A 115,343-nucleotide genomic window follows, 5' to 3' on the forward strand; every position below is an offset into this window, starting at 1 on the left:
CTCCTGCCGTGACCAGGAGACGGGCCCGTCGGCCGACCCGGACCGGTTCCACCCGGTCGGCCCCGGCCCGGCAGCCACTTGCCACGTCAAGGAGCCACCATGTCCTCCTCCGAGCCCCCACCCCTGGCCGAGCACCCGCCGGGGACCGCTTCCCATCCCGCGCCAACACATCCCGTGTGCAGGCCTGTTCGGGTCGACGAACCCACGGCGGCGACCGGGGGCCTGCCCCACGCCCCTGCGCTGTCGTCGCCCCGCCCGGCCCTTCCCAGCAGCATTCCCGGTGACGCGGCGGTGACCGGTCCCAAGGCGGAGCGTCTCCTGAGCGGCCCGAAAGGCCTGGGCACCACAGGGGTCCACCCGCGGCGGCCCGGAAAGCCCGTGAACCCGCTCGGCCCCCCGAACCCGGCCCTTCCCAGCGGCATCCCCGGTGACGTACCGGTGACCGGTCCCGAGGCGCAACAGCTCCTGGGCGGCCCGAAGGGCCTGGGCACGGCCAGTGCCTACCCGCAGCGGCCCCGGAAGGCCGCGGACCCGGTGGGCAACCCGGTCCCCGGCTTGTACTACCACCCGGTGCCGGAGCCCGACCCGGTGCGGGTGGCGGAGGTCGACCGCAGGATCAAAGCCTGGGCGATGGACGAGGTCGACCTGTACCCCGAGGAGTGGGAGGAGCAGTTCGACGGCTTCTTCGTCGGACGCTACATGGTCGCCTGCCACCCCGACGCACCCACGATCGACCACCTCATGGTCGCCGCACGCCTGATGGTCGCCGAGAACGCCGTCGACGACTGCTACTGCGAGGATCACGGGGGCTCGCCCATCGGCCTGGGGGGACGCCTCCTGCTCGCGCACACCGCCCTCGACCCGCTGCACACCGCGGAGGAATACCAGTCGGCGTGGGCGCGGTCGCTCCAGTCCGACGCCCCCCGCAGGGCCTACCGGTCCGCCATGAAGTACTTCCTCGACTGGGCCGGTCCCTCCCAGGCCGACCGCTACCGGCACGACATGGCCCGCCTGCACATGGGATATCTCGCCGAGGCCGCGTGGACACAGACCGAGTACGTTCCCGAGGTGTGGGAATACCTGGCGATGCGCCAGTTCAACAACTTCCGTCCCTGTCCCACCATCACCGACACCGTCGGCGGCTACGAACTGCCCGCGGACCTCCAGGCTCAACCCGCCGTCCAGCGGATCATCGCGCTCGCAGGAAACGCCACCACCCTCGTCAACGACCTGTACTCCTACACCAAGGAGCTCGCCAGCCCCGGCAACCACCTGAACCTCCCGGTGGTGATCGCCGAACGTGAGGCGCTGTCCGAGCGCGATGCCTACCTGAAGGCCGTCGAGATCCACAACAACCTGATGCACGCCTTCGAGGCCGAGGTCGCGGCACTGACCACCGCCCACGCGCTGCCGAACCTGCTGCGCTTCCTCCGGGGCGTCGCCGTGTGGGTGGACGGCAACCACTACTGGCACCAGACCAACACCTACCGCTACAGCCTGCCCGACTTCTGGTGAATGGAGAAGCCTATGATCGGCACCGGCTCCACCTCCACGTCAGCCCCGTCCATCCCGCGCCCGCAGACGCCGTACCAGGGGGACATCGCCCGTTACTGGGACGGTGAGGCCCGACCGGTCAACCTGCGTCTCGGCGATGTCGACGGCCTGTACCACCACCACTACGGCATCGGCGACGTCGACCACGCCGCCGTCGGCGCGAGCGACGACGCGCGGCACGAGGAGCGGCTGATCGCCGAGCTCCACCGGCTGGAGTCGGCCCAGGCCGACTGCCTCCTCGACCACCTGGGTCCCATCGGGCGCGATGACACCCTCGTGGACGCCGGCTGCGGACGCGGCGGTTCGATGGTCATGGCCCACCAGCGCTTCGGGTGCGCCGTCGAAGGCCTCACCCTGTCGGCGAAGCAGGCCGACTTCGCCAACTCACGCGCCGAGGACCTCGGCATCGCCGACCACGTCCACGCTCGCGTGTGCAACATGCTTCACATGCCCTTCGACACCGGGCAGATCGCCGCCTCGTGGAACAACGAGTCGAGTATGTATGTCGACTTGAACGACCTGTTCGCCGAGCACGCGCGCGTCCTGGCCATCGGCGGACGGTACGTCACCATCACCGGCTGCTGGAACCCCCGCTACGGCCAACCGTCGAAGTGGGTCTCCCAGATCAACGCGCACTTCGAGTGCAACATCCACTCCCGCCGCGAATACCTGCGCGCCATGGCGGACAACCGGCTCGTTCCCCAAACCGTCATCGACCTGACCGCCGCGACCCTGCCCTACTGGCAACTGCGCGCCACTTCCTCACTCGTGACGGGCATCGAGGACGCCTTCCTCAACTCCTACCGGGACGGCTCGTTCCAGTACCTCCTCATCGCCGCCGACCGCATCTGACCCACGAAAGGCGAAGACGGTGGCCGCGCCCGGTCTCCCGAGCGCGGCCACCGCTTCAGCGTGTCGTCACGGTGCCGACGTGGTGACGTCGGCGGAGTCGACGAGGGCGAGCCGGTGGCCGTACTGGATGGTGTAGTACGACTCGGTGCCCTTGACGACGGTGTCCGGCGGGTTGTGGAAGAAGTCGTCGGCCGGGGACGCCGCGGCGGTCGCCACGTACGCCTGCCCGGTGGGGAACTGGTAGTGACTCAAAGGGACTTGGGTGGACGGCGACAGATTGGCCGGGTACTCCGACGCCTTCGGGTAGCCCGACCCGTACAGCGCGACCGTCGAGGTACCGGACGCGGGGCTGACCACCTTCACACAGTGCGCCGGGGTGGTGTTCACACCGTCCGGGTTGTAGATCCAGCCCTCCTTGCCGGAGTACCAGATGGCGGTCCAGTCGCCGGACCGGTCGGCGACCACGAACTGCTGACCGGCCGAGACCGTGCTGCCCCAGTCGCTGATCTCGTCGCTGCCGGCAGCGGAGCCCGAGTGCAGGTAGGGGTCGCTCACCAGCGGGGCCGATGCGTCCGGCGCGGTGCGCACGTACAGGATGCTGGACGCGCCGGTCTGGTCGGTGCAGGTCTTGGTGGAACCGGTGCCGTCGTCGCTGGGACAGACGTTCACCGTCTGCTGGTCGTCGGCGAAGGCGGGGTCGATGGTGATCGGGGAGCCGACCGGGCCCACCCCGTGGGGAGTGGAGTCCACCGGCGCGCCGAGCATGCGCATGAAGCGGTTCCAGTCCCAGTACGGGCCCGGGTCCCAGTGCATGCCCGCCACGTAACCGTCCTGAGGACCGGGCACGTTGTCGTGGCCGATGATGTGCTCGCGGTCCAGCGGGATGTGGTATTCAGCCGCCAGGTAGCGCACCAGGACGGCGGTCGAGCGGTACTGCGCGTCGGTGTACCAGGTGGCGCCCTGCGCGGCGAACCCCTCGTGCTCGATGCCGATGGCGTGCATGTTGAACCAGAAGTTGCCCGCGTGGAACGCCACGTCCTGGTTCGGCACCGACTGGGTGACTGCGCCGTCCGCGGAACGGATCACGTAGTTGGCCGCGTCGCCGCCCGGGCTCTGGAAGCTGTCGATGGCTGCCTGGTAGGACGACTCGGTGTCGTGGATGACGATGTACCGGATGTCGACCCCGTCCGCCGGCCGGTTCGCGACCTGGTAGTTGGCGGTGTTCGCGGGGGCGAACTGGCAGTCCAGCCGCGCGGGACACTGCGCCTGGGGGTCCGGCTGCGTGTCGTTCAGGTGCAACGCGGTGATCTGCGAGGTACGGGGCTGGACCGCGGAGTCGGCCGACAGCTTCATCCGCTGCCCTCCGGGGGTGGCGGAAGCGCCGTGCCGCACGTCCTGGAAGACCGCGTCCGCGAAGGAACGGGCTGCCGCCGCACCGGTGGACTGGCTGTAGCGGGCGACCGCGCCGTACCACTGGCCGGGATCGGACGGCGTGCCCCCGCCGGTGATCTTCTTCTCGTACGACGCGAGCAGCGCGGCGCCGGCCCGGATGTTCTGCCGGTCGTCGTCGCGCACCTGCGAGGCGGGCGCGCCGATGAGGGCGGCAGCGGTGGTGAGGGTGTGCATCGCGGGGTTCGCCGAGACCGAGGCGAGTTCGTGCCGCCCCGCTTCCCCCGCGCTGCCGCCCGCGACCATCCGCGGGGTGACGTCCGCGAGGTTCATCACCCCGTATCCGCCGTCAGAACTGTAGCGCCCGCTGTGCGAGACCCACTGGGACTCCTCGTAGGAGACGCCGAGCAGCACCGGCGCGGGAACGTGGAACTCCCCGGCCGCGGCGACGAAGTCCTGCTGCTGGGCGCCGGACAGGGCGGCCGCCGGACTGGCCTGGGCGCCGGAGCCGGCGAACAGTGTGCCGCCGACGGCGAGAAGCGCGGCCGCGCCCCCGGCGACCGTCGTCACCACCTTGTTCCGTCTCCGCCGATGGGAAGCGTGTGGAGCCATGGGCGTTCTCCTGAGGGATTGTGCTGGGGAACTCCGGCTGAAGTGTGCCGAGTTGAACGGCTGCCGAAGTCCGCCACGTGTGTGATGCGCATGCTACTTTCCCGTCACGAGGCGCCACGCCGGGAGGATTCGTCCACGGAGACCCCGGCCCGCGACTTGACGCCGGTGACCCTGGCAAGAGGGGCATCCGGTGAACTGGTGGCGTGAGCCACCTCGTGGGCGCCGAACCCGCAGGTGAGACGGTCGTCGGCGACTCCGGCGGGGCGCTCGGGGTTTGCGCGACGAACGCCGTGGAGCGGGTCCGGAGCGAGGAGCCGCGGCTGACCGGCGAGTGCGGTCCCCGGACGTCAGCGGTCCAGGAGGGTACGGGAATCTGCCCCGGCGAACGGGATCACCGACCACCACACCCATCACGGAGGCGACCCTTCGGGCAAGGTCGGCGACCTTCCGCCGAACCCTGGCAGGATGGGCGACCCGACTCCGGAAGGGCAGCCCATGGAGCGACCCACCCCGTCCACTCCACTCGTCCCGCTGCACTACGTCCACCTGGGCTCCCGCGGCCCCGAGGACGTGGTGGCCGACCCGCACGGACGCGTGCTGACCGGCACGGCCGACGGCCGTGTCCTCCGCCTCCACCACCTCGGCGATCCCGGCTCGGCCCGGGTGGAGACCCTGGCGCAGACCGGCGGCCGGCCCCTCGGGCTCGAACTCCTGCCCGACGGTGACCTCTTGGTATGCGATGCCGAACGTGGGCTCCTGTGCGTCGGCGTGGACGACGGCAGCGTCCGCGTCCTCGCGGACCGGGCGGGGGGAGAGCGGCTCGGTTTCTGCAGCAACGCCGTCGCCCTGCCCGACGGCACCGTGTACTTCACCGTCTCCAGCCGCCGCCATCCCCTCGACCGGTGGATCGGGGACATCGTCGAACACACCGGCACCGGCTGCCTGCTGCGGCTCCCGGCGGAGGGCGGTGAGCCCGAAGTCCTCCTGGACGGCCTCCAGTTCGCCAACGGACTCGCCCTGAGCGCCGACGGCTCGTTCCTCGTCGTCGCCGAGACCGGCGCCTGCCGCCTCACCCGCTACCACGTCACCGGCGCCCGCGCCGGACACGCCGAACCGTTCGCCACGCTGCCCGGCATGCCCGACAACCTCTGGCGGGCGGGCCCGGACGGGCCGATCTGGGTGGCGCTGGCCAGTCCGCGCCTTCCCGCCCTCGACCTGCTGCACCGCGCCTCACCCGCGGTCCGCCGCGCCGCGGCGCGGGTCGCCGTGCGGGCGCCGTACCGCCCGGCGGGAACGATCGGTGTGCTCGCCCTCGACGACCACGGCCGCGTCCTCCACCACCTGCGCCGCCGACGCTCCGGCTATCGCATGGTCACCAGCGTCTGCACGACCGGCGAACACCTGATCCTGGGCAGCGAGCGGGAGCCCGGCGTCGCCGTCTGCGCGCGACCGCAGCCCCGATGAGCGCGGTCGCGACGGCCGCGCGCCGAGGCTACCGGTGCTCCGGATTCGCGGAGTCGTGACGACAGCCGGCATCCCAGACGGTGCGCTGGTTTCCGTGAGTGGGGATGCCACCGGCGTCCTTGAGCATGCGGGCGAGGTGCAGAAGGTTCCATGTCATGAACGTCGTGTTGCGCTTCGTGAACTCGTTGTCCGGCCCGCCCGATCCGGGGTCGAGGTAGGAGGGACCCGGCCCGGCCTCGCCGATCCAGCCCGCGTCGGCCTGCGGCGGAATGACGCAGCCGAGGTGCTGAAGGCTGTAGAGGACGTTCATGGCGCAGTGCTTGACGCCGTCCTCGTTCCCGGTGATCAGACATCCGCCGACCCGGCCGTAGTACGCGTACTGCCCCGCCTCGTTGAGAAGGCTGGAGCAGGCGTACAGGCGCTCGATCACGCGCTTGGCCACCGAGCTGTTGTCGCCCAGCCAGATCGGTCCGGCCAGTACCAGGATGTCGGCGGCCAGGACCTTCCGGAACAGCTCGGGCCAGGCGTCGCCCGGCCAGCCGTGTTCCGTCATGTCCGGCCAGACACCGGTGGCGATGTCGTGGTCGACGGCCCGTACGACGTCGACGTGCACGCCTTGATCCTGCATGATGCCCACGCTGCGGTCGATGAGTCCCTGGGTGTTGCTGCGTTCCGGCGAGCGTTTCAGCGTGCAGTTGAACACCAGAGCGCGCAGGTCGTCGTAGTGCGCGGGAGGCGCGCCGCCGTTCGAAGAAGGGGCCGTCACGAGGGCTCCGTGGGGTCTTTCGCCACCGTGCCGTTCACGGTGGACACACCGTTCATCGTGCTGGCCCGGGCCCTGCCGCCGGTGTCGCGGCGCGACGTGCCGCTTCCCATCACCCCGACGGTCGAGCCGCTTGCCGGGACAGCCCACCGCCCGCCGGACGAGTCGGAGGGCCACGGGGGCGTCGCGACGCGGAGACCGGTAGTGCGTCCCCGGCGTCGTCGGCTCGGGTGTCTGCCGCAAATTCCGTAGCCGAAATGGTCCTTCGGTATGAACCGCTCGCGCAAGATCGATGGTTGGGCCGCCTTTCGGGGGGATGAACTCCCCAGCCGGAAAGCCGATTTCTTTACCAGTTCTTAGTGTTGCGGGGAACGTAAGCGCTTCCTGGGCTTTGAGCTGTGCGATTCGGCATTCGTCGTCACGGCCCGGTCGGATTGCCGGGACTGGCGGCCGGTACGGATGGCGGGGCGTACGCCCCGCTGATCCGGTCGGCCGCGTCGGTCGCATCAGCGGGACGCGTACCGGAACCCCCGCGTGGCCGGAGCCGCCGCGCGCCCGGCACGAAGTGCTGAGCATGTCCGCTGGTCGGGATGGTGGCCGCGTGGCCGGTTCCGCCGCGGAGCGCTGTGTGGCGGATTCTGTTTCATCGTCCGTTCGTTGGGCACACGCGGAGGTGGCGACTCGGCCGGGTCGCCTCGTAAGACGAGTCCCGCTCGGCATTTCCTTCCCCTTCAATCTCGTGGGGTTGCCAGAGGGTGACTCCCCGTGAAGACTGTGGGTGCTTCACCGCTCCACCATTCGAGGTCCTGGGCTTGGTACTGTCCTGATCTCGTGCCGTGCAGTGTCTCGCGCAGTGGCTGCGTGAGAGAGAACCACTGGGGGGATCGCTGTGCACAGGTGCTTTACCGTGCAGGCCGATGTTCGGCGTTACGGCCCTTTGTGGGGCCGAGTCGTGCGCCAGAAGTGTTGAGGCGCGCCTGACGGACGTGGTGAAGCACCTCGATGCACGACGGCCGCGGGTCGATGGTTCCCTGCCTTCGTGCCGTGACCGGTGACGCCGCAGGGACTTCAGAGGTCTTCTCGTCGCGTCCGGGCCACCGAGTACCGGCTTGCTCCCGCAGCACTGCGGCCTCATGAGCGGGCGATCGCGGATCCCCGTCTCCACTGCCTGAAGGCCGCGTTCGCCATGCCCTGCTCCCGGTGCCGCTCGCCGGCCACCGTCGCTGTTCCGCCATGCCCGAGAGCCGCAATCGAAGGAGTGCAGATGACTGCCGATCAACTCGCTGGTGTCCCCGTCCTCTTGGAGGACGTCGCCGACCGTTGGCGCCAGTTACGTGCGGCGGGCCCGATGTCCTACGAGGAGAGCCGGGGGCTGTGGCAGGTCCTGGACCACGAGGCCGTCTCCTCGGTGCTCGCCGATCCCGCCACGTACTCCTCCGATCTGGGGTCCCTCGCTCCGACCCAGGAGGACTTCGAGACCTTCACCCAGGGCAACTTCGTCGGGATGGACCCACCGGAACACCGAAGACTCCGCGCGCTGGTGAGCCAGGCGTTCACCCCGCGAGTGGTGCAGGGTCTGGCACCGCGCATCGAGGCCATCTGCGCACGCCTGCTGGACGCGGTCGCGGACCACGACCGGTTCGACCTGGTCGACGCGCTCGCCTACCCGCTCCCCATCATCGTCATCGCCGAACTGCTCGGTGTGCCGGCCGACGAGCACCGGCTCTTCCAGGAATGGGCGAGCATCCTGTTCAGCGGCGACCAGCTCGGCGAGACGGCCGACATGGCCGACCTGGAACGGGCGCTGGAAGCGATCGCTCCCACCATCCGGGAGATGAACGACTACGTACTGGAGCACATCCGCCGCCGTCGGGCGCATCCGGGGGACGACCTCACCAGCAGGCTGATCGCCGCCGAGGTCGACGGTGTCCACCTGGAGGACCAGCAGATCGTGGGATTCGTCGCCCTGCTGCTGGTGGCGGGACACGTCACCACGACCGCACTGCTGGGCAACGCCGTCGTGACGTTCGACCGCAATCCCGGTGCGGACGCGACGCTTCGCTCCGACCCCGACCTGCTGCCTCGGGCCATCGAGGAGGTGCTGCGCTGGCTGCCCCCCTTCCCCGAGCTGGGGCGCCGCGTCACCCGGCCCGTGGTCCTCGGCGGTCAGGAACTGGCCGCGGACAGCATGCTGATGGTCCACCTCGGTACCGCCAACCGGGATCCGGCCCGCTTCGACGCCCCTGACGTCCTGGACGTGACGCGTCGGCGCAATCCCCATCTGACCTTCGGCCACGGCATCCACTTCTGTTTCGGTGCCCCGCTGGCCCGGCTGGAGGCGCAGATCGCGCTACGCATGCTGCAAGAACGGTTCACCTCCCTGACGGTCCCCTCCTACGAGGACGTCACGTACCAGAACCCGGCCGTCATCATCGGCGTACGCCGGCTGCCGGTCGACGTCGTCAGGCCGTAGTACGGGGCGCGTACGCCCCCGGTCGGCCCCGCTACCGCTCAGCCCGGCCGGCCTTGCCACCCGCACATGAGACCCACACAACGGGAGTTCCCCTCTCATGCCGCACATCACCAGTGCTCTGGTTGCCGAGCGCGCGCCATCCTTGTCGCGCCAGGAACTACAGCACCGTCTCGACACGCTGGCCCGCGACCACCGGGTGCCCGGCGCCCAACTGGTCCTGGACACCGGCTCCCGGATCGTCACCCTGCACACCGGCGTGGCCGACGCCGCGACCGGTGCGCCCTTCACCGCGGACACCGCCGTTCCCCTGGGGTCGCTCACCAAGCCCTACACGGCGGCCCTGGTGATGCTCCTCGCCGACGACGGCGACCTCGACCTGGACGACTCCGCGGCCGACTACCTCCCCGAGCTGCGGGGCGTTCCGGAGGTGACGATCGGCCAGCTGCTCAGTCACACCGGCGGCCTGCCGACCGGGCCCGACTCCGACACCGCCGCCCGGACGACCACGGCCCACTACCTCACGTCCACGTGCACCGCGCGGGACGCGCTGTTCGCGCCGGGGAGCGACTTCTCCTACTCCAACGCCGGTTACGTCGCCGCCGGGCGCCTGGTGGAGTCGGTGACCGGCATGGCGTGGCACGAAGCCGTCAGCGCCCTACTCCTCGAACCCCTGGAAACCGTCCCGGCGTTCCTCGGGTTCTCCGCCCCCGCCGGCCGTCCGGTCGCCGCCGGGCACGCCCTCAACACCGCGACGGGCCAGGTCCGTCCGGTCCGGCAGAACCTCGCGCCGCTGGAGGCACCGGCCGGAGCGCTCCTGGCGAGCGCCACGGACCTGGCCGCGCTGGGCAGCACGCTGGTCGGCCGGACCGCCGCCGTGCCGACCGCCGTCGCCATGGAGATGCGTCTTCCGCAGCCCTCGGCCCACCCGGGCGCGCTGGCGGACGGCTGGGGGCTGGGGCTCGCCCTCTACCGCGAGGGCGAGCACCTGTGGTGCGGCCACGACGGCAACGCCCAGGGCACCTCCTGCCATCTGCGGGCCGACCCGGACAGCGGTGTGGTGGTCGCCTTCACCGGCAACGCCGGTGCCGCGACCGCGATGTGGCGCGATCTCGCGGACGACCTGGCGGCCACGGCCGGTGTGCGGGTCCCCGTCGGCAGCGCGTCGCCGAGCCCGCGGGAGACCGTCGCCCTGCCCGAGTGCGTGGGCACCTACGCCAACGGCCGCACCGAGTACCGCGTCGCCCTCGGACCCGACGGCTCGCCGACGCTGTCCGTGGACGGTGACCTGCCGCTGCCCCTGGTCTGCCACCCCGACCTGACGTGCGACCTGGTCGACCCGGCCACCGGCCTGCGTGAACCCGGCGGCCGGTTCCACCGCGACGCCGTGACCGGTGCGGTCGACCGCGTGCAGATATCCGGGCGCACCGCGCGCCGCACCCAACTCGCCTGAGGCTCGACCCGCAGCACCTCGCCCCCTCGGGCCCGCCCACGGCGCACCACCGCTGCGCTCGGGTGGGTCCGAGGGCTGCCCGCTCGCCGCCCTCCGCCGCTCGCGTCGCACCCTCCTCACCCCCGAAGGACCTCACCCATGCCTGACCTGGCCGACGAACCCGTACCGGCGTCCTCCTCGCCGCACTCCCGCGGCACCGCCGGGCCGACCGAAGCCGGCGGGGTCCCGTCGCGGGCGCCCTCGACGCTCGGTGAGCTGTTCGCCGACTGGGTGGCCCGTACCCCCGACGCGCCCGCGCTGACCGACGGCCGGCGCGTCTGGACCTACCGGGAGCTGGCAACTCGGGCCGATCGCCTGGCCACCGACCTCGTCCGGCGCGGCGCCGGGCCGGAGCGTACGGTGGCGCTGGTCCTGCCGCGGTCGATGGAACTGATCGCCGCCGAACTGGCGGTCAGCAGGGCGGGCGCCGCCTTCCTGCCGGTGGATCCCGCCTACCCCGCCGAGCGCCGCGCGCTGATGCTCGCCGACGCGGCACCCGCGGTGGTCCTCGACGACCCGGGGCACGTCCGCCACGTGATGGAGACGACCGCGGCGGACACCGAGGGCGCGGTCGACATCCCCGCTCCGGTCGTCGGCGCGGACCACACGGCCTACGTGATCTACACCTCGGGCTCCACCGGGACGCCGAAGGGCGTGGCCGTCACCCATCGCGGCATCGGCGGCTTCACCGCGGCCGCCGTCGAGCGCTACGCGGTACGCCCCGGCGACCGCGTGCTCCAGTTCTCCTCGCCCAGCTTCGACGCCTCCGTTCTGGAGCTGTTCGTCTCCGTCCTGTCCGGCGCCACCCTCGTCGTGCCCCCGGACGGGCCCTGGCTGGGCGACGAACTCGCCGCGGTGCTGGAGGAACACCGCATCACCCACTCCCTGATCCCGCCGGCGGCCCTGGCCACCCTCCCGGCTCCGACCGCGGACAGCGCACGCCACCTGCGCACGCTGATCGTCGGCGCCGAGGCCTGCCCGGCCGCCCTGGTCGACCGCTGGGCGCCCGGCCGACGCATGATCAACTCCTACGGCCCCACCGAGGCCACCATCGTCGCCACCTGGACCGGACCGCTCGCGGCCGGCACCGGCACACCGACGATCGGCGACGCCCTGCCGCACACCCGGGTGTACGTCCTCGACGCCGCGATGAGGCCCGTGCCGCCCGGCGCGGACGGCGAGCTGTTCATCGGCGGCGACGGCGTGGCCCGCGGCTACCTGGGCCGCCCAGGCCTGACCGCCGCACGCTTCGTCGCCGACCCCTTCGGCGCTCCCGGCGCCCGGCTCTACCGCACCGGCGACCGGGCCCGCTGGAACGCCGACGGCGAACTGGACTTCCTCGGCCGGCTCGACCGGCAGGTGAAGATCCGGGGCTTCCGCATCGAGCCCGGCGAGATCGAGGCCGCCCTGCGGCGGCAACCGGGCGTCGGCGAGGCCGTGGTCGTGGTCCGCGAGGACGAGCCCGGCAGGGAACGCCTCGTCGGCTACGTCACCCCCGCCGGGCCGGAGCACACCCCGGACCCGGCCGCCCTGCGCGCCGCCGCGGCCGCCGTCCTGCCGGGCTACATGGTGCCGTCCGCCGTCGTCGTCCTGGACACCCTGCCCCTCACCGCCCAGAACAAGATCGACCGGGACGCCCTGCCGGCCCCCGCCCGTCCGCGGGCGGCCGACACCGTGGCGCCGTCGACCCCGCAGGAGCGCGCTCTGGCCGCCATCTGGGCGGACGTCCTGGACTGCGACACCCCCGGGACGACCGACGACTTCCTCGACCTGGGCGGTGACTCGATCCTCGCCGCCCGGATCCTGGCCCGTATACGGGACGAGCTGGGCGCCCGGCTCACCCTCCGGGACGTCTTCACCGCACGCACCATCGCCGACCTGGCCCCACTGCTGGACGACCGGCACCGCGCCACGCCGCAGGAGACGATCCCGCCCGCCCCGCGTGACGAGCCCCTGCCGCTGTCCGGGGCCCAGCGGCGGCTGTGGTTCCTCGACGACCTGACGCCCGGGGGAAACGAGTACAACACCGGCGTGGCCCTGCGCCTTCTCGGCACACCGCGGCTCGCGGCCCTGCGCCGGGCCCTGGACCGCCTCGCCGCCCGCCACGACTCCCTGCGGACCACCTTCGCCACCGTCGACGGGCAGGGCGTCCAGCGGATCGACCCGGACGCCCGCCTCCCGCTGCACACGACCGACCTGGACCATCTGCCCGCCGGGCAACGTGCGCGGGCCGCCGAACAGTTGCTGACCGAGGAACTCAGCCGCCCCTACGACCTGACGGACGGTCCGCTGACCCGGGCCCTGCTCGTCCGCCTCGCCGCCGACGAGCACCTACTGCTGCTGGGGCAGCACCACATCGTCACCGACGGCTGGTCGGTGGGCGTCCTGACCCGTGAGCTGGTCGCGCTCTACCACGCGGAGGTCTCCGGGGAACCGGCCGCCCTGCCCGCCCCGGCCGTCCAGTACCCCGACTTCGCGGTGTGGGAGCAGCGGCAGCGGACCGCCGACACCGGGACCAGGGACGCCGAGGACCTCGCCTACTGGAAGCAGCACCTGGCGGAACTCCAGCACCTGCAACTTCCCACCGACCGGCCCCGGCCCACGGTGCGCACCACTTCCGGCGCGGGCCACCGCCACCACCTCCCGGCCGACCTGATGGACCGGCTGCGCAACCTCGCCGCAGGTGCGGGCACGACGCCGTTCACCCTGTTCGCCGGGGTGTCCGCGCTGCTGTTCTCGCGTTACTCCGGCCAGCGGGACGTGGCGTTCGGCACCGTCACCAACGGGCGGGACCGCAGGGAACTGGAAGAGGTGACAGGCTTCTTCGCCAACACCGTCGTGCTGCGCGGCGACGTCGACGAGACCGCCACCGTCGACGAGTTCGTCCGGAGCACGCGCACCACCGTGCTGGACGCCTTCGCCCACGCCGGAGTGCCGTTTGACCGGGTGGTCGAGGAACTGGCGCCTCCCCGGGACCCCGGCCGCACTCCGCTGGTGCAGGCCCTCGTCGTCCAGCAGGCCACCGCCACGGCCCTGCCGCCCGCCGGTGAACTGCGCTTCGAGGACCACCCGTTGCCCCGTCCGGCCGCCCGCTTCGACCTCGTCCTGGAGTTCGCGCCGGACACCGCGGGCGGCTGCGCGCTGACCGTCGAGTACAACACGGACCTGTTCGACGCGTGGACCGTGGCCCGCCTCTCCCGGCACCTCCACCGCCTGCTGGAGGGCATGGCGGACGGCCCGCAGCGGACCCTCGCCGAACTTCCCATGCTCTCGCGCGACGAGCAGCGCACGCTGATCGACTCCTGGAACCCGCCCACCCGCGGCAGGCCCGAGACCCCGGACAGCACACTGCCCGAGCTGTTCCAGGCCCAGGCGGCCCGCACCCCCGACCGGACCGCCGTCTCCTGCGACGGGACGCGACTGGAGTACGCGGAGGTCAACCGGCGCGCTAACCGGCTGGCCCGGCTGCTCGTCTCCCGTGGCGCCCGCCCGGAGACGCTCGTCGCGCTCTGCCTGCCGCGCACCGCCGAACTGCCGTCCGTCCTGTGGGCGGTCCTCAAGTCCGGCGCGGCATACCTCCCGGTGGACCCGGGCTACCCGGCCGAGCGCGTCCGCCTGATGCTGGACGACGCCGCGCCCACGCTCGTCGTCGCCACCCGCGAGACCGCCCACGCCCTCCCCGAGGGCTGCGAGCCGCTGATCCTGGAGGACTGCGTCGCGGCCGACGCCACGACCGGCGAAGACGAGGCGGAGCCGGGCGACGCGGACCTGACCGACGCCGACCGGCTCCGGCGGCTGGAGCCGGACCACCCCGCCTACGTCATCTACACCTCGGGGTCGACCGGCCGGCCCAAGGGCGTGGTGGTCACCCACCGCAGCGTCGTCGCGCTCGCGGAATGGGCGCGGCAGCGCTTCGGCCCCGACGGGCTGGCCCACGTGATCGCCTCCACCTCGCTCAACTTCGACGTGTCGGTGTTCGAGCTGATCTGCCCCCTGCTGGCGGGCGGCAGCGTCGAGGTGGTCGCCGACCTGGCCGCCCTCGCCGACGCGCCGCAGCCGCGTCGGGCGGGACTGGTCAGCGGCGTGCCGTCGGTCGTCTCGCGCCTGGTCGCCGGCGGCACCGCGCCCGTCGACGCCCAGACCGTCGTCCTGGCCGGCGAGGCCCTGCCCGCCCAACTCGTGCGTGACCTGCGCGACGTCCTGCCCGCCTCCCGGATCGCCAACATCTACGGCCCCACCGAGGCCACCGTGTACGCCACCGCCTGGTTCGCCGGAAAGGAGCCGAAGGACCAGGCACCGCCCATCGGCCGTCCGGTGGCGCTGACCCGGGTCTATGTCCTCGACAGCGCTCTGCGTCCACAACCCCCGGGCGTGGCGGGCGAGTTGTACCTCGGAGGCGGCGGACTGGCGCGCGGCTACCTGCGGCGCCCCGGGCTGACCGCCGGCCGGTTCGTCGCCGACCCGTACGGCGCTCCGGGGGAGCGGATGTACCGCACCGGCGACCTGGTGCGCTGGAGCGCGGGCGGCGAGCTGGAATACGTCGGCCGACTCGACCAGCAGGTCAAGGTCCGGGGCTTCCGCATCGAACTGGGCGAGGTGGAGGAGGCACTGCGCGGCTGCGAGGGCGTGGCGGACGCGGCCGCCACCGTCTCCGAGAGCGACGGCCACCGCCGCCTGATCGGCTACGTCGTCCCCCTCCCGGACAGCCGCGTGGAGCCGGAGGCCGTCCGCCGCGCCCTCGACCTCACGCTGCCCGACTACATGGTGCCCGCGGCCGTCGTGGCGCTGCCCGTCCTGCCGCTCAATCCCAACGGCAAGCTCGACCGCGGCCGGCTCCCCGTTCCGGCGCCGGCCGCCCGCGCCGTCCGCCACGTGGCGCCCCGCACCGCCACCGAGCGCGGCCTCGCCGCCATCTGGGCGGAGGTCCTGCACGTGGACCGGGTCGGCGCGGACGACAACTTCTTCGAACTCGGCGGCGACTCCATCCTCAGCATCCAGGTGGTGGCCCGCGCCCGGCAGGCGGGGCTGTCGGTGACCTCCCGCGACGTCTACCGCCACCAGACGGTCGCCGCCCTCGCCCGGTGCGCGGACGCCGCCGCGGGACAGCGGCCGACCGCGCCCGCCACGGTGGCCGTCACCGGGGACAGCCCGCTGACGCCCATCCAGCGCTGGTGGTTCGACAGCGCGGCCGGGCGGGCCGGCCACTTCGCCCAGACGCTCTCCGTCCACCTGCCCGACGACCTGGACACCGCCGCGCTGGAGGACGCGCTCGGCGACGTGGTCGCCCACCACGACGCCCTGCGCTCCGCCTTCCTGACCGGTGACGGCACGGGGAGCGGATCCGGTGCCGCGGACGTGCGGTGGCACATCGACGACCGGGAGACCCGGATCGTCCTGGCCCGCCACACCGGGCCGGACACCGACACCCCGCACTGGGGGCCCTTCGACCTGAGTCGCGGGCCGCTGCTGCGCGCCGTGCTGCACGACCGCGGGCCCGGCCGGACACGGATCCTGCACCTGGCCGTGCACCACCTGGTCGTGGACGGGGTGTCCTGGCGGGTGCTGCTGGAGGACCTCGACCGGGCCTACCGCGCCCGCCGTGACGGCGGCGACGGCGCGGCGGCGCTGCCCGCGAAGTCCTCCCCGCTGCGGCACTGGGCCCAGCGGCTGAACGCGTACGCCGCCGACGGCGGCTTCGACCACGAGAAGGACTACTGGGCGCAGGCCGCCCCGGACCCCGAACGACCCTTCCCGGCCGACCTGCACGGCGACAACACCTACGCCTCGGCCCGTTCGGTGACCGTGCGCCTGAGCCCCGCGGACACCACCGTCCTGCTGCGCACCCTGCCCGACACCTACCGCACCCAGGTCAACGACGTGCTGCTGAGCGCCCTCGGCCGGACGCTGTGCGCCGCGGGCGCGGGGGAGCGGGTGGTGGTGGACGTCGAGGGACACGGCCGCGAGGAGATCTTCGCCGACCTCGACATCAGCCGCACCGTCGGCTGGTTCACCACCCGGCACCCGGTCGCCCTGCGCGTCCCCGCGCACGCCGACTGGGACACCGTGCTCAAGCAGGTCAAGGAGCAGCTGCGCGCCGTTCCCCGGCACGGCCTGGGCCACGACGCCCTGCGCCACCTCGCCCGGCCCGGGACGGCCCCGCGGGGTCCGGCCGCGCAGATCAGCTTCAACTACCTGGGACGGATCGACTTCCCCGACGCCCCCGACGGGCTGGTCCGCGGGACGTTCCGGCCGCTGGAGCTGGACGCCGACCCGCTCGCCGAGCGTCCGCACGCGCTGGAGGTGGTCGGCCGACTCGACGGCGACGCGCTGGAGTTCACCTGGTTCTACTCCGACCGGCTGCACCACCCGGCCACCGTCGAAGGGCTGGCCGCGGCGTTCGCCGACGCACTGGGGGACCTCGCCCGCCACGCGGCACGCCCGGGCGCCGCCGGCCGCACACCGTCCGACTTCCCGCTGGCCCGGCTCGACCAGGCCGCCGTGGACCGGATCGCGGGCGACGAGCCGGGTGCCGTGGAGGACGTCCTGCCGCTGACGCCGACCCAGGCCGGCATGCTCTTCCACGGCCTGTCCCAGGACGACAGCGGTGCCTACTTCCAGCAGCTGACCTTCGACCTGGACGGCGTACCCGACCCGGAGGCGCTCGCCGAGTCCTGGCAGCGGGTCACCGACCGCACCGCGGTGCTGCGCGGCCGCGTCGTCTGGCAGGACGTGCCCGAACCGCTGCTGGTGGTGCAGCGGCACGCGCGCACGCCGGTCACCCACCTGGACTGGCGCGACCTGCCCGAGCAGGAGCGCCGCCACAGGCTGGCCGACCTCCTGGACCGCGACCGCGCCCACGGCATCGACCTGGCCCGGGCACCGCTCCAGCGCCTGACGCTCGCGCGCATCTCGGGCACCGGCGTCCGCGTGGTGTGGTCCTTCCACCACGCGATCCTGGACGGCTGGAGCCTGTTCCAGGTGCTCTCGGACGTCTTCGCCACCCACCGCGCGCTGTCCGGGGCCGCTCCGGACACGGCGGACGCGCCGACCGGCCTGCCGGAGCGCCGCCCCTACCACGACTACGTGGCCTGGCTGCGCGAGCGCGACTGGGCGGAGGCCGAACGGTACTGGCAAGACCGGCTCACCGGACTGACCGAGGCCACACCGCTGCCCTGGGACCGCGAGCCGCGCGAGACCCACCGGGCGGAGTCCACGCGGGCCGTGCGGGTCACGGTGCCCGAGGCCACCACCCGGGCACTGGAGGACCTCGCGAAGTCCTCGGGCCTGACCCTGAACACCCTGGTCCAGGGCGCGTGGGCGCTGCTGCTCGGCCGTCAGGCGGGCCGGGACGAGGTGGTGTTCGGCACCACCGTCTCGGGACGCCCGGCCGAGCTGCCCGGATCCGACGCCATGACCGGCATGTTCATCACGACCCTGCCCACCCGGACCGTCGTCCCGGCCGACGGCACCCTGATCGACTGGCTGCGCCGGGTGCAGCGGGACCAGAGCGAGGACCGGCGCTACGACTACGTACCGCTCACCCGGATGCGGACGTTCACCGGCCTTCCCGAGCGGGTGCCCCTCTTCGACAGCATCGTCGTCTTCGAGAACTACCCGGTCGACGACGACCTCGCCGCCGCCCACGGCCTGCGCCTGAGCGCCCTGGACGGCATCGAGAGCACCAACTACCCGCTGAGTCTGGTGGCCTACCCGGGGCCGGAGCTGGCCCTGTGCCTCAGCTACGACCCGGAGCTGTTCGACGCCGGGACGGTCGAACGGATGGCCGAGTACCTCACGGTCCTGCTGGCGGGCATGCCGGACGGTGGCCAACGTCCGCCCGTGCGACTGCCGTTGATGACGCCGGAGCGTCGGGAGCAGGTGCTCCACGCCTGGAACGACACCGCCACCGAAGATACCGACAGCAGCGTCGCGGACCTGTTCGCACGGCAGGTGCGCCGCACTCCCGACGCCGTCGCCCTGGAGGCCGGGGACGAACGCGTCACCTACCGGGACCTCGACACCCGGGCGGCCGCCCTGGCCGACCGGCTGGCGGCGCTCGGCGTGCGGGCGGAACGACCGGTCGGCGTCCTGATGAACCGTTCCGTCTCCCTGATCGTCGCCCAACTGGCCCTGGTGCGCACGGGCGGCGTCTACCTGCCCCTGGACGGCAGGGCGCCGCGCGAGCGGCTGCGGCGCATGCTGGCCGGAGCGGGCGCCGACCTGCTCCTCACCGACGCCGAGTGGCAGGAGACGGCCCGCGACCTGTGCCCCGGCGACCGCGTCCTGCGACTCGACGACGCCGGCGAGCAGGACCGGCCCCAGCAGGCGACCGCGGCGCACGCCGCGACCGCGGCGATCCACCCCGACACCGTCCAGTACCTGATGTTCACCTCCGGTTCCACCGGCACGCCCAAGGGCGTCGCCGTGCGCCAGCGCGACGTCGCCGCACTCGCCCTGGACCGGGCCTTCACCGGCCACGACCGCGTGCTCGTGCACTCCCCGCACGCCTTCGACGCCTCCACCTACGAGGTGTGGGTGCCCCTGCTGCGCGGCGGCACGGCCGTCCTGGCCCCGCCGACCGACCTGGACGCCGCCGCGGTGCGCCACGCCGTCACCGAACAGGGCGTGACCTGCCTGTGGCTGACCGCGGGCCTGTTCCGCCTCCTCGCCCAGGAGGACCCCACGTGCCTGCACGGTGCCCGGGAGGTGTGGACGGGCGGCGAGGCCGTGCCGGGCGCCACCGTGCACCGCGTGCTGCGGGCCTGCCCCGGCCTCACCGTCGTCGACGGCTACGGCCCGACGGAGACCACCACCTTCGCCACCCGCCGCGTCTTCCGCTCCGGTGATCCGCTGCCCGCCGTGCTGCCCATCGGGCGGCCCTTGGACAACACCCGCGTGTACGTGCTGGACGACGAGCTGCGACCGCAACCGCCGGGCATACCGGGAGAGTTGTACATCGCGGGCGCGGGACTGGCGCGCGGCTACGCGGGACGCCCCGCCGACACCGCCGCCCGCTACGTCGCTGATCCCTTCGGGCCGCCCGGCGGCCGGATGTACCGCACCGGCGACACCGTGCGGTGGAGCGACGACGGCGAACTGCACTTCGTCGGGCGCGCCGACGACCAGGTCAAGATCCGCGGCTTCCGGGTCGAACCAGCCGAGATCGAGGCGCGGCTCACCGCGCATCCGGGCGTCGCCGAAGCGGTCGTGTCGCTGTACGAGGACGCGGGCCGCAAGCGACTGGCCGCCCACGTGGTACCGGCCGACGGCGCCGCGGCGCCGTCCGCCACCGTGCTGCGCGCCCATCTGGCGGCCGACCTGCCCGACTACATGCTGCCCGCCGCGTTCGTCGCGCTGCCGGAACTGCCGCTGACGGTCAACGGCAAGGTGGACCGGCGGCGGCTGCCCGCGCCCGACTGGTCGGCCGCCGGGGACAGCGCCTACCGTGCCCCGGACACCGAGACCGAGCGGGTGCTCGCCGCCATCTGGGCGGAACTGCTCGGCGCGGAACGGGTCGGCGTCGACGACAACTTCTTCATGCTGGGCGGCGACTCGATCCTCAGCATCCAGGTCGTCTCCCGGGCCCGCGCCGCGGGGCTCGCGCTCACCCCCCGCGATCTGTTCCGGCACCCCACCGTGGCGTCGCTCGCCGCCGCCACCGGCACCACCGCGACCGTCACCGGCACGGAACCGGTGAGCGGACAGGTCGGCCTCACACCGATCCAGCACTGGTTCCTCGACCCGCGCCCGCCGCACGCCGGATTCTTCAACCAGTCCGTCGTCGTGGAGGCACCCGGCCAGGTCGACCCGGAAGTCCTGCGCCGCGCGCTCGCGGCCCTGTGGGCCCACCACGACGCCCTGCGCTGCCACTTCACCGCCGCCGACGACGCCACCTGGCACCAGCACTGCGCCCCGGCCGACGCCGCCCCGCCCGAGCTGCTGCGGGTCTGCGACCTGCGCGGCCTGGACCCGGCGGCGGCCGCGGAGACCGAGGCCCGGGTGACGGACGAGGCGCACGCCGCGTTCCGGCTGGACGCCCTCCCGCTGTTCACCGCCCGCCTGTTCACCGGCGACGGCACACGGCCCGCGCGGCTCCTGCTGGTCGCGCACCACCTGCTGGTCGACGGCGTCTCGTGGCGGATCCTGCTGGAAGACCTGGAGACCGCCTACCGGCAGGCCGCGGCGGGGCGTCCGCTGCGGCTGCCCGCACGCACCACCTCCGTCCAGGAGTGGACGCGCCTGCTGCGCGATCACGCCGGGAACGACGGCTTCACCGATCAGCGCGCCCACTGGGCGGAGGCCGCCCGGCACTGCGCCGACCCGCTCCCGGTGGACGAGGACGGCGGCAACACCATGGCCGACGTGCGCTCGGTGACGGTCCGCCTGGACCGGGAACGCACCGGCGACCTGCTGCGCAAGGTCCCCGGTACCTACCGCACCCGGATCGACGACGTCCTGCTGACCGCCCTCGGCAGAGTGCTCGCCGACTGGACCGGGCGGCGCACCGTCGCCGTGGGTCTCGAGGGCCACGGGCGCGAGGACCACCTCTTCGAGGACGTCGACCTGTCCCGCACGGTCGGGTGGTTCACCACCCTCTTCCCCGTCGCCCTGGAGGTCCCGGAAGGGGAGTGGGGCTCCGCCCTCAAGTCCGTGAAGGAGCAGCTGCGCGCGGTGCCGGACCGGGGCCTGGGCTACGGCGTGCTGCGCCACCTCACCCGGGACGAGCGGCTCGCCGACGCGACGAGCCCCGGCATCAGCTTCAACTACCTGGGCCGCTTCGACTGGCCCGCCGACGGCGCGGTCCTGGTCGGCGCGGTGCCCGGCGGCCTCGACGGCGCGGAGGCACCCGGCACGCGACGCCCGCACCTGCTGGACGTGGTGGCGCGCGTGGAGAACGACAGCCTGGAGATCATCTGGTACTACAGCCGCGGGCGGCACCGTGAGGAGACCGTCGCCGGGCTCGCGAACGGCATGCTGGACGCGTTGCAGGGCATCATCGCCCACTGCGCCCGCCCCGACGCCGGTGGCCGCACCCCCGCGGACTTCCCGCTGGCCCGCCTCGACCAGGCGGCGGTGGACCGGGTCGTGGGGGACGGGCGCGCCGTCGCGGACGTCTACCCGCTGACGCCGATGCAGGCGGGCATGCTCTTCCACAGCCTGATGGACCCGCAGGGGCGCACCTACGTCAACCAGGTGCAGGTCGTGCTCGACGGCGTCACCGACCCGCACACCCTGGCGCAGGCGTTGCAGCGCACCGCGGACGCCAACCCGATGCTGCGCACCCGCCTGGTCTGGCAGGAGACCGCCGAGCCGCTCCAGGTCGTACAGCAGCGGGCCACCGTGCCCGTGACCCACCTCGACTGGACGGGACACCCGGCGGAGCGCCGCGAGCGCGAGATGCCCCGGCTGCTCGACGAGGACCGGCGCACCGGCATCGACCTGAGCGCGGCCCCGCTGATGCGGCTGACCCTGATCCGGCTGTCGCCGAGCCGGGTGCGGATGGTGTGGACCTTCCACCACGTCCTGCTCGACGGCTGGAGCGCCGCCCAGGTCTTCGACGAGGTGTGCGAGCGGTACGCCGCGCTGACCTCGGGCGACCGCCCGAACCTGCCCGAGCGCGCCCCCTTCGGCGACTACCTGCGCTGGCTGGCCGGACAGGACGCCGACCGGGCCGAGCGGTACTGGCGGCAGACCCTCGCCGGATTCCCCGCGCCCACCGAACTGCCCCGGGACCGGCGGCCCGCCGAGGCCCACCGGGCCTCGTCCTGCGCGTCGGTGCGGGCGAGCCTCGACGCGGACGTGTCGGCGCGACTTCGGGAGACGGCCCAGCACGCCGGACTGACCGTCAACACGGTCCTGCAGGGCGCCTGGGCGCTGCTGCTGTCCCGCTACGGCGGCGGTGACGACGTGGTCTTCGGCACGATCGTCTCCGGTCGCCCCGCCGAACTCCCCGGCGTCACCTCGATGGTCGGGCTGTTCATCAACACCCTGCCCACCCGGGTGCGGTGCGACGGGCACGGCACCCTGCTGGAGTGGCTCGGCGAGCTCCAGGCCGCTCAGTCGGAGGCCCGCCGCCACGAATTCGTCTCGCTCGCCCAGGTGCAGACGTGGAGCGAGGTGCCCGGCGGCACCAACCTGTTCGACAGCATCGTGGTCTTCGAGAACTACCCGTTCGACGCGGACGCGGTGGCCCGGCACGGCCTGGCCGTCGAGCAGGAACGCGACGTGGAACCGACCAACTACCCGCTCAGCGTCGTGGTGGACCCGGGTGACGTCCTGTCGGTCAGCCTCGACTACGACCCGGCCGCCTTCGACGAGGCGACCGTCGAGGGCATCGCTGCGAGCCTGCGCACCCTGCTCACGCAGATGGCGGCCGACCTGGGCCGCTCACCGGGCGACCTGTCGCTGGTCGACCCCGCGCGGGGACGCGAGACCGTCGAACGGCTGGCGGGGACGGTCACCGACGCGCCGCGCCGGACCCTCCCCGAGGCGTTCGCCGAGCAGGCCGCCGCCACCCCCGACGCGCCGGCCGTCCTGTCCGGGGCCGAGCGCCTGACGTACCGGGAACTCGACGAGCGCGCCAACCGGCTGGCCCGGCTGCTCATCGCCTCCGGCGCGGGCCCCGAACGCTTCGTCGCGCTCGCGCTGCCCCGCACCGCGGACCTGGTCGTGGCGCTCCTCGCGGTCCTCAAGAGCGGCGCCGCCTACCTGCCGGTGGACCCCGGATATCCCGCCGAGCGCATCGCGTTCCTCTTCGAGGACGTGCGGCCCGACGCCGTGATCACCAGCACCCGGACCGCGGGCGGGCTGCCGGACGGCCCGTTCACCCGGATCGTGCTGGACGATCCCGAGTGCGCGCGACAGCTGGCCGCAGCCTCCCGCACCGCCCCCGGCGACGACGAGCGCGACGGCGTGCTGCTGCCGGAACACCCCGCCTACGTCATCCACACCTCGGGCTCGACGGGACGGCCGAAGGGCGTCGTGGTCGCCCACGCCTCGGTGCTGGCCCTGACCGACTGGGCCGCGGCCGAGTTCACCGGCCGCGGGCTGGAGCACGTGGTGGCCTCCACGTCGCTCAACTTCGACGTGTCGGTCTTCGAGGTCTTCTCCCCGCTGCTGTCCGGCGGCACCGTGGAGGTCGTCCACGACCTCCTGGCCCTGGCCGAACGCCCCGGACCGTGGAACGCGGGCCTGCTCAGCGCGGTCCCCTCGGCCCTGGGCAGGCTGCTGGGCGAGGACGCGGTGCGCGTCACCGCGGACACCGTGGTCCTGGCCGGAGAAGGCCTGCCCGCCCGGACGGTCCGTCAGGTGCGCGCGGCGGTGCCCGGCTGCCGGGTGATGAACATCTACGGCCCCACCGAAGCCACCGTCTACGCCACTGCCTTCACCTGCGACCCCGCCGACCCCGACCGCGACCCGCCCATCGGCAGGCCGGTCGGCGGTGCGCGGGCCTACGTCCTGGACGACCGGCTTCGGCCGGTGCCCGTCGGCGCGCCCGGGCAGCTCTTCCTCGCCGGAACCGGCGTGGCCCGCGGCTACCTGCGCCGTCCCGGACTGACCGCCTCCCGCTTCCTGCCCGACCCCTTCGGCCCGCCCGGACGGCGCATGTACCGCACGGGCGACCTGGCCCGGTGGACGGCAGAAGGCGACCTCGTCTACCTCGGCCGCACCGACGACCAGGTGAAGGTGCGCGGATTCCGCATCGAACTCGGCGAGGTCGAGGCCGCGCTCGCCCGGCACCCCCAGGTGTCGGCCGCGGCGGCCCGGGTGGTGGAACACGACGGCCACCGGCGTCTGGTGGGCTACGCCGTCCCCCGTGACGCGGGGCTCCCCGAACCCGCCGAATGGCGCGCGTTCCTCGGCCGCACGCTCCCCGACCACCTGGTGCCCGCGCTGGTGGTGCCGCTGGAACGCCTCCCGCTGGGCGCCACCGGCAAGCTGGACCGGCGCGCGCTGCCCGACCCGGTGTGGACCGCGCCCGCCGAGGGCGGCGACCGGCCGCCGCGCACCGACGCGGAGAAGACGCTCGCCGCGATCTGGGCGGACGTGCTCGGCGTTCCCGTGGTGAGCGCGGACGCCAACTACTTCACGCTCGGCGGCGACTCGATCCTCGGCATCCAGATCGTCTCGGCCGCCCGCCGGGCCGGGCTGACCCTGACACCCCGGCACCTGTTCACCCACCAGACGCTGGCCGAACTCGCCCTCGCCGCCCAGGAGTCGCCCGTCGCCGCGGTCGTCGCCGAACAGGGCGCGGTGGTCGGCGACGTCCCGCTCACCCCCGTGCAGCACTGGCTGTTCGACACCCTCACCGGCGACCCGCGCCACTTCACCCAGGCGGTCTCCTTCCGCCTCGCGCCGGACACCGACGAGAAGCTGCTGCGCGCCGCGCTGACCGCCGTACTGGAACAGCACGACGCGCTGCGCACCCGGTTCGAACCGACCGGGGACGGCCGGTGGCGTCAGCACTGCGACGCGCCCGGCGACGCGCCGGACCTGTGCGTCCACGACCTGCCCGCCGGTGATCCCGATGACTGGGCGGCGGCGCTGCGCGACCTGGCCGACGAGCTGGCCGACGGCTTCGATCTGGCCGCCGGACCGTTGCTGCGGGCGGCGCTGTGCCGTGTCGAAGGCGAGCCGCACCCCGTTCTGCTGCTCGCCGCGCACCACCTGGTCGTGGACGCGGTGTCCTGGCGCCTCGTCCTGGAGGACCTGGACACCGCCTACCGGGCCCTGCGCGCGGGGGAGCGGGCCGACCTCGGGCCCAAGAGCACGTCCTTCCGGGACTGGGCGCAGCGGCTCGCCGCGCACACCGAGGCCGGCGGTTTCGACGACGAACTCACCCACTGGTACGACCTCGGCGCGTCCCAGGCCGCCCTGCCGACCGACCGGTCCGGCGCCAACACGGCCGCCGTCGAGGAGACGCTGACCGTCGCCCTGGACGCCGAGGACACGCGCCGGTTGTTGCAGGAGGTGCCGGACGTCTACCGCACGCGCGTCAACGACGTCCTGCTGTGCGCCCTCGGCCGGGTCCTGGCCCGGTGGACCGGACACGACCGGGTGACGGTGGCGCTGGAGGGACACGGCCGCGAGGAACTCTTCGACGACGTCGACCTCGCCCGGACCGTCGGCTGGTTCACCACGATGTACCCCGTCGCCCTGGACGTGCCCCGGGACGCCGACACCGGCACCGCGCTGAAGGCCGTCAAGGAGAACCTGCGGGCCGTGCCGCGCGGCGGCCTGGGACACGGCGCCCTGCGCCACCTGCGGGGCGCGCCCGACCCGAAGCTGCCGGGCCTCCCGCAGATCGCCTTCAACTACCTGGGTCGGCAGGACTGGAGCCCGGCCCCGGGCGGCCTGCTGCACGCGCCGTACGGCCCGCTCACCGGCGGCATGGACCGCTCGGCGGACCGGCCGCACCTCCTGGACGTCCTCGGGCGGGTCAGCGACGGGCAGTTGGAGTTCACCTGGTCCTACTCCCGCGAGGTGCACCGGCGCGAGACCGTCGCCCGGCTGGCGGCCGAGACGGCACACGAACTGCGCGCCATCGTCCGGCACTGCGCCGAGCCCGGCGCGGGCGGCCGCACCCCGTCCGACTTCCCGCTGGCCGGTCTTGACCAGGCGGCCGTCGACCGGCTGGTCGGCACCGGGCGGGAAGTGGACGGGATCCATCCGCTCACCCCCACCCAGACCGGCATGGTCCTGCACGGCATGGACCAGGCGGAAGGCGGCCTGTACGTCGAACAGATCACCTTCGTGCTGGACGGTGCCCGCGACCTCGGGCCGCTGGCCGCCGCATGGCAGCACGTGGTGGACCGCACGCCCGCCCTGCGCGCCGCCGTGGCGCTGCGCGACGTGCCGGTGCCGTTGCAGGTGGTGCACCGCGACGTGACCCTGCCGGTCACCGAGCACGACTGGAGCGACCTGACGGCGCGCGAACGCGACGCCGAGCTGGAGCGGCTGTTCGCCCGGCAGCGGGACTGCTCCCCGGAGCGGGCCCCGTTGATGCGGATCGCCCTGGTCCGGCTCGGACCGGACGCGGTGCGCGTGGTGTGGACCTTCCACCACGTCCTGCTGGACGGCTGGAGCGTCTTCCACGTCCTGGCGGACGTCATGGCCGCCCACGCCGCGCTCACCCGGGGCGAGCAGCCGGACCTTCCCGACCGCAGGCCCTTCGCGGACTACGCCGCCTGGCTCGCCGCCCGCGACGCCGCCGAAGCGCGGGACCACTGGCGCGGCGTCCTGGCGGACCTCGCCACGTCCACCGCGCTGCCCTACGACCGCAGGCCCGCCCAGGACGCCCCGGCCCGCTCCGGGACCTGGCTGTCGCGGCTGCTGACCGAGGCCGAGACGGACCGGCTCCAGGAGTTCGCCCGCCGCCACCGCCTCACCCTCAACACCCTGGTGCAGGGCGCCTGGGCGCTTCTGCTGTCGCGTTGGAGCGGCGGATCGCAGGTGTGCTTCGGCACCACCGTCTCCGGCAGGCCGTCCGACCTGACCGGCGCCGACACCATCATCGGGATGTTCATCACCACGCTGCCCGCCCGCGTCACCGTCGACGGCCGCGCGCACTGCGGTGCCTGGCTGCGCGGCGTCCAGGAAGCACGGGCCGAGGACCGCCGCTTCGACCACCTGCCCCTGACCGAGATGCACGGCCTGAGCCATCTGCCGTCCGGCACGCCGATGTTCGACAGCCTGGTCGTGTTCGAGAACTACCCGGTCGGCGACGCGACGGCCGGTGCGCACGGCCTGCGCATACGCGACCTGGACGCCAGGGAGGCCACCAACTACCCCCTCACCGTGGTCGTCTCACCCGGTGACCGGCTCAGCGTGGAACTCGGCTACGACCCCCGCTACTTCGACCCGGACACCGCCGGCTCCCTGACCGGCCAGCTGCTGCACACCCTGTCCGCCCTGGCCGACTGCGACGACACCGCCCGCCTCGACGACATCGACGTGACCGCGCCGGAGCAACGGGAACGCCTGCTGCACGGACCGGCCCGCCCGTCCCTGGAACCGGTACCGCCCGCGACCCTGCCCGCCCTCGTGGAAGCCGCCGTCGACCGACGGCCCGACGCGACGGCGCTGAGCGCACCCGGCCTCCAGCTGTCCTTCGCCGAGGCCGAGGCACACGCCAACCGCCTCGCGCACCGCCTCATCGCCCGCGGCGCAGGACCGGGCGGCATCGTCGCGCTGCTCCTGCCCCGCTCGGCGGACATGGTGCTGGCCCAGCTGGCGGTGGCCAAGACGGGCGCCGCGTTCCTGCCTGTCGACCCCGGCTACCCGCAGGAACGGATCGAGCTGATGCTGCGCGACGCGGCGCCCGCGCTCACCCTCGACGCGGGAGAGGTCGCCGATTTGCTCGCCGCGTCGCCCGACGACGGCTCCGCCCACCGGCCCACCGACACCGACCGGACCCGCCCGCTCGACCTGGACGACCCGGCCTACGTCATCTACACCTCCGGGTCCACCGGCACACCGAAGGGCGTCGTCGTCACCCACCGCGGACTGGCGGCGTTCTCCGCGGCCGAGGCCGAGCACTACCAGGTCGCCCCGGGCGACCGGGTGCTGGCCTTCGCCACGCCCAGCTTCGACGCCTCCGTGCTCGAACTGTGCATGTCCCTGCCGCACGGCGCCCGGCTGGTCGTGCCCGCGCCCGGCCCGCTGCTCGGCGCCGCGCTGGCCGACGTCATGCGCGACGAACGCATCACCCACACCCTGCTGCCGCCGGCCGCGCTCGCCACCCTGCCGCCGGACACTCCCGGCACGCTGCCCGGTCTCAAGACGCTGGTGGTCGGCGCGGACGCGTGCGGCGCCGACCTCGTCGCCCGCTGGGCACCGCACCACCGCATGGTCAACTCCTACGGGCCCACCGAGGCCACCGTCGTCGCCACCTGGTCCGCGCCGCTGGAACCGGACGGCGCCGCGCCGCCCATCGGCCGCCCGCTGCCCGCCACCGGCGCCTACGTCCTCGACGCACGCCTGCGGCCGGTCCCCGACGGCGTTCCGGGCGACCTGTGGCTGAGCGGACCCGCCCTGGCCCGCGGCTACCTGGGGCGGCCGGGCCTGACCGCCGCCCGCTTCACCGCCGACCCGTTCGGTCCCCCCGGCACCCGCATGTACCGCACGGGCGACCTGGTGCGCCGCGACTCCCGGGGCGAACTGCACTACCTGGGCCGCACCGACCACCAGCTCAAGCTGCGCGGCCACCGCATCGAGGCGGGCGAGGTCGAGGCGGTCCTGGTACGCCACCCGGCCGTGCTGGACGCCGTGGTGAGCGTACGGGAGGACGAGCCGGGAACGCCGCGCCTGGTCGCCCACCTGCTCGCGGCACCCGGCGCGCAACCACCGGCCGCCACCGAACTGCGCGCGCTCGCGGCCCGCTTCCTGCCGGGCTACATGGTCCCCTCGGCGTTCGCGGTCCTCGACCGCTGCCCGCTCACCGAGAACGGCAAGACGGACCGGGCGGCCCTGCCCGCGCCCGCGGTGGTCGAGGAGGAGCGGGCCGAGCACGTGGCGCCCCGCACGCCCACGGAGGAGGCGGTGGCGGCCATCTGGGAGGAGACCCTCCTGACGGCCGTCGGCGCGCTGGACGACTACTTCCTGCTGGGCGGCGACTCCATGCGCGCCCTGCTCATCGCCTCCCGGGCCAACGACGCCTTCGGCGTCAGCCTCACACCCCGCGACATCCTCGTCCGCCGCACCGTGGCCGCCCTGGCGGAACTGGTGGAGGACCAGGTGCTCAGCGAACTCGAAGACGCCGCGTTCGGCGGCCCCGACCATGACGAACGGTGAGGATCCGACGACCATGACGTCTTCCAGGCGAGAGCGCGCCGAAGCCCTGCCCGAGGAAATGAGGGAGGCCCTGCGCCGCCGACTGGCCGGACGGGCCGTCGGCAAGGGGGCCACCGCCGACCGGGCCATCCCGCACGCCGACCGCGGACGCCCGCTGCCCCTGTCCTTCGTCCAGCAACGCCTGTGGTTCCTCGACCAGTTGCGGCCCGGCGACTCCCGCTACAACAGCGCGGTCGCGGTGCGCTTCACCGGGCCGCTGGAGCACGAGACGCTCACCCGGGCCCTGGCCGCCGTCGTGGCACGCCACGAGGGGCTGCGGACCACGTTCGACGAGACCGACGGCCGGCCCGTGCAGACGGTCCGGCCCGCAGGCCCGGTCGCGCTGCCGGTCCGCGACCTGACCGCACCCGCGACACTCGACGCGACGCTGCTGGAGGAGTACTCCCGCCCCTTCGACCTGCGCCAGGGGCCACTGCTGCGCGCCCTGCTGGTGCGCGAGTCGGACACCTCGCACGTCCTGCTGCTGACCGCGCACCACATCGTCACCGACGGCTGGTCGATGGGGGTGGTCCTGGACGAGCTGTGCACCGCCTACGACGCCCTCGCCCGCGACGCCGCACCGGACCTGCCCCCGGTCGCGACGCAGTACCCGGACTTCGCCGTGTGGCAGCGCGAGCAGCTGTCCGGCCCCCGGCTGGAGAAGCAACTCGACCACTGGAAAGGCAGGTTGGCCGGTGCGGTCGCACCGGGACTGCCGCTCGACCACCCCCGCTCGGGCGAGGAGGCCGGACCCGGCGGGGTGCACACGTTCACCGTCCCCGGCCCCCTGACCGCCCGGCTGCGGGAACTGGCCACGCGTCACCACACCACGCTCTACGCCGTCCTGGTCGCCGCCACCCAGGCGCTCCTGGCCCGCTGGTCCGGCCAGGACGACATCACCGTCGGCTCCCTGACCCCCGGCCGCTCCCGCACCGACCTGGAGCGGGCCGTCGGCTGCTTCGTCAACACCGTGGTGCTGCGCACACCCGTGGAGCCGACCGGTTCCTTCCGCGACCTGCTGGCGGCCACCGCCGACACCGTCAACGACTCCTTCGCGCACGGCGACACCCCCTTCGAGCGGCTCGTGGAAGCGGTGGGCACGCACCGCGAGGCCGGCCGCAACCCGCTGTTCGACGTGATGGTCCTGCTGCACCCCGCCCCGCCCGCCGCCACCGCGCCCCGCGCACTGGCCGTCTCCCCGGTCGCCGTGCCCCGACAGGCCGCCACCTTCGACCTGAGCGTGGAGTTCGTGCCGGACGCGGACGGCCTGACGGGTCTGCTGGAATACCGCAGCGACCTGTTCGACGCGTCCACCGCGCGACGGATGGCCGGGCAACTGCTGCGGCTCCTGGAGGGCGCCGCCGCCGAACCCGACCGGCCCCTGGACACCCTGCCCCTGCTCTCCGCCGAGGAGACACACCGGGTGACGCGGGAGTGGAACGCCACCGCCCTCCCCGTCCACGACACCACGTACCCCGAGATCTTCGAGCACCGGGCCGCCCTGACCCCCGACGCCCTCGCCCTGGTCGCCGGGGACGAACGCCTCGACTACGCCACGCTCAACACCCGCGCCAACCGGCTCGCCCACCATCTCATCGCCCTCGGCGCCGGTCCGGAGCGACTGGTCGCGCTGCGGTTGCCGCGCACCGCGGACATGATCGTGGCGATCCTCGCCGTCTGGAAGTCCGGCGCGGGCTACCTGCCCCTCGACCCCGCCCTGCCCGACGAGCGCGTGCGCTACCTGCTGGACGACGCGCGACCCGCGCTGGTCCTGGACGAGGCGGGACTGCGCGAGGCACCCGCCACCGCACCGGACACCGACCCCCGCGACGCCGACCGCACCGCCCCGCTCCACCCGGCGAACACCGCGTACGTCCTCTACACCTCCGGCTCCACCGGCCGCCCCAAGGGCGTCGCCGTACCGCACCACGCGGTGGTCAACCTGCTCGCCGCCCACCGGGCCGGATTCGTCGCCGACGCGGGCGGCGGACCGCTGCGCGTCGCGCTGACCGCGTCGTTCTCCTTCGACACCTCCCTCGAAGGGGTGCTGCTGATGGCCGACGGCCACCCGCTGCACCTGGTGGACGAGGTGACCCGGATGGACGCGGCGGCCCTGGTCGAGTACGTCGTCCGGCACCGCGTCGACTTCCTCGACGTGACCCCGTCCTACCTCGGGCAACTGCTGCCCGCCGGACTGCTGACCGACCCACGGCACCGCCCGCGGGCGCTGATGCTCGGTGGCGAGGCCGTCGGCCCCGGACTCTGGCGCGAACTGGCCGCGCACCCGGAGACGGCCGCCTACAACTACTACGGCCCCACCGAGTGCACGGTCGACGCGCTGGCCTGCCGCATCACGGACGACGGCCGCCCGCTGGTGGGACGCCCGCTGGCCAACGTACGGGCCTACGTCCTCGACGGCAGGCTCCAGCCGGTGCCGGTCGGGGTCGGCGGCGAGCTGTACCTGGCGGGCGATCAGATCGCCCGCGGGTACGCCGGGCGTCCCGGCCTCACCGCGGCCCGTTTCCCGGCCGACCCGTTCGGGGCACCCGGCGCCCGCATGTACCGCACGGGCGACCTGGCCCGCTGGACCGCCGACGGGCGCCTGGACTACCTCGGGCGCGCCGACGACCAGGTCAAGGTGCGCGGCCACCGCATAGAACCGGGCGAGGTCGAAGCGGCCCTGCTGGACCTGCCGGAGGTCGGCGCTGCCGCGGTCGTGGCCGTCCCCGACGCCCACGGCCACACCCAACTGGCCGCCTACGTCGTGCCCGCCGCCGGTACCGCCTCGCCTTCCGCGGAACTGAGGTCGGCGCTGCGGCGGGTGCTGCCCGACTACCTGGTGCCGTCCACGTTCACCACTCTCGACGCGCTGCCGCTCACCACCAGCGGCAAGCTGGACCGCCGCGCCCTGCCCGCCCCCGACCGCGAAGCCGACGCCGCGGAGCGGGAGTTCGTCGCGCCGCGCACCCCCGACGAGGAGACCCTGGCCGGGGTCTGGGCCGAGGTCCTGGGCCTGGCCAGGGTCGGCGTCACGGACAACTTCTTCGAACTCGGCGGCGACTCGATCCTCAGCATCCAGGCGGTCTCCCGCGCCCGCGCCGCGGGCCTGCACCTCACCTCGCGGGACGTCTTCCGCCACCAGACCGTCGCCGACCTCGCCGCCGCGGCCTCCCGACGGGTCACCCCGGCGTCCTCGTCCCCGCGCACCCACGACGAGGGTCCCGCCCCGCTGACCCCGGTCCAGGAGTGGTTCTTCGCCACGCACGGCCCGCTGCGCCACTTCAGCATGTCCATGGTGCTCGACCTGCCGCAGGACCTCGACGAACGGGCCCTGGAACAGGCACTGCACGCGGTGGTGGCCCAGCACCCCGCCCTGCGCACCCGGTTCACGCGGGACGGGGACACCTGGCGGCAGTGCCCGGCCCCGGCCCCGGCCGCCGGACTGCTGACCCGCCACGACCTGGCCACCGCCGGACCCGGCCCCGAGGCGGCCCAGGCCGCCCGGGAACGGGCCGCCGCCGACGCCCGGGCCGCCCTGGACCCGGCCACCGGCGACCTGCTGCGCGCGGCCCTGCTGCTTCCCGCGGACGGCTCACGGCCCCAGCTGTTCGTGACCGCCCATCACCTCGCCGTGGACAGCGTCTCCTGGCGCGTGCTCCTCGCCGACCTGGAACGCGTCTACCGGCAGGTGGTCGCGGGCGAGCGGCCGGATCCGGAGCCCGAGCACACCCCGTTCGCCGACTGGGCCCGCCACCTGAACGAGCGGGTACGGGCCGGGGACCTCGACGACGACCTGCCGTACTGGTCCGCCGAAGTCCAGGCCCCGCCCGCGCCCCTGCCCGTCGACCACCCCGGCGTCCCGCTCGCCGGATCCGTGCGCACCGTACGCACCCGGGTGGACCGGGCCACCACCGAGGCACTGCTGCGGCGCGTGCCCGCGGTCTACCGCACCCAGGTCAACGACGTGCTGCTCAGCGCGCTGGGCCGGGCACTCGCCGACTGGGCCGGCACCGAGCGGGTGACCGTCGCCCTGGAAGGCCACGGACGCGAGGACGTCGGCGGCTCCACCCGCCCCGACCTCGACGTCTCCCGGACCGTGGGCTGGTTCACCACCCAGTACCCCGTCACCCTGGCCCCCGTCGGCACGTCCGCCGCACCGGACTGGGCCGCCACATTGAAGAGCGTCAAGGAGCGGCTGAGGGCCGTGCCCCGGCGCGGCCTGAGCTACGAGGCGCTGGCCCGCCTGGGATCACCCGATCCGGCCGCCGGAGCGTTGCGCCGAATACCGCTGCCGCAGGTGTCCTTCAACTACCACGGCCAGTGGACGGCCTCCGAGGGAGGCGACTTCGCCCCCGCGGGCGAGGTACCGGGCCGGGACATCGCCCCCGACGAGCCGCTGGACCACCTCCTCGACGTGTCCGCCGTGGTGGCCGACGGCGAACTCGAGATCACCTGGCACTACAGCGACCAGGTCCACGCGGCCGACACCGTACGCGCCCTCGCCCACGCGACGACCACGGCGCTGGCCGGCATCGTCGAGCACTGCGCCCGCCCGGACTCCGGCGGACGCACCCCCTCCGACTTCCCCCTCGCCGGCCTCGACCAGGCCGGGGTGGACCGGCTCGTCGGCGACGGGCGGGACGTGGAGGACCTGCTGCCGCTCACCCCGCTCCAGGAGGGCATGCTCTTCCACCGCCTGGTCGGCGGAGCGGACGACGTCTACGTCGACCAGGCCGCGTTGCTCCTGGAAGGGGTAAGCGACCCCCACGCCCTCGCCACCGCCTGGCAGCGCGTGACCGACCGCACGCCCGCCCTGCGCACCAGCGTGGTGTGGGAGGACGTGCCCGCACCGCTCCAGGTCGTGCACCGCTCCGTGCGGGTGCCGGTGACCCACCTCGACCTGCGCGCGGCGACCCCGCGCGAGCGCGACGACCGGCTGGGCCGACTGCCCGCCGAGGACCTCGCGCGCGGCCTGGACATCGGCACGGCACCCCTGATGCGCCTCACCCTGGTCCGGCTGCCCGAAGCACGCCTGCACCTGCTGTGGACCTCACACCACCTGATCCTGGACGGCTGGAGCCTGGCCCAGGTGCTCACCGACGTGTTCGAGGAGTACGCGGCACTCACCGCCGGTTCCGGTACGCGACCGCCCGCCCGCCGGCCCTTCGGCGACTACGTGCGCTGGCTGGCCGACCAGGACATCGAGGCCGCCCGCGCGCACTGGCGGGACGTCCTCGACGGCTTCGCCGCCCCGACGCCCCTGCCCGCCGACCGGACCCGGAGAGAGGCCCACCGAGCCCGGTCCGCCGACGTGCACACCTCCGGGCTGTCCGCGCAGGTCTCGCAGCGACTGGCCCGCACCGCACGGCAGGCCGGGCTCACCCTCGGCACCGTGGTCCAGGGCGCCTGGGCCCTGCTGCTGTCCCGCTACAGCGCCGAGCCCGACGTGCTGTTCGGCACCACCGTCTCCGGGCGCCCCGACGACCTGCCCGGCGTCGAGTCCATGATCGGCATGTTCATCAACACCCTGCCCACCCGGGTGCGGGTGGACGGTGACCGCCTCGCCACCACCTGGCTCGGTGAGTTGCAGGAGGCACAGGCCGAGGCACGGCGCTTCGCCGCGGTGTCCCTGGCCGAACTGACCGGCCTGAGCGACGTGCCGTCCGGCAGCGCGCTGTTCGACAGCATGGTCGCCTTCGAGAACTACCCCTTCGACGAGACCCGCACGGCCAGCTCCGGCGTGCGCCTGGCCGACGTGACCTCCCGCGACGCCACCAACTACCCGCTCGTCCTGCGGGCCTACCAGGGCGAGCGCTTCGGCTTCGACCTCGCCTACGACCCGGAGCTGTTCGACACCGCGACGGTACGGGCTCTCGCCGAGCGGCTGTGCCTGCTGCTCACGGAACTCGCCGACGACCCCGACCGCCCGCTGCGCGCCCTGGCCTGGACGACCGCCGAGGAACGCCGGCGCATGCTGACCGACTGGAACGGCACCGCGCAGGGCCGCCCCACGCGCACCCTGGTGGACCTCTTCGAGGAACAGGCCGCCCGCACCCCCCGCGCCGAAGCCGTCAGTTGCGGTGACGAGCGCCTCGACTACGCCACGCTGGACGCCCGGGCCGACCGTCTCGCCCACCGGCTCGCCGAACTCCACGCGGCCCCCGAGCGGTTCGTCGCCCTCGCCCTGCCCCGGAGCGTAGACCTGGTCGTGGCCGTCCTCGCCGTCCTCAAGACCGGCGCGGCCTACCTGCCGATCGACCCCGCCCTGCCGCCCGAGCGCGTCACCCGACTGCTGCGGGACGCCGAGCCGGTGGCCCTGGTGACGGTCGGCGACACCGCCGCGGCCCTCGACGATCCGGGAGTCACGGTCCTCGCGCTGGACGACGCGGACGTGCGCGCCGACCTGACGAGGCGTCCCGTCGGCCCGCTCGGCACCGCCCACCGCCCGCTGCCCGACAGCCCCGCCTACGCCATCTTCACCTCCGGCTCCACCGGCCGCCCCAAGGGCGTCGTGATACCCCACGCCAACGTCGTGCGGCTCTTCGACCGCACCCAGCACTGGTTCGGCTTCGGGGCCGAGGACGTGTGGACGCTGTTCCACTCCTACACCTTCGACTTCTCCGTGTGGGAACTGTGGGGCCCGCTGCTGCACGGCGGCCGCCTCGTCGTCGTGCCCGAGGAGACCGCCCGTACCCCGGAGGACTTCCTGCGCCTGCTGGCCGACGAGCGGGTCACCGTCCTCAACCAGACGCCCTCCGCGTTCCACTCCCTGGTGCGCGCGGACGCCGAACACCCCGAGACGGGCGACCGGCTGGCGCTGCGCACGGTGGTCTTCGGCGGCGAGGCGCTGGAGACGACCCGGCTCACCGACTGGTACGCCCGTCACCCGGACACCGCGCCGCGCCTGGTGAACATGTACGGCATCACCGAGACGACCGTGCACGTCACCTACGCCCCGCTGGACCACGGGACCGCCCGCACCGGCGGCCCGGCGCCCATCGGCACCGGCATCCCGGACCTGCGGGTCTACGTGCTCGACGCCGACCTGGTCCCCGTTCCCCCGGGCGCGGTGGGGGAGATGTACGTGGCGGGGGAGGGGCTGGCGCGCGGCTACCTGAACCGGCCCGGTCTCACCGCGACGCGTTTCGTCGCCGACCCGTTCGGGCGACCCGGCGCGCGCATGTACCGCACCGGCGACCGGGCGAGGTGGCGGGCCGACGGCACCCTGGAGTACCTGGGCCGTGCCGACCAGCAGGTGAAGATCCGCGGCTACCGCATCGAACCCGGCGAGATCGAGGCCGCCCTGCACACCCACCCGGGTGTGGGCGCCGCCACCGTCGGCGTGTACGAGGACGCCTCCGGCACCCGTCGGCTGGTGGCCCACGTCGTCGGCGCCGACCGCGACACGGCGCCCCCGCCCGCCTCCGACCTGCGCGCGCACCTGGAGCGGCTGCTGCCGACGTACATGGTGCCCGCCGCGTACGTCGCCATGGCGGCCCTGCCGCTCACCGTCAACGGCAAGCTCGACCGGCGCGCCCTGCCCCTGCCCGGGCCCGACGGCTTCGCCGCCGACCGCGAACGCACCGCGCCCCGCACCCTCGCCGAACGCCTGGTCGCCGAGGCGTGGACGGAGGTGCTGGACGTCGACGCGGCAGGCGTCGACGACGACTTCTTCGCCCTCGGCGGCGACTCCATCCTCGCCATCCGCGTCACCGCCCGCCTGCGCGCCGCCTTCGGCGCCGACGTCTCGCCCCGGCTGCTGTTCACCCACGCCAGGCTCGCGGACCTGGCCGCCGCCCTCGGGCACCCGGACGGAACCGGCAGCGCGTCGCCCGACGCCATCCCGGCGGCGAATCCGGACACCGAGCCGCCGCTGTCGTACGCCCAGCAACGGCTGTGGTTCCTCGACCGCTTCGAGCCGGACAGCACCGAGTACACGACGATGTCCGTGCTGCGGCTGCGCGGCCGGCTCGACGAGGGCGCGCTGCGCACCGCCCTGGACGCGCTGGTGGCCCGGCACGAGGCGCTGCGGACCACGTTCGCCGAACAGGACGGGCACGCACGACAGGTCGTGCGCCCGCCGCACCCGGTCGAGCCGGCGCACGACGACCTCACCGGACAACCTCCGGCGGCACTCGACGCCCTGGTGGAACGCGTCGCCGCCACCCCCTTCGACCTGGCCGCCGGGCCCCTGCTGCGCGCCCGGCTGGTGCGACTGGCCGACGACGAGCACGTGCTCGTCCTGGCCGTGCACCACATCGCCGCCGACGGATGGTCCATCGCCGTCCTGGGCCGCGACCTGGGTGAGCTGTACGCGGCGGCACACGAACACCGCCGCCCCGACCTGCCCGAACTGCCCGTGCGCTACGCCGACTACGCGGCATGGCAACGCGCCCGCACCGACCGGGCGGAGGCGGACCTCGGCCACTGGCGCCGGGCCCTGGACGGCATGACCCCGCTGGAACTGCCCACCGACCGGCCGCGCCCCGCGGTACGCACCCGCGACGGGTCCCTGGTGACCTTCGCCCTGCCCGCCGCGCTGACCGACCGGCTGCGCGAGAGGGGCCGGGAGGCCGACGCCACCCTCTACATGACCCTGCTGACGGCCTGTCAGGTGCTGCTGGCGCGCTGGGCCGGGCAGGAGGACGTCACCGTCGGCACCGTCACCTCCGGCCGGGAGCGGCACGAACTGCACGATCTGGTCGGCATGTTCGTCAACACCCTGGTGCTGCGCGGCAGGGTGCGCCCGCAGTTGTCGTTCCGGGAGCTGCTGGCCGCGTCGCGCACCACCGTCCTGGAGGCGTTCGCCCACCAGGAGGTGCCGTTCGAGCAGTTGGTCGACGCCCTCCAGCCGGAGCGTGACACCAGCCGCACCCCGCTGTTCCAGGTGATGGTGGCCCTGCACAACCTGGGCGCCGAGGCCCCCCGGCTGACGGGCCTGGACGTGGAACCGGTGACCCCGCCGGTCCACCACGCCACCTTCGACCTGGCCTTCGACTTCGCCGAACGCGACGACGGCGGCCTGACCGGCTACCTGGAGTACAACACCGGCCTGTTCGACGCCGACACCGCCGAGCGCCTGGCCGCGCGGCTGACGATCCTGCTGGAGGCCGCGGCCGAGGATCCGGACGGCGCCGTGGGAACGCTGCCGCTGATGACCGCCGAGGAGCGGCGCCGGGTGCTCCGGCAGGGACAGGGCGAACCGCTGCCCGAGCCGGACACCACCTTCCCCGCGCTGTTCGAGACGCAGGCGGCCCGCACCCCCCACCTCACCGCCCTGGTGGCCACGGACGCCGCCCTCGACTTCGCCACCCTCAACGAGCGCGCCAACCGGCTCGCCCACCACCTCGTCGCCCAGGGCGCGGGACCCGAGGACGTGGTCGCGCTCCGGCTGCCGCGCACCTCGGACCTGCTGGTGGCACTGTTCGCCGTGCTCAAGGCGGGCGCCACCCTGCTCTGCCTCGATCCGGAACTGCCGCCGGAGCGGACCGCCTTCCTGACCGAGGACGCCCGGCCGCGCACGGTGCTGACCCCGGACGTCCTGCGCGAGGTGCCGTGGGACGATCTGCCCGCCCACGACCTCACCGACGCCGACCGGGTCCGCCCCCTGCTGCCGGAACACACCGCGTACATCGTCTACACCTCCGGATCCACCGGACGGCCCAAGGGCGTCGCGGTGGAACACCGCCACCTGGTCAACCTCTGCCAGGACCACCGCGAGGGACTCGTCGCGCCGCACACCGCCGACGGAGAGCGGCTGCGGGCCGCGCTCAGCGCCTCGTTCTCCTTCGACACCAGCTGGGAAGGCCCCGTCCTGCTCGCCCTCGGCCAGGAGGTCCACCTCATCGACGAGGAGACCCGCCTGGACCCGCAGGCGTTCTGCGCCCGCGTCGCCGAACGCCGCCTGGACCTGGTGAACGTCACCCCCTCCTTCCTGCGCGAACTCGACTCCGCCGGGCTGCTGGCCCCCGGCCGCCACCACCCGCGCCTCCTGCTGGTCGGCGGCGAGGCGGTCCCCGCCGGCGCCTGGCAGCGCCTGTGCGCGGCGCAGGCCGACCTCGGCGTCACCGTCCTCAACATGTACGGCCCCACCGAATGCACCGTCGACGCCGTCTACGGCCGCTGCGCGGACCACCCCGGGCGGCCCGTCATCGGGCGCCCCGGCCGCAACCTGCGGGCCTACGTGCTCGACGACGCGCTGTGCCCGGTGCCGCCCGGCGTGCCGGGGGAGTTGTACCTGGCCGGGGCGCAGGTGGCCCGCGGCTACCTGAACCGGCCCGGCCTGACCGCCACCCGCTTCCTGCCCGACCCCTTCGCCCCGCCCGGGGCGGCCAGCGGGGGGAGGATGTACCGCACTGGCGACCGGGTCCGTTGGAGCGCGCACGGGGTGCTGGAGTTCCTCGGCCGTGTCGACGAGCAGGTCAAGATCCGCGGCTTCCGCATCGAGCCCGGCGAGGTGGAAGCCGCCCTGCTCGACCACCCGGACCTCGCCGACGCCGTGGTCACCGCACGCGAGCACGCCGGGCGCCTCATGCTCGTCGCCCACGTGGTGCCCGCCGGGGACCGCGTGCCGCCGGCCGACGAACTGCGGGCCCGGCTGCGCCGGACACTCCCCGACCACATGGTGCCCGCCGCGTTCGTCCCGATGACCCGCATCCCGCGCACCACCAGCGGCAAGACCGACCGCCGCGCGCTGCCCGACCCCCCGGCGCAGCCCGACACCACCACCCCGTACGTGGCGCCGCGCACCGGCACCGAGGAGCGGCTCGCCGCGATCTGGGCCGAGGTGCTGGGCGTCGAACGCGTCGGCGCCCACGACAACTTCTTCGCCCTCGGCGGCGACTCCATCCTCAGCATCCAGATCGTCTCCCGCGCCCGCGCCGCCGGGCTCGCCCTCACCACCAAGGACGTCTTCCGTCACCAGAGCGTGGCCGAACTCGCCCTGCGGGTCGGCGAAGCCGCCGTCCGCCCGGACACCGCGGACGGCACCCCGCCGCGCGAGGCGCCGCTCACCCCCATCCAGCGCTGGTACCTCGACGCCCGCCGCCCCGGCGACGCGCTGCGCTTCACCATGACCCAGCGCCTGGAACTGACCCCCGGAACCGACCCGTCGGCCCTGCGCCAGGCGGCCCTCGCCCTCGTGGACCGTCATCCGGCCCTGCGCACCCGCTTCCTCCACACCGACGGGACCTGGCGCCAGGAGGTCGTGGACCAGGCGCCGGACGGCGTGTTCACCCGGCACGACGTCGCCGGTCTCGACACCGCGGCGCTGGAGGCCGAGGTGCAACGCCGCACCGACGACGCCCAGGCGTCACTGGCCCCCACCGAGGGCCGCGCGGTACGCGTCCTGTTCTTCGACCGCGGCAAGAAGGACGCGGGCCAACTCGTCGTCACCGTCCACCACCTGGCCGTGGACGGCGTCTCCTGGCGCATCCTGCTGGCCGACCTGGAGGCGGCCTACCGGGCGTTCGCGGCAGGGCGGACCGCCGAACTGCCCCCGGCGGGCACGTCCTACGGCCACTGGGCCACCCGGCTGGAACAGCACACCCGATCCGGCGCGCTGGACGCCGACCTCGGCCACTGGACGCGTACCTGCGCGGCCCCGGCCGCCCTCCCCGCCGGACGACCCGGCCCCAACACCCACGGCACCGCCGCCACCGTCACCGTCACCCTCGACGAGGAGACGACCGACGCCCTGCTGCGCCAGGTCCCCGAGGTCTACCGCACCCAGGTCAACGACGTCCTGCTCAGCGCCCTGGGCCGCACCCTGGCCCGCTGGTGCGAACGGGACACCGTCCTGGTCGGCGTGGAGGGGCACGGCCGCCAGGACCTCTTCGACGACGTGGACCTGTCCCGGACGGTGGGCTGGTTCACCGCCGAGTTCCCGGTGGCCCTGAACGCCGCCCCGCACGCCGACTGGCGCGACACCCTCCGCTCGGTCAAGGAGCAACTGCGGGCGATCCCGCTGCACGGCCTCAGCCACGGGGCCCTGCGCCACCTGCTGCCGGACAGTCCCCTGGCCGGGGCGGCGGCTCCCCAGGTCGGCTTCAACTACCACGGCCAGTGGAACGCGGGCGGTTCCGGCGCGGACCCGGACGCCCTGTACCGCGCGTCCCTGCCCCCGGCCGGCCGCGACACCGATCCGGACGAACCCCGCCCCTACCTGCTGGACGTCACGGGCGTCGTCCAGCACGGACGCCTCGAACTGGGCTGGACCTATCCACCGGCCGTCCACGACGAGGCCACCGTCCGCCACTTGGCCGAGGAGATGTGCGCCGCCCTGCGCGACATCGTGGCGCACTGCGCACGCCCGGACTCCGGCGGCCGCACCCCGTCCGACTTCCCGCTCGCCGGACTCGCCCAGGACCAGCTGGACCGGCTCGTCGGCGACGGACGGCACGTGGAGGACCTGCTGCCGCTCACCCCGCTCCAGTCCGGCATGCTCTTCCACGGCCTCGTCGGCACCGAGGGTGCCTACTTCGACCGGATCGCGGTACGGCTGTCCGGGGTGGCCGACCCGCACGCGTTCGCCGAGGCCTGGCAACGGGTCGCCGACCGCACCCCGGCACTGCGCACCAGCGTGCACTGGCAGGGCCTGCCGCACCCGGTCCAGCTGGTCCACCGGCACGCCGGACTGCCCGTCACCCACCTGGACTGGCGCCGACTGACGCTTGCCGAACGGGCCGAGGAGACCGAGCGGCTGCTCGCCGCGGACCGCGCCGCGGGCATCGACCTGACCACCGCACCGCTCACCCGGCTCACCCTGGCCGCCCTGCCCGGCGACGAGGTCCTGCTGCTGTGGTCCACCCACCACCTCGTCCTGGACGGCTGGAGCACCGGACAACTGCTCACCGAGGTGTGCGAGGACTACGCCGCGCCGACCGGCGGCCCACGGCAGTCCCGCCCGCCGCGGCGGCCCTTCGCGGACTTCCTGGGCTGGCTCCGTGACCAGGACGAGAACGCCGCCGAGACCCACTGGGCCGACGCCCTGGCCGGATTCACCGCCCGCACCCCGCTGCCGTACGACCGCACGCCCACGCAGGCGCACCGCGCCCGCTCCACCGCGGCCGTCCACCACGAGCTGGACGAGACGGTCTCCGGGCGGCTGCGGCAGACCGCCGCCGCTGCCGGACTGACCGTCAACACCGTCGTCCAGGGCGCCTGGGGACTGCTGCTGGCGCGCTACAGCGGCGGTGACGACGTGGTGTTCGGCACCACCGTCTCCGGACGACCGGCCGAACTGCCCGGCGTCGAGTCGATGATCGGCATGTTCATCAACACCGTGCCGACCCGGGTGCGCGTCCCCGGCGGCGGCGTGCTCCCGTGGCTGCGGGACCTCCAGGAGCGCCAGAGCGACAGCCGCCGCTTCGACCACCTGGCGCTGCCCCGCATCCAGGCGCTGAGCGACGTTCCGGCGGGCGAGGCGCTGTTCGACAGCATGGTGGTCTTCGAGAACTACCCCGTCGACGAATCCGGCATGGCCGAGGCCGGGGTCAGCGTGGAGGAGGTGCGCGCGGACGACGCCACCACGTTCCCCTGGTGCCTGCGCGCGGACCTGACCGAGCGCCTCGGCCTCGATCTGGCCTACGACCCCGCGCTGTTCGACCGCCCCACCGTGGAGCGCGCGGTGGAGCGCCTGACGATGCTGCTCACCGCCTTCGCCGACGGCCTCGGCGCCGACATCGGCGAGCTGGACCTGCTCACCCGGGCCGACCGGGAACTGCTCGCGTCGTGGAACACGACCGCCCGGGAGGCGGCCCCCCGCAGCCCGGCGGAGATCTTCGCCGAGCAGGCGGCCCGCACCCCCGACGCGATCGCACTGCGGGAGGCCGACCAGGAACTGACCTATCGTCAGCTTGCCGAGTGGTCGGACCGCCTGGCGTCCCGGCTGCTGGCCGACGGCCTGGCGACCGAGGAACGCGTGGCGCTGCTGATGGACCGCTCGGCGCAACTCGTCGTCGCCCAGCTGGCCGTCCTCAAGGCGGGCGGCGCCTACCTGCCCGTGGACACCCGGGCCCCCGAGGAACGCCGCCGCGCCCTGCTCGCCCAGGCCGGCGCGACCCTCCGCCTCACCACCGAACAGGTCACCGCCGCCCGTACCGCGACACCCGCGCGGCCGGGGATGCCCGTGCCGCCCGCCGACCCCGACCGGCTGGCGTACGTGATGTTCACCTCCGGATCCACCGGGGAGCCCAAGGCGGTGGGGGTGCGGCACCGCGACGTGGCGTCGCTGGCCACCGACAGCCGCTTCGCCGACGGCTCCTGCGCCCAGGTGCTCCTGCACTCACCCGTGGCCTTCGACGCCGCGACCTTCGAGGTGTGGGCACCGCTGCTGAGCGGCGGCTGCGTGGTCGTGGCGCCCGACACCGCGGTGGACGCGGCGCTGCTGCGGCGGCTGACCGACGGCGGGCTGACGGCGCTGTGGCTGACCGCAGGACTCTTCCGGCTGCTGGCCCAGGACGCCCCGGACTGCTTCACGGGCCTGCGCAGGCTGTGGACCGGCGGTGACGTGGTGCCCGCCGCGGCCGTGCGCCGGGTGCTGGCCGCCTGCCCCGGCCTGAGCGTGGTGGACGGCTACGGGCCCACCGAGACCACGACGTTCGCGACGTCCTTCACCCTCGCGGACGCGACGGCCGTGCCCGACACCGTGCCCATCGGCCACCCCCTGGACGACCTGCGCGTTCACGTACTCGACGACCGCCTGCGACCCGTCCCGCCCGGCTGCGCGGGGGAGTTGTTCGTCGCGGGGGAGGGCGTGGCCCGCGGATACCTGGGCCGTCCCGGCGCCACCGCGGCGCGCTTCCTCGCCGACCCCTGCGGCCCGCCCGGCGCCCGCATGTACCGCACCGGCGACCTGGCCAGGCGACGCCCCGACGGCACCGTCGACTTCCTCGGTCGCACGGACGACCAGGTCAAGATCCGCGGCTTCCGGGTGGAACCCGCCGAGGTGGAGGCCGCGCTCGCGGCGCACCCGGACGTCGCCGACGTCACCGTGGTCGTCCGCGAGGACCGACCCGGTGCCAAGCTGCTGGTCGCCTACGTGGTCGGCCCCGCCGCGAACGACCCGCGCGAGCTGCTGGTCTTCGCCGCCCGCACCCTGCCGGACTACCTTGTCCCCTCCGCCGTCGTCGCGCTCGACGCCCTTCCGCTGAGCCGCAACGGCAAGGTCGACCGCGCGGCCCTGCCGGCCCCGGCCGCGGACGGCACGTCACCGCGCGAACGGGTCGAGCCGCGCACCGAGGCCGAACGCCGCACCGCCGAGGTCTTCGCGGAGGTCCTGGGCATCCGGCCGCCCGGCGTGGAGGACGGTTTCTTCCAGCTCGGCGGCGACTCCATCCTCAGCATCCGGCTCGCCTCCCGCCTGGCCGAGGCGTTCGGCACCGACCTCACGCCCCGGGCCGTCTTCACCCACCCCACGCCCGCCGCCCTGGCCCAACTGCTCACCGGTGACGGCGCGGCGGACGGCGCGGCCGGCGGCGGGCGCCCCGCCATCGTCCCGGTCGCCCGCGAGGCGGCGGCACCCATGTCGTACGCCCAGCAACGCCTGTGGTTCCTGGAGGAGTTCGCGCCCGGCGGCGCCGAGTACACCACCGCGCTCGCCCTGCGCCTGCGCGGCACGCTCGACGTCGCCGCACTCGGCGCGACCCTGCGGGCCCTGGTGGACCGCCACGAGTCGCTGCGCACCACCTTCGACAGCGTCGACGGCCACGGCGTCCAGACCGTCCATCCGCCGCACGACGTCCCGCTGCCCCTGCACGACCTGACCGGACTGCCCGAGGAGGAAGGCCGGTCGGCGCTGCGCCGCCTGCTCGCCGAAGAACGCGCCCGCCCCTTCGACCTGCGCCGGGGACCGCTGCTGCGCACCGCCCTGGTACGGCAGGCCGACGACGACCACGTACTGGCCCTCAGCCTCCACCACATCATCACCGACGGCTGGTCCACCTCCGTCCTGCTCACCGACCTCGCCCACCTCTACCGCGCCCAACTGGACGCCATCGCACCCGAGTTGCCGCCGCTGCCGGTGCAGTACGCCGACTACGCGCACTGGCAACGCACGGCGAGCTGCACCGGCAGCGACGAGCAACTGGCCTACTGGAAGGAGCAGTTGGCCTCCGTCGAGCCGCTCCACCTGCCCACCGACCGGCCCCGGCCCGCGGTACGCACCAGCAACGGAGCCACCACCCGCCTGGAGGTGCCCGCCCCGACGGCCCGCCGCCTGGCCCGGCTCGGCCGGGAGCGGGGAACCACCCTGTTCACCACCCTCGTCGCCGCCGCCCAGGTCTACCTGGCCCGGCTCAGCGGCGGCACGGACATCGCCGTCGGCACCGTCACCTCGGGCCGGGACCGCGCCGAGACGCAGAACCTCGTCGGGTTCTTCGTCAACACCCTGGTGCTGCGCAGCCGGATCGAGGCGCGGCAGCCCTTCACCCGCGTCCTGTCCGGGGTGCGGCAGACGGTGCTGGACGCCTTCGCCCACCAGGACGTTCCGTTCGAACGCGTGGTGGACGAGGTGCAGCCCGTACGCGACACCAGCCGCAGCCCGCTCTTCCAGGTCATGGTCGTCCTGCAGAACACCCCGGCGGCCGACCTCGACCTGCCCGGCCTCCACGTCACCGACGTCGAGACCGAAGTGGAGCAGGCCGCGTTCGACCTCACCCTGGAGTTCGCCGAGACCGGCTCCGGAGCGCTGCACGGCCTGATCACCTACAACACCGACCTGTTCGAGGCGGCCACCGCAGAACGGATGGCCGGGCAGCTCGCCACCTTGCTGGACGCCATCGCCCATGACCCCGAACGCCCGGTCGACGCGATGCCGTTGACCTCCGACGACGAGCTGAAGGCCCTGCTGGAGCAGGCACAGGGCACCTTCCGGCCGGTCCCGGAGGCGACCCTGCCGGAGCTGTTCGAACGGCAAGCGGCCCGCACGCCCGACGCCGTGGCGCTGCTGGACGGCGACCGGGAGTGGACGTACGGGGAAGTGGACCGGGCGGCCAACCGGCTGGCCCACCGGCTCATCCGGCGGGGCGTCGGGCCGGAACGCCTGGTGGCACTGGCCCTGCCCCGTTCCGCCGAGACGATCGTGGCACAACTCGCCGTCGCCAAGGCCGGCGGCGCCTTCCTGCCGGTGGACCCGGACTACCCGGCGCGGCGGCGGGAGTTCATGGTGCGCGACGCGGGCGCCCACCTCGTCCTCGACGACCTCGCCGAGGTGTGGGCGGCGGACGGGCCGGAGACGGCGCCCACCGACGCCGACCGCACCGCCACGCTCACCCCCGCCCATCCCGCCTACGTCATCTACACCTCCGGATCGACCGGCACCCCCAAGGGCGTGACAGTCACCCACCGCGGACTGGCCGCTTTCGCCGCCTCCGCCGCCGAGCAGTACGCCGCGGGCCCCGGCGACCGGGTGCTGCAGTTCGCCTCACCCAGCTTCGACGCCTCCGTGCTGGAACTGTGCGTCTCCCTGCTCGGCGGGGCCGCCCTGGTCACCGGCGAGGAAGGCCCGCTCGTCGGCGAACGGCTGGCCGAGGTGCTCGCCGGACGGCGCATCAGCCACACGCTGATCCCCCCGGCGGCCCTGGCCACCGTGGAACCGCGGACGGCCGCCGCGCTGCCGGACCTGCGGACCCTGATCGTCGGCGCCGAGGCCTGCCCGTCCGACCTGGTCGACACCTGGGCCCCCGGCCGCAGGATGATCAACTCCTACGGCCCCACCGAGGCCACGGTCGTCGCCACCTGGACCGGTCCGCTGTCACCGGGCTCGGGCGCCCCGCCGATCGGCCGCCCCGCCGGTGCCTGCCGCGCGTACGTCCTCGACGCCGCCCTGCGGCCCGTCCCGCCGGGAGTGACCGGAGAGCTGTACGTGGCCGGTCCCGGTCTCGCCCGCGGCTACCTGGGCCGCCCGGGCCTGACCGCCGGGCGGTTCGTCGCCGATCCGTTCGGCGCGCCCGGGGAGCGGATGTACCGCACCGGCGACCTCGTGCGCCGCCGGGCCGACGGTGAACTGCGCTTCGCCGGACGCGCGGACGACCAGGTCAAGCTGCGCGGCTTCCGCATCGAACCGGGCGAGATCGAGAGCGCGCTGCGCCGCAGCGACCTGGTGCGCGACGCGGTCGTCACCGTGCGCGCCGACACCCCCGAGGACGGGCGGACCGCCGGGCCGGACCGGCTGGTGGCCTACGTCGTCCTCGCGGACGGGCCCACCGGCCCCGGCCAGGAGCCGCTGCCCGTGGCGGAACTGCGCGGGCATCTGGCCGAGGCACTGCCACCGCACATGATCCCGTCGGTGTTCGTGCCGCTGGAACGGCTCCCGCTCACCCCGAACGGCAAGACCGACCGCCGGGCCCTGCCCGACCCCGGCCCCGCACAGGCCGCCACCGGGTCGCGCGTCGCGCCGCGAACCGACACCGAACGCCGCGTGGCCCGCATCTGGGCCGACGTCCTGGGCATCGAGGAGGTCGGCGCCGACGACAACTTCTTCGTGCTCGGCGGCGACTCCATCCTGAGCATGCAGGTGGTCTCCCGACTGCGCCGCGACGGCCTGCACCTGGCGACCCGCGACCTGTTCACCCACCAGACCGTGGCCGAACTCGCCGCCGTCGTGCGCGCCGCCCCGCAGCGCGGCGACGACGGCCCGGCCACCGGACAGGTGCCGCTCACCCCCATCCAGGAGTGGTTCCTGACCAGCCCGCGCGCCGCCCACCACCACTTCAACCAGTCGACGCTCCTGGAACTGGCCGCCGACCCCGACCCGAGGGCGCTGCGCGCCGCTCTCGACGCGCTGCTGGAGCACCACGACGCGCTGCGCATGCGCTTCACCCGGGACGAGGACGGCTGGCACCAGTTCAACCCGCCGCCGCAGCGCGCCGAGGACGTCCTCGTCCACCACGACCTGACGGGACAGACCCCGCAGGAAGCCGAGACGGCCATGGAGAAGGCCGCCGACGAACTGCACATGGGCTTCGACCTGTCACGCGGCCCCCTGCTGCGCGCGGCCCTGTTCACCGGTCTCACCGGCCGTCCCGCCTTCCTGCTCCTGGTCGCCCACCACCTGGTCGTCGACGCGGTGTCCTGGCGCGTCCTGCGCGACGACCTGGAGAGCGCCTACCGGCAGGCCGCGCAGGGTGATCCGGTCGCGCTCGGGGAACGCGGCACCTCCTTCCGCGAGTGGGCGCACAAGCTCGCGGCCCACGTCGCCGGGGGCGGCCTGGACGACGAACTGCCCTACTGGGAGCAGGCGGTGACCGCCGAGCCCGGTCCGACCGCCGACCCCGCGGCACCCGACGCGACCGAGACGGCCGCGGTGACCGTGGAACTGGGGGAGGAGGACACCACCGCCCTGCTGCGCTCCGCGCCCGCCGCCTACCGCACCCGCGTCAACGACGTGCTGCTCGCCGGGCTCGCCCTGGCGCTGGCCCGCTGGACCGGAGAGGAACGGGTCCGCCTGGACCTGGAGGGACACGGCCGGGAGGACGTGGTCGACGGGGTGGACCTGTCCCGTACGGTCGGCTGGTTCACCACCGTCTACCCGGTCGTCTTCCAGGTGCCCGAGCCCGGCCGCCCCGGCCCGGAGCGCGACTGGCGTTCCCTGGTGAAGTCGGTACGCCGCCAACTGCGCGCGGTGCCCGGCAACGGCCTGGGCTTCGGAGCCCTGCGCACCTTCGGCCCGCCCGAGGTCCGCGAGCGCCTCGCCCTCGGCGCGCAGGGCCAGGTCGTCTTCAACTACCTCGGCCAGTGGGACGCCCGCCCGGACACCGGTGAGGACGACGGGCTGGTGCGGGTCGAGCACGGCTCCTTCGGCCAGGACCACGACCCGCGGGACGGCGGCTCCCACCCCGTGGAGGTGGTCGGCGCCGTGCGCGACGGCCGCCTCGCCTTCACCTGGCACCACCGCCCCGCCCTCCACGACACGGCAGGCGTGCGCCGCGTGGCGGAGGAGTTCGCCGAGGCGCTGCGCCACATCGCCCGGCACGCCCGAGGAGGCCGATGACGGAACACCGGCTCTCCCGAGGGCCGCCGCCGGGATCCGCCCGGCACAGCCCACGGCGTCCGCGCGCTCCGGCCGCTCGCCATCCGGTCGGGCAGCGTGCGAGGACCCAGCGACGACGATCCAGCGACGACGAAGGAAGACGACATGGACGAGAACACCCGCTACCAGGTGCTGCGCAACGACGAGGAGCAGTACTCGCTCTGGCCGGTCGACGTCGAGGTGCCCGCGGGCTGGCAGACGGTCGGCAAGGAAGGCACCGAAGAGGAGTGCTCCGCCTACGTCGACGAGGTCTGGACCGACATGCGTCCGCGCAGTCTGCGTGAGCGCATGGAGAACGCCGGGGCCTGACCCGGCGCGTGACGGGGCGCCGGCCGCACGAACGACCGGCGCCCCGACCTCCGCGGCGCGGCCGCCCCGGCACCTTCGCGCCGCCGTCCCCCCACACCCACCACAGCCGCTCCACCCGCCTCGGCCTCGCCGTCGGACCCACGCCCGGCAGCGCGCGCCGCCGCCCCGCCGACCAGCAGCCCCGCCCTGTGAGACCTGAGGAGCCACGCCATGACCCCTGCCCTGCGCACCGAACGCCTGGAGTTCATCCCCTACAGACCCGAGGACGAGGACGTCTTCGTCACGCTCCTGCGCGACGAGGAGGTGTGCCGCTGGATGGGCCAGGACCTGGTGCCCGAGCCGGAGATCCGCGCACTGTTCCGCGCGATCCTCACCGACATCTACCCCACGCGGCGGTTCGACGTGTGGGGCCTGTGGCTGGACGGCACGTACGCGGGTCACGCGGAGGTGAAGAAGACGGGAAACGTCGACGGACATGAACTGATCACGGCGCTCGCCCCGGCGTTCTGGGGCCGGGGACTGGGCAGCGAGGTGATCCGCGGCCTGCTGCGCCACGCCGCGGACGACCTCGGACTCAAGGAGGTGTACGGGATGGTGGGCGCGGAGAACACCGCGAGCCTGACGATGTGCGAGCGCCTGGGCTTCCGGCACCTGCGCGACGTCGTCTCGGACGACGGTTCGGTGACGAGGATGCTGATCGTCTCCACGACGGATTCGCCCTGATGCGGCCGGTCGCCGAGGAGACCACCGGCACCGCCGACACCGGCCGCCCACCGAGCCTGTGGCGCAACCGCGCCTTCAACCTGCTGTGGACCGGCCAGTGCCTCTCGGACGCGGGCAGCGCCATGGCCACCCTGGCCCTGCCGCTGCTGGTGCTCCAGCTGACCCGGTCCCCGGCGCAGGCTGGGCTGGTCGGCACGGCGAGTCTCGTCGTCACGACGGCGTGCAGACTGCCCGCCGGTGTCCTCGTCGACCGCTTCGACCGCCGCAGGCTGATGATCGCCTGCGACGCCTTCCGGCTCGTCGCGTACGTACTGCTCGGCCTCGCGGTCGTGGCGGGCGCGGCGGATCTGGCCGTGATCCTGGTGGTGGTCGCCGGGGGCTCCGCCGCGACGGCCGTCTTCAGCACCGCCGAGTACGCCGCGGTGCGCAGCCTGGTGCGTCCGGAGCAGATCGTGGGCGCCGTCGCCCGCAACGAGGCGCGCTCCTACGGGACTTCGCTGGCCGGTCCTCCGCTGGGCGGCCTGCTGTTCGGGCTGGGCAGGGCACTGCCGTTCTTCGGTGACGCCGTGACGTTCCTGATGTCGCTGGTCGCCGTCGTGTGCATTCGCCGGCCGCTGCAGGAACCCCGGCCGGACCAGGCTCCCGCCGGGAGCGCGGCGTGGTGGCAGGGTCTGCGGTTCGTGCTGGGCAACCCGTTCCTCCGGGCGCTGCTGGTGATCGCCGCTCCGCTCAACATGGCCTTCACCGGCATGATCTTCGCGATGACCCTCTCCCTGCGGCGCTCCGGCCTGCCTCCGGCCCTCGTCGGCGTGGTCAGCATGATCCTCGGCGTCGGCGGCTTCCTGGGCGCCTTCGCCGCCCCGGCCTTACAGCGCCTGCTGCGCCTGCCGACCCTGATCATGGTGCTGTGCTGGTCCACCGCCGCGCTGATGGCGGTCAGCGTCCTGGTGTCCACCAGCATGGTCACCGCGGTGCCGCTGGCCGCGGCGGTGTTCCTCGGCCCCGCCGCCAACGCCGCCCTGTTCGGCTATCAGGCGGCCGTCACCCCCGACCACCTGCAGGGCCGGGTGGTCAGCGTGATCCTGCTGGCCGCCACCTCGGCGGCGGCCCTGGCGCCCGCCCTGGCCGGAGTGCTCCTGGCCCATCTCTCCGGGCGCACGGCGATGCTGGCCTTCCCGGTACTGGTCGCCGTCTCCGCGGTGACCGCGACGTTCAGCACGGGCATCAGATCCATGTCCAGCAGGCCGACCGCCCCGGCGCCCGAGTAGAGAGCGCCCGCGGTCCTGGGCCGGGGCCGCCGCTCCGGGGCGCACGACGGCTCCCCGGAGCGGCGTCCTGCCTCACCCGGGCGAACACCCCGTGGCCAGCAGCGAGTCGCCGGTGACCTTCACCGCGGTGCACGCGAGCGACAGGTTGTCGACGGTGTACGTGTACGGGCCGCCCGGGGGCCCGTACACCGTGGACGTTGCCGTGTCGACGGTGAAGTCGTACGGGGCGCCGTGGTCGACGAACCCGCACGCCGACACCGACGTCACGATGAACGGGAACAGATATCCGGTGCCCGTCGGCAGCAGCGGCGCCGAGTGGGCCGTCGGGCAGTGCGTGACGGTGGCGGCCCGCGCGGCCGGTGCGCCCGCCACCACCGTGCCCGCGACCGTCACGAGGACGGCGCCGGCCACCGCGGTCCGGCGCGCACGAAGCAAACGCTGGTGCATGATCCCCTCCCGGGACGGAAATGGTGCGGGATCAGCTCGCCGGCACGGTGAGGTCGACGGTGTCGCCCGCGGTCACGGCGAACGTGCCGGACTTGCCCGAGGCCACGGTGCCGCTGTGAACGACGACGCCTGCCGGGGTCTTCTCGGTCAGGGTGAGCGTCTGGTTGGTGAGGTTGGTGACCGCGAACTGCGTCGCCCCCGCCTGGACGCCGTCGCCCTGCTCGGTGATGCCCGGCACGAAGACGAACGTCTGCGCCGTCACCAGTGCGCCCGTGCTCCCCTCCTGGACGATCAGCACGTCCCCGGTGGCCGCGGCCGCCGGACCCGCCGTCGCCACCACCCCGGCCGCCCCCGCCAGCAGTGCCAGGGCGGCCGCCGCCGTGCGACGTCTCCCGCTTCTCGTTCTCGCGCGCATGAGTTCCCCTCCCGGTCGCGCTCCGCCCCGGCGGGGCGGCAGCGTTCGGGAGCCTCCCCGGGTCCCGGGCTCCTCCGTAAGGGGCGCGCGGGGGCGCACTGGGCGCAAGCTGACGAAGTCGCACGCCCCCCGCTGTCCGTCTCCACCACCCCTGAGGCGCTCACGGTGCGCGAATCGCGGTGGCCTCCTGCCGAGTCCGCCGTGGCGCCTGGCACCACAGCGGCAGAACGCGGTGGACGCCGCGGCCCATCGGAGGTAAGCCACCCACGTGCGGGTGAGGCACCTGAACGGTCGAACGGCCTCGCCCCGGACCGGGCATGGTTCGGGACACGCTGGTGACGGTCGGCGGGTGGTCGGCCGTCACCCGGCGTCCGGACCGCACCGCCTGGTGGTCAGGCGGTGAAGGCGGCGAGGAGTTTGTCGGTGAGGCGGTCGAGGTAGTCGGGTGCGGTCGGGGTGCGGATGACCGCGAGGCGCCAGTAGAGGGGGCCGGCGAGGAGGTCGAGGGCGAGTTCGCGGTCGACCTCCGGGGGGAGTTCGCCGCGTTCGACGGCTCGTTCCAGCATGCGGGTGGCGTTGGCGCGGCGGGTGTCGCGGACGGCGGTGAAGAGTGCCTGTGCCAGTTCGGGGTTGCGGGCGCACTCGGCGAGGAGGTCGGGGACGATCCGGGAGGGCAGGGAGTGGCGCAACGCTCCGGCGACGTCGGTGAGGAAGGCCAGGACGTCGCCGCGCAGCGTGCCGGTGTCGATCTCCCCGGCCGCGTCCACGGCGACCGCGGAGGCCAGTGCGACGGTCATCTCCAGTTTGGACGACCAGCGGCGGTAGATGGCGGCCTTGCCCGCTCCCGCCCGCTTGGCGACCGCTTCCAGGGAGAGCCGCGCGTAGCCGGACGACGCCAGTTCCTCGAAGAAGGCGGTGGCGATCGCCTCGGTGACCGAGTCCTGGAGGACGGGTCCTCCAGGAAGGCGGCGCTCGGGAGTCGGGGTGCGGGCGGATGTCCGGGATGAGGGTGAGGTGGTCATGCCTTCGAAGCTACACGAGACGGAACGCTTGCGTCTCGACTAGGCGAGGGTTAGAGTCTTCCCAAGACGAGACGGAACGGACCCGTCTCGACAAGGTGAAAGGTATTGCCATGCGATTCCTGTTCGAGGACGAGTCGTTCTCCTTCGAGACGCTGCGTGCGGCCGGCTTCGCCAACTACGGCGGCTCAGACCTGGGCGAGGTCATCGCCACCGTCCGGAACGTGGCGGAGGGGGACGAGGAGGCGTGGCTGCGCGAGTGGAAGGCCACCGCGGAGCGCGTCCACGCCATCGGCAGCCGCGCCCTGGCGGACGGCCACCGCGTCAGCGCCCGCGAGGCCTTCCTGCGGGCGTCGAGCTACTACCGCACCGCCGAGTTCTACCGCCGCGACGACCCCGCGAACGACCCGGAGGTCAAGCTCCTGTCGGGCCTGTCCCGGGAGACCTTCGCCGCCGCGGCGGAGCTGATGGACACCCCCGTCGAGGCCGTGCGCATCCCGTACGAGGACACCACCCTGCCCGGCTACCTCTTCCTCGTGGACGACTCGGGCACTCCCCGTCCCACCGTCATCTTCACCAGCGGCTTCGACTCCACGCTGGAGGAGGCCTACTTCGCCATCGGCGCGGCCGCCCTGCGCCGCGGCTACAACGTGCTGGCCTACGACGGTCCCGGACAGGGCGCGGCGCTGCGCGAGCAGCGACTGGTCTTCCGCCCGGACTGGGAGGCCGTGGTCACCCCGGTGGTCGACTACGCGCTGACCCGCCCCGAGATCGACCCCGACCGGCTGGTGCTGACGGGATACAGCCTCGGCGGCTACCTGGTCGCCCGCGCCGCCGCCTACGAGCACCGTCTGGCCGCCCTGGTCCTGGACGACGGCCTCTACGACTACCACGACGCCCACACCCACATGATGGCGCCGTTCCTGAGCGAGTGGGTCGAGGCCCGGTGGGACGACCTCTCCAACCCCGTCACGAACCTGCTGATGAAGAGCAACACCCAGCTGCGCTGGGCCCTGCGCAACGGTGTGTGGGCGTTCGGCGCCGACTCGCCCGCGGACTACATCCGCCGGACTGTCGACTACACCCTCGAAGGTGTCGCCCAGCTCATCGACTGCCCCACCCTCATCCTGGACGCCGAGAACGACCAGTTCTTCCGCGGTCAGCCCCAGCGTGTCGCGAACGCCCTCACCTGCCCGCACACCCTGGTCACCCTCCCCGAGGCCGAGGGCGCCGGCGAGCACTGCCACATGGGAGCCATGTTCCGCTTCCACCAGATCACCTTCGACTGGCTCGACACCACCCTGGCCCCGGCGACGCAGCCCGCCGGCTGACCCCCTCAGCACCCACACGCCGCACCGCGGGACGGCCGGCCCCGGAACGGGCCGGCCCCCAGCGGGGGCTGCCGGTCGGCACGGTGCCGTACGCGACCTCGCCGGGCTCGCCCAGCCCGCCCTGGCGACCGCCGCCGCTCTTCACGAACCAAGCAACCGATCAACGAAAGGCTCCGGAGATGACCGGCTACGCCACCGCAGGCTGGACCGAGATGTTCCTGTGCGCGGGCGGTGCGGCGGCAGCGCTCAGCGGCCTGATCTTCGTCGGCCTGAGCGTCAACATCCGCACGGTCCTGGAGATGGAGCGGCGCGAAGGCCGGAACTCCATGACGGGCCGCGCCCTCGAAGCCCTCGTCGCCCTGCTCATCGTCCTGCTTGTCAGCATCGTCGCGCTGACCCCGGCCCTCAGCCGTGGCGTGTTGGCCGCCTTCATCCTCGTCAACGCCGCCGGGAGCGCGATCTCACCCTGCAGGGCCGTGTACGGCAGCCGCGGCGTGAGCGCGCCGAGCGCCGTCAAGCTGATGAGGCTGATCCCCGCCGGCGCGCTGACCGTCGCCCTGCTGGCCGCGGGAGCATCGCTGGCCGCCGGTCACGGAGGCGGCTTGTACTGGCTGCCGGCCGCGTTCGTCCTCGCCGTCACGGTCGCCGCCGTCAACGCCTGGGTGATCCTCGTCGAAGTCCTGCGGTGAGTCCTGTGGTGAGTCTTGTGGCGCGAGGCGTCTCCTCACGTTCGCCTTCCTCCGAACCGGAGGAGGGCGACTTGCGGGTTCGGTCAAGGGCGTTCGCCGTACTGGAGGACGCCGCCGAGCGAGAAGCAGAGAGCGCCGGTGAACGTGCCCCAGTCGGCGATGTCGGCGTTGACCGGGCTGCCGGTGGCGGGGCGGGTGTAGGCGGCGAGCGCCGAGATCATGAACAGGAAAGAGCCGAGCTGGTTCACGGCGACGATCCACCAGCCGAGGTCGCGCGGCAGCAGTCGCGGTCTGCCGTGGCAGATCTCAACGAGGGACAGGTGCCCGGAGAGCAGAAAGAGCACGCAGCCGACCACGTCCGGCGCCCAGATCAGCCGGTTGACCTGTCGGACGGTCAGGCCTCGCAGGAACGAGTCGAGCAGGTCGACGGCGAAGACCAACGTACCGGCGAACAGGACGAACACGCTCAGCCAGTCGAGGCGTTGCGGCTCGAAGCTCCACCACCGCCAGCGCGGGGTGGTGAGGGCGCCCGCGCCCCCGGGGACGTGGCGTGGAGCGTTGACGACCTGGAGCAGGGACACGTAGCCGCCGGTGTTGAAGAACAGGCCGCCGGCGAAGTAGATCGACGCGCAGGTGGTGGCGTAGCCGGAGCCGAACTCGGTGACGGCGGCGCCGGCCGCGAAGAGCGCGCCACCGATGACGAAGGCGGTGGCGGCGATCGCGTTGAGCCTGCGAAGACGGGCGACGGCGGTGTCGTCGGCGCTCGCGGGACGGGCGGCGGCCGTGCCGGGCGGTCGGACGGTGAGGAGCCCGCGGCGCCGGGCGAGCCGGGACTCCCAGATCGCGGTGCCGCCGTCAGGTGGCTGCCAGGTGAGCCGGGTGGTGAACGGTCCCGCGCCCTCGGCGCGCTGATCGGGCTGTTCCACAGGCCGAGACTAGGCGGCCGCCCGGTCGTCGGTAGGAGCGCAACGCCGCGGAACGCCGCCGGCGCGTCCTGAGGGCCGTTGAGGATCCTGAGGGCCGTTGAGGAGCGGCCCCCGACAGGCCCTCAGGAATCCGTCAGGGCTGCGGGACTTCGGACTTCGGGACGTCGTGTCAGCCCGCGTACTGCTCAGCCCGCGTACTGCGTGATGATCTTGGTGAAGTCGTACGGGTTCTGGTCGACGCTGCTGCATGCCCCGTCCGCCCAGTTGTGGGGGACGCCGGGGTCGCAGGCACGATCGCGGTTGAGGTCCCAGTAGGAGAGCTGGGCGACGTGGTTGCTCTGCGCGAAGGCCAGCAGCGCGTTGAACGTGTCCTGCGTGAACAACTCGCTCGGCTGGTCGGTGTGACCGTTCATCAGCTGGATCGAGGTGTGCGCCCAGGCGGTGGCGGCATCCCATCCGTACAGGGACTGCAACTGGGTGTTGACGTCGTCGGCGACGGTCTCGGCGGCCTCGGTCTCGGTGCCGCTGGTCAGGCCGAAGTCGAAGTCCATGATGTTGACGGTGTCGATCCGGGCGCCGTCGGCGATCGCCTGCCGTATCTCGTCCTTGCCCGTGTCCGGGAGGCCCACGGTGGTCATCGGAATGGTCAGGGAGACCGTGAGCCCGGGGTTGTCCTGCTCCAGCGTCTTGATGGCGCCCCAGCGGACCGCCATGTCGGCGTCCAGGTCGTCGCCCTCCCAGTCGAGGTCGATCCTGGTGAGTTCGTACTTGTCGATGACCTGCTGGTAGGCCGCCGCGAGTGCCGCCGAACCGCCGCAGGTCGCACCGAGTTCGGTGCCGTTGTAGCCACCGAACGAGACGCTGACGTCGCCGCCCGCGGCGCGGATGGCGTTCACGTCGGCGGCCACCTGCGTGTCGGCGGCGACGGTGTGCGTGCTGTCGCCGTCCCAGGCCGGAGTGCATCCGCCGGAGTCGAGCACGAAGGCGAGGAGGAATTCCTTCTCGCCGGAGTCGGCGACGATGTCGGAGATCGCCTGCGGGCTGTTGTCCAACGGCATGAAGTACGCGGGGTGTTGGAACGCCGCGTCGGTCGTCGGCGTGCGCGCGGCGGGATCCCGTAGCGGCGACGCGGCCGCCGTCGTGGCGGGTGCCGTCACGGCGGTGAGCGCGGCCAGGACCGCGGTGGCTGCCGCCAGACGCGTGAGTGACCTGTGTGCGGGGCGAGTTGAGGAGTGAGGAGCGGGCATGGTGCGCCTCCCAAGCGGGTGGGGCCGTTGGTCCCCATAACTTGGACTAGACCAATTGGCCGCGTCAAGAGGAGTGCAAGGGGGGCGGTCCGTCGACGGCAGGGCCTGGGGTTCCGCGGCTCGGGGGTCGTCGACGCGTCGACAGGCCGGTCGCGGTCCGGAGGTGACGCCGGGATAACGTGGCGTTCCGGGGTGTCGGAAGGAAGAGTGAGGACCGTATGGGTGGAGCGCCGGAACTGGATTCGGGTGATCTGATCGAGGTGTTCAAGGCGCTCGGCAACCCCGCCCGCCTCCAGATCATGCAGTGGCTCAAGGATCCGGACGCGCACTTCGGCGCGTACGAGCCGATCGCCGACCGGAACGCCGTCGGCGTGTGCGTCACGCATATCCAGGCGAAGGCGGGCCTTGCGCAGTCGACGGTCTCCAGCTACATGGGCACGCTCGAACGGGCGGGGCTCGTGCTGCCCACGCGGGTGGGCAAGTGGACCCACTACCGGCGTGATGAACGGCGGTTGGCGCAGCTGGCGCATGCGGTGGCCGCCATTATCTGATTGACACATCGCGATACGTAGATATGATCTTCTCATGTCGACTCCCGATGCTGCGCCCGTCGCCCTGATCGTCCATGCTCACCCCGAGCCCCAGTCGTTCAGCACCGCTCAGATGGTCACTGCGGCGCAGGCCCTGCGCGAGGCCGGTTACCGGGTCGACATCCTCGACCTCTACGCCGAGAAGTGGTCGCCGATCCTCGACCGCCACGAATTCGGGCCGCTGGAAGGCCACTTCAAGCCGCAAGCCGAGCAGATGCGCGCGGTCAAGGACGGCACTCTCGACGCCGCTGTCAGGGACCACCTCGACCGGTTGCTCGCAGCCGATCTGCTCGTACTCTCCTTCCCGCTGTGGTGGTTCTCGCTGCCGGCCATCCTCAAGGGCTGGATCGACCGGGTCTTCGTCATGGGCGGAGTCTTCGGCGGGGACCACGGGACCTTCGGGGACGGGGCCCTCGTGGGAAAGCGTGCGATGCTCCTGCTCACGACCGGCGGGGTCAGCGAGTCGTTCCAAACGGGTGGCACCCTCGGCCCCCTGAACGACTTCCTGTTCCACATCCACCGCGGAATGCTGGAGTTCGTGGGCTTCCAGGTCCTCGACCCGGTGGTGACCCATGCCCCGGTCCGCATGACCGCTCAGGCGCGGGCCGCGGCACTGGAAGCGGTCGGCCGGTCCGTCGGACGCGCCGCGAGGGACGGCCGGCCCGTCACCCGTTGACCGGACGCCGCCGTGGCGCGCCACCGCGGCGTTCACCAGGGGGCCGTCGGTTCGCGCTGGCGGAGGCGGAGTTGCCCTGATCGCCGTCGGCCCGGGGCAGGGAGCGAGCGCGGGATCGGAGCGGCTGTGTCGCGGCGTCCGCCGCTCTGACCGCATGTCATGGTGGTGCGGGGGCAGAATGCCTACCCGTGGTCCTGGCATCCACAGGACCGGTACCTCTCTGGCAGGACAGACCGATGGCCGCGATCGACGCCCCTTCACCCTCCGGACCGCTCCCTTCGTCCGGGGAGGGACCGGAGACGCAGCCGTCCGGGCTGCCCCGGCGAGGCATCGTGCCGCGCCGGCCGCGCCGGACGGTCTCGTGGTTCACCGCGGGCTTCGGGGCCACGCTGGGCGGTGTGCTGGCGTACTCGCTCGCCGACGAGGTGCTGCGGATCAGCCAGTTGGTCGTCCTGCTCATGCTGGCGTTCTTCGTGGCCGTCAGTCTCGACCCGTTCGTCCGGTGGCTGGAGCGGCGCCGGGTGCGCAGGGGGGTGGCGGTGGCCGTCGTGCTGTTGGCGTTCACGGCCGTCTTCGCCGGATTCCTCGCCCTCGTCATCGCCCCCGTGACATCCGAAGTCCAGGCCTTCGCACGGTCCTTGCCGCGGTGGCTTCAGGAACTGCGTGACCACCACTCCCGGCTGGGCCGGCTGGAGGACCGCTACCACCTGATCGACAAGGTGAAGGGCGAGCTGGGCTCCTCCAGCAGCTCCGGCGTCGTCTCGGGACTGCTGGGGGCGGGTCAGGCGATCTTCAGCACGCTGAGCGACTTCGTCATCGTCATGGTCGTCACCATGTACTTCATGGCGGGGCTGCCGCAGATCAAGACGTTCGCCCACCGGTTCGTCCCCGGCTCCCGACGCGCTCGTGCCGAGGCGCTGACCGAGGAGATCTTCGTCCGGACCGGCCGCTACATGCTCGGCAACCTCGCCACTTCCGCCATCGCGGGCCTGGCCACGTTCATCTGGTGCCAGATCACCGACGTTCCGTACGCCGCCGCCCTGGGGATCTTCGTCGCGCTGCTGGACCTGGTGCCCATGGTCGGCTCCACGATCGGCGGCATCGTGGTGAGTCTCGTGGCTCTCGCGGTCTCCCTGCCCATCGCCGTCGGCACGGCTGTCTTCTACATCGCCTTCCGCGTGGCGGAGGACTATCTCATCGTCCCGCGGGTGATGAAGTACGCCGTCGACGTGCACCCCATCGTCACCGTCGTGGCCGTGCTGATCGGTGGCGCACTGCTCGGCATCATCGGCGCTCTCGTGGCGATCCCCGCCGCCATGGCCCTCGGCCTCCTCCTCGACGAGTTCGTCTTCCCCCGCATCGAGAGCCTCTGAGCCCCCCCCGCGCCGAAAGCTTCTGAGGCGCGAGCCCGTCATCCCGGCACCGGTCGGCGGGGCTGGTCGGAGGGTGGGTGACCGCCGGCCGCGTGCCCCGGGGGACTGACTGCGTCGGAGACCCGCTCCCGCCCGCCGGTCGCGTCGGCTCACCGTGCCCAGCCCGGGCGCGGGGCCGTGGAACCCTCCGCTCAGGGCGCGCAGAAGGCGTTGTCCGCAGCCTTCCGGAGAGCGGCCCCCCATGGGTGCCTCCCCGCAGGTGGTACTCGTCGTAGGCTCACCCCGGCTCGCCCGCCGCCGCGAGCGTCGACTCCGGCGGTGGCGCGCTCGGCCTTTCGCGCTGACCACCACCCCACCAGGATCAACCGGGAAGGCCGCGAGCGTGCGACATACGGGGAGACCGGCGACGGTCATCCGGTCCTGCGGTGAGCATGGGCCGGTTTCTCCGATGCCGCTCAGGGGCCCGCGGCTTCGCGTCGCACCAGTCGACTTCAAGTGCTCCGCTGAAGACCAAGAGCCTGGGGGAGCCGGAAATCCATGGTTCGGCCGACTTCGCGCCACGCCTCTTCGGCGGCATCGCGGACATGGGTGGGCACGTCACCGCGCTCGCTTACCAACCGGGCATAGATCGGTGCGTCGCTATGGTCTGTGCTCACTCTGAATGCTCCCGACGATCGTTTTCGCACCGCTTCTGCTCGAGCGGTCGTGACAGCCGAGTGTAGGGGGACCTGCCAAGAACCACCCTGGGCAGCCTCTTCGACGCTCCCCTTGGCTTCGCCTGCACCGGGAAACCGGGGCCGGCCAAGGGCCTAGCCCACGATCCCCATCCGAGACCGAGGCTCTGGCCGGCGCACACCGCGTCAACGCCCGATCGAGCCGTCGATCTGCTCGCGCAGAATGTCCGCATGACCCGCGTGCCGGGCGGTCTCCTCGATCATGTGCACCAGTACCCAGCGCATCGACGGCGGCGGGGTCTCGCGCAGCGAACGGGCGCCGGGGCGCTCGAGATCGGTGCAGGCCAAAGCGACTTCGTTGGCCCGGGCGATCGCCTCACGGTAGGCCGCCGCCAAGCCCGACGCGGTGTCGTCGGCGGACACCGCGCCCTCGTCCTCCCATTGCGCGCGGTCGGCACCGGCGTAGGCCCAGACGAACCAGTTGAGTTCGACAGCCGCCAGGTGTTTGAGCAACTGGAGCAGACTGGTCCCGGAAGGGACACCGCCTGTACGGACCGCGGGTTCAGGGACTCCGGCCGCCTTCGCCAGGATGGACTCGCGCAGGTAGTCCAGGAAGGTCAGCAACGTGGTCTTCTCGTCGGCGTTCAGGCCGGGCGGCCGAAGATCGGGGCGGGGCTCCAGGGTTGTCATGGCAAAACCGTAGGCGATCTCTCCAAGCCACCTGTCGGTCGCGCGGCCCGGCACTGCGGCACGCGACCCGGTTCCAGGCCAACCGTCACGACAGCGACGCCGGATGCCCGCAACGTCCGAACCGGCGTCCGTCCTCGAAGACCGTCGGTTGGTGGATCACGGTCACGTGATGTGCGCCTTGACTCACCGGTCCGGGGGTGGGAGCCAGGAGTGCGTCCCGTTGGTGACGGTTCACTCACGCGCGTACGAAGTGCTCCACCGGGTTGAGGTAGGGCAACCCATCGAGCGGCTGGTCGGTGAAGTAGCGGCGGATCAGGTCCGCGAGGTCGGTGTCGCGTTCGATCTGGACCAGGTGGTCGGACTCCTTGATGGTGGTGAACCGGCCGGCCAGGTCCCGGGCGACGCGGCGGCCCACCGGAGGCGGGGTGATGGTGTCGAACTCGCCGGTGAACACCAGGACGGGAGCGGTGACCGCCAGGTCCGGCAGGCTCCAAGGATGTGTCAGCAATCGTTCGTGGTGGACGATGTCCATGGCCAGTTCGCGTTCTGTGAGACCCGCGAACCTCTGACGCATCAGCCGCGCCACAGCGGCCCTGCGGCGCACGACCCCATGGTCCGCGGGCGCCATGAACTGCTCGACCATGTCCTGGGCCAGTTCGTCGAACGAACGCTCTGCGGCCATGGCACGCCATCGTTTGGCCGCCATGGTGTATTCAGGTGAGATCGTCTCGGCGGTGCCTCCGAGCATCAGGCGCGCCACGCTGCCGGGGTGACGCTGGGCCAGGCGCAGGGCGATCGCCGCCCCGAAGCAGGCGCCGAAGACATTGACGCGGGCGAGGGACAGCGCCTGGGTGGCATGGTGGACGGTGTCGGCGAGGAAGTCCATGCCGTACTCGACCGGCAGGGGATCCGCTTCCCCGTACCCGGGCAGCTCCAAGGTCAGCACGGTGGCGTGGGGGAGCAGGAACCGCTCGTACCGCAACCAGGAGAACCGGTCCTGCGAAGAACCGCCGAGAAGGATCAAGGGCTCGGTGGCCAAGGTCCCTCCGGGGGCCGAGCGGCCCGAGTCAGCTGCGCGGGCGATGAACCGGAAGCCACGGAATTCCAGTTCGTATTCCCTGGTTTCGCTGTCGTTGGAGTGATCAGACATGGTCCCTCTATACCGATCGCAGGCCCCGCCCGTCAGCGTTCACAGCCAACTCACCCCAAAGATGCGGTGCTTCACTCTCTCGGACACGCGCGGTGGCGTCGTCCGGGACACTCGCCCGGCACCGAGCTCATACTCTGCGGCATGCGAGTACTGCTGGTGACGTGGGGAACGACCGGAGACGCCCTGCCGTACGCCGGTCTGGGCACGCGGCTGCGAGTGGCCGGGGTGATGGTGACCGTCGCCACGTCCGAGCGGCTCGCACCGGTCTTCCGACGCCATGGGATGCCAGTGCACGTCCTTCCCCTGGCCGAACACGAGGAGTCCGCTCTGGCCCCCGACCGGTTCGACCGCCGGCAGAGCCCGGCCCGGCTCAGACGCAGGAAGCGCAACGCTCAGGACATGGCCCAGGTGATCGCCCGCGGCGTCATCGGGGCCGTCGCACAGGGGGTGGACGTGATCCTCGCCCATCCCTTGACCCACCCCCTGTGCGCTGTGATCGCCCGAGGCACCGGGACACGCTGCGTCGGGGTCTACACGGCCGCACCCGCGATGCTCCTGCCCCGGCTCAGTGCCGGCAGCCGAATGCCCGCGCACGCCTACCGGATCGCCGAAACGCTGGCACGAGCGGCGATCAGCCCTCTTTACGCACCAGCACTGTCGTGGACGATGCGTGAACTGGGGGTGAGGAGGACGGGCACCAGGACCGTCGTCGGCATCCTGCGCGGTGAACGCGTCCTGCATGGGTTCAGCCGCGGTCTGCTCCCCCTGGGGTCCGTTCTGCCCGGCGGCCACACGTGCGCGGGGTACTGGTGGCCGGTGCGCGACCCCGGCTGGCGACCCGACACCCGACTGACGGACTTCCTGGACTCCGGTGCCGCGCCGGTGTTCTTCGGATTCGGAAGCGTCGCGCCCGGAGACGCACGGCAGTTGGGTGCCACGATCAGGACCGCGGTGCGCGAGCTGGGCCTTCGTGCAGTCGTCCAGGCCGGCTGGCAGGGCTTGGACGTCCGCGGCGATGACATCCTGACCATCGGTGAGTGTCCGCATGAGTGGCTCTTCCCCCGGATGGCCGCTCTGGTTCACCATGCGGGCCCGGGAACCGTGGGTGCCGGGCTGCGGGCCGGCGTTCCGGCGGTGCCCGCGCCCTTGGCCCTTGACCAGCCTTTCTGGGCCCGACGTATGACAGCTCTGGGTCTGGCCCCGATGTCCCTTGACGCTCGGAGCCTGACAGCGACCACTCTCGCTGGTGCCCTGTCTGCGACGCTGCGTGATGAGACATACCGTGACCGGTGTGTCGCGCTGTCGAAAGCCATCGCGGCCGAAGACGGAACGGCGCGCGTACTGACGGCACTGGCACCGTAGCCGCGGACCGCGGCCGCCACGGCGACCGGCTTCCACGACCAGCCCCACCTGACCCGCCACTTCAAACGCATCGTGGGCACACCGCCCATCCGCTACGCTCCACCACGAGTGCGGCGAGGTCGGCGAACGGTACGTCCGCGTCGCCGCCGAGCACGCTTCCTGGTGGCGGGTGGCGGGTGGCGGGTGGCAGGTGGCAGGTGGCAGGCCGCCGCGTTCCGCTGCCTCCTGAGCCAACGGTCCCTCGCCGGGCGCGGACGAGGGGACGCGGGGTGCGCGCATGCGGGAGTCGTCCGGATCGGCCGGGATGCCGTACGCGTGCGGCGGTCGCCGCAGCACGGCTTGTGGTGTCTCCTCGTCGAAGACCGCGACCTGCTGCACTTCGTGTCCGTAGGACTCCAGCAGGCGGCGGGGGAGTGGCCGGTTCGCCCCATGAATCCCCGCCGGGATGAGTCAGCCCGCGCTTCGGGGGTACCCGCGTCGTGTCGCCGGGAGAACCGGTGGCACGGGAAGTGGTGACAGGGAATGACGCAGGGTTACGCCGTCGGCGCCGTACCGGAGAGCGATGACGTCGTCCTCCTGCTGCGAAGGCGGCACGACGAGACCCGGGAACTGATCGGCCAGGTGGCCGCCGCACCCGCAGACCGCCGCCGCGAGCCCTTCGAACGCCTCACCCGCCTGCTGGTCGTCCACGAGACAGCCGAGCAGGAGATCGTCCACCCCCTTACGTTCGGCTACGTTCGGCGCTCCGGCAACGAAGGGGAGCGGGTGGCGGGGCGCAGGCGCCGGACGGCCGAGGAGGACGAGGAGTTCCCCCTGCTCCACGAGGTGGCGGGTCCGGTCGCCCTCCAGGCCATGGCCAAGGCCGCCCGGGCCGCCGAGGCGCTCGCCCCGATCCGGCCCGCTCGGGATTGGGCCCTGCCCCGAAGAAGGCGGTTGTCGACCCGTCGGCAGGTCTGGCCGACCGCATCCGGGACGCCGTCTGCACGGCGATGGGACATCTGCCGTGACGCGCCGGACGCCGCCGAGGTGCCCGGCCGATGTGACCTCCCCGCCGACGCGGGGTGGTGAAGGAGAGAGAGGACATGCGAGACCTGGCTGGACCTAGGAAGACCGTCGAGACACCGCGTGAGTCGCACCCGCGGCAGATGCTCGCCGCACGTGTCAGAGCGGCCCGTGTGCCGTCGATCGACTGGTCGGCCGCCACGGAGAAGGGCGAGCCGAACATCGTCCGCGGTGAGAACTGAGGCGGACGCATCCGGCCGCTGACACACCACGAGATCGGGAGGATGCCGGGACGACGCACCGCCGCGACGCTCCGCGCACCGGAGGCCGCCTCGTGGCATCACCCCGAAGGCGTCGGGACGCGATCCAGGCCGGTCCGCTCCCTCGGCAGGTCCGCCTTTCCCGTCGACCGCGCCGGGATCGTGGCGAGACTCCGTGACGGCCGCGCCGACGATCAGTTGGTCCGGCAGGCGTAATCCCTGCCGGGCGGCAAGGAGTACGACAACGTGCAAAGCGTCTCCCGTGACTTGGGCCCGGGCGCCGAGATGCCCGGAACCTGACGCCGGACCTCGGACCGCACGCAGGCGGCGGTGCAGGGGCGATCAGGCCGCTGCGGCCTCGTGGGTCTCGCGCATCACCCGCAGGCCGTTGACCAGCGCCAGCGTTGCGGTCAGGCCGTGGACGGCGTTGCCGGACTCCGTGAGCGCGGCGGCCGATGAGGTGCTGGATGCCGCGTACGGGCGGCGGATCATCCCGTGGGCTCAGGCGAGGGCGGTGACCAGCAGGGTGAAGGCGGCGATGAGGACGGCGACGCGGACGTAGTGGAGGCGCTCCCAGCGGTTCAGCTGCTGCTTCCAGTCGGCGGGCCGGGTCTCAGGGGTCCACGTCTTGTTCCGGTTGTTGATCGGAACGAGCAGCAGAAGCGACATGACCACGCTGAGGATCAGCAACGCACCGGCGGTGACGACGAGACCGGTGCCGTGGTGATGCCACCCGGCGGCAGCCCAGACGCCGACGAGGACGAGCGAACCGACGTACCAGAACGGCATCACGGCGCCGAGCATCCGGCCCCCGTGGGCGTGGCCGAGCTGGGCGCTGTCCTCCGGGAGCGCGTTGAGGATCCGGTTCATGACGAAGGCGACGGAGAACTCCACCCCCACCATCACACCGGCGACCACGATGGTGACGACTTCGAGTGCGTTGAGCATGATGGCCCTCTCGAGATCTAGCAATGCTAGCCGTTGAGGCAACGCTAGTACTGCTGCCGCTCGAATGTCTAGCGATGCTAGGATCGGGCCATGTCGGTACAGGAACGCAAGCAGCGGGAGCGGGCGGAGCGCGAGCGCCTCATCGTGGCGACGGCCCGCGAACTCGCCGAGCGGCAAGGCTGGGACGCGGTCACCACCCGCCGACTCGCCGAACGCATCGAGTACAGCCAGCCCGTCCTCTACAGCCATTTCCGCGGCAAGCGCGAGATCATCGGCGCCGTCGCCCTCCAGGGCGCCACCGAGCTGGCCGCGGCGGTGCGGGCCGCGACCGCCGCGGTGGACGGTCCGCGCGAGCGGGTCGCCGCCCTCGCGCACGCCTACCTCGACTTCGCCGCACGCAACCCCGCGGTCTACGACGCCATCTTCGAGCTCGACGGCGGCCTGGCGTACGCGCGGGAGGACACCCCGGAGCCCCTCAAGGACGCCTTCGCCGCACTGCTGGAATGCCTCGGCGACGTCGCCGGGGACGGCGTCCACCCGGGGCTGTACACCGAGACGTTCTGGGCGTCCCTGCACGGGCTCGCCACCCTGACCCGGGCGGGACGACTCCCGCCGCAGGACACCGAGCCGAGGGTGAGACTGCTGGTGGACCGGCTCGCTGTGGTCTGACGCACCCTCCGATGGGCACGTGGCCGGGGCTTCGCGCCCGCCGCCGTCTGGCTGCGGCATCGCTTCCGGCCGCACGCGCTCACGTGGCCCCTCCTCCGGCCGCGCTGCGGCGTACGACCGCGCACCGGCCGGGCGTGGTGTAGATCTGCACGGCCCGCCGAGGCAGTCGGTCCTTGGACGACGAGCCGCCGCGGCGCCCCGTACGGACGGCCCTGGGCGCACGCCGTGGGGCCGGTCAACCACGCGGTGACGTGGCTGGGCGAGAACTGGGTGCTGCCGCCGGGGTGTCGTTGCCGTCCCGGCGGGTGCCGGAGGGACGCGCTCGCAGCACGCCGCGTACGTCATCCTGCTCGGGCGCTGCGCCAAGCGTCGCCCCGCGTCGGACACCGGCGGGGCCACCGCCACGGCTCAACCCTGCGGGCTGAACGACGAGTTGCCCTTGAGCCGGGCGCCCTGGGTCGCACCGGGGCCCACTCTTCGAGACCGGCCTTCACCAGGGTGAGGAACTCCAGGTCCGGCAGCCGCTTAGGTGAAGGCTCTTCGTGGCGAGTGCGACGTCGTATCCAGGCGTCAGCGGATGCTACTGAGCCCAACCGGTCGGACAGCCCCCGGACTTCGGGCCTGGAAGCCCCAAGCACCGATTCAAGGCCCGCCCGTGGACGTGCTCCTCGCGCTCACGGGCGCCCCCGGTGGCGCGCTCCCGCCTCCCCTCCCGCCCTCATGACTGCCCTGCGCTTCAAATTGGTCTCGACCAATCCGTCCAATGGTCTTGACCAATACGTTCACTGCCCGTAAAAAGTGGTCACCTTGCCGGTCCACCGGCTCCGTGAGGTGCCGTGTTTGCAACAGTGCCTCTCGCCTTGGAGGGTTCATGCGGGTTGGAAGACGCATTTTTCGCACAGCGCTCATAGCCGGCTCGGCGTTCGGGCTTGCCACCGCGGGATCGGTCCTCGCGGTGGCCTCGGCGCCTGCCGCGCAGGCCGCCACCTCCTGCGCCGCGGCCTGGAGTTCCACCACCGTCTACACCGCCGGCCAGCAGGCCAGCGAGAACGGCACCAACTACACCGCGAACTACTGGACCCAGGGCAACAACCCGGCGACCAGCAACGGCGGAAGCGGTTCCGGACAACCGTGGACCTCCGGTGGTGCGTGTAGCGGCGGATCGTCGGGCGGAGGCGGAGGGACCGGTGGGGGGACCGGCGGAGGGACCGGGGGCGGAACGGGTTCGGTGAGCGGCCTGCTCTTCAGCCCGTACAAAGACGTCACCATCAACATGAACTGGAACACCTACCAGATGCAGTCGGCCGTGACCGGGTCCGACCTTCCGGTGGTGGGCTCCGGCAGCCTCGTGTCGCAGTACGTCCCGAAGCTGCCCGCTCTGTCGCTCGCGTTCGCCACCGGCTCCTGCGGCAGCGAGACCTGGGGTGGCGTCTCGGGTGCCAACTGGGCCGCCGAGAACGTGCCCCAACTCCAGTCCGCCAACATGAAATACGTCATCTCGACGGGCGGCGCGTCCGGTACCTTCACCTGCGACTCGACAGCCGGCATGGAATCCTTCATCGCCCGCTACGCGAGCCCGGACCTGGTGGGCATCGACTTCGACATCGAAGGCGGTCAGACGCAGTCCGACATTCAGAATCTGGTCGCCGCAGCGGCGGGAGCACAGGCGCAGTACCCCAACCTGCAGTTCTCGTTCACGCTCGCCACGCTCGGAGCGTCCGACGGCAGCTACGGTGGCGTGAACTCGCTCGGGAACGAGGTCGTCCAGGCGGTGCTCGGCTCCAGCCTGAAGAACTACGTCTTCAACCTGATGACCATGGACTACGGCAACGCGTCCAGCAGCGTGTGCGTCGTGACCTCCGGCAGCTGCGAGATGGCGCAGTCGGCGATTCAGGCGGTGAAGAACCTCGAGCACACCTACGGAGTACCTGCGAGCAAGATCGCCGTCACGCCGATGATCGGCATGAACGACGCCACCAGTGAGACGTTCACCACCGCGGACGTGGACACACTGACGTCGTACGCGGCCAGCAACGGCCTGGCCGGGCTGCACTACTGGTCACTGGACCGGGACACGCCCTGCTCCGACACGTATGCCGCCCCCAACTGCGACTCGATTCCCAGCACCACACCGCTGGAATACACCAACAAGTTCCTGAGCGATCTGGGGGACTGACGAAGAACCCGAAGCGGGCCGCGCACGAACGACCGTGCGCGGCCCGCCTTCCGTTCAGCGACATGCTCGGCACCAGGTGGTGAGTAACTGCCCTGCCTGAAATGTGGGGCACTTCGTCCCACGGCACCAGCTCCATCCCACCTGGAACTTACGGTGGGAACTACCGCCGCCGGGGTGGCGTCGGGATGCCGTCCGAGCTCCGGCCAGGATCGATGGCCTCTCCTGCTCGTTCCTGCCCGTGATGACCCTCGTCGCCCCGGGCGAGCGCCGCATCGAGAATCACGTACCGGCCGGGTCGGTCCTTTGCTGTCCGCCGACTCGTGCCAGGAGGGCCCAGTGTCCGCGGCTCGAGGTGATGAGGGGCTTCGGCTGGGTGGTGTTGTCCAGGTCGGTCGTGTGGACTTCGTCGTCACAGGGGATCGAGTGCGTCCCGACTGTGAAGTGGCCCGTGCTGCATGCCACGTAGAGGGTAGTGGGGCCGGACAGCGTCAGCGGTGCGGAGTGGGTTCCGTCGCCGTAGGAGAAGGCCAGATCGGTGCCGGGGCCGGCGGCGTCGGAGACGGCCACGGCCAGCGGATCCCGCCCGGTCCCAGTGGCCGGGGCCGTGCGGTGCGTGGTCGCCGTGTCCGCTTGTCCCCAGGGCTGAAGTCCGAAGAGGACTGCCAGTGCGGCCACCGCCGTTGCGCCTCCTGCGTAGACGATCCAGGGGATCCTGCGGCGCGGCACCGTGCGGTCATCGGTGGGCGCGTGACTGGCGTGCTGGTCCGGCTCGTCGTACATCTGTCTGCTCCTCGGCCTGGGTGCTCGGGGCGGCGGGCAGGGCCCGGGCGGGATGTCGGTCCTGCCCGGCCCCGCAGGCTGTGCTGCCTACTTGTGCACGCCGACGCAGTCGTCGGTGTATCCGACGCGTTGGTTGTACTGGGGGAAGAACAGTGTCGCGCAGACCTCGACTTCGTTCGGCGGCTGTTCTTGGTGCAAGGAAAACGTGTGCGATGCCCCGGCGTTCTTGAAGGTGTTGCAGGACTGGTTCGGCGAGGAGACCGTCGAGAAGCCGCTGGGCGACTTCCACAGGGTCAGCGCGGGCTGTACCAGGCAGTTGTCCCCGCTCGGGAAGGTCCAGTCGTTGGAGGTGTCGATGTACGCGTTCGCGTAGTTGATGTACAGGCCGTCGCCCCCGGAGTTGTTGACGTATGTGCACAAGATGAACTCGGCACCGGCGACCGTGCTGTTCCCACCACATTCACTGCCGCTGGCATGGGCCGTTCCCGCGAACGCGACGCTGCCGAGGACGGCTGCCGCGACCGCGGCGAGACCGGTGAGCTTCTTGGACATGAGTGTCCCTTCTTGAACGGTGGGGAAACGGTGGGGAGTTCACGGCGATGCTGAATCCCCTGTGGCTGTGGCTGTGGCCAGGCTGCCGCCCGCGTGGTCGGCACGCCAAGGGCCCGAAGCCGGCGTGTGACAATCGCACCTGCGTAGCGTCTGTGAGCTGCGCAGTGAGACCGTGTCACCAGGATGTGGTGACGCCGCCGTAGGGAGATGAAGCGTGCCGTACTGGGCTCCGCTACCTGACGATGTGGGTCCGGCACACAGGCAACTCGTCAGCCGACTCCGTGCGTTGAAGGACGAGCATCGGCTGACGTACAAGGAGATGGGCCGGCTGACTCACTACAGCCACGCTTCGTGGGAGCGGTGGCTCAACGGCAAGCGCATGGTCACCCACGAGGCGCTGACGAGCCTCCTGGCGGTGACGGGTGGGGGCGAAGAGCTCTTGCGGCTGTACGAGGTCGCCGTCGGCCCACGGGACGTGCATGCCACGCGGGCTCCGCAGGCGGCCTCCGAAACGGTACGTCCAGAGCCCGTGACCCCCGGTCCCGAGGCGGCAGCCTCCATCAGCATCGCGCAACTCCCCCCGAACACGGCCGGGTTCGCTGGGCGCGAGCGTCAACTGCAAGTGCTGACGGAGACGCTCACCGAGGCGACCAGTCCGGGTGGACACCTCCGGATCGTGGTGATCACCGGCGGTGGTGGACTGGGAAAGACGGCCCTCGCCCTTCAGGCGGCACACCGCCTGGCCGACCGCTTCCCCGACGGGCGGTTCTTCGCCGACCTCGGCGGCACCGACCTCGACCCCCGTGAACCGCACCAGGTCCTCAGCGGTTGGCTCAGAGCTCTGGGCCAGGAAGTCGATCCCCGTGACGACCTGGACGAACTCTCCGGCCGCTGGCGCACCTGCTTGCACGGCCGGCGTGCGCTCGTGTTGCTGGACAACGCGAAGGACGCCCGCCAAGTGCTTCCGCTGCTGCCCGGAGAACAGGCATGCGCTGTCCTGGTCACCAGCCGGGGCTGGCTGGCCGGGGTCCCGGGTGCCCGGCACCTGGCCCTGGGGCCGCTGGAGGACGCGGAGGCCCTTGACCTGCTCGCCGCCCGGATCGGCGCGAGCCGCCTGGCGCAGGACCCGGACGCGGCAGCCCAGTTGGCCCGTCTGTGCGGAGGTATCCCGCTCGCCCTCCATATCGCCGGAGCCCGCCTGACCGCACGGCCCTCCTGGCCGGTGGCCGCCCTCAGCGCCCGACTCCGCGACGAAGGCCGCCGCCTCGACGAACTGAAGGTCGCCGATCTCGCCATCCGGTCGGTCTTCCAGCTGAGTTACACCAGCCTCCCCAAGCTCGAGGAGAACGAGTCGGTCGACCCCCGTCATGCCTTTCGTCTCCTGGGCCTCACCCCCAAGGAGGTCAGCCTGTCCGCCGCGGCCGCCCTCCTGGGGCAGCACGAGGACAGCACCGAAGCAGCCCTGGAACTCCTCGTCGACTCCCACCTGGTGGAAAGCCCGGTACCGGGGCGCTACCGCCTCCACGACCTGCTGCGGCTGTACGCCCGCGAGCAGGCGGAGCAGCAGGAGACCGAGGCCGACCGACGGGCGGCGGTCCGACGGATGGCCGCCTGGTATCTGGCCGGTCTGGCCACCGCTGACCGTCTTCTCCACCCGAACACCCGCAGGCCCGACCTTCCCCAGGCGGACCCGCACCACCCCCCGGTCGTCCTCGACGACACCGCGGCCGCCCTCGCATGGTGCGACCAGGAACGCCCGGCCCTGGTGGACGCCGCTCGACTCGCCGCCGAGCACACGGCCCACGACGTCGCATGGCTGCTCGCCGTCTTCGCGGGAACCAGCTTCCGGCAGCGCGGCTGGTACACGGAGTCTCTGACCATGAACACCATCGGCCTCGACGCCGCCCGGCTGCTCGGAGACCGGAGTGCCGAGGCGTCCATGCGCAACGGACGCAGCACACTGATGATCCTGGCCGGCCGCTTCGAGGAGGCCGGAGAGCACCTGACCGCCGCACTCGGCATCCGTCGGGAACTCGGAGACGCGATCGGCGAGCTGGCCGCCCTGGGCAACATCGGAACCCTGTACGCGGAGCAGGGGAAATGGGAAGACTCCAAGACGCATCAGCTCCAGGCTCTTGCCATGTCCCGAGTCCTCGGGCGGCGGTCGATCGAAGCGAACGCACTGAACAACCTCGGGACGTGTGCGGACGCACTGGGCGACTACGCGGAGGCGCTCGACCACTTGCACGCCGCCCTCACCCTCTACAGGGAGGAAGGCGACCGCGACGGCGAAGCCGTGGCATTGATCAACATGGCGGAGGCTCACCTTCACCACCAGCGCCCCGCCGAATCCTTGCCGTTGCTGGCAGAAGCACTGCCGATCACGCGGGAAGCCGGCGACCGCCACGCCGAGGCCACCGTCCTGGCCGACCTCGGCCGGATCAAAGCCGCACAGCAGCTCACCGACGAGGCACGCCTCCTGCTTCGGCAGGCCCACGACCTGTGGGAGGAACTCGGCCATCACCGGGACGCCGCAGCGGTACGCGCGGAGATCGGAGCCCTGGAACCAGCCCCCGCTTGAGCAGGCCGCCACGCACCGCAGCGCCATCCGCGACGCCCTGCCGACTTTGCCCACGAGGAGCTGCTTGTCGAACCCGTCCGCCAGGTTCACCAGTTCGGCGCGACCCCGGACGGCCATCACTCCCGCTCCTCGCGGCAGTAAGGTTCGCACCACTCCTCAGGGGCGGGGCTCCAACCTGTGAGACGGCTTCTCGGCGACGCGTGTTTCGTCGGCTGGAGCGTGCCGTCGGCGCAGTCTCCGCGGGTCGGTGTTTTGACCGAACGGCCCGGCGACAAGGCTCGCTGCCATGATGTGGCCGATGCCCGGCACCACGAGCGTCACCTTCAGGCCCTGCCTCCCCGGCGCGGCCGGTCGCAGGCCGAGCTGCGGACGACCAGCCGCTACTGGCCGGCTTCGGTGTGCTTCCGGATCGTCGCGGTGACGTCCAGCCGTGCGTACGCGACGGTCGCCGGCCGGGTCGTCAGGTGCGGGGCCGGTAGCTGGCGATGATGACACCGGTGGCGGTGGGGGCAGCGTCCGCGAGGTCGAGTGTGGTGGGGGCGAAGCCGTTGGTGAACAGGCGGTGTCCGGTGCCGAGGACGAGGGGGTGGACGCACAGCAGGTATTCGTCGATGAGGCCGAGCGGGGAGAGCGACTGGATCAACGCACCGCTGCCCATGATGTGCAGGTCATGCCCCGGGATCCTTTTGAGTTCGGCGATCGCTGCTGGGATGTCGCCGCTGAGCAGAGTGGAACGGGGCCACGGCAGGGGCTGGGCCAAGGTGTTGGAGGCAACGTACTTGGGGGCGTTGTTGAGGGCGTCGCGGAACGGACTGTCCTGGGTGTTCCAGTGAGCCAGGACGTCCTGGTAGGTGCGGCGTCCCATCAGGTACCCGCTGCTGGCGGCCAGCCGTCGGCCCCATGCCCGGGTGACGGCTTCGTCTCCGCCGCGTGCGGCGGCCCAACCGCCTTGGGTGAACCCGTCACGGGTGTCTTCGTCACGACGCCCGGGTCCTTGCATGACGCCGTCCAGGGTGACGTGGTTGATCACGACGATCCTCATGGCACTCCCCTCTACCGGTGAACCCGGACTGTACGGGCAACACCGCGCTGATCCCGGTAACCGACCCGGACCGCTGTCACCGGTTCCCAGACCCGCGCCGTCCATCGCTCGGCGTCCCGGACCTGATACGGGCGCAGTTCACCGCAGCGGCCACCGTGCGCCCGGTGCCGGTGCCGGTGCCGGTGCCGGTGCCTTTCGCCTGCCTGGTGCTCACCGATGCCACGTCACCACCATCGCGGCCTCCGCCCGGGGGCCTGCGACGGCTCCGCGCGGCGGATGCGGGCGCGGTCGGGTCCCGTTCGCGACGGCAGGCGTTGCCACTTGGGACGCCCGCCCCCCCGCCCGCCTTCCGCGACGCCTGGGGTGCCGAGTGGGCAGAGGGGCGACGTGATGCGTACCCCGGACCACAGCGGCGGGTTCCTGCGGCGCACGACGCGCGGCTTCCGGCGAAGCACCCATCAGACTCCCTACATCCCGATAGGGTGCGCCAGGCCGTTCAGGATGAGGGCGAGGCCTGCCTCGAAGGCCGACTCGTGATCGATCACCGGCACATCTGCCGGGAGGCCCGTGCCGTCACTGGCATCCGTTTCCGCCTGCTCCTCCAGGGCGCTTCCGACGGTAAACCGGCTCGCGGTCAGCATCGCCATCTGCGCGTCCCGCTCCGGGACGCCGGAGGCCACGAGGAAGTCCATCTTGTGGCGGATCCGGTCGAGGTCGCCGGTGGGGGTGCTGCCCGCGTGGAGCCGTGCTCCGTCCCGACGCATCAGCAGGGTCCGCCTGAAGCTGCGGGTGTTGTCCGCGAACCAGTCGCGCCAGTCGTCGTCGGGCGCCGGCAGGGGTGCGGTCGCATGGGGGGTCATCGCCGCCTCCGCCATGGCGGCGAGGAGGTCCTTCTTGGTGCGGAAGTACCAGTAGAGCGACGGCTGTTCGACGTTCAGTCGCTTCGCCAGCCTTCTCGTGCTGACGGCGTCCAGCCCCACCTCGTCGAGCAGGCCGAGCGCCTCGGCGACGACGGCCTCGCGGTTCATCTTGGTCACGTTGACAATCTATCGCCGATAGATGACGCTGGAGAGGAATCTTTCACTGATAGATTTTGGGGGGTGCGGACATGACGAGGGGATCGGGCAGGCAGGCCCTGAGGGTTCTCGTCGCCGGTGGGGGGATCGCGGGGCAGGCCCTGGCCTTCTGGCTCACCCGGGGAGGCCACCAGGTGACCGTTGCCGAACGCTTTCCGGCACTGCGGGCCACCGGGGCCCAGGTCGACCTGCGAGGTCAGGGCATCGAGGCCGTCAAGCGGATGGGCCTTCTCGACGCCGTCCGCGGCAAGCTCGTGGACGAGGCGGGCGTCGCCTTCATCGACGCACGCGGCAAGCCGAAGGCGACGATCATGGCCAACACCTCGGGGAAGGGGCGGCAGACCCTCACGTCCGAGTACGAGATCATGCGCGGGGACTTGGTGCGCATCCTGTACGACGCCACCAAGGACGACACCGAGTACGTCTTCGGCGTGAGCGTGGACGGCTTCGAGCAGGGCGCCGACAAGGTCGTCGGGCACTTCTCCGACGGATCCTCCGGCGCGTTCGACCTCCTGGTCGGCGCGGACGGGCAGGGGTCGCGCGTCCGGCGAGCGATGCTCCCGGAGGGTCTCGACCCGTACCGGCGGGTGGGCATCCACATGGCCTACTGGTTCGTTCCGCGCATCGCGTCCGACACGAATATCCGGGACACCTACATGGTCCCGGGCGGTCGCCAGATCATGCGCCGCAGCCACAACCCGACCCAGACGCAGGCGTATTTCGTCATACGGGAGGAGTCAGAGGAAGCCTCGGCGATCCACCGGGCGCCCGTCGAGCGCCAGCAGGAGTTCTGGGCGAGCAGGTTCCACGACGCCGGATGGCAGACCGAGCGCTTCGTCGAGGGCATGAGGACCAGCCCGTTCTTCTACTCCCAGGAGATCGTCCAGGTCCGCACCGACACCTGGTCGCAGGGCCGCGTGGTCCTGGCCGGTGACGCCGCGCACTGTGCCTCCCCCTACAGCGGCATGGGCGTCTCCGGCGGCCTGGTCGGCGCCCACGTCCTGGCAGGAGAGATCAACCGGCACCCGGGCGACCTGCCGACCGCGCTGGCGGGCTACGACCGCGTACTGCGGCCCTTCGTCGACGAGATCCAGGGCGAAGTCAACCCACGCCTGCTGCGCCTGGGCCTGCCGATGAGCCGGCGTGCGATCGACGTCTTCCAGGCCACCACCGCGCTGGCCTGCTTCCTTCACGTCCCCGACCTCGCCGCGCGCCTTTCGACGCACGACCGCGGCGGCGACTGGCAGCTCCCCGAGCACCCGGCACCGACCGACGCCGTCTGAGAGCGACCGCGCAGTTCGCGCCGACGGCCTCCGTCTCGGACGCGCTCGATCCGCATCGGTCCCGCCACGTCCACTGCCCGAACGGGGTACGGACACGTACGGGGTCGTCGTCGGACCGCTTCCTCCCGAGCCTCTGGAGAACGCGGGGTCGTCGGACCAACGCTTCCCCCCGGTGCCTCCCGTGCCCTCCGTGCCTCCCGAGACGCGGGACGCCCGGATCGGGTGTGGTCGGAGGGCGGTTGTGGGGTGTCGGGTTGTCGGAGGAGGGGGCCGTCATTGCGTAGTTCTACTGATACCGCCGTGCCGGCCCCGCGCCTTACATTGGCTGCTCGGACACGGTCAGCCAATCGGACGTCGCAGACGCTCGGGGGAGCCGCGAGGGAGCCGGAACCGCCCGGCCCTCGATGCCGGTTCCCTACGCGCGTAGATCGGACGGGCGCACAAGCTATGTACAAGACCTACGAGAGCAGAGCCGACGCAGCGGGAACGCCCCGTGCAGAAATGGCCGAACTCCTGGTCGCGCTGTCGGAGCAGACGGAGCGTTGGGTGTCCGGCCTGACGCAGACCCAGTCGCGGATCAGGGCCCTGGCCGAACGGGAAGCCGTCCGGCCCCGGCAGCCGGGCGGCTTCCCGGTGCTGGACGCTCCCCAGGCGGTCGTGATGGTCACCGATCTCGTCGCCCGGGGTGAGCATCGGATCGCCTACGTCCGTCCTCCCGACGTCTCGTTCCTGGACCCGCGGGAGACGCGCGCGGCGATCCTGGCCAATCCGGAGGTCGTCGCCCAGGAACTGGTGAGCCGCCCCTCCCGGGTGCCTCGCACCGTGCCGGGGCAGAACCGGATCTCGGTGAGGACCACGTGGACCGAACTGCACGAAATCGCGATCATCGACGACAGCATGGCCCTCCTCCCTTCGCCGGGAGCTGACGGCTCCGGCGAGATCGCCGTGGTCCAAGAGCCGTTCGTCGTAAGGCAGTTGTCGCAGTTCTTCAAAGCGGCCTGGGTGCAGGCGGGCGGGCGCGCGGGAGGACCGGCGGCCGACGACGGTGCGGGGTCCGACATCAAGCGCCGCATCCTCCTGATGCTCGCCGAGGGGGCGAAGGACGAGACGGTGGCCCGCCAGCTCGGCATCTCGCTGCGGCACTGCCGTCGCCACGTGGCCGAGATCCTGGACCAGTTGGGCTCCACTAGCCGCTTCCAGGCGGGGGTGAGGGCGGCGATGCTGGGCGCGTTCCCCGCCCAGCCCCCGGCTCGCTGACCTCACTCCCTGCTCGCTGACCTCACCCCCCGGATCGCTGCCCCCGTCTCACCGGCCTGGCGGGCGGAATCCCGCGGCTTCCACCTCGCGTGCGGCCTGCTCCGTTCCGGAGGGTGCCGTGAGCACGATGCCGGCGAAGTCCGCCGCGGCCAGGTCGCGTGCCGCCGCGCGGACTTCCTCGTCCCCGGTCCGCGCGATCCGCCGCAACTGCTCCGGCAGCCGGTTCCCGAGAACGGTCTCCGGCGGCAGCGCGTTCAGCAGATTGGCCGTCCCGTTCTGGGTCGCGGACAGGACGGTCACCGAGCCGACCGCGTAGCCCCGGGCGGCCGTGATCTCCTCGTCGCTCGGCGGGTTGTCGGTGGCGAACCCGTCCAGCTCCTCGCGCAACGCGGCCAGTGCGACGCCCAGTTGACCGGGCCGGGTGTCGAAGTCAACTGCCAGCAGGCTGCGTTCCGGGTGGTCGGTGATGCGGCTGCGGACCCGGTACGTCAGGCCGTCGCGTTCCCGCAGGCGTTCGGTCAGACGGGAGCCGAAGGAGGCGGCCAGGACCAGATGGGCCAGGCGGACAGCGGGATGCTTCGGGTCCTCGGCGTCCGGCACCGGGGCGAGCAGGCAGACCTGGACCTGACGGCTTCCCGGTCGGCTCACCACCGCCACCCCCGGAACCGGTGCCGGAAGTCGCGGCATCCGTGCCGCCTCACCCTGCCCCCGCCAGGTCCGCAACGCGTGCTCGGCGACAGCGACCGCGGACATCGGATCCAGATCCCCGACCAGCAGCAGGCGGGAACCCGAGGGCAGCAGGGCTCGGGCGTGCAGCGCCTCAACGCGAGCGTCCTCGACCGCCGCCACCGCCTCGGGCGTGGGGACCTCGCGCGCCAGCGGATGCCCGGGGAAGCAGTGTTCGAGCATCGCCTCGCGGGCGACGACACCGGGCTGCGCGCGGTAGGCACGGAGCCGGTGGCCCAGGAGTGTCCTGTGGGTCAGCACCTCGTCCGGGGGCCGCCGCGGATCGGCCAGCGTCGCCCCGAGCAGTTCGAGCGCCGGGGCGAGGCCTTCCGCCGTGACCGCGCCCTGCACGGTGAGCCGTTCAGGGGTGACGCTCGCCTTCAGCGAACCGCCGAGCAGGCCGAGCGCGGCTTCGAGGTCGGCACGGGTACCGCGTGCGGTGCTGCCGAGCAGTACGGCCGCCAGCACCTCGGCGGTGGCGGCATGGTCGTCGTCGACGCCACCGAGCGGTACGGCCAGCCGCAGTTCGACCACCGGCACCGAAGGGCGGCGCACGGCGGCGACGCGCAGGCCGTCGGCGGTCGTGTGCTCGGCGATCGAATCCGGGCTGTCGAGGTACGCGGCCGGGACGGCCGTGGGCACAGGCGGCAGGACGGCGGTGGTCACAGGCGGCAGGACGGGCCCGGCGGCGACGCTGCGGATGGTCATGCCCCCACTCCTTCTCGGTCGAGTCGACCGGCTCGACCGGCTCCGGTGGCCGGCTCGGCGGCGCCCGGCGTGACGGTGACCCAGCGCCGCGGCTGGGCCGCCAACGCCGCCGCCGCGTCGGCGACTTCCGCGGGGCCGATCGCCCGGATCCGTACGGGCAGGTCCCAGACCAGCTCGGCGTCGCCGTGCAGCAACTCGAAGGCGCCCAGGCGCTGGACGCGCAGGCCCAACGGGTCGAGCGCGCGCAGCCAGGACGTGGCCCACGTCGCGGCCCGCCGGGCCAGCGATTCGGGCGCCGGGCCGCGGTGGGCGAGGTGCGCGAGCTCCTCGTACCCGGCGTCGAGCGCGGACCGGGGGTCGGCCCCGGGGTGGAGGAACATCACCAGCGAGAGCACGTCGGGATCGCGGCACTCGAAGGGCGCCCCGCCCAGCCCGGTGCGCATGCTCAACTGCTGCGCCACGGCGTCACGGTGGACAAGCCGCTCCTGGAGCACCGAGTCCGTCCCGTTCGCCAGCACCTCGGCCAGCAGCAGGGCCGCCGGGTACGCGCCGTCCCTCGGCGCGGGGTCCGGAAGGCGCCATCCGGCCGCCATCGCCCGCAGCACGGCGGCCGGATGGGGGTGGTCCCGGTGACGGTCCTCCGGCAGCCGAGGGCCGCACCCCCGTACCGTCGGCGGTGCGGGGGAGGCGGGGATCGCGCCGAAGTGGCGTTCGGCCAGATCCTCCACCAGGGCGGGGGTGGCGTCTCCGCACACCACGAGGAGGGCGTTGGCGGGGGAGTAGTACTCCGCGAAGAACGCCTCGCACTCGGCGACGGTCACCGTGGCGAGCCGGTCGGCGGCCCCCCAGCCGTCGTGCGCGTTCGCGAAGTCGTCGAACATCACCGCTTGCAGGTGGGGATGGGGCAGTCCGCCGTAGGGGTTGTCGACGACCTTGCGGCGGATCTCCTGCCCGACCACGGCGACCTGGTTGGCGAGGTTCTCCTCGGTCAGCCGTGGCGCGCGCATCCGGTCCGCCTCCAGGTACAGCGCCAGTTCGAGCCCACCGGAGGGCAGCACCTGGTAGTAGCTGGTGTGGTCGGGCCAGGTGACGCCGTTGAAGCTCCCCCCGGCGGCGTTGACGAGCTTGGCATGGGCGAGCTTCGGCACATTCTCGCTGCCCTGGAACATCATGTGCTCGAAGAGATGGGCGAACCCCTCGCGGCCCTCGGGCTCGGAGCGGTTACCGACGTCGTAGACGACCGCCACCGACACGACCGGGGCGCTGTGGTCCGCGGCCACCAGGATCCGCAGGCCGTTGCCGAGCCGGGCGCGGTGGAGGCCGCCGGCCGGGGCGCTGCCACGGAAGCCACCCGGCCGGACGGCAACGGAGCCGGGGACGGAGACGGGAACGGGAACGGGCGGGAGCATCCGCACTCCTCAGGCCTCGGCGCGCAGGGAGCGCAGGCCGAACAGGCAGCCGAACAGGACGAGGACGGCAGCGAGCGCCGCACCGCCTACGGTGGCCGCGCCCGTCAAGTCCCCGGTGAACAAGGCCCGTTCGGCCGTCACGACGTACGAGACGGGATTGGCCCTGGCCAGGTCGGCCAGCCACACGGGGGCGAGCGACATCGGCAGCAGCACGCCGGAGAGCAGCATCAGGGGCAGGGTGAGGCTGCTGAGGAGGGAGCTGAACGCCTCCTCGCGGCGGACCCGCAGGGCCAGGCCGTAGGAGAACGCGGAGATCCCGACCCCCAGCAGGACGACCACCACCAGCGCCACCAGCACCCCGGTGGTCGAGGCCCGCAGCCCGGCGACACAGGCGCCGAGGACCAGCACGACGGTCTGGGCGAACAGCACCACCACGTCGCGAAGCAGCCGGCCCAGCAGCAGCCCGAGGCGGCTCGCCGGGGTCACCTTCAACCGGTCGAGGACCCCGGTGTGGGCTTCGGCGAGGATGCTGAATCCCGAGTACAGGGACCCGAAGACGCCCTGCTGGATCAGCAGCCCCGGCACGAAGACGCGCCAGGAGTTCCCGCTGCCGAACCCGGGAACCGCGGAGAACCGCTCCAGGAGCGGGCCGAACAACGCCAGATAGAGGATCGGCTGGGCCAGGCCGAGGATGATCCAGGCGGGGTTGTGCAGGGTGTAGCGCATGCTGCGCAGAAAGATGATCCAGGTGTCGCGCAGGGTCTTCACCGCGATCGCTCCTCGTTCGTCGATGGTCGGGACAGGCGGCCGGGCCGAGGAGTCAGCCGACGCTCGCGGCCGGTTCCGGGTGGCCGGACTCCGGCCCGCCCTCCGCGGCGGCGGCTTCCCCGACGGAGCCGGACGCCTCCTGCGCACGGCCCTCCTCGGCGTCCTCGCCCTCCCCGGCGGCGATCCGCGCGTCCGGTGACGGCCCGTCGAGGGACCGGCCGGTGAGGCGGAGGAAGACGTCGTCCAGGCTCGGCCGGGTGACCGCCACCGAGGCCAGCCGCACGCCGGCCAGATCCAGTCCGCGCAGCAGCTCGGGCAGACGGGACTGCGCCTCCCGGAGGGAGAACTGCAGCAGGCCCTCGCGGACGTCCGGCCGGACGCCGGGGAACAGGCGGGAGACGGCTCGCGCCGCGTCGCCCGGCTGATCGGTGGTCAGGGCGACCACGTCCCCGCCGACTTCGCTCTTGAGCTCCTCCGGGGTGCCGTCGGCGACGACCCGGCCGCCGTCCACGACCAGGACCCGGTCGCACAGCAGGTCGGCTTCCTCCAGGTAGTGCGTGGTGAGCAGCAGGGTCATTCCGTGCTGCTCACGCAAGGCGCGCACGTGGTTCCACAGGTCGGCCCGCGACTGGGGATCGAGTCCCGCGGTCGGCTCGTCCAGGAACACCACGCCCGGCCGGTGGACCAGGCCCATCGCGATGTCCAGGCGGCGGCGCTGCCCGCCGGAGAGCGTCCGCACCTGGCGCTGGTGAAGGTCGGTCAGCCGGAACTCCTCCAGCAGGGACCGCGCGCGCTCCTCGGCCTGGGCCTTGGTCATCCCGTAGAGCCTGGCCTGCGTGCGCAGTTCGTCCCCGACACGGTGGTCGCTGCCCGTGCCGCCCGCCTGGCTGACCAGGCCGATGCGGGTACGCACGCGGGCCCGGTCGGCCACGATGTCGTACCCGGCCACCTCCGCGGTACCGCTGGTGGGGGCGAGCAGCGTGGACAGCATGCGGACCGTGGTGGTCTTCCCCGCGCCGTTCGGCCCCAGGAACCCGACGATCTCCCCGGCGCCGACCTCGAACTCCATTCCGCTGACGGCTTCCACGGATCCGGTGCGCCCGCGAAAGCTGCGGGTGAGTCCACGTGCGCTGATCACGACTGCCTCCTCGACGGGATTCCTCGGGTCGTCGACGGCTGCGAGCCGGTGGCGCCGGAAGGTCACAGCGGCCACCGGCGGACCCGGGCACCGCCACCCTGATCGACCCGCACCCCTGTTGTCCATGCCGGCGACACCGCCGAACGGGCCCGAGCAGGAAGATGACATCCCCCTCGTTTCGCCAGGTCAGGCCGTGCAGTTTGCTGACAGAGCCAGGTCTTGCCCCGGGCCTCGCACCGGCCGCAGGATGGCGATCACCTCGGGGAAACCGGCCCGTCGGTCGCGACCAGGACATCCTGCGCCCAGCCCGCCCGACCGCCCGGAGCATCCTGCGATCCCCGAGCGGAACCCCTTCACGAAAGGACGCCGCCATGAGCGTCGACTTCGCCATGTTCAATCTCACCGAGCTGAGCGTGCTGGAGGCCACCGACACGGTTGCCATGCCCGAGATGGGTTCCTCCAGCGCCGCGAAGCTGGTGGAGGACATGGACGACCTGATCGGCGAGAGCAGCCAGGAGAACGTCACCCTGTGCTGCTCGTCGTCGTCCTCCACCTGCTGCTGCTGACGACCTGTCACCGCACGGGACCGGCCGACAACGGCGGTTCACCTCCCCGCCCCATGAAAGGAGATCGCGAATGAGCGTCGACTTCGCCATGTTCGACCTGACCGAGCTGAGCGTGCTGGAGGCCACCGACACGGTTGCCATGCCCGAGATGGGATCGTCCAGCGCCGCGAAGCTGGTGGAGGACATGGACGACCTGATCGGCGAGAGCAGCCAGGCGGACATCACCCTGTGCTGCTCGTCGTCGTCCTCCACCTGCTGCTGCTGACGACCTGTCACCGCACGGGACCGGCCGACAACGGCGGTTCACCTCCCCGCCCCATGAAAGGAGATCGCGAATGAGCGTCGACTTCGCCATGTTCGACCTGACCGAGCTGAGCGTGCTGGAGGCCACCGACACGGTCGCCATGCCCGAGATGGGATCCTCCAGCGCGTCCCTCGTGGAGGACATGGACGACCTGATCGGCGAGAGCAGCGAACTCACCGTCACCCTGTGCTGCTCGTCGTCCTCCTCGACCTGCTGCTGCTGACCCCGCGGGCCGGCACCGCCGCCCGCCCCCGACGCCCTCGGCCCTGAGGCCCGCGTCGATCCCTCTCGCCCGGCGCCGCCGGGCCGGCCTACTGCGCGACCTCCCTCCCCTTCGCGGGCGGCTCAGTCGTGCGTCCCACCTGGAGTAACCATGTACGGACTTGGACCGGGTCAGGCTGCTCACGTCTACGACTACTCGGACGACCCCCGGCTGCTGCTGGGACTGCTCGCGGACACGATCCGCGAGCAACGGCACGAGGGCGCACCCCTCGTCCACGTCCGGCGCGGATGGCTGCACGGGACACATCTCGTCGTCACCGTGCGGCCGCTCGCGCGAGTGCCGCTGAGCCTGGACGGATTCGCGGCGACTGCCGGGAGCGTCGCCTCGCAACTGGCCGCCGCGCCGCCCAGTGAGCGAGACTACCTCGCCCGCGCCGAGGAACTGGCCCGCTGGGACGGGACAGCGGGACCGTACCTGCCGCTGCGGCCCCAGGGGTTCACCACCGTCGCACCGGCCCTGCTGCCCGAGCGGTGGAGTCAGGAACTGCTCGACGCCCGCGACCAGTTGGCCGGGCGCCTGACCGAACCGCTGCTCGCCGCCGCCACGCTCCCGGCCGACGTCCTGCTGCCGCACGCCGCCCGCGTCGTCGCTCTGTGCGCCCGCGCCCACCCCTACGGCATCGGCATCGGCACACTGCCGCTTCGCTCGCACACCGAGGGCATCTGGTCCGCGACCGGCGGCACCGTCGACCTGCGCGCCGCCTTCACCGAGCGGTACGAGCGGGACCGCGAGCTGTTCACCGCTGCCCACTCGGCCCTCGACCTCGCCGATCCCACCGACCCCGAGACCGCCGTGCTGCACTCGTGGAACGAGGCGCTGCACGCCTGCTGGGGCACGGCGACCGCCCTGGCCGCGTCCGGCAGCGTGGACGAGCGACGCCTCGACGTGGCCCCCCGCCTGCGGCCGCCACTCGAAGGCGGCGTGCCCAGCCCGTTCCACGGCGCCGCACGGCAGTCCGGCCTGAACGACCGGCAACCGTACTGGCACATCGCGAACCGGCTGCTGCTGAACGTCCTCTACACCGCCCTGAGCAGCCTGGGCATCACCCCCGTCCAGCGGTACTACCTCTGCTTCGGCGTCAGCAGCGCCGCCGACGAACTCCTGGGCGAGGACTGGTCACAGCGCATGGAGCGGATCGCCGGACTGCAGGGCGGCCCCACCCCGGTGCCCGCCTGAGGCGCTCCGCCGCACCTCGACTCGACCGTCTCCCCGTCACCACACCCCCTGCGAGGAACCCGTGCGCTTCGGCCTGTCCTTTCTGCCCGACTGCTCCCCTGGCACCCGTTCGGCGACCGACTACTACGACGACGTCCTCGGGCTCTCCCGCATGGCCGAGCAGGCGGGCCTGCACTACGTGAAGATGACCGAGCACTACCTGCACCCGTACGGCGGCTACTGTCCCAGCCCCCTGACGTTCCTGGCCGCGGTCGCGGCGCAGACCACCCGGATCCGGCTGATGACCGGATGCGTGCTCCCCGTCTTCCACCACCCGATCCAGCTCGCCTCGCACATCTCCATGGTGGACGCCCTCAGCGACGGGCGGGTCGAGGTCGGCTTCGCCCGCGCCTACCTGCCGTACGAGTTCAGCGCGTTCCAGGTGCCGATGGACGGCAGCCGGGCCCGGTTCGAGGCGACCGTCAACGCGGTGCACCGGTTGCTGACCGAGGAGCACGTGGACGAGGACACCCCGTTCTTCGCGTTCCAGGACGCCACGGTGCTCCCTCGCCCGGTGCAGCGCCCGAGGCCTCCGTTCTGGGTCGCCGCGGTGCAGACCCCCGCGAGCTTCGTGCGCATCGGAGAGCTGGGCCACGGCCTGCTGATCACCCCGTCCGGCACCTCCTTCGACCCCTCGCTGGTCGATGCCTACCGGCAGTCGTTCCTCGAACACCACCCGGACCGGCAGCCCAGGGTCGCCGCCAGCGTGCCGGTACTCGTGGCGGACACCGACCAGGAGGCGCGCCGCATCGCCGACCCGTACCTCAGCCGGTACCTCGAGGTCTGGTCCTCCGCCCTCACCAGCTGGGACTCCACGGCCTCGACCGACTACGCCGACTACACCGGATCCGGGCACCGCATCGGCGCGATGACGGCCAAGGACATGCGCGTCTTCGGCAGCGCCGTGGTCGGCTCGCCTGAGCAGGTGGTCGACCGGATCGGCCGCTTCCAGCAGGACGTCCGCGCGGACGTCCTGCTGCTCCAGACCGACTTCGGCGGTCTGGGCGGCTCCGAGGCGCGGCGCAGCCTCGACGCGTTCGTCTCGTCGGTGATGCCCAAGCTCGCGGGCGAGTACACCGGCCCGGCCGCCGACGAGCCAGGCTCCGCGGCACGCCACGAGGGGCCCACGTCATGACCACTTCCCTCAGCCCCCTGGCGCCCGCCGACGGGCCGGAGGAGGCCGTCCGGGGCGCGACACGCGCCCCGGACGGCCTGGCGGACACGGCGATGCTGCGGATCAACCCGCTGCCCGGCCGTCGCCTCGGCACCGCGGAACTGGCCACGGCCGTGCGCACCCTGGTCGAGACCGAGCAGCTGTGCACCGCGCTCGCCGACGCCGCCTGCGCCGAGCTGTTCGACCTCGCCGCGACCGCCACCGGACGTGACCGCCACCGGATACTCGACCTGAAACGGGCCGTGTTCAACCACCGTTCGCCCGGCCCGGCGTCCGACGGCGGCGACTGGCCCGCGGCGACTGCGGCCTGGCTCGCCGCCCGGCGACGCAGGGACCTGGCGTCCAGTGTGCTGACCACCGGCTACGACACCTGCCTGACCCAGGAACGGGCCCACCTGGCCGAGACGATCGCCGCGGAGCCCTTCCAGCTGTCCCTGGCACTCACCTCGCCGCAGGTGCTCGACGCGGTATGCCGCTACGCCCGCTCCGGCGGCAGTCCCTCCAAGCAGAACCGCAAGTCCGAGCGCGGCATCCTGCAACTGCTGGCGCGCGCCATGGTGCGCACCTCCCCGCTCACCCGGTTCACGGCCGTGGGATTCGGCTCCTGGTCAGAACAGGGAAGCCCGCTCGACCGTGCGGTGTTCCAGCGCCGACGCGCCCACGCGGTGGTCTCGGTGGACCGGACCCTGGTCTCCGCCCTGGTCACAGGCCTCGTACCGGCCGCGGACACGGTGACGCGCAGCCGTTCGCTGCGCGTCGCCCAGGCTTCCGTGCGCTTCCACCACGTCGACGGATCCCAGGTCCGGGTCCTGTCCGCGCCGCTGACCAGCCAGTTGCGGACCCTGCTGAACCTGACCGCGCTCGGCCCCGTCACGGTCGCCGACCTCAGCCGCGCCCTGGCCGACCGCCTGGAGATCTCCGTTCCGCAGGCCGAACGGCTCGTCCAGGGGGCCCGCGACGCCCAGATCCTGGTGTCCGGCCCGGTCGTCGACGAACAGGCGGCGGATCCGCTGCCGCAGGCCCGGGAGCTGCTGCGCGACCACGCGCCGGACGCGGCCGACCGGATCGCCGAGCTGTCCACCGACCTCGCCCGCCTCGCGACCGCCGGCGTGCCAGAACGGGTCGCGCTGCTGCGCCGGTTGGAGACGACCCAGCGATCGCTCAACGCGCTCAGTTCGCAACCGGCCCAGCTCCAGGTCAACGAGGACTACCTGCTCGACCCCTTCGAGATCACCCGGACCGGCTACGAGCAGGCGCTCGCGGACGCGGCCGAGGTCGCCGAGTTCTCCCATCTCTTCGACCGCCACCACGAGCTGCGGGCCCTGCTGTGCACCCTGTTCGTCGACCGCTTCGGCCACGGTGCCTCCGTCCCGCTCGTCGACCACGCCGCCGACCTGGTCAACGCCGTGGACAGCCGCGAGGGGGAGATCGGCCACGGCGGCGCCGACGACTTCGGACCACCGGACGGCTCGCTGGCCCGGCTGGTGGAGCTGCGGCAGACGGCCGTGCGCACGATCGCCGACCGGATCGCCCGGCACACCGCCGAACAGCCGGACGCCGAGGAACTCGTCCTCGACACCGGCCTGCTGGCCGGCCTTGCGGCCGAACTGCCGGAGCGGTTCCGGCGCACCGCCGCCTCGTACGGCCTGCTGGTCCAGCCGGACGGCGGCCGCCTGGTGCTCAACGGCTGCTACGCGGGCCACGGACTGCTGACCACGCGCTTCCTCGGCGCCGACCGCGACCTCGGTGGCCGCACCGCCGAGGCGGTCGCGGGCCGCGCCACGGCGCTGTTCTCGGCCGACGGCGTCGAACCGTTGGAGGACCGCGGGCTGCACGGCGTCAACGTCAACCACCGCATCCCGCTGCTGGAACGGACCATCACCCCCGCGCAGTGGAACACGCTGCGGCTCACGCACGACACCGAGCGCGACGACCTGGTCCTGCGGGACGCCGACGGCGCACCGGTCCGCCCCGTCACCCTGGGCATGCGTTGGCTGGAGCTGCTGCCGGCCCCGTTGCGCCTGGCCATGTGGCTCGCGGAGAACAGCCGCGTGATGGTCGAGTCGTTCGGCTGGGAGCAGGTCCCGCCGGTGGACGGCCCCCAGCCGCGACACACCGTCACGGCGCCCCGGCTGGTGGTGGGCCAGGTCGTGCTGCAACGCCGCCGCTGGTACCCCGGAAGCGACTTCCCGGCCGCTCCCGGACCGCAGGGCCCGGCCGCCCACCTGGTCGACGTCACCACCTGGCGGGCCGCGCACGGGGTCCCCGAGGAGATCGTCATCAAGAGCGACCTCGACTACGGGTCCTTCACCCGCCAGGCGGCGAACCGCAACTACCTGATGAACCGGCGGCGGGAGAAGCCCCAGTACGTCGACCTGGCCAGTGCGCTGGCCGTCCGGGTGCTGCCCAGGCTGCTGGAGCGCCGCCCGTCCGGCGGCTACCTGGAGGAGGCCCTGCCGGGGGTCCGTCAGGGGCGCCACGCCACCGAGTGGCTCATCGAATACGACCGCCCCGCCGGGGCTCGATTCCAGCTGAGGACGCCATGAAGGTCAAGCTCCGCGCGGACGCGCACTGCGCGCCGGTGGCCCGAGGGGTCTACTGGTCCCGGGCCGGACGCTCGTTCGTCCTGTCCGGGCCCCCCGCCCTGTACGCCCTCATCGACGACCAGTTGGACGCGCTGCTGGAAGGCACCAGCGTGGACGCCATGGTCGCGGCGGCCGGCGACGAGGCCGCCCGGCCGGTGATCGAGCACGTGGTGCGCGCCCTGGTCGCCCAGGACGTGCTGATCGACCTGGACGCCGTGAAGGGCCCGCTGCCGGACCCCGGGGACGCGCGCGCCCACGCCGGGCTGCTGGCCTACCTGGAGGCGCACTGCGCCGAACCGTACGAGGCGTTCGCCCGCGTGCGCGCCGCCCGGGTGGCCGTCGTCGGTGAGGGCACGGCCGCCGACGCCGTCCGGCGCGGACTGGCCGCGGGCGGCATCACGCGGGAATCCGACCGGCCGGGGCTGACCGTCGTGGTCGACGACTGCGACCAGCCGACGGACCCCGACGACGGCGCGGTCGCTCCGCGCCCCGACGCGCCGGTGCTCCCGGTGGCCGCCCTGGCGGATCTCGCCCTGGTCGGTCCGGTCTGCGCGACCCCGGGGGAGCTGCGGTCCTTCCAGGCGCTACGGGCCCGGGCCGCCGACTGGCAGCGGACCGGCGACGAGGCCCCCGCCGCCCGCCCGGTCAGCGCGGTGCTGGCGGGCTCCCTCGCAGCCCACGCCGTCCTGGCCCACCTGACCGGGACCTCGGAGGGGCGGCGCACGGCTCTCGTGGTGCACGGGCACGCGGCGCAGACCACGACGGTCCCGCTGCCGGAGGCCGACGCCGGGACGCCCTGGCGAGCGGTCGACCCGGACCAGGAACCGGACCTGTCCGAGGCCGAGGCGGAGACCTCCGATTCGGATGCCGGGACAGGCGCGGACGCCACCACCGACGCGGGCCTGCAACAGATCCACCGCCGGGCCGCCGGACTCACCGCACGGTGGACCGGCATCGCCCGCTGGGGTCGTGACCTCGACCTCCCGCAACTGCCGGTGAGCCTGGTCACCGCTGAGACGGTGGCCGCTCCCGGCCCGTCCACGGCCCCGGCCCGCGACGCGTTCCCCGCGGCCCGGGGACCGCACTTCCTGGGGTGGGGCGACAAGCGCGCGGCCGCCGGCCTGACCGCGACGCTCGCCGTGCTGCGCCACCGCGTCGCCCAGGAACACACCCCGGACGACGGCCCCGGCCTGCCCGCCGCCGGCCTCACCCGCGCCCACTGGCTCGTGGACGGCCTGCTGCGGCATGCCGCCTGCGAGGCGCTCACCCGGTCGCCGGGCACGCCGCTGACCTGGGACGAGCTCGAAAGCAGCACGGTGCGTTCGTTGTGGAGCCTGCTGCGGGACTTCTTCGACCTCCCGGTGGCCCTGCGCACGCACGCGGTGCCGGGCCTGGACTGGACGCTGTGCACCGCCGTCCACGCCGCCACCGGTGAGGTGCTGGCCACCCAGTGGGGGCCCAGCGGGCTCTCCGCCGGATACGCGGCGCTCCTCGCCGCCACCGCGCGGGCCCAGTTCGAGGCGGCGGAGAAGACCGCGCCGCAGGCGCCCGTCCTGCCGCCGGACCCGGTCGGCACCTGGTCGCTGGAGGTGGCACCCGACCGGCAGATCCACGGCTGCCTGCGCCAACTGCGGGAACGCGCCCGGGCCGACGGGCTGGTCCCTCGGGCCCGGCGGCTCGTCCGTGACGCGGCCGTCGGCGAACTGCCGCTGGCGTGCGGCCTGGTGTGGCTCGGATGAGGGCGGACACCGCGCGGCCCGCGACGGAGATCCGGACCGGCCCCCGGGTACTGCGCGGAGCCGGTGCCCCGTCCGACCTGCTCGCCCTGCCCTGGACGCAGCAGCGGCACGCCGACACGGTCGCCGTCGCGGGAGGCTACGACGCCCGCTGGGAACGGTTCGCGCTGGACGCCGCCCGCGCACACGGCGGAACCCTGCTGTCGGTGCGCACTGACGGCACACGGGTGGTGCTGGGGCCGCTGTGGTCCGCGGACCGGCCCTCGGGATGCGCCGGGTGCGCCCAGGTACGGGCCGCCGACCGCGAGGCGATGCCCGACGGCCCGCTGCCGGTCCGACCGACGGCCACGCCGACCGAACCGGCCGAGGCGGTGCCGCACTCCTCCCGGGCCGCGGGCCCCGCGCTCTCCCCGCCCGTCGGTGAACTGCTGGCCGAACTCGTCCGCGAGGACGGGCTGACGCTGGCCACGGGCGAGCTGATCGTGCTCAGCCCGGACGGCACCCTGCGCAGACACCGGGTGCTGCCCAGCCACCGCTGCGAGGTGTGCGGCGAAGGCCCCCGGCTGCGGCCCGGAAGCGCGGCCGAACCACCCCCTCCCCGCGAACTGCTGCCGCGTCCCACGGCCGCCGCCGTACCCGACCGCGGTGAGCCGCCCTTCGGGCTCGATCCCACGCGGATGCGCGCCGAACTGGCGGATCCCCGGTTCGGCCCCATGGTCCGGATGCAGCGTGACGGCATGACCGGCATGGCGATGGCCGAAGTCAACCTGCTGGGCGCCCTGTTCGGCGGCCACGGCCGGGGCACCACCTACCGGCACGCCGAAGTCGTCGGCTGCCTCGAGGCGTACGAGCGCGTCGGCGGCTTCCCGCACGTCGCACCCCTCGTCTTCGACGCCACCGCCCGCGGGCTCGGCGACCGTGCGATCGGCCTCGCCGGTCTCGGCCACTACACCGCACGGCAATTGGCCTCCCCGCTGTGCCGGCTGCGGCCCTTCGACGAGGACACGCCGATGGACTGGGTGTGGGGCCACGAGCTGGAAGGCGGCCGTCCGCTGCTCGTCCCGGCCGACGTCGGCTTCTACCAGTACCAGTACCGCCCGCTGTCCGACGCGCCCGAGGACGTCCGCCGGACCCGGTTCTTCCACGAGTCCTCCAGCGGCAGCGCGCTGGGCGGCAGTTACGAGGAAGCCGCCCTGCACTCGCTCCTCGAACTCGCCGAGCGCGACGCCTTCCTGCTCTGCTGGCACCGTCACCGGCCGCTGCCCCGGATCGCCCCCTCCGAGATCACCGACCGGGAGAGCCTGCTGCTGATCCGGCAGATCGAGGAACGGGGCTACGAGGTGCACCTGCTGGTCGCCACGAGGGACATCGCGGTCCCCGTGGTCTGGGCGATGGCGGTGCGCCCGGACGGCCGGATGCCGACCAGCTTCAACTCCGCCGGCGCGGGCGCCGACCCGGTCCAGGCCGCACGAGCCGCCCTGTGGGAACTGAGCCAGTTGGTCGGCATCGGGCTGGACTGGGACGTCGAGCGGATGCGCCGGGTCGTGGAGGACCCCTGGCTGGTCGACGAACTGCTCGACCACCACCAGCGCTACACCTACCCCGAGCTGCTGCCCCGGGTCCGTTCCGTGCTCGGCGGACCGGTCGTGAGCCTGGCCGAGGCGTTTCCCGGCTGGCCCGGGGTGTTCACCGACGCGGCGGGGGGCGACGTGACTGGGGCGCTGCGCTTCGTCGCGAGCCTGTTCCGGGCGGCCGGACTCGACCGGATCGTACTGGTCGACCAGTCGACGCCGGAGCACACCGCGCACGGCATGTCCGCGGTCAAGGCCGTCGTCCCGGGCATCCTGCCGATGTGCTTCGGCCAGGCGCAGCAGCGGCTCGCCGGTCTCCCGCGACTGGTGACCGCGCTCACCGACGCGCACGGCACCCCACCGCGGGACGAGGACTTCCCCCTCGAGCCCCACCCCTTCCCGTGAGCACCCGGAGGAAGCACCGCCGATGACCATCACCGACGTCCGGCTCTTCGCGTACCGGCAGGGCCAGTGGCGCGGCAGGCTCAACGAGCAGCCGCACGTGGACGACTCCGTGCCCACCACGGCCACGCTGCCGCCGGCGGCCGCCCGCGGCGCCCTCGGACGGCCACTGCCGACCGGCACCGCCGCCCTGCTGTCCGCGGCACCGTACCCGCGCACCCCGGCGTGCCCGGCCGACACGGCACTGCCACCCGGCGACCGGCTGGGACACCTGCTCGTCGCAGGACTCGGCCTGCAACGGCGAGAGCCCTCCAACCGCTTCAACGACCACCGCGCGATCGCCTCGGTGCGCAGCAAGTTCCCGGTGCACGCCTTCGTCGTGGCACCGGACGGGTCGACCGCCTACCTCGACCTCTACCGCCACGCACTGGTCGACCTGCCGGTGGCGGTGACCGCGGACGGCGACCTCGCGGAACTGCTCCCGGCGCCCGGCGAGGCCACCGTGCTCCTCGCCGCCCGCTACACCGACCTGCCCACGCCGTACGGCCGGCTGCGCTGCGCACTGGCCCTGCTGGAACTGGGCGTCAACCTGCGCGCCCTGCACGTCGCCGCGGACCTGATGGACATCAGGGCCCGGCAGCACTGGGACGGCGCGGACGTCACCGCGGCCGGCCGGCTGATCGCCCGCAGCGGCCCGGGCGCCTGGACACCCCCGCTGGTCCTCACCCTCCAGGGAGTCGGCCCGCTGCCGCCCGCCCGGCCGTTGCCGCACAGCCGCGAGCCGGGCCCGCTCCAGTACGCCGAGGACGACGCCAGGCTGCGTCAGGAGTCGCGGCACGCCTCCCTCCTGGACTCCGCCGAGATCACGATGCCGCTCACCGAACTGTCCCGGGCCGAACTGTCCCGGGCCGAACTGTCCCGGGCCGCCTCCGAGCCCGCCCGCGGCGTACCGGAACTGCCCGCGCGCGACGGCGGCACCGCTCGACTCGACTGGGCGCAGGCACTGTGGAACCGGACCGCGGGACGGACCCCCGAGGGCGTCGGCGGTTTCTCCGCCAGGCCCACCACCCTCGGCGAGGACTTCCTGACGGACCTGCTCGCCTGGAGCGCCCTGCCCGCGCCGGGACCGCTCGCCGAAGTCGGCCGCATGGTGCGCGGCACCGTCGCCCTCCAGCGCGTGGCCGGGCTGCCCACCGGCCGGTACACCGCCGTCGACGGACGTCTGGAGCCGGACCACCCCGACCCCGGGCTCATGCAAGCCCTCCAGGACAGCTTCAGCTACCCGCTGACGCCCGTCGTGGACTGCGGCCTGCGCCACGCGAGCGCGATGTGGGTCTTCTCCGCCGACCTCGACGCGATCCTCGACGCGTTCGGCCCCGCCGGCTGGTCGCTGCTCCAGCTGTGGTGCGGCTGGGCGACCCACGGCGTGGCCACCGCCGCGGCCGCGCACGGCCTGTTCGCCCGGCCCGCCCGCTCCTTCGAGGAGTACCGCATGCAGTACCTCATGGGCCTGCCCCAGGAACTCGTCCCGGTGTTCAGCGTGACCTGCGGTCGCTCCCGGTTCGCCGAACCCATGCTGGACCTGCGCACATGACCGGGCACCCCGTACCGGGCCCCGGCGCCACCTGGCGCAGTTGGCACCTGCACGCGGCCTCCCTCGCCCCGGCCCACCTGGACACCGTCGTCACCGAGGCGCTCGGCCCGCTGGCCGACCGCATCGGACTGCTCGACCAGGACGGCCCGCCGTGGTTCTACCTGCGCTACTGGCAGCGCGGCCCCCACGTACGGCTGCGCATCGCCGGCCTGACCGGGGCCGAGGCGGACGACGTCGAGAGCGAACTGGCGGACCGGCTGCGGACGATCGACGCCGGGGTGCCGCCGGAACAACGGCTCGACCAGGACACCTACGCCCGCGCCGTGCGGCCCCTCGCCACCGCGGGTGAGTCGGGCAGCCCGCTGGACGTGGGGGAGCTCCTGCCACCGGGCGTCCACCGAGCCGAGTACGAGCCGGAGTACGAGCGCTACGGCGGCCGGGAACTGATCGCCCGGTCCGAGGAGGTGTTCCACCGCTCCAGCCGGGTCGCCCTGCGCGTCTGCCGGGCGAGGGCGGGAATCCGGCACGGGCTCGTCTCCGGCCTGGAGGCGACCGCCGCCGCCTGTTCCCTCCTCGCGGGCGACGATTCCCCCACCAGCCGCTCCGGGTTTCTGGCGGCGCAACGGGACATGTGGCTGAGCTGGACGCGCGAGGGCGGTGCGGCCGCCGACAGCGTCGAGGACGCACGACGGCAGCTCGCCGACCAGGCCCGCCGCCAACTCGCCTCACTCGGCGCGCTCGGAGACGCGCTGCGCGCCGCCCTGAAGGACGGCGACCCGCGGTGGACCGAATGGACGGATCCGCTGGAGCGGGCGCTGCGGCAGTGGACCGCGGAACTCGGCAGGAGGCGGGCGGTCCGCATCTTCGCGTCGCACGTCCACATGACGGCCAACCGGCTGGGGGTGGGCGCCGGACGCGAGGCCCACCTCGCGCAACTGCTGCTGGGCCTGCTCGATACCACGGAAGACGGCGGGCGGGAGTGAAAGCGCGCGACCCCTCCCCACCCCACGAAAGACGGCGGGCAGGAGTGAGAGCGCGCGGCTCCTCCCCACGCTCACGGCGCCGCCCGGTCCCGCGCGGCGAGGCGGTCTCGCTGCGCGCGCAGGTCGGCGGCCAGGCGTGCCGAGCCGCACTTGTCCGCCAGGAGTTCACCCCACTCCAGCCAGCCGCGCACGCCGTCGGTCCGGCCCGCGTCCAGGGACAACGTGGCCGCCGCGAGCAGGGTGCGGCCCAGCTCGATGCGCTCACCGCTGTCGGAGAACGCGGTGAGCGCGTCCCGGGCGCGTCCCAACGCGCGGTCGACGTCCCCGCGGTCGGCGTGGACACGCATGCGCGCGCGCAGCGCGAAGCCCCTCAGCCCCGGGGTGGGATGCTGCTCGCAGCCCGCTTCGGCCAGCCGTGCCCAGCGCTCGGCCGAAGCGGAGTCCCCGGTGGTGATCGCGGACTGCGCCAGGGCGTCGCACCAGCGGGGTCTGCGCCAGGTGGTGAGCTTCGGCAGCTCGCCTCCGCCCGCGGCGTCCAGAAGGAGGCGCCCGGCGCGAGCCGGATCACCGCTGTTGAGGACGGACTCGGCGTGGAAGCAGCGCACCGAGATCGCCCACGCGGTCGGGGCGCCCTCGGCGACGGCCGCGGCGCGTTCGGCCGTCGCGGTCGCGTCCTGCGGGTCGCCGGGGCCGCCACGCCACAACAGCGCCTCGGCACGCACCATCCAGAGGATGGCCTCCGTCGCGGGATTGTTCACCTGACCGGCATGACGGTCGATTTCGTCCAGCGTCGCCAGGGCACCGTTCAGGTTCCCGAAACGCAGTCGGACGTTGGCGAGGACCACCAGGATCTGCTGGTGGACGTAGGTCTGCCCGGTGCGCCGGGACAGGGCCACACCGCGGGAGAGGTGGCGTTCGGCATCGAGGAACCGTCCCAGCACCCCTTCCGTGGTGCCCAGTTGGTGCACGGCTTCCAGGTTGGTGGTGAGCGTCGCGTCGGCGACGGCGTCGAGGAGTTCGGCGGCGCGCGCCGCGATCGCCGACGCCCTCTCGTGGTCCCCGGTGAACAAGTGGGCGAGCGCCGCCTTGGCCAGGGCGTTGGCCTCGCTGACCCGGTCACGGTGGCCACGCGCGAGAGCCGCCGCCGTCTCGGCGTGCTGCCGGGACGTCGGATAGTCCTGCACGTCGTAGGCGTAGTCGGCCAGCTCCACATGGAGCGCCGTGGCGGTGGCCGAGTCGCTGTCGGTCAACGCGGCGAGTCCCGCGCGGGCGAGGGCACCCGCCTCGGTGTACCGGCCGAGGTGCCGTTCGATCCGGCTGGAGTCGGCGAGCGCGGTCGGGTCGTCCGGCGGCCCGTCGGCCATCTCCGACCGCAGCGCCCCGAGGAGGGCCTGGCCCTCGGCCGCGTCCCCGGTCAGCAGACGGCTCCGGGCGAGCAGCACCTGCGCTTCGTACCAGTGCGCCCCGCCCTCCCGGAGCAGCGACAGCGCGACCCGCAGGTAGCCCGCCGCGACGGCGGGGGAGGGGTGGAGCAGGCCGCGGGCCGCCGCGATCAGCGTCGTCGCGTGGTCGGGCCGGTGCGGGTCGGCCGCGCGCGCGATGTGGCGGGCCCGTTCGGCGATGGGTGCCGTCCGCCGGGCGAGCTCGGCCTCGGCTCGAAGGTGCAGGGCCGTACGGCGACCGGGTTCGAGCCTGCTGTGGACGACCTTGCCGATCGCCGGGTGACGCAGCGACAGGTGCGGTGACGGGTGCGCCGGGCGGACGAGGTCGAGCCGGGTCAGGGTGTCCAGGCAGGCCATGGCGGTGTCAGGTTCCAGGTCCGCGACGGCGGCGAGCAGGTCCGGGTGGAACGTCCCACCGAGGACCGCCGCGACCTGGACCACGGCCACGGCCGTGGCATCGAGGTCGGCGAGTTCGCCGAGCACCGCCGTACCGGCATCACCCACGCTCTCGTCGTCGGCGGCCATCACCTGGAGGTACTGCGGATTGCCCTTGGCCTCGCGGTGCACCTCCTCCAGGTGCGGCAGGTCCCCGAGCAGCTCGCGGGACTGTTCCTCGGACAGCGGCCCCAGGTTCCACACCTCCAGCAGCCCGGCGGACACGGCGCGCGAGAGCGCCGCCGCGAGCGGGGGCGACAACTGGCGCTGCCGGTAAGCCAGCAGGCAGAGCACCGGACCGGCGGCGGTCGCTTCTATCAGCCCGCTGACGTCCGCGATCCGGTCGTCGGCGATCTGGTGCACGTCGTCCACCGCCGTCACGACAGCGGTGTGGCCGACGGCGGACTCCCCGACGTCGCGGACGTCCAGCCCGACCGACGTGCCCCGTCCACCGGAACCGTTCGCCGGGGTCGGCAGCGTGGTGTGGCGCCCACGCGCGGCGAGCACCGGTATCCCCTCGGACCGGGCGCGCGCGGTGGCCGCCCACAGGAGCGAACTCTTGCCGATACCCGGCTCCCCGACCAGTGCGACAGCCCGCCCTCGCCCCGACCTCAGCCCGGCCAACGCCCCGATCAGCGAGTCGACTTCGCTCTCCCGCCCGACCAGTCGGCGCGCCGCCCCGTCGGCGGGCCGACTCGTGTCCCGCAGGTCCCCGGCCCCGCGCGGGGCCGGGGAGTCGGGCCGGTGCGCGGGAGGGCGAGCGGGGTCCCGAGCCCCGCTGCGGGTGACCACGGAAGCCAGCGCCGCGCGGGAGGAGACCCCGGTCTTACGGTAGATCCGGGCGATATGGGACTCGATGGTGCGCGGGCTGAGGAAGAGCTTGGCGGCGATCATCGCGCTGGTGAGCCCCTCCGCGACCAGCACGGCGATCTCCCGCTCGCGGGTGGTCAGCGCGGCCAGTTCGTGGGCCGGTTCGCCAGGCGCCCCGAACACCACCGGGCGGACGCGTTCGGCCAGATCGACGAGAAGGCGCGCCCCTCCCGCCGAAGCCAGGTGCGATCCCCAGTGCCACATCTCCGCCGCGCGAGCGCGGTCACCCGCGGCCTGCGTGTGCGGGGCGGCGAGAAGCAACGACTGCGCCTCGCGGAGTGTCGCCCCGGACCGGGCGCTCTGCGTCGCCGCCGCCCCGAACAGCCGGGCGGCCTCGGCCGATTCGCCCTGATGCGCGGCGACCATGGCGAGGCCGCGCAGCCCCGCACCCCGCTGGGCCGGCAGACCGAGCCGCTCCCCCTCCCGGTGGGCGAGCCCGGCCCAGCGAACGGCGGCCTCGCCGTCGCCCACAGCCAGGGCCGCGCGGGTCAGCGCCTCGAGGGAGTTGGGGCGCACCGAAGGCTGCAACCGGTGCAGACCACGCCCGCCCCCCGCACGCAGCAGGAGGTCCGAGGCCCGGACCGGGTCGTCCGCGTCGAGCGCGGCGTAAGCGAGCATGCACCAGGCCAGGTTCGCGAACCAGCTGTCGCCGCCACCCGCCGCGGCCACCGCCTCCTCGGCGACGGCCAGAGGACTCTGACGTCCCGGCGGGCGAGCCTGGAGCAGGATCTGCGACTGGAACGCCAGCGTGAAGGCGAGCAGGTCGCCGCTGCCCAGGGCGCGCACGATCGGCTCCGCCTCGTCGACCAGCCGCAACGCGGAGGCGACACGGCAGCCGCACAGGTCGACGTAGGCCCGCGCCGTCAGGAACTGGGGCACCAGATACACCTGGCCGGTGCGCCGGGCGATCTCCAGCCCCTGATCGAGGTGGCCGGCAGCGCCGGCGTAGTCCTCCAGGAACGCCTCGGTCCAGCCCAACGACCACAGCGATTCGCACAGTTCGGCGAGGTCGGTGTCGCTCAGCGACTCGATCCGCGCGGCCGCCGTGGTGGCGAAGGCGCGAGCGGTGAGCATGTCGCCCTCGTAGGCCTCGCCCAGCGCCCGCAGCGTCAGGGCGCCCACTTCGCCGATCCGGTCGTCCGCGGTGCGTGCGGCCGCCAGGACCTCGTCGACGTCGGCCCGGACCTCGGGGAAACGGGCAGCGGATATGACGCAGGAGCACAGCTCCAGGGTGATCTTGACCGCCTGCGACGGTGACGGCCCGGGGCTGCGCGCCGGCTCACGGCGGAGCAGCGCCTCGGCCTGCCGGTGCCGCCCGAGCAGGCGCTCCATCCGGGCGAGCAGGGTGACCGTGCGGGCGCGGGTGTCGTCGTAGCCGTCGTCGGCGGTCGTCTCCAGCACCTCGCGCAGCAGGTCCCGGCTCTCCGTCAGACCGCCGCCCACTCCGAGCGCGCGGGCCCTGCGGAGCGTCAACTCGCGCCGGGTGACGAGGTGTTCGGATGTGTCGGGGAGCATCCGCAGGACGACCTGGAGCCAGTGGGCGGCGGCCGCCGGAGCGGTCCCGGCGCTCTGCTCGGCGGCCGTGACGAGTACGGCGGCGGCCCGCGGGTCCCAGCGGGTGACCGACTGCTCGACGTGGTGCGCCTGTTCGGCGGCGGAGGCCCCGTCGGCGGCGAGTCCGGCGGCCGCCCGGCGGTGCAACTCCTCGCGCAGCCAGGGATCGATGCTCTCGTGGACCAGTGCCCGGATCAGCGGATGGCGCGGTGTCAGCCGCCGCCCGCCGTGCCCCGTCCGCAGGAGGTCCCGCCGCATCAGCTCGCGCAGCGCGTCGAGGGTCTCCTCGGGGCCGACGCCGGTCAGCCTGCCGATCAGCTCGGGCGTGGCGCGATCGCCGAGCACACAGGCGGCTTCGACGGCTGCCCGGCACGTGGCGCTCAGGGGCGCGAGCTCGTCCAGGAGCAGCGCTGCGAGCCCGGTCGGCAGGCCGTCCGGCTCACCGGACACCGCCCCGACCGCCGCCGGGAAGCCAGGCTGCGGCAGCGGGCCGGTGTCGCGGTGCGCTTGGAGGAGGGCGAGGAAATACAGCGGATTGCCGTTGCTCGCCTCGAACAGCGCGCAGGCCCGCGGCGGCGGAAGATGGCCGGCCAGTCCCTCGACGCAGTCGCGCTCGGCCAGGGGACCCAGAGCGATCCGCAGGACGGCTCCGCTGTCCACACCCCGGGTGAGCGTGGCGGTGAGCGCTGTCGGCGTCTGCCGGTCCCGGCGTGCGAGGACCAGGAGGAACGGAGCGGGCACGCGATGACGGACCAGGTGGTCGACCAGCTCCAGCGACGCCGCGTCCGCCCAGTGCAGATCGTCCAGCACCATCACGAGACCGTCGGGACCGAGTCCTCCCAGCGCGGCCGCGGTGGCCCGGTACAGCCCGAACCGGTCGGCGGCAGCCGGCGCGGCGGTCGGCTCGGCGCCGCCGCGCAGCACCGCGGGCAGCCGCTCCAGCACCGGGTGACGCCGCGTCACCTCGGGCGTGAGGTCGGCGAGGGCATCGGCGAACGGCCGCAACGGGCTGTGCCGCTCGTACTCCGTGGCCTGCCCGCACAGCACCGTCACCCCACGGCCGCGGGCCCGCGCGCAGAACTCGCTCAGCAGCCGGCTCTTGCCGATACCGGCGTCGCCCGTGAGGTCGACGACCGCCGGGCCGCCCTCCCGGATCCGCTCCAGCGCCGAGTCCAGCAGACCGGCCTCGTCGGACCTGCCGACGAACGGCACCCTTCCGCCCCGCCCCTCCGGGCGGCCCTGAGCATCGACCACTGGCGGCTCCCCCTTCGCGCACGATCTCCGCTCGGCTCCGGGCGTCACGGGACGAGGGTCGATCGCCCGGTCGAGCACTCGGTTCCGGAAATCCGTGCGGGTGACTTTTGTACACCATGGAAGTGACAACCGACCTCAGGCGGAATCCCCTTCACCGGTGCCGCAGTCGGCGCCCGAAGACCGAGCCCGGCCACGCCGCCGGCCGCCCGCCACGGCAAGGGCCCCCGCGCTGCTGGACGCTAGACCGCGGTGAAGCCTCCGTCAGCGGCGACCACCGCGCCCGTGATGAAGCTGGAACGCGGTGAGACGAGGAAACACAGGACCTCGGCGATCTCTTCGGGCCGCGCCACACGGCCCAGCGGCTGCGCGTCGGCGAAGGACGCCAGGTACGCACGGCTGTCGGAACGGATCGTGTCGAGGAAGTCGGTCTCGACGACGCCGGCGGCGACGACGTTGGCGCGGATGCCCAGTGGCCCGCCTTCGACGGCGAGCACCTTGGTGAGCTGGGCCAGAGCGCCTTTGGACGCGCTGTAGGCGGCGCCTTCGGGCAGCGCCACGGTGCAGGTGTAGGAGCCGGTGCTCACGATGGCTCCGCCGCCGCGGGCCTTCATGGCCCGGAACGCCTCACGTGCGCAGAAGAAGGAGCCGCGGACGTTGACCGCCATCACGGCGTCCCACTCCTCGGCGGTGGTGTCCGTGACGGACTTGTTCACGGTGCGTCCGGCGTTGTTCACCAGGATGTCCAGCCCGCCGAAGGTGTCCACGGCCAACCGCACGGCACGGAGGGCGGTTTCCTCCTGTGTGATGTCGCCCCTCATCGCGACGACGGCGGGGAACTCCTCCGGCAGGGTCTCGATGTCGGGGCGCAGGTCGACGGCGACGACGCGGGCACCGCGGGCGTTGAGCAGCGCCACCGTTTCCCTGCCCACGCCGCTCGCGGCCCCGGTGACGAGGGCGACCTTTTCGGTGAACTCGGGGATGTCGTCGGACGGAGATGCAGATGCCATGGTGCGTTCCCTGGAAGACGTGAGTGGCGGGCAGTGGGGGCTTGGTGGCGTCACGGCGCCTGCTGTTCCCGATAGAGCACGAGGTGCTCGTGGTAGAGCACTCCGTCCCGGATGTCACCCGTCGCCGTGAACCCGGTGTCGTCGACGTAGTCCAGGTGGCTGCCGGTCACCGTGTACCGGCCCGTGTACGCGCTGCGCCGCTCACCGCGGGCTTCGTCGTAGCGGCCGTCCGGCAGCAGTTCCTGGCGGATGTGACCGTCGGCGGTCACCCACATCCCGACCACGTCGACCTGGCCGCCCTCAGCGGTCTCGTGCATGGCGGATTCCTCTCCTCGCTCGATGCGGTGCGGTCCTTCCCGTCCCACCGAGTCTGGGCGGGACAGCGGCCATCGACCAGGACGGGCGTTGCCTGGGTGCGGCACACCCAGGCAACGCGCCGGAGTGGCCACATAGCCTGGTCCTATGGACGACAACCACCTCGGGGACTTCCTGCGCACACGCCGTGCCGCCCTGGCGCCGCAAGACGTCGGTATGGCGAGCCACGGAACCCGCAGAGTCCCCGGCCTGCGCCGCGAGGAGGTCGCCGTCCTGGCCGGAGTGAACGCCGACTACTACACCCGCCTGGAACAAGGGCGCGAGCGCAACCCCTCAGCCCGGGTACTCGAAGCGCTCAGCGGTGCCCTGCACCTCGACGCGGATGCCCGAGCGCACCTGCACCGGCTCGCCGGTGTCGTACCGAGCGGCCGACCCGCCGTACACGCCCCCGAGAGCGTCAGCCCCGCGCTGCGCCAGTTGATGGACGGCTATCCGAACACACCGGCGTTCGTCATGAGCCGCACTCTGGACCTCCTCGCCACCAACGCGCTGGCCGACGCCCTCTACGCACCGTTCGAACCGACGGACAACCTGGCCCGCATGACTTTCCTCGACCCCGCGGGCCGCCACTTCTACGGGGACTGGGATCGCGCCGCCCAGGCAGCCGTGGCCAACCTCCGCGAAGCGGTCGGCTACGACCCGGACAACCCACGGCTGTGCGAACTCGTCGGCACCCTCACCGAGCACAGCACGCACTTCACCCGCCTGTGGCACGCCCACATCGTGCGGGGCAAGACCCGGGACGCCAAGCAACTCGTCCACCCCGATGTCGGCCGCCTCACCCTCACCTACCAGGCGTTCGACGTCCGTGACGCGCCAGGCCAGCAACTCGTCATCTACCACGCCGAACCAGGCAGTCCCAGTGCCCGGGCCCTCGACCTCCTCGGCTCCCTCCACGCCACCCGCCGCCGCGATGAGCCCAGGTCCCACCACCACTGAACCGACAAGGCCCCGGCCGGCGAGGCAGGTGGGATCGCCGGCCCGCCGTGGTACCGCCGAGGCCGACGCTGCTTCAGGCCCGGCCCGGGTCCTTCAGCTGGTGAGCCTGACGTCGGGGCTGCTCTCCGTGGGCAGGGGCTGGCCGGGACAGGAGGCCAGCACCGTGTCCATGGCGCGCTGCTCCGCGGGTGTCACCCACAGCCGGTACTTGGTTTTGACGGCGATCTGCCGGGCGACGTATTCGCAGCGGTAGCCGGTGGCGGGCGGCAGCCAGTGGGAGGCGTCGCTGTCGCCCTTGTCGTCCTTGGTCGGCCCGTCGACCGCTTCCAGGTTCAGCGGGTCGTTGGCCAACTGCTCGCGCTGGTCCTGGGGAAGGTTGGCGGCGCCGGTGGTCCACACCTCGCCCAACTCGGCCAGGTGGTCGACCTGGATGGCGTCCGTGGTCTGCGGGCCCAGGGTGAAGCGGATGATGCGCCCGGTGTAGGGGTCGTGCAGTGTCCCGGAGACGACCCGGCCGTGGTCGTCCAGCCGGACACCGGTCAGGTCCCGGCGCAGGATGCCGTCGCGGATGTCGAGGCCGTTGTGCCCGCCGGGCGCGCCGGTGTCGTCGCTCCAGGCCGGCCCGAAGTCCTTGCTGTGGTCGTAGGCGCCGATCGCCGCCGCCGGCCACACCCGCAGGCGGGCCAGCGCGGTCACCGCGCGCCCTGGGGGACCGGCCGCCGCGGGGGACTTCGCATCCGATCCTGAGGCATGGCAGCCCGCGAGCGTCATGCCCGTCACGGCCACCGCCGCCATCACACAACCCGTCTTCGCCTTCACTTCCAGCCTCCTGACACCACGTCACCTGCCATGCTGTGCCGACCTACCCGTCCCGGTGCCGCCAGGCAGCAGAACTCACCCGACCGAGACCACGTCCGGCACGGGAATCCCGCCTTTTCGGCGGTTCTTCACCGGAAGCGCGTGCGGCGCGAGAACTGGACGGACAGGGCGCGGCGTTGACGCGCGCATCGAACAGCGTCGGCCCGAGGCGATGCCTACGCGGCCCGCTTCGGCCGCCGCGCGGGCTCCTCGGCCTGTGAGGGGCTGGTCACACCGGGCGCCGACAGGGAGTGGAATGATCAGGCTGCGCTTTTCGACCATGAAATGGGCCCGAGGGACGGTCCGCACGTACTCGAGGAGCCTTCACCAAGCCTGAGGAGCTGCCGGGTGGTCCGGATCCTTGCCGAAGTCGTGCTGGTCGGCGTTCCACCCGTGTGCTGGGCTGCCCTTGCCCGGACCCGGGCTGTCGCGGTGGGAGTGGGCGTGGTGCTGCTGGTGGCCGCCGCGCTGCTCGGCTCGGAGCTCAGCGGGCTGCTGCCGCAGCGTCCGCGGGCCGAGTCGATAGTGGGCTACGCGCCACTGGTCGCTGTGATGATCGGTGTCGGCGTACTTGCCGAACGGAGGTTGCGCGGACGCAGGCCGCCGAGTGACCGGGCCCGTTCCGCCACCGTGGTGCTGTGCGGATACCTGGCGACAGTGCTGTTGCTGTTCACTCCCTACTACCTCTTCTTCGGGCTACGGGACGCCCGGATGCCGTCCACTGACCTGGTGCTCCCGCTTCCGACCGGCTACGCAGTGGCCTCCGACTCGGGTACGGGACCGCAAGCGTGCGGCAGCGAGGTCTGTTCCCGTCTGCTCTCCGTCACCGGACCGCAAGGACAGCCCGCCGAGGCGACCGCGGCAGCGCTGCGGGAGTGGCTGACCGCCCGTCACGGCTGGCGCCTGGACGCGGCAGGATCAGGCACCCGCCGCATCGGCTGGCTGCTCGACCACCGTTCGACCAGCGTCGACGTGCGCGTGACGGGCCGCCGGGTCTGGATGGAACTGGAGTGTGGTGACGACTGGCACTGAATCGGCCACCGGCCGGGCAAGGACGCGCTCGCTTGTCACCCGAGGAAGCACTGCTGGCCGGGACTTGTCGCCCAGGACGCGGCCGGGAGCCCACGGCCGCGTCACCCGGCTGCACCCTCGCGGTCGCCGAAAGGCCGTCGGCGTCGGTGGCCCCCACCCTGCCGCCGTGGGGCCGGCGAAGCGCGATCACGATCCCGGCACGTCAAGATCGCGTCAGGCCCGCCCGAAGGCGCGTCAGGAACGTGCCAACAGTGGTGCGTGCAGCGGGGGCGGCGGCGTTTGGATACCGGTGCCGGGCGCTGCGGCCGTCTCCGACCGTGTTCATCGTCCCGGCACACCTGGCCCGGGGGTACCTTCCCACCCCGTGGGCCGGACCTGATCAGATCTGGACGACACGAGGTGCACAGAGTGTCCGCGAACGAGAGCCATACCAGCGGCGGCGCGGACGGCGTGTCCGCGTCGGGTGAACGCGACCGGCTGACGGTGCCGCAGGGCCTCGCAGCTCTGTCCCTCGACGCGCTCGCCTCGGTGGCCTACGGGCCGGAGGCGATCGTCGTGGTGCTCGCCGCGGCCGGAAGCGCCGGGCTCGGCTTCACCTTGCCGGTGACGTTGGCGATCGTGGTCCTGCTGGCCGCGCTCACCTTCTCGTACCGGCAGGTGATCGCCGCCTTCCCCGGAGGCGGAGGCGCCTACGCGGTGGCCGGCCGACACCTGGGACGGCGGGTGAGCCTGGTCGCGGCCGCCTCCCTGGTCATCGACTACGTGCTCAACGTCGCCGTCTCCGTCTCGGCCGGCGTCGCCGCGCTCACCTCGGCCTTCCCGTCCCTGTACGCGGACCGCGTGTGGCTGTGCGTGGTCGTGCTCGCGCTGATCACCGGGGTCAACCTCTACGGGGTCGCGGAGTCGGCGAAGGTGATGATCGCGCCGACCGTGGTCTTCGTCGTCTCCGTCTTCGCGGTGATCCTGATCGGCCTGGTACGCGCCCACCCCGCGGTCGCGCCCACGCACCCGTCGGCGTCAGGCGCCTCCGGGGTCGCGGTGCTGTTGCTGCTGCGCGCCTTCGCCTCCGGCTGCTCCGCGCTGACCGGGGTCGAGGCGATCGCCAACGCCGTGCCCACTTTCCGCACTCCCCGGGTGCGCCGCGCCCAGCGGACCGAGATCGCCCTCGGCGCGCTGCTGGGCGCGATGCTGATCGGCCTCTCCCTGCTCATCGGGAAGTTCCACGTCGCCCCGAATGGCACCAAGACCGTGCTGGCACAGCTGACGGACGCCGCCCTCGGCCACAACACCGCCTTCTACGTGGTGCAGTTCGCCACCATGGTGTTGCTCGCGCTGGCCGCGAACACCTCCTTCGGAGGCATGCCGGTCCTCACCTCACTGCTCGCCCGGGACAACAACCTTCCCCACGTCTTCGCGCTGCGCGCCGACCGGCAGGTCTACCGGCACGGAGTGGTCGTGCTGGCGGCGACCGCCCTGGTCCTGCTGGTCGCGGCCCAGGGCGACACCCAGGCGCTCGTGCCGTTCTTCGCCATCGGGGTCTTCATCGGCTTCACCATCTCCCAACTCGGCATGGTGCGGCACTGGCGGATCGAACGCGGAACCGGCTGGCGCGGCCGCGCCCTGCTCAACGGGCTGGGAGCAGCGCTGACGGCCGTGGCGCTGACCATCGAACTGGTGGCCAAGTTCACCGAGGGCGCCTGGTTGGTGTTCCTCGCGGTCGCCGTTCTGGTGGCCCTGTTCGAGACGGTCAACGCCACGTACCGGCGCATCGGGGCCGGGCTGCACCTGGGCGAGGTCCCGCAGCCGCCGGAACAGCGCCGCTCGCTGGTGATCGTGCCGGTGGGCGCGGTCAACCTGCTCACCCGCGAGGCGATCGGCGCCGCGCTCTCCCTCGGCGACGAGGTCCGCGCGGTGACCGTGGTCCATCCCGACGATCAGGACGAGACGGCGTCCCGGCTACTGGCCGACGCGTGGCGGGCCTGGCACCCTGACGTGCCGCTGACCGTTCTGACCAGCAGGACCCGCTCGCTGACCCGTCCGGTCGGCGACCACCTGCGCGCGGTCGTCGCCGAGGACACCCACGACCGGGTCGTCGTGCTGATCCCGGAGATGCACCTGCCGCGCCCGTGGCAGCGCCTGCTCCAGAACCAGCGTGGCGCCGTCCTGGACCGCGCGATCCGCCGCTACACCGACGTCGTCATCTGCCGCTTGAGGTTCCGCATCGACGTGCCGAGCCGACCGTAGCGGATGCGGCGCCGACGGGACCCACTTGTCGCCGCATCCCAACGAGGAACGGGACTTTGGGGAACACGGACAAGGCTTCGTCGTCGGTCGCGGGGCACTCTGGCCCACGCTGAGGCTTCAACGGCGTGCGGAGGAGCGAACGTGGTGCGTGCGGACGGGGCTCGCGCAGGACGCGCCCACGTGCTCGGGATCCTGGGCGGGATGGGGCCCTTGGCCACTGCCGACTTCTACCGGCGGCTGGTGGAGCGCACGCCCGCCACCCGGGACCAGGAGCACCTTCCCGTGGTCATCTGGGCGGATCCCGGCGTGCCGGACCGGACGGCCGCGCTCGTGGAGCGCGCGCCCTCGCCGTTGCCCGCGCTGGTGGAGGGGGCGCGGCGGTTGCGGCGGGCCGGGGCGACCGTCGTGGCCGTGCCCTGCAACACCGCTCACGCGTTCATCGCGCCGGTCGCCAAGGCCGCCGGGGTGGAGGTCCTGGACATGGTGGGCGCCGCCATGCGCGAGGCGGTCCGGCTCGCGGTCGGCGGGGGCGGGGTCGGCGTACTGGCCACGAACGGCACCCGGGCGGCACGGTTGTACGAGCGGGCGGCGCCTGCGGCGGTCGAGGTCGTCCAGGTCCGCGCGGACGTGCAGCGCGACTGCGTGGACGCTGCGATCGGCCTCGTCAAGGGCGGTGGCGACCTGGGCGTCGCCGCCGAGTTGATCGCCGACGCCACCCGGGAGCTGCGCCGGCAGGGAGCGGAGGTGGCCGTGGCCGCCTGCACGGAGATCCCGCTGGTCAGCGGCGCGGCCATGCGCGTGCTGCCGGTGCTGGACTCGACCGACGCGCTCGTCGACGCGGCCCTGGTCAGAATGGGACGCCTGCCCGCCTGAGCAGCCCTGGTCAGACGGGGGCAGCTGCCGCCATCATTGGTGCGATACGACGGAACGTCGACGTATTCTCGTGCCCGGATACGAACCGGCGGCACAGGCGCCGACCTAGCCTGCGGAGATGATCGCGCACATGTCGACGTATCCCGCACGCAGTCTCGGCCGGGTGCTGGAGGACTTCGGACGGACCCTGCTGGACCTGCTGCACGGCGACGTGGACGCGGTGCCGGAGATCGGCGGGGTGGCGATCCACGACCCGTACGACGAGCAGGTCTTCCCCGCGCACGCGATCGTGCTCGCCGTGTCGGCCCGCTCCCGCGCGGACATCGAACAACTGCTGCGGCAGCTCGGGGCGCAGAGTGTCGCGGCGCTCGTCGTACGTGGTCCGGTGGCGGAGGCCGAGCAGCTGGGGCTGGTGGCGGCCGAGACGGGAGTCGCGCTGCTCGCGCTGACACGCGGGGCCTCGTGGGCGCAACTGGCCGCGATGCTGCGGACGCTGCTGTCGGAGGGCGACGTCGGGGAGGCGGAGGGGGACCGGCAGACGCTGGGCGGGGTGCCGTCGGGCGATCTGTTCGCACTGGCCAACGCCGTCTCGACGCTGCTGGACGCGCCGATCACCATCGAGGACCGGCGCCAGCGCATCCTGGCGTTCTCGGGGCGACAGGACGAGGCGGACGCCTCGCGCGTGGCGACGATCCTGGCGCGGCAGGTGCCCGAGGGATACGTGCGCATCCTGGAGGGCCGCGGCGTCTTCAAGGAGCTCTACCGCAGCGCCGATCCGGTGCACATCGCGCCGGCGACCCTCAGCGAGGGGGAGACCGCGCTGCCCCGGGTGGCGGTCGCGGTGCGGGCCGGTGACGAGATCCTGGGATCGATGTGGGCGGCGGTGGCCCGACCGCTGACTCCGGAACGGGAGGCCGCGTTCAAGGAGACTGCCAAGCTCGTCGCCCTGCACATGCTGCGGGTGCGCGCGGGGACGGACGCGGAGAACCGGTTGCGCGCCGATCTGGTGGCGACCGCGCTGGAAGGCGGTGCCGGTGCCGCCGACGCCCTGCGCCGCCTCGACCTGGCCGACGAGCCCGCACTGGTGGTCGCGCTCGGCGTGACCGGCGCGACCACCGCCGACCACGCGCTGCTGACCGCCGAACGGCAGCAGTTGACCAGTGCCCTGGCGGTGCACCTGACCGCGGTCCAGCCCCGTTCGGCGGTGGCGCTGCTGGGGGACGTGGCGTACGCGATCGTGCCGGCCGCCGGTGACCCGGCCGCGGCCAGGGAGCGGGCCGTGCAGCTCGGCCAGGACTTCCTGCACCGCACGGGCGGGCGGCAGGGAGCGGTGGTGGGCGTGGGGTCGGTCGCGCCGGAGCCCACCGCCCTGGCGCGGTCGCGCGCGAACGCCGACCGCGTGCTGCGGGTGCTGTTCGCCGGGCCGGGCGAGCGCAGGGTGGCGTCCATCGCGGACGTGCACGTGGACGCCCTGCTGCTGGAGATGCGCGATCTCGCACGGGCGCACGGCGACGAGCTGTCGGCGCCCATCGCGCGTCTGGTGGCGTACGACGCGAAGCACAACGCCCAGTTGGTGGCCACGCTGCGGGCGTGGCTGGACGCGTTCGGCGACGTGATCGAGGCGTCCGCGCGCGTCTTCGTGCACCCCAACACCTTCCGCTACCGCATCCGCCGCGTCGCGGAGGTGAGCCGGCTGGACCTGGACGACCCGGCGCAGCGGTTCTCCGCGATGCTCCAACTGCGGTTGATGGACACGGGGGTTGGCGGGCCCGGGCAGCGATGAGCCGCGGTCTCGGTCACCCGTGAGGTGACCGAGACCGCGGTCGGTGACCGGGTGCCGCCGGTGCTACAGCCGCACGCCCGGCGGCACCGGCAGGTCGCGGTGGGCGTCGTGGAAGGCGTTGGCGCGCTCGTCGGTGCGGATCCAGTCGTAGAAGAGTTCCTTGGTGGACAGCGTCTCGATGCCCGCTCTGGCCAGGCGGCGCAGTCCCCGGTCGTGGGCCGGTCCCGGGGAGAACGTCGCGTCGTCCACCACGGCCACCCGCCTGCCCGCGTCGTGGAGCCTGATCGCCGAGTGCGCGACGCAGATGTCGGTCTCCAGGCCGACCAGCACCATGGTCGTGCGCCCGGTGGCCTCGATGGCGTCCGCGATGTCCGGGTTGTCCCAGACGGCGAAGGCGTTCTTGGGCAGCGTCACGGCCTTGGCGGGAAGGCGGTCGGCGATGGCCGGTTCCGTGCGGCCGTTGCCCGCGGGGTCCTCCTCCGTGACGACGACGGGAACGCCGAGGCGGTCGGCGACGGCGGTGAGCCAGGCGACGCGCTGCACCATCTCGTGGTATCGCAGCCGGTCCACGTCCAGCCGCCGCGGCGGATAGAAGTCGGTCTGCACGTCGATGACCACCAAGGTGGTGTCGTCACGGTCGATGAGCGGCATCAGCGCGGTCTCCTCGTCATGGGTCGGCGATCACCCTAGACACGCCACGCGGCGCGCGGGTCGTCCGGCGGGCCAAGCGGCAGGTGTGCTGTTCGTCGTCGGGCACCAACCACGACCGGGACGCACCGCATAGGGTGCGGAAACCGCTCGGCGGCCCCCGGCATCGCACCGCCCCTCACCTCCGGAAACGAGGACTCCGTGACCGCCCACCCCGCCCACTGGACGGCCCGCCTGTCAGCCCTGGCGCAGCAGTACGCCGTGCCGGGCGCGAGCCTCGCCTTCTGGCACGCGGACCGGGTCCACACCGCGGTGACCGGCGTGCTCAACACCGCGACCGGCGCGCCCGTACAACCGGATTCGCTCTTCCAGATCGGTTCGGTCACCAAGGTGTGGACCGCCACGCAGATCATGCTGCTGGTCGAGCAGGGGGAGTTGGCGCTCGACGACCGGCTGGTCGACGTGCTGCCCGGCTTCCGGGTGCGGGACGCGGAGGCGACCACGACGATCACGATGCGGCACCTGCTCACCCACACGTCCGGCATGGACGGTGACCTGTTCCTCGACACCGGACGCGGTGACGACTGCCTGGCGTCCTACGTGGCCGCCTGCGCCGGTCTGGAGCAGGTCTTCCCCGTCGGCGCGTCCCACTCGTACTGCAACTCCGGGTTCGTCATCGCGGGCCGGGTCGTCGAACACCTCACCGGACTGACCTGGGACGCGGCACTGCGGGACCGGATCTGCCGCCCCCTCGGCCTGACGCACACCCGCACCCTGCCCGAGGACGTCCTGTCCTTCGGCGCCGCGATCGGTCACACCGAGGACGGTGTGCCGGTGGACCGCTGGGGACTGCCCCGGTCCGTCGGTCCCGCCGGGCTGGTCTGCGCCCGGCCCGCGGACGTGGTGGCCTTCGGCCGCGCCCATCTGACACCGGGCGCGCTGCTGGCCGACCCTGCCGCGTTGCGCGTACCGCAGGCCGAACTGCCCAACCCGTACGACGACGCGCGCTGGTGGGGGATCGGCTGGAGCCTGGACGAGTGGGACGGCCACCTCGTCGCCGCGCACACCGGTGACACCATCGGCCAGCACGCGGCCTTGTGGGTGCTGCCGGAACCGGGCACGGTCGCCACGGTGGCGGTCAACGGGGGCCGCTCCGCCGAGTTCCAACGCGCCGTGATCGGCGAGCTGGTGGCCGCCCTGCACGGCATCCGCGTCCCGGCTCCTCCGGCTCCTCCTGGCGAACCCGTCGACGTCGACCCCGGGCCGTTCACCGGCGTGTACGAGAGGGCCGGGAGCAGGATCACCGTCACCGCCCACGAGGCCGGACTACGGCTGTGCGCGGAGCCCACCGGCCTGCTGGCCGGCCTCGCACGGCCCCGCACCCTGGATCTGGTCCCGTTCACCAGCACCGCGTTCCTCGCCCGCGAGCACGAGGACGACCAGTGGCAGCCCGTGGTGTTCGAGGCCCGCCCGGACGGCGTCTCGTACCTGCACCACAGCGGCCGCGCCACCCCCAGAGTCCGCTGACCCTCATCGCGATCGGAACCGCCATGACCTCTTGCGCACCACCGTCCGCCCAGCAGACGATCGCGGCCCTCCGGCAGATCTTCGACGACGCGGGCGTCGAGGGCTTCGTCCATGCCCGCGACCTCGACACCGGCGCGGAGATCGGCCTGCGCGCGGACGAGCGGGTCATCGTCGCCTCCCTCAGGAAGATCCCCGTCGCCCTGGCGTACGCGCGCCGGGCCGCGTCCGGACAGCTGGACCGCTCCGCCCGCCACACGGTCACCGACGCCAACCGCGAGGGCGGCGGCATCGGCACCGACTCCTGCCTGCACGACGTGGGCATGAGCACCCGTGACCTCGCGTTCTTCATGCTTTCCATGAGCGACAACGCGGCCACCGACAAGCTGATGGAGATCGTCGGCACGCAGGCCGTCCGGACCGCCGCCCGTGACGTGGGGTGTCCCGACCTGCCGGTGGGACGGTGGCGCGAACTGTGGGATCCGGTCTGGGAGGAGCTGGGCATCGACCCCGAGGGGGACCTCGACGCGCAACTCGCCGAAGTCGGTGACGAGCGCATACGGGACCTGGCGATGCTCGACCCCACCCGGACGGGCTTCGCCACCCCGCGGCAGGTCACCGGCATGCTCGCCGCGATCTGGCACGACGAGGCCGGAACGCCGCAGGCGTGCGCCGAAGTCCGTGAACTGATGCGCCATCAGCTCTCCCAGCACCGGCTGGTCGCCGCGTTCGAGGACGGCGTGACGGTGTCGGCCAAGAACGGCTCACTGTGGGGCGTCCTCAACGAGGCCGCGGTCGTGGAGTTCCCCGACGGCGGCCGTTACGCCGTCGCCGTGTTCCTGCGCACCCCGGCGCTGCACGGCCGCCAGCCGCGCGCCGATCAGGCGATCACCCGGGCCGCGCGGTGCGCCGTCGAGCACCTGCGCGCAACGCCCGCACCCGCCTGGCGCCCCCACGTCACCGCGCCCGCCGCCGTCACGTCGTCCGGCCTCGACCACCAGCTGGAGCGGATCTTCGCCGACGCCCGCGCGGAAGGCTTCGTCCACGCCCTGGACCTGACCGACGGAACAGAAGTGGGCCACCGGGCGGACACCCCCGTCGTCCTCGCCTCCGTCTTCAAGATCCCCATCGCCCTGGAGTACGCCCGCCAGGCGGCCACCGGGGAACTGGACCGTGCCGCCCGACGCACCGTCACCGCCGACCACCGCATGGGCGGGAGCGCCACCGCGGGATGCGGGAACGACGTGGAGATGAGCGTGCGCGACCTGGCGTTCATGATGATGACGATCAGCGACAACGCGGCCACCGACCTGCTGCTCGACGTCGTCGGACAGGACCGCGTCCGCGCCACCCTGCGGGCGCTGGGCCTGCCCGGCTTCGGCGTACGGTCCTGCCGGTCCCTCGACGACGACATCCGCCGCGACCTGGGCCTGGCCCCGGGCAGCTCGATCGACGACCAGCTCGACCACGTCACCGAGGCGGACCTGCTCGCGCTGAGCACACACGACCCGGCGCGCGCTCCGTCCGCGACACCACGCGAGGTCACCACGTTGCTGCGGGCGATCTGGCGGGACGAGGCGGCGCCCGTCGAGGCCTGTACCGAAGTGCGGTCCTTGATGGCCCAACAGGTGTGGCAGCACCGGCTGTCCGCGGGCTTCGGTCCTGAGATGACGGTGGCCGGAAAGACCGGCACCGAGTTCGCGGTGCGCAACGAGGCCGGCGTGGTGACCTGCCCGGACGGCAGACGCTACGCGGTCGGCGTGTTCCTGCGCACCGCCTCCACGGCGACCCGCCAGCCCGCCGCCGACCAGGCCATCGGCCGGGCCGCCCACGCCACGATCAGGTGGCTGCGTTCCTGACCGGTACGCGTGCGGATCAGGAACGCAGCCACCTTAATCCGCACGCGTGTGTCCTGACCCGCACGCGTGCGTCCTCGCACCCACACGTGCACGTCCCCGCGCCGACGGGTTCGCACGCCGCCGCCCGGCCCGGCGGCGGCCCGAGGCGACCGTCGGGAATGGGACACCGCGACGAATTCGAGCCAACCGATTCGTCGTCCCGCCTGAACCATCCGGACGCGCGAGCCGGGAGGGTGAGGCAACTTCCCCAGCCTGGAGCTCCCTGATGAAGACACCCCGAGTGGTCGTCGCCGGCATCGCGGCGTCAACGCTCCTCCTGGCCGGCTGCGGCGCCCCGACAGCGGGCACCAAGGGCGGTGAGACGTTCGCCTTCGCCCTCAAGAGCGACCCCGGATCGCTCGATCCCGCCCTGGCGCAGAGCACCTCCACCTACACCGCGCTGTCGCTGGCCTACGACACCCTGGTAAATGTCGACAGCGACGGCCGGGTCGTCTCCGGCCTCGCCGGCTCCTGGAAGGTCAGGCCGTCCTCGGTCACCTTCACCCTCCGCAAGGGCGTCACCTGCGCGGACGGCAGCCCGGTGACCCCGGACACGATCGCGGCGAACGTCCGCCACATCACCGACCCCCGGACCGCGTCCCCGGCCTACGGCGTCGTCGTGCCCGAGGGACTGACCGCGACGCCGGACGACGCCGCGGGAACGGTGACGCTGTCCACCCCGCGGCCGTTCTCGTTCATCCTGCAGAGCACCCGCTACCTGTTCGTCGTGTGCGGGGCGGGCCTGAAGGACCGCAAGCTGCTGGCCGACGGCACCTCCGGCTCCGGGCCGTTCCAGCTCACCTCGGAGCAGCCGGACCAGAGCTACGTCTTCACCCGCCGCAAGGGCTACGCGTGGGGGCCCGGCGGCGCCGGCACCGCGGGTCCGGGCGTGCCCGGCAAGGTCGAGCTGCGCGTCCTGCCGAGTGAGTCGACCATCGCCAACGAGTTGCTCTCCCACCAGCTCAACGGCGCACTGCTCGAAGGCCCGGACCGGGCGCGCGTGAGCAACGTGCCCGGGGTGACCACCAGCATCCAGCAGAACGGCACTCAGGAGTTCTTCTTCCACGAGGGCCCGGGCCACCCCGGCAGCGACCCGGCCGTGCGCAAGGCCCTGCTGGCCGCTGTGAACCTCACCGACCTGGGCGCCGTAGCCACCAGCGCGACCGGTCGGCGTCCCACCGGCCTGGTCACCCAGCCCCGCCCCTGCTCCGGCGACAGCGTCACCGGCCACCTGCCCGCCTACGACCCGCAGGTGGCCGAACGGGAACTGGACGCCGCCGGCTGGCGCCGCCCCGGCCCCGGTCAGGTGCGCGTCAAGGACGGCAGGAAGCTGACGATCCGCATGATCTACGGCGCCTCCGCGGGCGAGACCATGGCCGCGGCCGCCGAGTACCTCGCCGACGTCTGGAAGCAGATCGGCGCGGACGTGCAATTGCGGGCCGTGTCCGACGCCGCCTACAGCCAGGTCGAGGAC

Annotated in this window: 65 protein-coding genes and 1 pseudogene (1 of these 66 running past the window's edge); 42 read left to right on the forward strand and 24 right to left on the reverse strand. The window is 72.9% G+C overall.

The genetic code is table 11. The annotated features are described in order from the left end of the window. The first annotated feature begins 222 nt into the window (after window positions 1–222). Together K7472_RS02095 and K7472_RS02100 are read left to right on the forward strand one after the other, a co-directional pair. Window positions 223–1,515: a family 2 encapsulin nanocompartment cargo protein terpene cyclase gene (locus K7472_RS02095; protein ID WP_252395003.1), complete on the forward strand. Its 1,293-nt coding sequence runs from the start codon at window positions 223–225 to the stop codon at window positions 1,513–1,515. A gap of 12 nt (window positions 1,516–1,527) precedes the next feature. Further along, window positions 1,528–2,406, forward strand: a complete 879-nt coding sequence (locus K7472_RS02100; protein WP_222973323.1) for a geranyl diphosphate 2-C-methyltransferase — start codon at window positions 1,528–1,530, stop codon at window positions 2,404–2,406. Between the two features lie 66 nt (window positions 2,407–2,472). On the opposite strand, the gene K7472_RS02105 is transcribed toward K7472_RS02100, so the two are convergent. Next, window positions 2,473–4,368, reverse strand: a complete 1,896-nt coding sequence (locus K7472_RS02105) for an N-acetylmuramoyl-L-alanine amidase (protein ID WP_308013726.1) — start codon at window positions 4,366–4,368, stop codon at window positions 2,473–2,475. Window positions 4,369–4,902: 534 nt separating this feature from the next. Between K7472_RS02105 and K7472_RS02110 the strand changes: the two genes are divergently transcribed. Next, a complete protein-coding gene (locus tag K7472_RS02110) occupies window positions 4,903–5,871 on the forward strand; it encodes an SMP-30/gluconolactonase/LRE family protein (RefSeq protein WP_222973327.1) in 969 nt (322 codons plus the stop codon). A 28-nt stretch (window positions 5,872–5,899) separates the two neighbouring features. Here K7472_RS02110 and K7472_RS02115 read toward each other — a convergent pair whose 3' ends face one another. After that, a complete protein-coding gene (locus tag K7472_RS02115; RefSeq protein ID WP_222973328.1) occupies window positions 5,900–6,637 on the reverse strand; it encodes a flavodoxin family protein in 738 nt (245 codons plus the stop codon). Between the two features lie 1,261 nt (window positions 6,638–7,898). Here K7472_RS02115 and K7472_RS02120 point away from each other — a divergent pair. The 7 genes from K7472_RS02120 (at window position 7,899) to K7472_RS02150 (ending at window position 51,756) form a co-directional block, all read left to right on the forward strand. After that, the gene (locus K7472_RS02120; RefSeq protein ID WP_222973329.1) at window positions 7,899–9,107 is read left to right on the forward strand and encodes a cytochrome P450; all 1,209 of its coding nucleotides are present in this window, start codon (window positions 7,899–7,901) and stop codon (window positions 9,105–9,107) included. Window positions 9,108–9,204: 97 nt separating this feature from the next. Next, on the forward strand, window positions 9,205–10,557 hold the full coding sequence (locus tag K7472_RS02125) for a serine hydrolase domain-containing protein (protein ID WP_222973330.1): 1,353 nt from the start codon (window positions 9,205–9,207) through the stop codon (window positions 10,555–10,557). 138 nt (window positions 10,558–10,695) lie between these two features. Then, complete coding sequence (locus K7472_RS02130; protein WP_222973331.1) at window positions 10,696–29,388, forward strand: non-ribosomal peptide synthetase; 18,693 nt, start codon at window positions 10,696–10,698, stop codon at window positions 29,386–29,388. A 13-nt stretch (window positions 29,389–29,401) separates the two neighbouring features. Beyond that, window positions 29,402–49,417, forward strand: a complete 20,016-nt coding sequence (locus tag K7472_RS02135) for a non-ribosomal peptide synthase/polyketide synthase (protein ID WP_222973332.1) — start codon at window positions 29,402–29,404, stop codon at window positions 49,415–49,417. A gap of 144 nt (window positions 49,418–49,561) precedes the next feature. Further along, the gene (locus K7472_RS02140) at window positions 49,562–49,765 is read left to right on the forward strand and encodes an MbtH family protein (RefSeq protein ID WP_222973334.1); all 204 of its coding nucleotides are present in this window, start codon (window positions 49,562–49,564) and stop codon (window positions 49,763–49,765) included. 210 nt (window positions 49,766–49,975) lie between these two features. After that, the gene (locus K7472_RS02145; protein ID WP_222973336.1) at window positions 49,976–50,488 is read left to right on the forward strand and encodes a GNAT family N-acetyltransferase; all 513 of its coding nucleotides are present in this window, start codon (window positions 49,976–49,978) and stop codon (window positions 50,486–50,488) included. Next, window positions 50,488–51,756 carry an MFS transporter gene (locus K7472_RS02150; RefSeq protein ID WP_222973338.1) on the forward strand — a complete coding sequence of 423 codons (1,269 nt, stop codon included), beginning with the start codon at window positions 50,488–50,490 and terminating at the stop codon, window positions 51,754–51,756. Before K7472_RS02145 ends, K7472_RS02150 begins: the two co-directional genes overlap by 1 nt. A gap of 72 nt (window positions 51,757–51,828) precedes the next feature. Here K7472_RS02150 and K7472_RS02155 read toward each other — a convergent pair whose 3' ends face one another. From K7472_RS02155 to K7472_RS02165, 3 genes are all read right to left on the reverse strand, one after another. Then, window positions 51,829–52,203, reverse strand: a complete 375-nt coding sequence (locus K7472_RS02155; RefSeq protein WP_222973340.1) for a hypothetical protein — start codon at window positions 52,201–52,203, stop codon at window positions 51,829–51,831. A gap of 31 nt (window positions 52,204–52,234) precedes the next feature. Continuing rightward, window positions 52,235–52,618 (reverse strand): hypothetical protein, encoded by a 384-nt coding sequence (locus tag K7472_RS02160; RefSeq protein ID WP_222973342.1) that lies wholly within the window; start codon window positions 52,616–52,618, stop codon window positions 52,235–52,237. A gap of 392 nt (window positions 52,619–53,010) precedes the next feature. Next, a complete protein-coding gene (locus K7472_RS02165) occupies window positions 53,011–53,640 on the reverse strand; it encodes a TetR-like C-terminal domain-containing protein (protein ID WP_222973344.1) in 630 nt (209 codons plus the stop codon). Window positions 53,641–53,750: 110 nt separating this feature from the next. On the opposite strand from K7472_RS02165, the gene K7472_RS02170 reads away from it, so the two are divergent. After that, a complete protein-coding gene (locus K7472_RS02170) occupies window positions 53,751–54,968 on the forward strand; it encodes an alpha/beta hydrolase family protein (RefSeq protein WP_222973346.1) in 1,218 nt (405 codons plus the stop codon). A 179-nt stretch (window positions 54,969–55,147) separates the two neighbouring features. Continuing rightward, the gene (locus K7472_RS02175; RefSeq protein ID WP_222973348.1) at window positions 55,148–55,657 is read left to right on the forward strand and encodes a hypothetical protein; all 510 of its coding nucleotides are present in this window, start codon (window positions 55,148–55,150) and stop codon (window positions 55,655–55,657) included. Between the two features lie 83 nt (window positions 55,658–55,740). Here the strand turns inward: K7472_RS02175 and K7472_RS02180 are convergent, their stop codons facing one another. Next, window positions 55,741–56,583, reverse strand: a complete 843-nt coding sequence (locus tag K7472_RS02180; RefSeq protein WP_222973349.1) for a hypothetical protein — start codon at window positions 56,581–56,583, stop codon at window positions 55,741–55,743. A gap of 185 nt (window positions 56,584–56,768) precedes the next feature. After that, window positions 56,769–57,740, reverse strand: coding sequence for a chitinase (locus K7472_RS02185; RefSeq protein ID WP_308013727.1), 972 nt, complete (start codon window positions 57,738–57,740; stop codon window positions 56,769–56,771). Window positions 57,741–58,048: 308 nt separating this feature from the next. Here K7472_RS02185 and K7472_RS02190 point away from each other — a divergent pair, with 308 nt between their 5' ends. The 3 genes from K7472_RS02190 to K7472_RS02200 all read left to right on the forward strand — a co-directional run bounded on the left by K7472_RS02190 (window position 58,049) and on the right by K7472_RS02200 (window position 60,469). Then, window positions 58,049–58,381: an ArsR/SmtB family transcription factor gene (locus tag K7472_RS02190; protein ID WP_222973350.1), complete on the forward strand. Its 333-nt coding sequence runs from the start codon at window positions 58,049–58,051 to the stop codon at window positions 58,379–58,381. A 34-nt stretch (window positions 58,382–58,415) separates the two neighbouring features. After that, window positions 58,416–59,096, forward strand: a complete 681-nt coding sequence (locus K7472_RS02195; RefSeq protein WP_222973351.1) for an NAD(P)H-dependent oxidoreductase — start codon at window positions 58,416–58,418, stop codon at window positions 59,094–59,096. A gap of 236 nt (window positions 59,097–59,332) precedes the next feature. Next, window positions 59,333–60,469, forward strand: coding sequence for an AI-2E family transporter (locus tag K7472_RS02200; RefSeq protein ID WP_222973352.1), 1,137 nt, complete (start codon window positions 59,333–59,335; stop codon window positions 60,467–60,469). A gap of 860 nt (window positions 60,470–61,329) precedes the next feature. Here the strand turns inward: K7472_RS02200 and K7472_RS02205 are convergent. Continuing rightward, window positions 61,330–61,833, reverse strand: a complete 504-nt coding sequence (locus tag K7472_RS02205) for a DinB family protein (protein WP_222973353.1) — start codon at window positions 61,831–61,833, stop codon at window positions 61,330–61,332. Window positions 61,834–62,068: 235 nt separating this feature from the next. Next, the gene (locus tag K7472_RS02210) at window positions 62,069–62,872 is read right to left on the reverse strand and encodes an alpha/beta fold hydrolase (RefSeq protein ID WP_222973354.1); all 804 of its coding nucleotides are present in this window, start codon (window positions 62,870–62,872) and stop codon (window positions 62,069–62,071) included. A 252-nt stretch (window positions 62,873–63,124) separates the two neighbouring features. Between K7472_RS02210 and K7472_RS02215 the strand changes: the two genes are divergently transcribed. From K7472_RS02215 to K7472_RS02225, 4 genes and pseudogenes are all read left to right on the forward strand, one after another. Further along, a complete protein-coding gene (locus K7472_RS02215) occupies window positions 63,125–64,345 on the forward strand; it encodes a glycosyltransferase (RefSeq protein ID WP_222973355.1) in 1,221 nt (406 codons plus the stop codon). Continuing rightward, window positions 64,346–64,453 (forward strand): annotated as a pseudogene (locus K7472_RS32395) (AraC family transcriptional regulator); the annotation flags it as partial. 414 nt (window positions 64,454–64,867) lie between these two features. Continuing rightward, on the forward strand, window positions 64,868–65,413 hold the full coding sequence (locus K7472_RS02220) for a hypothetical protein (RefSeq protein WP_252394919.1): 546 nt from the start codon (window positions 64,868–64,870) through the stop codon (window positions 65,411–65,413). Window positions 65,414–65,427: 14 nt separating this feature from the next. Beyond that, window positions 65,428–65,589: a hypothetical protein gene (locus K7472_RS02225; protein WP_222973356.1), complete on the forward strand. Its 162-nt coding sequence runs from the start codon at window positions 65,428–65,430 to the stop codon at window positions 65,587–65,589. Between the two features lie 360 nt (window positions 65,590–65,949). On the opposite strand, the gene K7472_RS02230 is transcribed toward K7472_RS02225, so the two are convergent. Together K7472_RS02230 and K7472_RS02235 are read right to left on the reverse strand one after the other, a co-directional pair. After that, window positions 65,950–66,099 (reverse strand): hypothetical protein, encoded by a 150-nt coding sequence (locus K7472_RS02230; RefSeq protein WP_222973357.1) that lies wholly within the window; start codon window positions 66,097–66,099, stop codon window positions 65,950–65,952. Between the two features lie 9 nt (window positions 66,100–66,108). Further along, complete coding sequence (locus K7472_RS02235; protein WP_222973358.1) at window positions 66,109–66,555, reverse strand: anthrone oxygenase family protein; 447 nt, start codon at window positions 66,553–66,555, stop codon at window positions 66,109–66,111. Window positions 66,556–66,645: 90 nt separating this feature from the next. Here K7472_RS02235 and K7472_RS02240 point away from each other — a divergent pair, with 90 nt between their 5' ends. Both K7472_RS02240 and K7472_RS02245 read left to right on the forward strand, forming a co-directional pair. After that, window positions 66,646–67,224: a TetR/AcrR family transcriptional regulator gene (locus K7472_RS02240; RefSeq protein WP_222973361.1), complete on the forward strand. Its 579-nt coding sequence runs from the start codon at window positions 66,646–66,648 to the stop codon at window positions 67,222–67,224. A 955-nt stretch (window positions 67,225–68,179) separates the two neighbouring features. Next, the gene (locus K7472_RS02245) at window positions 68,180–69,400 is read left to right on the forward strand and encodes a carbohydrate-binding protein (protein ID WP_222973363.1); all 1,221 of its coding nucleotides are present in this window, start codon (window positions 68,180–68,182) and stop codon (window positions 69,398–69,400) included. Between the two features lie 279 nt (window positions 69,401–69,679). Here K7472_RS02245 and K7472_RS02250 read toward each other — a convergent pair whose 3' ends face one another. After that, window positions 69,680–70,180: a hypothetical protein gene (locus tag K7472_RS02250; protein ID WP_222973366.1), complete on the reverse strand. Its 501-nt coding sequence runs from the start codon at window positions 70,178–70,180 to the stop codon at window positions 69,680–69,682. An 87-nt stretch (window positions 70,181–70,267) separates the two neighbouring features. Next, on the reverse strand, window positions 70,268–70,732 hold the full coding sequence (locus tag K7472_RS02255; protein WP_222973368.1) for a hypothetical protein: 465 nt from the start codon (window positions 70,730–70,732) through the stop codon (window positions 70,268–70,270). A 244-nt stretch (window positions 70,733–70,976) separates the two neighbouring features. Between K7472_RS02255 and K7472_RS02260 the strand changes: the two genes are divergently transcribed. Beyond that, entirely contained in the window at window positions 70,977–73,313 is a 2,337-nt protein-coding gene (locus K7472_RS02260) for an ATP-binding protein (RefSeq protein WP_308013728.1), read from the forward strand. Window positions 73,314–73,773: 460 nt separating this feature from the next. Here the strand turns inward: K7472_RS02260 and K7472_RS02265 are convergent, their stop codons facing one another. Continuing rightward, window positions 73,774–74,355 carry a dihydrofolate reductase family protein gene (locus tag K7472_RS02265; protein ID WP_222973370.1) on the reverse strand — a complete coding sequence of 194 codons (582 nt, stop codon included), beginning with the start codon at window positions 74,353–74,355 and terminating at the stop codon, window positions 73,774–73,776. 467 nt (window positions 74,356–74,822) lie between these two features. Next, window positions 74,823–75,383, reverse strand: a complete 561-nt coding sequence (locus K7472_RS02270) for a TetR/AcrR family transcriptional regulator C-terminal domain-containing protein (protein ID WP_222973371.1) — start codon at window positions 75,381–75,383, stop codon at window positions 74,823–74,825. An 80-nt stretch (window positions 75,384–75,463) separates the two neighbouring features. On the opposite strand from K7472_RS02270, the gene K7472_RS02275 reads away from it, so the two are divergent. Next, complete coding sequence (locus K7472_RS02275) at window positions 75,464–76,714, forward strand: FAD-dependent monooxygenase (RefSeq protein ID WP_222973372.1); 1,251 nt, start codon at window positions 75,464–75,466, stop codon at window positions 76,712–76,714. A 501-nt stretch (window positions 76,715–77,215) separates the two neighbouring features. Then, window positions 77,216–77,971 carry a helix-turn-helix domain-containing protein gene (locus tag K7472_RS02280; protein ID WP_222973373.1) on the forward strand — a complete coding sequence of 252 codons (756 nt, stop codon included), beginning with the start codon at window positions 77,216–77,218 and terminating at the stop codon, window positions 77,969–77,971. A gap of 48 nt (window positions 77,972–78,019) precedes the next feature. On the opposite strand, the gene K7472_RS02285 is transcribed toward K7472_RS02280, so the two are convergent. The 4 genes from K7472_RS02285 to K7472_RS02300 are packed head-to-tail and all read right to left on the reverse strand — an operon-like array spanning window position 78,020 to window position 82,720. Next, window positions 78,020–79,405, reverse strand: coding sequence for a M16 family metallopeptidase (locus tag K7472_RS02285; RefSeq protein ID WP_222973374.1), 1,386 nt, complete (start codon window positions 79,403–79,405; stop codon window positions 78,020–78,022). Then, window positions 79,402–80,814, reverse strand: a complete 1,413-nt coding sequence (locus tag K7472_RS02290; protein ID WP_222973375.1) for a M16 family metallopeptidase — start codon at window positions 80,812–80,814, stop codon at window positions 79,402–79,404. The genes K7472_RS02285 and K7472_RS02290 overlap by 4 nt, the downstream gene beginning before the upstream one ends. A gap of 9 nt (window positions 80,815–80,823) precedes the next feature. Beyond that, a complete protein-coding gene (locus tag K7472_RS02295; protein ID WP_222973376.1) occupies window positions 80,824–81,582 on the reverse strand; it encodes an ABC transporter permease in 759 nt (252 codons plus the stop codon). A gap of 52 nt (window positions 81,583–81,634) precedes the next feature. After that, a complete protein-coding gene (locus K7472_RS02300; RefSeq protein WP_308013729.1) occupies window positions 81,635–82,720 on the reverse strand; it encodes an ATP-binding cassette domain-containing protein in 1,086 nt (361 codons plus the stop codon). A gap of 371 nt (window positions 82,721–83,091) precedes the next feature. On the opposite strand from K7472_RS02300, the gene K7472_RS02305 reads away from it, so the two are divergent. From K7472_RS02305 to K7472_RS02350, 10 genes are all read left to right on the forward strand, one after another. Beyond that, complete coding sequence (locus tag K7472_RS02305) at window positions 83,092–83,286, forward strand: thiopeptide-type bacteriocin (protein ID WP_222973379.1); 195 nt, start codon at window positions 83,092–83,094, stop codon at window positions 83,284–83,286. 70 nt (window positions 83,287–83,356) lie between these two features. Further along, the gene (locus tag K7472_RS02310) at window positions 83,357–83,551 is read left to right on the forward strand and encodes a thiopeptide-type bacteriocin (protein WP_222973381.1); all 195 of its coding nucleotides are present in this window, start codon (window positions 83,357–83,359) and stop codon (window positions 83,549–83,551) included. A 70-nt stretch (window positions 83,552–83,621) separates the two neighbouring features. Continuing rightward, window positions 83,622–83,813, forward strand: a complete 192-nt coding sequence (locus K7472_RS02315; protein ID WP_222973383.1) for a thiopeptide-type bacteriocin — start codon at window positions 83,622–83,624, stop codon at window positions 83,811–83,813. A 150-nt stretch (window positions 83,814–83,963) separates the two neighbouring features. Continuing rightward, a complete protein-coding gene (locus K7472_RS02320) occupies window positions 83,964–85,049 on the forward strand; it encodes a hypothetical protein (RefSeq protein WP_222973385.1) in 1,086 nt (361 codons plus the stop codon). 61 nt (window positions 85,050–85,110) lie between these two features. Continuing rightward, on the forward strand, window positions 85,111–86,223 hold the full coding sequence (locus K7472_RS02325) for an LLM class flavin-dependent oxidoreductase (RefSeq protein WP_222973387.1): 1,113 nt from the start codon (window positions 85,111–85,113) through the stop codon (window positions 86,221–86,223). Then, a complete protein-coding gene (locus K7472_RS02330; protein ID WP_222973388.1) occupies window positions 86,220–88,808 on the forward strand; it encodes a lantibiotic dehydratase in 2,589 nt (862 codons plus the stop codon). The genes K7472_RS02325 and K7472_RS02330 overlap by 4 nt, the downstream gene beginning before the upstream one ends. Continuing rightward, a complete protein-coding gene (locus K7472_RS02335) occupies window positions 88,805–90,586 on the forward strand; it encodes a hypothetical protein (protein WP_222973389.1) in 1,782 nt (593 codons plus the stop codon). The genes K7472_RS02330 and K7472_RS02335 overlap by 4 nt, the downstream gene beginning before the upstream one ends. Then, the gene (locus K7472_RS02340) at window positions 90,583–92,559 is read left to right on the forward strand and encodes a TOMM precursor leader peptide-binding protein (protein ID WP_222973390.1); all 1,977 of its coding nucleotides are present in this window, start codon (window positions 90,583–90,585) and stop codon (window positions 92,557–92,559) included. Before K7472_RS02335 ends, K7472_RS02340 begins: the two co-directional genes overlap by 4 nt. A gap of 22 nt (window positions 92,560–92,581) precedes the next feature. Continuing rightward, window positions 92,582–94,150 (forward strand): hypothetical protein, encoded by a 1,569-nt coding sequence (locus K7472_RS02345; protein ID WP_222973391.1) that lies wholly within the window; start codon window positions 92,582–92,584, stop codon window positions 94,148–94,150. After that, complete coding sequence (locus K7472_RS02350; protein WP_222973393.1) at window positions 94,147–95,133, forward strand: thiopeptide-type bacteriocin biosynthesis protein; 987 nt, start codon at window positions 94,147–94,149, stop codon at window positions 95,131–95,133. Before K7472_RS02345 ends, K7472_RS02350 begins: the two co-directional genes overlap by 4 nt. A 71-nt stretch (window positions 95,134–95,204) precedes the next feature. Here K7472_RS02350 and K7472_RS02355 read toward each other — a convergent pair whose 3' ends face one another. From K7472_RS02355 to K7472_RS02365, 3 genes are all read right to left on the reverse strand, one after another. Further along, window positions 95,205–100,688 carry an AAA family ATPase gene (locus K7472_RS02355; RefSeq protein WP_222973396.1) on the reverse strand — a complete coding sequence of 1,828 codons (5,484 nt, stop codon included), beginning with the start codon at window positions 100,686–100,688 and terminating at the stop codon, window positions 95,205–95,207. 239 nt (window positions 100,689–100,927) lie between these two features. Beyond that, window positions 100,928–101,695, reverse strand: a complete 768-nt coding sequence (locus tag K7472_RS02360; protein ID WP_222973398.1) for an SDR family NAD(P)-dependent oxidoreductase — start codon at window positions 101,693–101,695, stop codon at window positions 100,928–100,930. A gap of 50 nt (window positions 101,696–101,745) precedes the next feature. After that, a complete protein-coding gene (locus K7472_RS02365) occupies window positions 101,746–102,012 on the reverse strand; it encodes an Atu4866 domain-containing protein (protein WP_222973399.1) in 267 nt (88 codons plus the stop codon). 145 nt (window positions 102,013–102,157) lie between these two features. Here K7472_RS02365 and K7472_RS02370 point away from each other — a divergent pair, with 145 nt between their 5' ends. Beyond that, complete coding sequence (locus tag K7472_RS02370; protein ID WP_222973400.1) at window positions 102,158–103,009, forward strand: helix-turn-helix domain-containing protein; 852 nt, start codon at window positions 102,158–102,160, stop codon at window positions 103,007–103,009. Between the two features lie 93 nt (window positions 103,010–103,102). Here the strand turns inward: K7472_RS02370 and K7472_RS02375 are convergent, their stop codons facing one another. Further along, complete coding sequence (locus tag K7472_RS02375) at window positions 103,103–103,828, reverse strand: HNH endonuclease family protein (protein WP_308013730.1); 726 nt, start codon at window positions 103,826–103,828, stop codon at window positions 103,103–103,105. Between the two features lie 387 nt (window positions 103,829–104,215). On the opposite strand from K7472_RS02375, the gene K7472_RS02380 reads away from it, so the two are divergent. The 4 genes from K7472_RS02380 (at window position 104,216) to K7472_RS02395 (ending at window position 109,799) form a co-directional block, all read left to right on the forward strand. Next, a complete protein-coding gene (locus K7472_RS02380) occupies window positions 104,216–104,899 on the forward strand; it encodes a hypothetical protein (RefSeq protein WP_222973401.1) in 684 nt (227 codons plus the stop codon). A 408-nt stretch (window positions 104,900–105,307) separates the two neighbouring features. Continuing rightward, window positions 105,308–107,143 (forward strand): APC family permease, encoded by a 1,836-nt coding sequence (locus K7472_RS02385; protein ID WP_222973402.1) that lies wholly within the window; start codon window positions 105,308–105,310, stop codon window positions 107,141–107,143. Window positions 107,144–107,323: 180 nt separating this feature from the next. Further along, window positions 107,324–108,016 (forward strand): cysteate racemase, encoded by a 693-nt coding sequence (cuyB, locus tag K7472_RS02390; RefSeq protein ID WP_308013743.1) that lies wholly within the window; start codon window positions 107,324–107,326, stop codon window positions 108,014–108,016. Window positions 108,017–108,134: 118 nt separating this feature from the next. Beyond that, window positions 108,135–109,799: a PucR family transcriptional regulator gene (locus K7472_RS02395; RefSeq protein WP_308013731.1), complete on the forward strand. Its 1,665-nt coding sequence runs from the start codon at window positions 108,135–108,137 to the stop codon at window positions 109,797–109,799. 63 nt (window positions 109,800–109,862) lie between these two features. Here K7472_RS02395 and K7472_RS02400 read toward each other — a convergent pair whose 3' ends face one another. After that, on the reverse strand, window positions 109,863–110,450 hold the full coding sequence (locus tag K7472_RS02400) for an isochorismatase family protein (protein ID WP_222973405.1): 588 nt from the start codon (window positions 110,448–110,450) through the stop codon (window positions 109,863–109,865). 198 nt (window positions 110,451–110,648) lie between these two features. Here K7472_RS02400 and K7472_RS02405 point away from each other — a divergent pair, with 198 nt between their 5' ends. From K7472_RS02405 to K7472_RS02420, 3 genes are all read left to right on the forward strand, one after another. Then, window positions 110,649–111,974, forward strand: a complete 1,326-nt coding sequence (locus K7472_RS02405) for a serine hydrolase domain-containing protein (RefSeq protein ID WP_222973407.1) — start codon at window positions 110,649–110,651, stop codon at window positions 111,972–111,974. 23 nt (window positions 111,975–111,997) lie between these two features. Next, complete coding sequence (locus K7472_RS32400; RefSeq protein ID WP_252394922.1) at window positions 111,998–113,830, forward strand: serine hydrolase; 1,833 nt, start codon at window positions 111,998–112,000, stop codon at window positions 113,828–113,830. A 265-nt stretch (window positions 113,831–114,095) separates the two neighbouring features. After that, window positions 114,096–115,343 carry the 5' portion of an ABC transporter substrate-binding protein gene (locus K7472_RS02420; protein WP_222973409.1) on the forward strand. The gene runs 336 nt beyond the window's last position, so 1,248 of the gene's 1,584 nt are visible here — the first part of the coding sequence; it begins with the start codon at window positions 114,096–114,098; its stop codon lies beyond the right edge, outside the window.

Origin of the sequence: Streptantibioticus parmotrematis (assembly GCF_019890615.1) — a bacterium.
Taxonomy (GTDB): Bacteria; Actinomycetota; Actinomycetes; order Streptomycetales; family Streptomycetaceae; genus Streptantibioticus_D; species Streptantibioticus_D parmotrematis.

Bases quoted from the DNA above. Each gene is read 5' to 3' on its own strand.
- K7472_RS02100 (WP_222973323.1), top strand. From the start codon at position 1,528: ATGATCGGCACCGGCTCCACCTCCACGTCAGCCCCGTCCATCCCGCGC.
- K7472_RS02110 (WP_222973327.1), top strand. From the start codon at position 4,903: ATGGAGCGACCCACCCCGTCCACTCCACTCGTCCCGCTGCACTACGTC.
- K7472_RS02120 (WP_222973329.1), top strand. From the start codon at position 7,899: ATGACTGCCGATCAACTCGCTGGTGTCCCCGTCCTCTTGGAGGACGTC.
- K7472_RS02125 (WP_222973330.1), top strand. From the start codon at position 9,205: ATGCCGCACATCACCAGTGCTCTGGTTGCCGAGCGCGCGCCATCCTTG.
- K7472_RS02130 (WP_222973331.1), top strand. From the start codon at position 10,696: ATGCCTGACCTGGCCGACGAACCCGTACCGGCGTCCTCCTCGCCGCAC.
- K7472_RS02135 (WP_222973332.1), top strand. From the start codon at position 29,402: ATGACGTCTTCCAGGCGAGAGCGCGCCGAAGCCCTGCCCGAGGAAATG.
- K7472_RS02140 (WP_222973334.1), top strand. From the start codon at position 49,562: ATGGACGAGAACACCCGCTACCAGGTGCTGCGCAACGACGAGGAGCAG.
- K7472_RS02145 (WP_222973336.1), top strand. From the start codon at position 49,976: ATGACCCCTGCCCTGCGCACCGAACGCCTGGAGTTCATCCCCTACAGA.
- K7472_RS02150 (WP_222973338.1), top strand. From the start codon at position 50,488: ATGCGGCCGGTCGCCGAGGAGACCACCGGCACCGCCGACACCGGCCGC.
- K7472_RS02155 (WP_222973340.1), bottom strand. From the start codon at position 52,203: ATGCACCAGCGTTTGCTTCGTGCGCGCCGGACCGCGGTGGCCGGCGCC.
- K7472_RS02160 (WP_222973342.1), bottom strand. From the start codon at position 52,618: ATGCGCGCGAGAACGAGAAGCGGGAGACGTCGCACGGCGGCGGCCGCC.
- K7472_RS02165 (WP_222973344.1), bottom strand. From the start codon at position 53,640: ATGACCACCTCACCCTCATCCCGGACATCCGCCCGCACCCCGACTCCC.
- K7472_RS02170 (WP_222973346.1), top strand. From the start codon at position 53,751: ATGCGATTCCTGTTCGAGGACGAGTCGTTCTCCTTCGAGACGCTGCGT.
- K7472_RS02175 (WP_222973348.1), top strand. From the start codon at position 55,148: ATGACCGGCTACGCCACCGCAGGCTGGACCGAGATGTTCCTGTGCGCG.
- K7472_RS02190 (WP_222973350.1), top strand. From the start codon at position 58,049: ATGGGTGGAGCGCCGGAACTGGATTCGGGTGATCTGATCGAGGTGTTC.
- K7472_RS02195 (WP_222973351.1), top strand. From the start codon at position 58,416: ATGTCGACTCCCGATGCTGCGCCCGTCGCCCTGATCGTCCATGCTCAC.
- K7472_RS02200 (WP_222973352.1), top strand. From the start codon at position 59,333: ATGGCCGCGATCGACGCCCCTTCACCCTCCGGACCGCTCCCTTCGTCC.
- K7472_RS02205 (WP_222973353.1), bottom strand. From the start codon at position 61,833: ATGACAACCCTGGAGCCCCGCCCCGATCTTCGGCCGCCCGGCCTGAAC.
- K7472_RS02215 (WP_222973355.1), top strand. From the start codon at position 63,125: ATGCGAGTACTGCTGGTGACGTGGGGAACGACCGGAGACGCCCTGCCG.
- K7472_RS02220 (WP_252394919.1), top strand. From the start codon at position 64,868: ATGACGCAGGGTTACGCCGTCGGCGCCGTACCGGAGAGCGATGACGTC.
- K7472_RS02225 (WP_222973356.1), top strand. From the start codon at position 65,428: ATGCGAGACCTGGCTGGACCTAGGAAGACCGTCGAGACACCGCGTGAG.
- K7472_RS02230 (WP_222973357.1), bottom strand. From the start codon at position 66,099: ATGATCCGCCGCCCGTACGCGGCATCCAGCACCTCATCGGCCGCCGCG.
- K7472_RS02235 (WP_222973358.1), bottom strand. From the start codon at position 66,555: ATGCTCAACGCACTCGAAGTCGTCACCATCGTGGTCGCCGGTGTGATG.
- K7472_RS02240 (WP_222973361.1), top strand. From the start codon at position 66,646: ATGTCGGTACAGGAACGCAAGCAGCGGGAGCGGGCGGAGCGCGAGCGC.
- K7472_RS02250 (WP_222973366.1), bottom strand. From the start codon at position 70,180: ATGTACGACGAGCCGGACCAGCACGCCAGTCACGCGCCCACCGATGAC.
- K7472_RS02255 (WP_222973368.1), bottom strand. From the start codon at position 70,732: ATGTCCAAGAAGCTCACCGGTCTCGCCGCGGTCGCGGCAGCCGTCCTC.
- K7472_RS02265 (WP_222973370.1), bottom strand. From the start codon at position 74,355: ATGAGGATCGTCGTGATCAACCACGTCACCCTGGACGGCGTCATGCAA.
- K7472_RS02270 (WP_222973371.1), bottom strand. From the start codon at position 75,383: ATGAACCGCGAGGCCGTCGTCGCCGAGGCGCTCGGCCTGCTCGACGAG.
- K7472_RS02275 (WP_222973372.1), top strand. From the start codon at position 75,464: ATGACGAGGGGATCGGGCAGGCAGGCCCTGAGGGTTCTCGTCGCCGGT.
- K7472_RS02280 (WP_222973373.1), top strand. From the start codon at position 77,216: ATGGCCGAACTCCTGGTCGCGCTGTCGGAGCAGACGGAGCGTTGGGTG.
- K7472_RS02285 (WP_222973374.1), bottom strand. From the start codon at position 79,405: ATGACCATCCGCAGCGTCGCCGCCGGGCCCGTCCTGCCGCCTGTGACC.
- K7472_RS02290 (WP_222973375.1), bottom strand. From the start codon at position 80,814: ATGCTCCCGCCCGTTCCCGTTCCCGTCTCCGTCCCCGGCTCCGTTGCC.
- K7472_RS02305 (WP_222973379.1), top strand. From the start codon at position 83,092: ATGAGCGTCGACTTCGCCATGTTCAATCTCACCGAGCTGAGCGTGCTG.
- K7472_RS02310 (WP_222973381.1), top strand. From the start codon at position 83,357: ATGAGCGTCGACTTCGCCATGTTCGACCTGACCGAGCTGAGCGTGCTG.
- K7472_RS02315 (WP_222973383.1), top strand. From the start codon at position 83,622: ATGAGCGTCGACTTCGCCATGTTCGACCTGACCGAGCTGAGCGTGCTG.
- K7472_RS02320 (WP_222973385.1), top strand. From the start codon at position 83,964: ATGTACGGACTTGGACCGGGTCAGGCTGCTCACGTCTACGACTACTCG.
- K7472_RS02330 (WP_222973388.1), top strand. From the start codon at position 86,220: ATGACCACTTCCCTCAGCCCCCTGGCGCCCGCCGACGGGCCGGAGGAG.
- K7472_RS02335 (WP_222973389.1), top strand. From the start codon at position 88,805: ATGAAGGTCAAGCTCCGCGCGGACGCGCACTGCGCGCCGGTGGCCCGA.
- K7472_RS02340 (WP_222973390.1), top strand. From the start codon at position 90,583: ATGAGGGCGGACACCGCGCGGCCCGCGACGGAGATCCGGACCGGCCCC.
- K7472_RS02345 (WP_222973391.1), top strand. From the start codon at position 92,582: ATGACCATCACCGACGTCCGGCTCTTCGCGTACCGGCAGGGCCAGTGG.
- K7472_RS02350 (WP_222973393.1), top strand. From the start codon at position 94,147: ATGACCGGGCACCCCGTACCGGGCCCCGGCGCCACCTGGCGCAGTTGG.
- K7472_RS02360 (WP_222973398.1), bottom strand. From the start codon at position 101,695: ATGGCATCTGCATCTCCGTCCGACGACATCCCCGAGTTCACCGAAAAG.
- K7472_RS02365 (WP_222973399.1), bottom strand. From the start codon at position 102,012: ATGCACGAGACCGCTGAGGGCGGCCAGGTCGACGTGGTCGGGATGTGG.
- K7472_RS02370 (WP_222973400.1), top strand. From the start codon at position 102,158: ATGGACGACAACCACCTCGGGGACTTCCTGCGCACACGCCGTGCCGCC.
- K7472_RS02395 (WP_308013731.1), top strand. From the start codon at position 108,135: ATGATCGCGCACATGTCGACGTATCCCGCACGCAGTCTCGGCCGGGTG.
- K7472_RS02400 (WP_222973405.1), bottom strand. From the start codon at position 110,450: ATGCCGCTCATCGACCGTGACGACACCACCTTGGTGGTCATCGACGTG.
- K7472_RS32400 (WP_252394922.1), top strand. From the start codon at position 111,998: ATGACCTCTTGCGCACCACCGTCCGCCCAGCAGACGATCGCGGCCCTC.